The following is a 115,343-nucleotide window of genomic DNA, read 5'->3' as shown; positions in this document are numbered from 1 at the left end:
ATGGATTTCATCGAAGGTGTTCATCTCGACAAATATGTAATGGGAAAAGGGGGACTTTCGTTTGAAGAGCTTATAAAAATTGGGGTGCAAATTTGTGAAGGACTTCAATATTTACATGATCATCAGCCTCCGATCATTCATCGGGATTTAAAGCCTTCCAACTTATTAATTAATAGCAAGCTGGAGATCACATTTATCGATTTTGGCATAGCTCGTACGTATAAAGAAGCTTCACAGGAAGATACGGTCAAGCTTGGCACAGTCGGCTTCGCTGCCCCTGAACAATATGGGGGTAAGCAAAGTGATGGAAGAGCTGACTTATATTCACTTGGAGCGTTGCTTTTGTATCTCGGAACAGATTGTCAATATACGTTGTGGTCTGATGATGCTGATAAAAGGCTTCGAAATAAAGGATTTGCACACATATCGCCTATCCTGTGTCGTTTATTACGTACTAGTCCGGAGGATCGTTATAACACTGCTCATCAAACTGCTGAAGCCTTAAAACTATTACTGCAAACATCACAAAAGCCATCGGATCGTTCTTTTGCTGTAACAACATATCGACGACCTTTTGTAATTGCAGTTATGGGTACTGGCCCAGGTATAGGAGTTACGCATTTATCTATTGCTATAGCGCATCTCTTATCTCGTCGTGCTGAGAAGGTAGCGATTATTGAATTGGACCCCAAATCAACAGCCTTTACAGCATTGTCCGAGATATTTGAAGCGGAGAAAGGGATATTTCGAAATAACGCTAAATTATCACATTTACAGAATAAGGGGTTTCAAATCAAAGGGGTTCAGTATATTCGATCACCTGCAAGAAATGAGCTGTTGGCATTATTTTCAGACTATTATGAATTTGTAATTTGCGATCTGGGGTCCGGTCGTCGGAAAGAGTGCCTGGAGGAATTCCAACGAGCAGATTTATCTTTATTAGTATGCTCTGGAGCAGAATGGCGGCAGGAAGAACTGGTGACATTTGCCGACCAATTCAAGGATGTTCGCGCAGCATCAAAATGGATTTGCTGTGTCCCATTCGGCAGGAAGGAGATCGTTAGACAGCTTCGGAAAACAAGCGGAATTAAGGAGGTATATTCTTTTCCTGCTGAGGCGGACCCGTTTTCACCTTCTGGGTTTACGGAGGAAGTATTTATGGAAGTGTGTGGTGATGCTCTGCCTCAGAACATCATCCAGCAACGAAGTGGATTCGGGTTAGGTAGAAAACGATGGAGGAGGAACAATTAGTTGTTAAAAATGAGACAACGAACGAAATTAATGATTTATTCAGGCTTAATAGGCGCTGGAGTAATTGGAGTTTTGTTTGCAGGGTACGCTGTCTATAGTGTTAAACACCTGAATAAGACGAGATCAGCATTGATTCAGCAATACGAGACAGAAATAATACAGCTGAAAGATGAACGAATAAGTACTACTGTAGCTGGTTGGACAACAAAAACAAAGATTACAGCAGGACACAAAATTAGCGAGGGAGATTTGACATCTGTCGAGATGCCGAAGGACAGAGTACCGCAGGATTGGATAACGTCCAAGAAAGATATTGCCGGAAAGGTCGCTAAGGTTTCAATAGGGGCAAATACATTGCTAACCCAAACCTTATTGTTTGAAGAGGAGGCGGCTACTGATGATTTGAGATATCGTGATATGGGCTTTGTAGTTCTTCCGGGAACTCTTGCTAAAAACGATGTAGTAGATATTCGTATCCAGTTTCCGACTGGCCAAGATTATATTTTATTGTCCAAGAAAAAGATACAAAGGTTATCCTCCGGCGTTATGACTATAACGATTAATGAAGGTGAAATATTATCCCTGTCCAGTGCAATTGTAGATGCTTATTTGCATAAGGCTTCTATCTACGCGCTGCTCTATGTAGAGCCATATTTGCAGAGTAAGGCCATTCCGACTTATCCGGTAAATCAAGCGGTACTGGATTTAATTAAACGTGACCCCAACATTGTGAACATGGCGGAACAAGCCTTGCAACTATCATCCAGATCTGGTCTGGAATCGGATTTATCGGTTCTGTCACCTGATAAGGTCGTAAATTATGCCGCACAGCAGGCTAGTGAAGTGAATAAAGCAGACTCAATGGAGATTGAGGAGTCTTTTGTAATGTCCAAATAGAAAGGGGGATGACGTGGTGAAGTCTTGGATTTTTGCAGGAAAAAGCGATAAGCGCGATTTGCTTCTTTATTTATGCAAGCTGTTGTCAACTTCTTATCAGAGAGTTCTATTAGTTGATGTTACTGATTTTCGAAAATACCGCTATACAATCGGGAGTGCTGCTGTGCATCTGCCTTTGATGCAATTTTCTGGATTTGACGTTTCTGACGGATTACCTGACTTGACTCAAGCAGCATATGATTATGTTCTATATGATGTGGAATCCTTTCATATTGGTTACAATTTGTGGGCATCCGCTGATCAAATTGTATGGGTAACGTCTTTTGATCGGTATGAAGTAGAGAGCAGTGCGGAATGGTTCCGTCTGTTATTGGCAAGATGGCCGCAATTGACGAATATGGAAGTTCTTCCGATCTATGTTCGAACTGTAGATAGCTTCTTAACCTCAGAATACATTATGAGCTTTATGGAAGATATCCCCGTCAATTGGAGCCACGCTGAAATATGGATTCCGTGGAATGAGATAAATGTTGCAGTTCAGATAGAAAATGAACATGCGCAGCTGCTTAAGATGCAAGGAATTTCGAGATCTTACAAACGTGCCCTTCGTCTTCTAATGGGAAGACTTACTGGATGGGGAACAGCAGAAACAAGAAGAGCGCTGCGTGTCGTTGAAAGGAGACGGGCATGAGAATTGTATTTAGTGATAGCGGCAATGGAATCTCTGGTGAGTTGGCTGCAGCGGTGGGACTGAGCATCGCTCTGAAATTTCAGCATCAGGTTCTACTAGTTAATGAACAATGTGCTGAATCAGGAATCGAGTATGGATTTAATATTCCTAAGATGTTGTTGGTTGAGCAAGCAACGAGTCAGGCTGCGTTGCAGTTGCCTGAACATGGTGTAGACTCTCTCTTGCGTTTATCCTCTAATCAAAAGTTGAATAACCACAATATAACGGATTACACTTATCCGGTCATTCCGGGACGTCTGGATTTAGCTTCAGGTAGAATTCTCCCGCATCAAGGCGGTGTCCCTTCAGGGATGCTTAAAAGTTCCATGAAGTCATTGTATACAGTGGCAGAGGGTGTATATGACATTGTGATACGAAATCAATCTGTTTGTAACAAATGCAGCAGCTTGATCATGTGTCCATGTTCGCAATCGTTGATCATTAACGATATAGATCGGGAGAATGAAATAAACATTATGATTTTAGAGCAGAAGAGGTCTGATTTTGAACAGGCTTATAGGCGATCCCTTGAAGATCATCGAATGAATTATAACGCTATCGTGATCGCAAATTATGATAACAATTCCAAATGGAGTATTAACAATATCAGGCGCAAGTATGATTTTAAGGTTCCTGTTTATGGAGTGGCGAGTGATACCGAATTTAAGGATGCGTGGAATGACAAGGACATCGTTCGTTTTTTTAGAAGAAATTTACTTTTGTCAAATCATGGTCGAAAACGCGATTCTTTATTATTCGGATTGTTGGAGTTATCAGAGGCATTGCTCAGTATGATTGGGCAAACTCCTAACCTTACTAATCGTGATTCATGTTCGAGTGGTGTCAAGGGGGCTTGAGTGCTTGGGGACAATAGCGAACGGAATGGGAATTATTCTAATTATTGTTATAGGTTTGTTTTACGTATGGTGGAGAGTCAGAAATACGAGCAGCTATGGAGGTGTTCATGCTCGTAGCCAGGATCGTTATTCCTTAGCCGAAATGATTATTTTCGTGAAGAACAGCTTGCATGAATTAAGCCGCAATACAAGCAACAACTGGGGGATGAGTGAGGAGGTCTGGCTGCGTAAAGTCAAAGCACGTACAGAGCTAAGACAGGCTTTGCGAGGCTGTACCTTCGGAGATATTGATGACAAGCGGTTTGTCAAATCGTATATCAGGGATTTACTAGTCAGTTCTTATGGCTTTAGCGAAAATCATGTGGATCAGGTGATTCCTTTTCATGATCGTAGTCGTTTAACTGTTCAGGATCGATTTGAAATACTTATGTATTTGTATGGTCTCAGGTATGGAGAGGATGCGTTGAGCCAAATCATTGCAGAGTATCAGCTAGATGTACTTAAGACAATGGATGATGGAGATCAGGACAGTTCACCAAAATACGAAATCTCTGATGAAGATATTGATGCAGTTTTTTACCGAGAATATCGGATGTTATCGTTTCAAGAGAAACTGGACATTATCGTACAACGAATCTATCAATCTTTTAAAGGTTATTCAGTGATTGATATAATTCGCGAGCAGCGTATTGATGGTGTAAGCGGCGGTGTTAGCGGGTTAACAGGGACTGGATGGAATCAACAGGATAACTCTCTGGATGAAGATGGTATGGAGAGATCACGAACCTGGGATAGTGTCTGGATTTTTTATCAAGGAAAAAGTATTCATCTATCGTTTTTGTCATTCGGCAGTGAAGCTGAGTTAAAAAGAGTATGCCAAAACATTTATAAATACAATTATCCGGGACAATTGTCAGAAGCTAATGGATATAAAGTCAATGAAATGAAAGACGGCTCCAGGGTTGTAGTTGTCAGGCCTCCTTTTTCGGAAACATGGGCGTTTTTTGTTCGCAAATTTGATGTGAAGTCTGCAGTTCTAGAACATTTAATCCAAGGGGGGAATGCATCGCTGCCGATTCAACTGCTCAAATATATGATGAAGGGATGTCGTATTACAGCGATAACCGGCTCACAGGGATCAGGAAAAACTACGCTGCTTATGGCTTTGGTCAAGCACATTAATGCTTCTTACACCCTACGTGTACAAGAGATGTCTTTTGAGCTGAATTTACGGAAAATGTACAGCTCCAGAAATATTTTGAGCTTTAGGGAGACGGAATACGTATCAGGGCAGGCGGGTCTGGATCTTCAGAAAAAGACCGACGGAACTGTCAACATTCTCGGAGAAGTAGCCACTGATGAAGTGGCGGCATGGATGATTCAAATGTCTCAGGTAGCCAGCTTGTTCACACTGTTCACTCATCATGCGAAGACATTTCGCGATCTGATTGAATCGCTGCGTAATTCTCTTTTGAAAGCAGGTGTGTTCAGGGATGAGGTGATTGCCGAGCTTCAGGTTGCCGGGATTATCGATTTTGATGTGCATTTGTGTCGTGATGCTCAAGGGAATCGATACATTGAACGGATTACAGAGTGTTGTCGATTGGATGGAGATATCGGCTCCAAGTGCAGGTATACGGAGAACGTTATTGTTGAATATAGGAATGGTAGTTATGTACCAGTTAACCCCATTACGATACAGTCACAGCGCGAAATGGCCAGAGAAATGACTTCGGAAGATGCTGATCAATTCCAGTTGTTTGTGGATGCATACTGGGGGGAATCCATTGTCGCTTAGCTCAATCTTGATATGGGTATTTGGATGTTCACTTTTGTGTTGTGGTGTACTTTATTGTATCAGTCGTAAGCTTGATCAACGAAATGAACGATTGAGCTATGGTTATGAAGCTTCACCACAACATATACGCTCCGAAATCAAGAAATGGATTTCATCATTTTTACTGAGATCCTATGCAATATTTATAAAAATTTCAATATCGCGCTACTATCTCATGAAGGTACGAAGCAGGTTGGCGATACTGCATTTGTATGACGAATTTAGGCTGAGACGACAAACGATGAAAGTATCGTACATACTAGTGTGTTCATTTGGAGCAGTCATAGCGATACTCGTCATTTTAAATCCTAGCGTGATGTTCCTGATGACTTTATTACTAACTGCTGTTGTCATTCATGGTTTGCTTCTTGAGGGTTATGTCAATCGTGTTGAGCACAAGCTGCTTAAGCAAATGCTGCAATCTATGTCCGCCATTCGGCATGCCTATCATAGACACGGCATGATTGCTGACGCAATTGATGAAGCCGGGGAGACCGCGGGTGAGGAAATGAGTCGTCATGCATATCGAATCCACGAGGCATTGACAGACACAACACCTGATGAAGCCTTGGAAAAGTATTATGAAACAGCACCTAACCGATTTCTCAAGGCGTTTGCTGGCATATCCAGGCTCGTTATGGAATTTGGAGATCGTAAAAGCAAGGAACGCGGGTCACTTTATTTACGAGGGATTGCAAGTCTGACAGGAGAAATTCAACTGGATTTATTAAGGCGTACCAAGCTGGATTATTTACTTAAAGGACTGAACTTCATTGCACTAATACCTATATTTTTTGCAAAGCCAGTTGAAGTATGGGCCAGACATAATTTTCCGTTGATGGATCAGTTTTATTTAAGTAAGGCGGGAATGGTCGTAAAGATTGGATTGTTCGTCATTATTCTGTTCTGTTACATTTTGCTGCAAAAGCTGAAAGGAGAAGAAGAGACCAGTTACAGGGTAGATCTGCAAAAGATTCGGTGGGAATCAAAAGTTTATAAGTGGTTGATTGTACGTAAAGCAGTATATTATTTCTCTCCGAAACCTGCATCTGCCAGTTATGATAGAATTCGTAATCTGCTTAGAGATAGTAATCAAACGATTTTGTTTGAATGGCTACAAATACGACGTCTTGTAATGTTTCTTGCATCTGTATTATTTACGATTAGTTTATGTACGGTCTTGCATTTGCAGAGTCGAGTCTGGATCATGAATGAACCGCCAGCAAGCTATACCTTCTTTGGCACGTTGTCTGATGAGGATGCCGTTATCGCCAAAGAAGATGCAACCATGGATACAGAGATTATGAAGGAACTCGGGATGTCTGATCGTTCGACTAATGAAGAAGTGACCAAGGCTGCTAATTATGCAATGACTGAGAATCAAAAACGACTCACCAAAGAGCAAATTAAGGGTGCTGTACTTCGTGTGATGAGTAAGCTGGATCGCTGGAATAATGAGTATGTAAAGTGGTGGGAAGTTTTACTTTCATTATTGGCAGGAGTAATGGGCTATCAAATACCTGTATGGGTGCTTATGTTCCAGAAAAAAATACGGCTTATGGATATGAAGCATGAAGTATACCAGTATCAAACGGTCATAGCTGTATTGCGAGAGCTTGAGAGAATTTCTGTAGAGGAAATCTTGGAGTGGATTCATACATACGCTGTTATTTTTAAAGTTCCAATTCAGAAATGCTTGCTTCACTTTGGTCATGGTGGGGAGGAAGCACTTAAGCAACTGAAGGATGAAGTGGCATTGGAAGAATTTAAAAATATAGTGGACAAGCTCCTGCTTGCTAATGAAAAAATTACAGTTGCTCAGGCCTTTGATGATCTTGATAGCGAAATGGCATACCATTTTGAACAACGAAGAATTGATTACGAGAAATCATTAGACGTTAAGTCGAATTTAGGTCGCATGATCGGATTTACACCAATGTATTGTCTTGTCTTTGCATATCTCGTAATCCCATTAATCTGGATGAGCTTCAAGCAGATGGATTTCTATTTTGATCAAATACAAAATCTTTAACTTGATGAAAGTCACAATTTAATTGATATGGAGGAATTGAAATATGAATAATGCTTCATCCGCATTAAAGGTTGCCGCAGGTATCTTCTTGACGATCGCACTGATTACGATAGTTGTTGTTCTTTTTGTATCCGCACAGGAAGCAACCAAAACCGCTCAGAACAATTTCTCGGACATCCAAACCGAGCTGTCACAAGCTTCATTTACGGTATATGACGACACTACGGTGAGCGGCTCGCAGGTAACAAATGCATTGCGTAAATTCAAGGATCGTGGACAGTTTGGTATACAGGTAAAGACAGGCAAAAATAATGCTGGTCAATGGTATGGAAATGTACTTAACATCAGTAATTTGTCAACTGCAGAGCAATATGGAGCAGTTAGTGGGAATAGTTATGCGGATATTAGTAATTCATGGAACGAGAGTCTGAATGACTACGTTAATCCCAGCGGTAAATTTAAAGCCAGAGTAATCAAAGACAACTCGAACGTTGTTAGGGGACTCATTTTCACCCAAACGACCGTCACTCCGTAACAAAAAAATGATAAATACTTTAAAAAGTATGGCTTGGCTTATGTGTGCTGCCTTACTCTGTCTATCTTCTGTACTCATTGCACTAGAGAATTCTCGGGAGCAGACTGTAGTAATGGAGCAATTATTGCCGCATATCCAGCTTCAGAAGCAAAGTATCTCGGACTTTAAAGGTTTAAATGAAGATGTTGCAACTGATCCTGATCCAACAGATCATTTTGTGGTGTATTCTGGTAATCATATTTTGTATGGGTTACGAGGTTGGTTTGAAAATAACGTAGAAGTGATTGTGGATGGAAATGTTTTGATTAATCCAGGTGGTTCACATTCTCAGAGTCAGACAGTTGAGTCTATTCTGGACGAGGGTGTCATACTGCTGGAGCTTGAGTCGTCTTATCGTGCGTTTACTGAGCAGGATAGGAATGGAAATACAGTAAAAATTGTTTTCGTTAAAAGCTAAGGAGAGAGAGCATGGTGAACGCGTTATCCAAAATCACTGCAGCTTTGCTCGCAGTGATTCTTTTATTCATGTATCCGGCCGTGCAGACTGCACAAAGACAGGAGGATATTAATTCTTTAGCCGCCTATAATACACTCGTTCAATTTACCGATGCTGTTAGAAACAAAGGTTACCTCAGCCCGGCGATGTATGAGGATTTTTCCAAGCAAGTCGCTGTATCAGGAATAATGTATGATATTCAACTAGAGCATCAACGTAAAAAATATCATCCCGAATATGATGATCCGGCAAATGAAGCAACATTTAAGGGTGACTTCACTGTCGTATATGATTCCTATTTTACCTCAGATGTACTAAAGGTGCTGTATCCCGATGGTTCAATAGCAGGTACAGGTCTTGATTCTGATCACTCATCACGTAAATACAAATTTGAGACAGGTGATTTTGTAAGCATTTCTTTGAACAAGCGATCCAGAACTCCATTGACAATATTGTCTTTATTTCTGTTCGGGAATCTTGATAGCGATGATCATGAAGAATTGACGTATGGGGGGATGGTACTGAATGAAGATTACTGATTGGTCCATCATTTTCGTTTTAATAATAGCTCCCTTACTATGGATAGGCTGCTTGCGATCGGGACAACTGCGTGAAGTGAATAGTTTGGAGATCAAGTATACTTCCATTCTTAGAACAGCAGTTCAGGATGGTGGAGCAGCTCTTAACCTTAATGAAATGCAACATTACGAATCGGGTTATGACTCCGATAAGTTTATGCGTGTGGACAAGGAGCAAGGACTGGAGGCCATGCTAAATACTCTCGCTATCAACCTTGGTATTGAGGATGATCCTATTGCTAAAAGTGTATTGATGAGGTATATACCGGCTGTTGTTGTGATCGATTATGATGGTTATTATTTGTATGCTTTGTGTGAAACCACATCTAATGATGGAAGTGGAAGTATACTTTGGGGGCATCGTTGGCTACCGAAAAAACCATTCCTTTATAGGGACACTCTTGGAAATAGTATGTCGTTTACTTTGGATCACTTTGTTACGATCATTAATTCACTTTCAGGAGAGGAAATAAGGGGAACGTTTGAAGAGATTGCTACACCATCAGTTTCCGCAATTTCTGTATCATTACCTCAGCTAGAGGATGTGGGTAAATTTGAGGAAGTGCGACGTTCTACGATCGTTCGCAGTATTGAACAGGATCTAGCTAATGTGATTAATTATCATAATGAATATGCTATAAAACAAGGATTGTCTTACGTTTTTACGTTGCCAATCATTTCTCAAGAGGACTGGCATAATACTTTGGATGATGTAGGGATGATTGTATTTTTGCAAGGTGTACCCATAGGAGATCAGTATTATAACAATTATGCATTTGGCGGAGGGAGGCTGGTAAAAACAAAATCAATTGTCGGAGGGAAAAATCCTGTGAACGGAATTAAATATCAGTTAAGAAGTAATATGGATGTTCCATTTCCTGTCGATGAAGTGTTCGCATCTAAAGCTGACGCAGCAGCTAACGGGTATTTTGAGTTGCGAAAATAAATTTGTATAAATTGCCAAGCAATTAATAAAAGTTAATATAAACAGACCAATTCGTTATTTAGCGGAATGGTTTGTTTTTATTTTGACCATCTTAAGTAGTAAGTGAGTTGGAAGGTGGTCGCTCAAGGGCATGAAAGAGAAAATTGTGTTGGCATATGGAAACAAAGACACAGGGAAACGATGGCAAAATCTACTGGAGAGTTTAGACTTTCATGTTATTCTGACTCAGGATAGTGAAGGAATTTTTGAGGAAATTTCACATGAAAGCCCTGAAATGCTCCTGATGAGTGAGCATTTGCTTGATTTGAGTGCTCTGGAAGTGTTGACTCAACTCGGTATGAATCAACCTTTTCCCATATTGATTATGAAGCAATTTCCAAATACTGAATTAACCGTTGCTGCATTTACATCTGGGGCAAATGATGTAGTAAGTGAAGAGATTTCGATTGACGAATTGGAATCAAGAATTCGCAACTTAATGCGACTCTTCTGGAGATTTGCAGACGGTTACATGAAGGAGTTGCAATATGAAGATTTGCAGCTTGAATTGAAGAGTCGTAAAGTGTATCGCGGAGATCAGCTTATCAAATTAACTCCCAAAGAGTTTGATCTTTTGCGTTATCTTATGAAACGAGCAGGAATTGTTTGTGAGAGGGAAGAAATTTTGCAAGAAGTGTGGGGATATGACTTCTCGACGGGAACGAATGTAGTTGATGTATATATTCGCCATTTACGAACCAAGGTAGACAAGGGTCAGGCCAAAAAACTCATTCATACTGTACGTGGAAAAGGGTATATGGTTAATTAATGTTATGAAAATAGTCTTAAGGCTGCCCCAAAGATCTCTGAAGACCTTAATGGGACAGCCTCGTATGTCGCAGATAAGAATGATGAATTATAGAACACGACGTGCTTTTACGTAAGTTTTTTTCCATGTTCCGGAATTCAGATTGGAAATTGTAACACCTGGTTTACCGTACGTATGAAGGATTTTACCATTGCCCATATATACCGCTACGTGAGTAATGTTTCTACCTGTTGAACGGCTGCCGCTAGAGAAGAATACCAGATCGCCTTTTTTAAGGTTCGATTTAGATACTGCTGTACCCGCTTTAGATTGAGCTACAGATGTTCTTGGGAGTGTTACTCCGTATTTCTTAAAAATATGTTTCATAAAAGATGAACAATCGAATACTGCTGTAGTCGATGTCGATGCACCAAATTTATAAGGTGTGCCCATATATTTTTCACCGAAGTTTACGATTTGTGTAGCTTTTGATACCGAAACACTTTCAGCAGTTTGGGCCGGTGCAGCTTCAGCGCCGCTTGCAAGGAAGGAGCCGAATCCGATAGATGAGATAATACCTACCGTCAATACTTTTTGGAATAATTTTTGTTTGTTCATGTTGTACCTCCAAAGTTCTTGTAGTTGTTGACCGGTTCGAAATGAAGTATAACAGACTTTTAACCACATAAAATATGGTAAAAGGTGTTTAAGTCCTTGCCGGGCAAGAGTTTGAAGGGGATTATTAAAAAATGATTAAAGTTTACAAAAAATTAAGAAATAAGAAAGCATTCGAAATAGTAACAAACAAAAAACCTTGAAGGATCAAGGTTTTTTGTATAGACAAGTATATAATATCGCTTTCAAAAGTTACGAAAATGTTACTTGGTATTAATCTTTGCTTTGAATGATTAATAGAAATCCACTTTCAATACGAACCGTACCTTCGGTATCCAGCAAACGATTACTGATTCCTAGTGATTGTCCAATCTTTAAGGTGGCGTCCTCAAGCGGATACATGAAGCCGTCCAGATAAATTCCGGTTACTTCTGGTGTTAATGGCAGAAGCGAGACATAAGTGTACCCGCGACTTTGTACAATGCTGCTTGAGCCTGTCAATGTTACATAGTTGTTGTGGTCCATAATAGAAGCCGTTATCTGATGATGCATGGCTCGCAGCAACATATGTACATTAGAAAGGGTATGATCCAGTCTTGAGCCAAGAGCACCGATTATGACAATTTCGCCAGGTTGTTTGTCGATTGCCAAGTCGATAGCTAGCTCAGTATCGGTTAAATCTTTATTAATGGCATCACAAGCTATGAGCTCTCTACTGTGTGCCCGAATAACTTCCATTTCTTCTGGTGTGACTGAATCAAAATCTCCAACCGCTATATCAGGGATAATGTCATGCTTAATAAGAAATAACGCTCCACGATCTGCTCCAATAATGATGTCTTCCTGACGAATTTCATCTAATAATGCAGGATCGATTTGACCACCTGTAAAGATGAGAACTCTATTCGTTGATGTCATGTAAACCTTCCTCTCTGAGGTCGTTTTCTATGAAACAAGTAAAGTCACATTTGAAATAAATACCTATTAAGTATAATTCACATTTGATGCTTGCACAATTCGACTGCTGAGTACTACAATGAACACTGTAATATAGGAGAGATAAAAGAGAGGGCAGGGATAGCAAGGGGACATGCACATATTTGATATTTTCAGTATTATTGGAACGATCGCTTTCGCCATGTCAGGTGCAGTTGTTGCGATGGAAGAGGAGTACGACATTTTGGGCGTTCTTGTTCTTGGTCTAGTGACAGCTTTTGGTGGAGGGATCATTCGTAACGTACTCATTGGAGTTCCTGTTACAACACTATGGGCTCAAGGCGAACTCATCATGCTCGCTGTGCTCTCCATTGTGGTTGCATTTGTTCTGCCCATGTCCTGGATTCGGCATTGGAAAAAGACGGAGGCTCTATTTGATGCCATTGGCTTATCGGCATTTGCGATTCAAGGGGCATTGTATGCCTACGAGATGAAGCATCCAATTAGTGCTGTGCTTGTAGCTGCGGTACTGACAGGGATTGGCGGAGGGATGATCCGCGATCTGCTTGCGGGACGCAAGCCTTTGGTGCTTCGCGACGAAATCTACGCTGTTTGGGCCATGTTAGCAGGTCTTGCGATTGGTCTTGGTTTCTTCAAATCAACGATAGGGCTGCTTCTTTTATTCGTCTTGGTGGTATTTTTCCGCATGCTTTCTGTTCATTATAGATGGACGCTTCCAAGAAGATCTCTTAATCACGGGGAATATGGTACTGGTACTGAATCAAAAAGTGGATAAATTGTTGTCTTACAATTAAATAACTCAATTACCCACAAAGAAGAACCGTTGTAGATGAATTCATCATCATACAGCGGTTCTTCTAATTTATATGACTTTATCCTAGCTTAAAAAATAAATTAACGCATCTGGGAGCTCATTTTGCCAAAATCCCCATAAATGTTTGCCATCCTTTTCGAAGTATTTCACCTTCGCTCCACGCTCCTCCAGTAATGCTCTGGCCTTGCGATTCAATTCAATAAAATTATACGTACCTGTGTCTGTTGTGTAATTATCTTCCTGAAGTCCCACGACCATATAGAGAGAAAGGTGTGATAGATCATTTTCTTTAGCCAAAATATCCAGAGAGGGTTCATAGTATGCACCGGACAAGCTGATGATTTTGGAAAACAGTTCAGGGTTTTTCATAGCTAAATGCAAAGATACAGTGCCCCCAAGGGAGTCTCCTGCAAGTATACGTTCTCTTGCTTCTCTCCGGACAGGATAATTACGTTCTACGTAGGGAATAATTTCTTCAGTGAAACAGGAAGTATAAGCCTCAAATCGATTGCCGAAAGGAGCATATTCTTCTGTGCGCACTGAGGTATTGACTTCAACACCTACTATAATAAACGGATCGATTCCATCATCTAATATAAGCTGGTTGGCATGAGTAGCAATCCGCCCGAAATTAAAAAACTCTTCGCCATCCTGGCAGTAAACGACGGGGTAGCTCAGTATCTCATTATACCCTGGTGGCAGGTAGATCCGTAAGCTGCGTTTTTCGCCTAAAAGCAGGCTATCGATTTCGTCTTTTATAATGGTTCTTTTTAAATATCTTGAATCTGTCATAGTACTAACGCTCCTTCGTGGCTTTGTCATTTTGCTTTTGGACGCCCATTCAGTTAAGATATCCTTGGTAATAGTAATCGCATACATTGTCATAAAATAGGGCTGTGTTATATAAGTTTTATACACCTGTTATACAAACAAAAATAAAAAATATAGTCGTTCGTGCCCAATTTCTTTGACTTAAGCGGTGAAACAGATGTATAATAATTCTATAACAGAGGAACATGATAATCAAACATCAAATATTTTGTCGAGGTGAAGATAATGAGCAAGAGCAAGATTCCTTATGAAGTATATACGGAAGAAGTCGAGGCTTTAACCGTACTTTCGCCAGACGGTGAAATTGTTAACAAAGACAAAGTTCCAAACTTATCTGATGATCAATTGAAAGAACTTATGTACCGTATGGTATTTACCCGTACTTGGGACGAGCGCGCTATTAACTTGGGTCGTCAAGGCCGTCTTGGTTTCTACGCTCCGGTATCCGGACAAGAAGCTACTATGGTAGGTAGTGAATTCGCTCTTGATAAAAATGATTTCGTTTGCCCAGGTTACCGTGATATGCCGCAACTTGTATGGCATGGTCTTCCGCTGTACCAAGCCTTCTTGTATTCCCGTGGTCATCAACATGGTGGTCAAATTCCAGAAGGTGTTAACGTACTTATGCCTCAAATCATTATCGGCGCACAAGTTCTTCATGCCATGGGTATTGCGATGGGCTATAAATTGAAGAAACAAAAACAAGTGGCCATTACTTATACTGGAGACGGCGGTTCATCTGAAGGTGATTTCTACGAAGCGATGAACTTTGCCGGAGCGTTCAACCTGCCGGTTATTTTCTTCGTGCAAAATAATGGCTATGCGATTACTACTCCATTCGCAAAACAAACTGCGGCTCTTTCCATTGCTCACAAAGCAGTTGCTGCTGGTATTCGCGGTGTGAAAATTGATGGTATGGACGTATTTGCTGTAATCAGTGCTGTTCAAGAGGCTGCTGAACGTGCTCGTAACGGTGAAGGCGCTACTTTGATTGAAGCAGTTACTTATCGTTTCCGTCCGCATTCCTTGTCTGATGATACAAGTAAATATCGTACAAAAGAAGAAGAAGGCGAGTGGAACGAAAAAGATCCAATTGCTCGTCTAGCTAAATATCTGGAGAAGAAAGGCCTCTGGACTGATGAAGATACAGCTCGTGTAAAAGAAGAAGCAAAAGCAAAAGTTAACGAACAAATCAAAAAAGCAGAGCAAACTGAAAAAATGACTGTTTCAGGCTTGATCGACAGTATGTTCGAAACTACGCCTAAGCATTTGGAAGAGCAAAAAGCCGATTTTAAATAATTCATAAGTCTTATATCTGACTGTTCAGTTCTAATGAGGAGGAGTATGAAGCAATGGCACAAATGAATATGAAAGAAGCAATTCGCGATGCGATGCGCGTAGAGTTGAGTCGTGATCCGAACGTTGTAATTTTCGGGGAAGACGTAGGACATGTTGGTGGTGTATTCCGTGTAACAGAAGGCTTGCAAAAAGATTTCGGCGAGGAGCGTGTATTTGATACACCTCTGGCAGAATCCGCCATTGGTGGCTTGGCATTTGGTCTTGGTATTCAAGGATTCCGTCCGATTGCTGAAATTCAATTTGTTGGTTTTATTTTTGAAGCATTGGATCAAATTCTGATTCAAGCTGCTCGTCTGCGTTACCGTTCCGGTGGACGCTATAATGCACCAATCGTATTCCGTACACCTTTTGGTGGTGGTGTAAAGGCTGCAGAGCTTCATACTGACTCACTGGAAGGTTTGATTGCTCAAACTCCAGGTATCAAGCTTGTAATTCCTTCAAACCCTTATGATGCGAAAGGTCTTTTGATCTCCGCAATTCGTGATAATGACCCAGTGTTCTTTATGGAGCATTTGAACTTGTACCATGCATTCCGTGCTGATGTTCCAGATGGTGAATACACAGTTGAGCTTGGCAAAGCTAACGTGGTTCGTGAAGGTTCCGACGTAACCATCCTTGCATATGGTTTGATGGTTCATACAGCTGTTAAAGCTGCTGATGAGCTTGAGAAGAGCGGAATCAAAGCTGAAGTTATTGACTTGCGTACACTAGTACCTCTCGACATCGATACAATTGTTGCTTCTGTTAAGAAAACAAATCGTGCAATTGTAGTTCAAGAAGCTCAAAAATCCGCTGGTTTGGCTGCTGAAATCATCGCTCAAATCAACGAAAAAGCTCTTCTGCACTTGGAAGCTCCAGTGCTTCGTGTGTCTGCACCTGATACAATTTATCCATTTGCACAAATCGAAGATCAATGGCTCCCTACACCAGCACGTATTGTGGACGGAGTTAAGAAAGTTCTTGAATTCTAATCTAGCTTTTCAAACCTATTGAATAAAAACAGGAGGTCATCCAGGTGGCAAAATTTGAATATCGATTCCCAGAGCTTGGCGAAGGATTGCATGAAGGCGAAATTATTAAAATGCACATCAAAGTCGGCGACAAAGTAACAGACGAAGATATCGTAATGGAAGTACAAAACGACAAAGCGGTCGTTGAAGTTCCATGTCCGGTTAACGGTACAGTACAAGAGGTGTTCGGTACTGACGGCGCTATCTTCCGTGTAGGTCAAGTTGTTGCAGTTATCGACGCTGAAGGCGACATTCCTGAGCAAGAAGGAGCTCATGAACCAGAAGCTGAAGCAGCACAAGGTGGAGCAGACACAACTTCCTCTCCGGCAGCAAGCAGCGAAGCAGCCGCAGCACCTGCAGCTCCTGATCGTGAAGTTCTGGCAACTCCAAGTGTTCGTAAATTTGCTCGTGAACAAGGCATCGACATTGCTCAAGTAACCGGAACAGGTAATGCTGGTAAAATCACTCGTGAAGATGTTGAAGCTTTCAAAAACGGTGGAGCAGCCGCAGCGCCTGCACCGGCAGCTAGCGCTGAAGCGCCTGCAGCAAGTCCGGCAGCATCTGCACCTACTGCAATCCCTGTTGGTGGGGACGAAGAACGCGTACCGTTCAAAGGTATCCGTAAAGCGATTTCTAATGCTATGGTTAAATCAGCTTACACAGCTCCACACGTTACGATCATGGACGAAGTTGACGTAACAGACCTCGTTGATTTCCGTAAACGTATGAAACCAGTCGCTGAGAAAAAAGGCATCAAGGTTACTTACCTGCCGTTCATCGTGAAAGCTCTCGTTGCAGCTTCCCGTAAATTCCCGGCGCTTAACGCTTCCATTGATGAAGTAAATAACGAAATTGTTTACAAGAAACATTACGATATCGGTATTGCAACGGATACAGACAATGGTCTGATCGTTCCTGTTATCAAAGATGCTGACCGTAAGAGCATCTGGATGATTGCTGAAGCTATTTCTGATTTGGCACTCCGTGGCCGTGAAGGTAAATTGTCTGCAGCTGAAATGAAAGGCAGCACAATTTCTATCTCCAACATCGGCTCCGCTGGCGGCATGTTCTTTACTCCAATTATCAACTATCCTGAAGTGGCTATTCTCGGAACTGGCCGTATCAGTGAAAAACCGGTAGTTAAGAATGGTGAAGTTGTAGTAGCTCCAGTTATGGCATTGTCACTGAGCTTCGACCATCGTCTGATCGACGGAGCAACAGCTCAAAACTTCATGAACTATATTAAACAGCTTCTTGGTAACCCTGAGTTGCTCGTAATGGAGGTATAATAACATGGTAGTAGGAGACGCATCTATAGATATTGACACACTAGTCGTTGGAGCAGGTCCTGGTGGATATGTGGCAGCCATTCGCGCTGCCCAACTGGGTCAAAAAGTAGTTATCGCTGATAAATCCGAGCTTGGCGGTGTTTGTTTGAACCGTGGTTGTATTCCTTCCAAGGCTCTGATCTCTGCAGCTCATGCTTATGAAACGGCGAAACATCCTGATGCTTTTGGTATTACAACTGAAGGCGTTAAAGTGGACTTCAAGAAAACGCAAGAGTTCAAAAATGGTGTAGTTAGCCAAATGACACGCGGTGTTGGCGGTCTCATGAAAAAGAACAAAATCGAAGTTTTCAATGGCGAAGTCATGTTCATCAACGAAAGTGAAGCTCGTTTGTTCAATGATCATGAATCACCACGTTACCGTTTCAAACATTGCATTCTTGCAACTGGCTCCCGTCCAATTGAATTGAAGCCTTTCCCATTCACTGGTCGTATCCTGTCGTCCACAGAAGCTCTGCAATTGGATGAAATCCCTGGCAGCCTGATCGTAATCGGTGGTGGATACATCGGTGCTGAGCTTGGTCAAATGTTCTCCAAATTCGGTACTAAAGTAACAATCATCGAAGGTATGGATTCAATCCTTGCAGGTTTTGACAAGGAAATTACTCGCCTAGTTGCGAAAAACATGGAAAAAACAGGCGTTGAAATTGTTACGAATGCAAAAGCAGAAAGTGCTGAGCAAACGGACAAGAACGTAACAGTTAAATACTCCGTTAATGGTGAGAATAAAGAAGTTACTGCTGACTATTTGCTTGTAACGGTTGGTCGTCGCCCTAACACTGATGGTGAGCTTGGATTAGACCTTGCTGGTGTAGAATTAACTGATCGCGGTATGGTCGTTGTCGATCACCAAGGACGTACTAGCAATCCTAAAATCTTCGCAATCGGGGACATCGTTCCTGGTCTTGCACTAGCTCATAAAGCTTCTTACGAAGGTAAAGTAGCAGCTGAAGCTATCGCAGGATTGCCTTCAGTTGTTGATTACAAAGGTATGCCTGCTGTTTGCTTCACTGATCCTGAAATCTCCAGTGTTGGTTACACGGAGAAAGAAGCAAAAGAAAAAGGCATTAACGTGAAGAGCGGTAAATTCCCATTTGCGGGTAATGGCCGTGCTGTTTCCTTGAATCATTCGGAAGGATTTATCAAGCTCGTCGCTAATGCTGACAACAATGTTGTTATTGGCGCACAAATCGTAGGTCTTGAAGCTTCCAACTTGATCGCAGAGCTTGGTCTTGCGATTGAAATGGGTGCTACGCTTGAAGATATCTCCCTTACGGTTCATGCTCACCCAACTCTAGGTGAAATCGTAATGGAAACTGCTGAATTGGTTGAAGGTCATCCAATTCATATGTAATTTCCGTGAGTTCTGATCTCTGAATTTGCAACATCCCGTTTCTCTCATTTGACGGGATCTCCTAAGCATATATTTTGGGCAAGACCTTTATGGTCTTGCCTCTTTTTTTGCTTGCTGTTGAAAATTCAGTGTCGTTAGGATGTATATAATATTGTGAATCAGTATGAATCTGTTACAATGTGTGCATAAAATAAATTGAAAATGTTAGGGTGTGTGAGCGACATGTATACTACACTTATTTTTGATATTGATAACACATTATTGAATTATGATCTTTGTGAATTGGATTCTATGCAAAAAACATGTCAAACCTATGGCTTATTTCAAGACGATACAACAGCGTGGGATGCTTTCTGGGCCACTTTCTTATTACATAATGCGCGGAACTGGAATAAAATGGTGAATGGCGGGGAGATAACAACTATATTTGAAGTACTATATCTGTCATTTCAAGATACGTTAAATCAGAGTCATCAGTTGCATACTCAATTGTAGGCAAAGAGGTTATTAGTGATGACGAAATCGTTTATACGATAACATTCAAAAGAGAAGATGGATCACAGTTTGACGTTGGTGACACAGAGACACGCAATAGTAAATTTAATTATACAGTTAAAAAAATGGATGGCAGGTTCAAAGTGATGGACCCACCGCCATATCAACCTTAGGAGGAAGTATGGAGACCCTTAAAGATTTATTGGAGATAAGAGGTATTGACTATGAATTCATTTCTCATGATTTGCAGATTAAGACTGCCAAGGAAGGGGCTGAATATTTCGGGATCGATCCTGGTCAAACAGCACCTACTCTGATTTTGTATACGGAAAAAGGTGGATTGAGCGACTATTTTGCACTAATTATTTCAGGAGATCGAGACAAAGTTAACTTTGATGAACTCATTAATGATCTTCAGTTTGATATCGTAAGATTAGCCACACCAAAAGAAGTTGAGCAAATCACAGGATGTAAAATTGGCAATGTGTCACTCATAAATCCTGACATTCCAACCATTTTGGATAAACGGCTTTTTCGTTTCACTCATGTTTATGGTGGAACAGGAATCCAACAAACTACCCTGAAAATTTCACCGGAAAATGTGGAGGAATTAAATAAAGTAGTCGCATTTATTGATTGAGAGAGAGGTTAACAATGACTGTAAAATGGAAGAGCTCTGAGAATTTCAAAGATGTCGATCTTTTAATTGTTTCCTGTATCGTTCTACTGATCATTGTAACTATGTCCGGAGTATTCTCCTTTTCAACGGAGAAAGGATATTATGTAACAAATCAATATGGTGACAGTATAAAGATATTTGGTAACGGGATTTATAAATATGATTCGTTTTTTAAAGCACCGATATTTATCGGCAGTGATGCTACAATGCTTATTTTAGTCGTCCCCCTCTTAACAATCTCTTTTATCCAGAACATAAAGAAAAGAACTATTACAACAAAACTAAAACTAACTGCATTGATGGGAACCGTGCTATATTATGCAACTAGTATTGCATTTGGTGTTACATATAATTCATTTCATTTACTCTATATTGCTCTATTTGGATGTTCATTTTTTGCTTTTATTTGTCTTGTGAGAGGAATTGATGAAAAGAAGCTGCGAGACATACATACATCTATTTTGCCAACTAAAGGAATATCTATATTTTTAGTATGTTCAGGAATTGCTTTATTTGTAGCATGGCTACCTGATATTATTTCTTCGCTACTTAACCATCGTTCTTTAGAATTGATAGAAGTATATACGACAGAAATTACGTATGTCCTCGATATAGGAATTATCAGTCCATTGATGCTGTTATGTTTGTATTTGCTAAAAAGAAAAAATGGGCTGGGCGACATCATACTAACTGTACTGCTGCGGCTCTGTAGTATTATTGGTATTATGCTTCCGATACAAACATTATTTCAACTGTTAGCTGGAATAGAGCTTCCTGTACCAGTGCTTATATCTAAAATGGGCATATTTGTTGTTCTTGCTTGTTTTGCTGTGTATTTTGAAAGATACTACTATAAAGGCATTCATGCCGAAGATTATGAATTCACTCAAGAAGGTGGAAGGAACGAAGCGGATTTATATATTCAAGAGTCCTATAAATAAAGAGTAAGAGAAAGAGGTCGTCCCAAAAGTTATCTAAGATAACTTTGAGGGACGCTCTCTTTAGCAGTGGAAAGGCAAGATATCAGGAATAGCATGCAAAAACAACGAATGAAAATAAGATTTCCAAATTTCCAAATGGCGCTTTAGCAAAATAGTATAGCTAGCTTATTCGTGAGAAGACAGAGGATTGCAGATCGAACAAAGTAGAGGAAAAAATCTCCTTTATTTTCAAAAATGGGATGATTTTAAAGGAAATAGAGGAAGTATTTTCCTTTATCCTTACTGAAATTGCCCTAAAATGTGAAAAATCAGCGTGTAGCACCAAAATAGAGGAATTAAGTTCCTTTATTTTATGATCTTGAGCGAATCCTGATGGAATAGGGGAACTTTTTTCCTTTATTGCTACCGAAGTGTTGAGATAGGCTAAAAACGCCCAACTGTAGCTTTTGCGACAGCCCCTTCTCCATTCATGTAAACTATATGAACAGATTAATGCCGGATTCATCTGCTTTGCCCAAGTAGTAGCCGACACCGCCGATTTTGACACCATCGATTAGCTCTTCCCTGGTGATCCCCATAACGTCCATGGACATTTGGCAGGCCACAATTTCAACACCTTGATCCAGAGCTGTCTGCATCAATTCCTCTAGTGAAGAGATATTCGAATTTTTCATGACACCACGAATCATTTTGGCTCCAATGCCCATCATGTTCATTTTGGACATTGAGAGCTTGCGGCTGCCGCGGGGCATCATTGCACCAAACATACGACCAATCATGCTCTTATTAACCTGAACCTTATCAGGTCGACGGATGACATTTAACCCCCAGAAGGTGAAGAACATCGTTACCTTTTTGCCACTTGCTGCCGCTCCATTTGCGATAATAAAGGATGCGATAGCTTTATCCAAATCCCCGCTAAAAACGACCATCGAGCTGCCCTCAGGCTTTTTTACATCAGATGTAGCTGCATTTGAGGTAGAAGAGGGTATCACTTCCTGGCCCGCCCCTTTACGAAGCAGAGCTTCAATCATTCCATCGCCATTCTTCTTAACATCAAGCAATTGATTTTTACTCATCTTTACCCAAGCTTGAACATCCTCATAGAACCCTGGGTCAGATGCGATGACATGCATAACCTCGCCGTCTTTTAGCCCTTCCATTTTTATTTTCAATTGAATCAATGGGCCAGGGCAGCAGAGACCACAAGCGTCAAGTCTGGCATCGATCCGCAAATCCTGATCTTCAAGAGCAACATTCGCCGGTTGAGCTTCTTTTGCCTCTGTTGCAGCTGCAATTTGAGCCTGGGTGGATAATATTCCTTCACTATCATTGATCTTTCTAGTTCCCGGTTTATAGTTAGCCATTACATAGGTTTTATAACCCCCGGTCAGGTTTTTAACCTTGTATCCTTTTTGCTGCAAAATTCTTGACGCTGTATAACCGCGCAAACCAACCTGACAATATACCCAAATTTCCTTCTCACGATCCAGCTCTCCAAGACGACTACGAAGGTCATCCACTGGTATAAGCAAGGAGTCTGGAATATGTCCGTTAGCATGTTCTATTTCACTACGTACATCGACCAGAATCGTTGCTGCAAGATCTCTAGACTCTAAATCTTTAGGAACAAAAACACTTGTCCGACCAGACAATACGTTCTCAGCAGTGTAGCCCGCCATATTGACCGGATCTTTGGCCGAAGAATAAGGTGGTGCATATGCCAGCTCAAGCTCAGTCAAATCACTAACCGTACCTCTGAAACGGATTGTAGTTGCGATATCGTCAATGCGTTTATCTACGCCGTCAAAACCGACCGCCTGCGCTCCGAGCACAGTGCCTTCATCATTAAACAGCAGCTTGATCGTTAAAGGTGTAGCACCTGGATAATATGCTGCATGTGAGTTCGGATGAACATAGGTGACATGATAAGGCAGACCGAGTCTTTGAAGTGTTTTCTCGTTGTTGCCTGTGGCAGCTCCCGTCAGTCCAAATACTTTGATAATAGATGTCCCTTGCGAGCCTTTGAATGGTGTACGAAGTCCGCTCACATTATCAGCGGCGATCCGTCCTTGCTTATTAGCTGGTCCTGCAAGCGGAATTGCAGTTTTTGTTCCATTTACAAAATCAGTAACTTCCACAGCATCACCAACAGCATAGATATCCTTCAAATTCGTTTCCATGTATTCATTAATTAGTATATGACCGCGTGGGCCAAATTCCATGCCACTGTCCTTCAAAAAAGAGGTGTCAGGAGATACGCCAATGGCGAGAATGACCATCTCACTTTTTACGGAAAGACCACTCGCCATTCTGGTTTCGATCTCGCCGTTCAATTCTTCAAAGGATTGAACCATTTGGGAGAAAAGAAGACGTACACCATGATCCTCCAGCTCCTTGGCAAGAACGGAGGACATTTCAGAATCGAACGGGGCAAGAATTTGCGGCCCACCTTCGATTAAAGTAACATCCAGACCGATATCCCGCAGGTTTTCGGCCATTTCCACACCGATAAAGCCACCGCCGATGACAACAGCTGACTTTACGTTCTCTTCAGTGACACGTGCCTTAATTCGATCCGTGTCAGGAATATTGCGAAGCGTGTGAATTCTAGTACTTTGTATACCTGGTAAATTTGGACGAATTGGCTTAGCACCAGGGGAAAGGATCAATGCATCATAACTCTCCTCATATTCGCCCTTTGCTTTGCTTCGAACAGTGACAGTCTTATTATCTGGATTCACAGCGATGACTTCACTTTCAATGCGGACATCTATGTTAAAGCGCTTATACATCGCTTCCGGAGTCTGTACGAGAAGCTTGGAACGATCTTTAATATGATCTCCGATATAGTAGGGCAAACCGCAGTTTGCGAAAGAGATATAGGAATCTCTCTCGAACATGACGATTTGAGCGTCTTCGTCAAGACGACGCAGTCTGGCTGCTGCTGATGCGCCGCCGGCTACTCCGCCGACAATAAGCACCTTTTTACTCATTATGGTTTTCCTCCTCAAAAAAAATACGGATTAGTTTTTTGATTCTTTCATTTGCTACGTGATACTTGATTTCAAGACCGCTACGTTCGTTTTCGACGATTCCCATGCTGCGCAATTTCTGCAAATGCTGAGATACAGTCGATTGGGGAAGGTCAAGACATTCCTGGATGTAGGTGACATTACAGTTTTCCTTTTGCATCAGGCCTTTTACGATACAGAGCCGAACCGGATGAGCTAATGCTTTTAAAATATCGGCTACCTCGTTATAAGATTTGAAATCCTTATCCAATACTAGATCACCTCATTCAATAAATCGTTATATCGTAATATTAGGATATAGTGATGTAAAAGTCAAATCCAAATTACACAAGAAGTAATCTCTGATTAAGACAAGATGTCATATGAGGATAACTACAGCCGTAAAATGAACTAAGGGAGCATACTAGGAAAGTGGCTAAAGGGAGATTTTTATGATAGGATGAATGTTGCAGTTTGTAATTTTTTACACTATTAATATTGTCTACAAACGCTATTGGAAAGGAAGATCGTGCAGACTATGGATATGATCATATCAATTATTAAATCTTTTATTCTCGGTATTGTGGAAGGGATTACGGAGTTTTTACCCGTATCATCGACAGGTCACCTCGTTATTTTTGAAAATTTTCTAGGTTTTGAGAGTACTACTCCTTCTTTTGTGGAAATGTACACCTATGTTATCCAATTGGGCGCAATTCTCGCAGTGATATTCTTGTACTGGGGTAAAATTAAAGATACGTTGATCAACTTTTTCCCGCAAAAGGTTGGGTTTGAAAAATCCGGATTCAGATTTTGGCTTATGCTAGCTATTGCTTGTATACCAGGCGGGATCTTTGGAGTGCTGCTTAATGATTTGTCGGATAAATATTTGTTCACTCCTGTAGTAGTAGCGTTCACTTTGTTCTTTGGTGGTATATGGATGATCTATGCGGAATCGAAGTTTAGAAACAATAAGCCAGGCGGCGGTGGAGATGAGCTGAATGTTACGGTTAAGCAGGCGCTGATTATCGGGGCATTTCAGGTTCTGGCTATCATTCCAGGTATGTCGCGTTCAGCTTCAACGATTATCGGGGGATGGGTAGCAGGACTCTCAACCGTAGCTGCGGCAGAGTTTTCTTTCTTTCTGGCTATTCCAGTAATGGTAGGGATGAGCTTCTTGAAGATTGTGAAAATTGGAGGATTTTCGAATCTTACTTCTGAAGAAATCATTTTGCTAATTGTTGGATTTGTTGTATCGTTCCTTGTGGCTATGGTTGTGATAAAGAAATTTATTGCTTATTTGCAAAAGAAATCGATGAAGGTATTTGCTTATTACCGCATGATTTTTGCTATTGTCGTTTTGCTCGCAGGTATTTTTGGCTTTTTTGGTTAAGAACAGTATAGAAAAGGGACGGATGACACATGCCTATTCAATCGTTGCATATTGTACAGGCTACAATTGCTGACCTGGAAGACGCGGCTGTTTTGTTCGACCAATACAGAGTGTTCTACCAACAGGAAAGCAATCTGGATGCTGCTCGTAGCTTTTTGTTTAATCGTTTTGAACATCAGGAGTCCATTATTTTCTTGGCAAAAGAGAATGATGCGAATGGGAAAAGCATCGGTTTCGCTCAGTTGTATCCTGTATTCTCCTCCATTTCAATGGAACGCTCGTTAATTCTTAACGATTTGTTTGTAGATGAGCGCTATCGCGGTCAAGGAGTAGGAAGAAAGCTTCTGCGGACTGTGTCGAACTATTGCGAGCTGATCCATTCCAAGGGAATTGAATTATCAACAGCAACGACAAATACAGCAGCACAGAAGCTTTATGAGCAGGTTGGTTATGTGAAGGACGAACAATATTTTCACTATTTCAAGAAGGCCGATACCAAGTAGTAGGCTCCGATTACAATGAGCAACACCGATGATGACACGTTAACAAAACGAATGGCTATAGGTGATAACAAGTATTTACGAAAATAGGCGACTCCAATACTAAGCAACATCCACCAAAGGGCAGAGCCCAAGAAGATTCCTGTAATAAATTGGAGAGATTGCTGAACACCATGATTGTTTGCAATCACACCTGAGCCACCTAGCAGAGCAGCAAACGACATGATCGTCATCGGATTTGTTAAGGTTAGCAGAAAAGTAGAAATGAACGCCTTCCAACAACGCTGTTCCGGTTCATCGGAATGGCGTTGTTTTATTTCTACTTCGGCATTTGCTCTATGGAACCGCAGCGTTTTGAATAGGGTCGTAAATCCGAGATAAGCTATAAATAGCCCGCCTAGAATCCGCAGATGAATCTCATACAGCATGAACAGACTGGAAAGGCTCGACAGTCCAATGGCGGCAATAGAAGCGTAGAAAGCATCCGCCAGAGCTACGCCAAGTCCGGAGCTAACTCCTGATCGGATACCGCCTGACAAGGCAGAACGGAAGCAGATGAGGCTGATCGGACCAACAGGTGCAGCGATCGACATTCCAATGATGATATTCCGAATCAAATATACACTGTTCATATCGTCAATGACCTATTCTTCCTTTAAAGTGGATAGGGCAATGACGGTTTTTGTTTTTACGATACCAGAGATTTGCTTCAGGTGGTTGGAGATAAATTGCTCCAATGCCTTGATGTCCAATACGGCCACCTTCAACAAGTAATCGTCTTCCCCGGCCAAGTGATGACATTCTAGTACTGCCTTCGATTCTTTGATCTTTTCGGAGAACTCAGGTATGCAATCAGGACGCTCAAGCGTCACAAATACAAAGGCCAGTAGGCCGTTTCCTGTTGCTTCCCGCCCCAGCTTAAGAGTAAATCTTTCGATAATACCTTTTTCCTCAAGCTTCCGTATACGTTCAGATACAGCAGGGATAGATAGATGAACCATCTTGCTTATTTCGGAGCTGGTCATTCTGCTGTTCCATTTTAAAAGTTCAACAATTTGTTCATCGAGCTTATCCACGTATTTCATCTCCTAATTAATTAAATACAAATATGAATTTTAGAAAAATTAATTAATAATATTATAAAACACAAATTAATTATTAGGATTGAAATAGATAATTTAATTAATTATTTAAGTTTTGGTACGGGAATGTTTATTTATTTAACTCCTTTTGCCTTAGTAAACATTTTTAGTTCCATATTTTTATATGCAGATATAGAAATATTATATTTATAAAGCGTTTATATCGAGTTAGTATAGAAATATACTTATATAAGGCTATAAGGAAGTTTTAGTGAGTGCTGTTCTTATGTTGTTCTACTGAAAAAAAAGGAGGAATTTTCGATTCACATAATACGACTACTTGAAAAGGTAATGCATAAGGAGACTTCATAAAGTGGAAAAACGATCAGGAACATTCAACAAAATTTATGCCATGCAGCTTGCTACCATATTTATCGGCTTTGTTATTTTCGGCTTCTCAGAAAATATAAAAGGACCCGCGATTCCCCGTATTCAGTTCGATTTTATGTTAAATGAGTCACAGTTAGGTTCCTTATTATCTCTTAATGCGTTAGGCTATTTGCTTGCCTGCTCCTTCACAGCCTATTTGACTAGAATTTGGGGAATCAAGATTGTAACGGTTATATCTTTTGCCGCAATGGCAATGTCAGGTATATTCATTTTTATTTCGCAACATTATGCTTTGTTCTCTGCATCTTACTTTCTAATGTATATAGGCAACGGAATGCTGGAGATCGGCTTAGCAATTTTAGGGGCTCGTATTTTTGTTAAAAACACGGGAACCATGATGAATTTGACTCATGGCTTTTATGGCCTTAGTTCAACAGTCGCACCACTTATTGCGACAGGGTTAATGAAGGTTACGATTAACGGATATACGCTGGACTGGCGTGGAATGTATCTGGTTATGTTATTGTTATCCATTATTCCGATTATTTTTGCGCTGCTGAGCTCCTTTCCCAGGGATGAGATTTCACATGAAGATCGTGTACCTCTAAAAAAACTAATAAAAGATCCTGTTATATGGCTCATGGTACTTATTTTATCATTTGGTGTTGTTTCCGAGTTGGCTGTAGGTGGCTGGCTTGTTAACTTTCTAGAGAAAGCATACGAGTGGGACACCGTTTCAGCTTCGGGAATGCTGTCTGCATTCTTTTTATGCTTCTCGCTTGCGAGATTGTTGCTTGGACCGCTTACCGATAAATTCGGTTTTACATTATCGTTAATTATTTTTTCAGGCGTATCAGCTATTTGCACTTTTATTGCCATCTTTGGTGGAGAAAAACTAGCTTTTTTCTTTGCAGCATCAGGCATAGGTATTGCAATGATTTATCCAACGGTTATGGCTTTTGTTGCTAGAAGATATCCTAATGGGAGTGACACGGCAATTACCTTTACGGTAACACTCATGGGGGTCGGTAGTGTAATTGGCAACTATCTGATCGGGGCAGTTACAGAATTGACAAAAGGAATTTTCGGAGCGGATACTCATTTAGGACTATTTCGTGGACTTCAGGCTGGATATGGATTCATAGGTTTATGTGCGGCTTTATGCTCGATTGCAGGAGTTATTTTATATTTTTATTTATCCAAACGAAAAGAAGTCATCTAGAACGGTAATCAGGCAGTCCCCAGAACAAAATTATTTTCTGAGGGGCTGCCTGTATTCGTGGATTTAGAGCAAAGGTTAATGATTGTTGCCGTTCATTCGAGCATATCGAGCTTTGCCAGGCTCAGTAAAATAATACAGTAAAGCAATGACCGGCATAAAAAGACCCGCCAGAGATGCCAGATACCAGCCCCCTTGAGCATACGCCCATCCTCCCAATGAAGAGCCCACGGCTCCTCCAATGAAAAATATCGACATGAACAGGCCATTCAAACGACCGCGCGTCTCGTTTCCCAATGAATAGATAATACGTTGGCCAAGAACCAGATTGCCCGAGACAGCCATATCCAGTGTGATCGCCGAAACAAAAAGCAGAATAAGTGAGAGAGTTGAATGGCTGGAAAAAACATGGATGAGTAAAAAAGACAAGACGGCAACGACCATTGCAATTCCCGTTAATAATTTGGTCCATCCTTTATCTGCCCATTTTCCTGCAATAGGGGCTGCAACAGCTCCGGCAACACCTACTAACGCAAACCACGCAATTCCACCTTGAGACATGCCGAAATCGTCAGTCAACCGCAAGGGAACCACCGTCCAAAAGAGACTGAATGCTCCAAACAGATATGCTTGATAAAAGGCACGGCGGCGTAGTGCCGGCGTTTGCAGAAACAGTGTGCCCAGTGAGGTTAGCAATTTGCCATACGAAATTTCCGGCGATGGCTGACGTCTCGGAAGTAGACGCGCAAGCAGTATAGTCAAGCATGAAATCATGATTGCGGACATTACAAAAACGGCTCTCCAGCTCCATAGTCCGGCAATAAAGCTCGCTATCGGTCTGGCGAACATTATACCCAGTAGAAGTCCGCTCATGATCGTTCCAACTACACTTCCACTTCGTTCCTCGGATGTCAGATAGGAGGCATAAGGGACCAGAATTTGCGCTACAACTGAACCGAAGCCGACCAACAATGCCCCTGACAAAAATACTGCTGCATTAGATGCGATTGCCGCCGTCAGTAGACCGCCGATAGCAACAAGGAGCGTTACGACCGTTAGTCTGCGATTTTCAATAATGTCGCTTAATGGAACGATGAACAGCAATCCAATCACATACCCGATTTGTGTCAAGGTGACAATTAATCCCGCTGCCGTTGAGGACAGATGGGTATCCAGCCGGATAGGACCAACAAGCGTTTGGGCATAATACAAATTTGCGACAATCAAACCGCAAGCGGCCGCCAGCATGAATATGATCTTGTCTGAAGTATGCGTATTCTCCTTATTATTGTTCTTTCTCATTAATGCTCCTCCTCACGATGGTTCCCAGTGCTTTTTCGCCTGAGCCAAAGTTTACTTTTTAATTACTGAACGTAACGTTTATTAATTATGAATTAAATATATACTAAACGTATCGTTTTGTAAATAGGCTGATATTGCATTAATGTATTTTTCTTTTGTAAACTATACGTATAGTTTTAACAAAAAGACTGTTAAAGGCGGGGTGACATATGCAAGCGAAAAGAGGACGTCCTCGCAGTACCGAGACGCAACAATCGATACTGTCGGCTGCTTATGAATTGTTGTTGCAGGAGGGATTTGCTGCAATCACAATAGAAAAAATGGCGGAACGCGCTAAGGTCAGCAAAGCGACGATCTATAAATGGTGGCCTAATAAAGCTGCCGTGGTGATGGATGGTTTCATGTCTGCTGCCTCGGAACGATTGCCCGTTCCCGACACAGGGTCTGTGTTCGACGACATCACTATTCATGCTGTAAACCTAACCCGGTTTTTAACCAGCAGAGAGGGTCATATCATTACACAATTACTTGGTGAAGGACAATTTGATGAGGCATTGGCCGAGAGCTATAGAATCCGATATTTCCAGCCTCGACGTTTGGAAGCCCGGAAATTGATAGAGCAGGGTGTTCATAGAGGGGAGCTGCAGGAAAATCTGGATATAGAAATATGTATTGATCTGATATACGGACCGATTTTTTATCGGTTGCTGGTAACCGGTGCTGAATTGAACGATGCCTATGTACAGCAATTGGTCGTTAAGGCATTCGAAGGAATAAGCGAGTGCGATTAAGCTGGTCTGCTATGTATATATTTCTCAAGTGATAAGGCTACGGTTCTCTGTTTCTGTTATAATGTAGGACGTATAAGTATAAGTGAAAACACGATAGGTTAAAACATACGGAGTACGAGGTGTGGATAGATGAGAAATTATTTGGATTTACTACAAGATGTATTAGATAACGGAGCAAAAAAGGAAGATCGGACAGGAACGGGGACCATTTCTGTGTTCGGCCGACAGCTGCGGTTTGATTTAAGCAAGGGTTTTCCGCTTGTAACGACAAAAAAGATTCATTTAAAATCGGTCATTCATGAATTGTTATGGTTTTTGAAAGGCGATACTAATATTTCTTATTTAAAAGAACATGGCGTGCGGATTTGGGATGAATGGGCTGACGAAAATGGCAATCTTGGTCCTGTATATGGTTCTCAATGGAGAGCATGGGAAACAGCGGATGGTCGTCATATTGATCAGATAACAAATGTCATTCAAGCGATAAAAAAAAACCCGGATTCTCGCCGTCATTTGGTAAGTGCGTGGAATGTTGGGGAAGTTGATCATATGAAGCTGCCGCCATGCCATTTTGTATTTCAATTTTATGTTGTCGAAGGCAAGCTATCCTGTATGCTGACTATGCGGTCGGTTGATACGTTCCTTGGACTGCCTTTTAATATTGCGAGCTATGCACTTTTGACTCATATGGTAGCGCAGCAATGCGATCTTGAGGTTGGAGAGTTTATTTGGTCCGGCGGTGATGTTCACATTTATAGCAACCATCTGGAACAAGTCAAAACACAGCTTGAGCGAGAGCCTTATCCATTGCCTAAGCTGGTTATTAAACGTAAACCGGAGTCTATTTTTGACTACGTTTATGAAGATTTTGAGTTTGAAGACTATCAGTGTCATCCAACGATAAAAGCTACAGTGGCGGTATAGATCAATAGATCACTACAAGGAGGATGAGTGTGTGGGAATCACCTTAATATGGGCCATGTCCCGCAATGGAGTCATTGGCATTAACAATCAGCTGCCTTGGCGAATACCTGCGGATTTGAAGTTTTTTAAGGAACAGACGACTGGCAAGACGATGATCATGGGACGCAAAACCTGGGAATCGCTTGGATGCCGTCCTCTTCCGAATCGTCGCAGTGTTGTGCTTACTGGTGATTATGCTTATGAAGCAGAAGATGCCGATGTGGTCCATTCGGTAGAGGAAGCGCTTGAATATGCCCAAGATGGAGAATTAATGATCATTGGGGGAGGAGCTGTGTTTCAGCTTTTTCTGGAATATGCTGATACACTACTCGTTACTTTAATTGATCAGGAGTTTAAAGGCGACGCGTTTTTTCCGAAAATCGATTGGACAGAATTTAGCTTGGTTAGTGAAATTCAGGGGATTCGTGATGATAAGAATCCTTATGATTACAGATTTTTAACTTATAACCGACAAAAGAATAATGCGCAATAGTGCAAATTATCATATCAATAATCCATTAATAACTTTACCCGTGTGGTGCTAACATCAAGATACACTGAAATGTGAGAGTTCCGAGAGTAATGGAACAATCGCTGATACGGATGGGGGAAGTTAATAATGTCTACACCAACAGGGTTTATGGAATTTAATCGTCAGCTTCCAGGAGATCGGAGCCCTTCCGAACGGGTGAAAGATTGGCAGGAATTTCATAAGCATATGTCGGATGAAGAGCTGCGAACGCAAGGGTCCCGTTGCATGGATTGCGGAACACCTTTTTGCCATACAGGGATAGATATGACGGGAGGAACTTCCGGTTGTCCGGTGCACAATTTGATTCCAGAGTGGAACAGCTTGGTACATCGCGGATTATGGAAGGAAGCGCTAGACCGTTTGCATAAAACGAACAATTTTCCAGAGTTTACAGGTCGTGTTTGTCCAGCTCCATGTGAAGGTTCATGTACGGTTGGTCTAATTGGACAGCCTGTTACAATCAAAACCATTGAACAGGCAATTATCGACAAAGGTTTTGAGGAAGGCTGGGTTGTTCCAGAACCGCCTGAGCATCGGACAGGACGCAGAGTGGCTGTTGTAGGTTCAGGGCCTTCAGGGCTTGCATGTGCAGCGCAGCTGAATAAGGCAGGACATGAGGTTACTGTATTTGAACGCTCCGATCGAATCGGCGGCTTGCTGATGTACGGAATTCCGACGATGAAGCTGGATAAGGCAGTGGTTCAGCGCCGAGTGGATTTGCTCGCTGCTGAAGGAATTAAATTTGTTACGAACACCGAAATCGGTCGCGACATTATGACTCAGCAACTAGTTGATGAATACGATGCGGTAGTCCTTTGTGGTGGAGCTACTAAACCTCGTGAGTTTAATATCGAAGGTACAGAATTGAACGGAGTACAATACGCGATGCCATTCCTGAACCAGACAATCAAGAGCTATCTTGACTCTGGTCTGGAAGATGGACAATTCTTATCAGCAGAAGGTAAAGACGTTATTGTCATCGGTGGTGGTGATACCGGTTCTGACTGTGTTGCTACTGCATTGCGTCATGGTTGCCGTTCGATTACTCAATTCGGTACACATACGAAAGCACCTTTGGAACGTGATCCAATTCAAAATCCTTGGCCACAATTTCCAAATGTGTATACACTTGATTACGCACAGGAAGAAGCAAAAGCTCTGTACGGCAGCGATCCCCGTGAATTCTCTATCATGACAACTCGTTTTGTTGGGGATGAAGAGGGGAACCTTAAAGAGCTTCATACGGTTCAAATTAAGCGTAGCGTAGATGAAACAGGACGTAAAAGTTACGAGCCTGTTCCAGGAACAGAGCAGGTATTTCCGGCACAATTGGCACTGATCGCTATTGGTTTTGATGGGCCTGAGTCCACTATCATTGATGAGCTCAATCTTGAGACGGATCGCCGTAGTAACGTTAAAGCACGTTATGGCAAATACAATACCAATGTAGATAAAGTATTTGCTGCTGGCGATATGCGTCGTGGACAGAGCCTTGTTGTATGGGCAATTCATGAAGGTCGGGAAGCTGCTCGCGAGGTTGATAAATTCTTGATGGGTGCAACAGTACTTGCATAATTACAGAAAATATTAAGTTATGCTATAATATAAGTTAGCTACAGGGCTGCGCGGTGCGCGGCCCTTTTTAATCTTGGAACAGAATCAAGAAACAGACAACGTTTTTTTAGCGAGTAGAGAGAGAAAGCGGGGCTCCATTAGAAAATGAAAACGCTCGTTATCGCCGAAAAGCCGGATATGGGACGGACGATTGCTGCTGTCATTGAGCCGAGAGCAAAAAACAATCGATCATATTTGGAAGGAGAACATTATATTATCACTTGGGCCATCGGTCATTTGTTAGGTTTGGCCGAGCCGGATGCTTATGATGACAAATATAAGAGATGGAATTTTGGTGATCTGCCCATTCTGCCACAGCAATTCAAAATTGTACCGAATCCGAAAACCAAGGATCAATTAAAGACGATTGGCGAATTATCCAAACGCTGCAACGCGGTTGTAAACGCCTGTGACGCTGGACGAGAGGGACAATATATCTTTGATCTTATTCAACAGCATATTAAGCTGGATCAGCCTGTCAAAAGGTTGTGGATTTCAGATCTTACAGCAGAAAGTATTGCCAAAGGTTTTGAAGGTCTGCATGAGGGTAGGGAGTTTCATAATTTGACGCTTGCCGCCAGAGCGAGAAGTGAAGCGGATTGGCTGGTCGGGATGAATGCCTCCCGTGCCTTTACAACGAAGCATAATACACTGTTATCGGTTGGCAGAGTACAAACGCCGGTATTAGCTCTTATTTATGATCGTCAGAAGGAAATCGAGAGCTTCGATTCACTAACATACTATGATATTAAAGCTGTATTCCAGCAATTAGAAAGATCCTATACGGGGACCTGGCAAGGCGACCGACTGACAGATGGGGAAAAGGCCGCTTCGATTGCCGAAAAGGTACGTGGAAAAGCAGGCGCTATTACTAGCTATGAAGTGAAAGAGACGAAGGAATATCCTTATAAGCTGTATGATCTTACACTTCTACAACGTGAAGCGAATGCCAAGTATGGTTATTCAGCCAAGAAGACGCTGGATTTGGCTCAGGCGCTTTATGAACGTCATAAAGTCATTTCATATCCCCGGACAAGCTCGAACTACGTAAATGAGCAAAATATCGATGGCATGCATAAAGCGTTACATATGCTAAAATCCACCTCATATCGCGATTTGGCTGAAGGTGCTAATCAGAGCATTGTAAATGTCAACAATAAATCGGTATGCAATCCTTCCAGGGTTGAGGATCACCATGCAATTCTCCCAACATTAAGACGCGCCGGAAATTTGAGCAAGGAAGAACAGGATATTTATGATTTGGTCATTCGAAGGTTTTTATCTCATTTCTATCCACCGGCAGAATATAAACAGCATACCGTTCTGACAGAGGTCGAATCGGAGACGTTCAAGACAAATGTGAAGGAGCTGTTGTTCCTTGGATGGAAAGTATGTCAGCCAAATGAGGATAACAGCAAATCATCAGGTAAAGGTCGTAAAAAAGAAGAGGAAGATGAGGCGGAAGAGCTCGTAAGTGAACCTTTCCATATCAATCCGGAAGAGAAAGTTCATTGTAGTGAAGTAGAAGTAAAAGAAAAGGCAACTCAGCCGCCCAAGTCGTATACAGAAGGTACTTTGCTGAAAGCCATGGAAAGCGCAGGCAAGCAGCTTGAGAATGAAGAGCTGCGCGATGCGATGAAGGAAGGGGGGCTAGGAACACCTGCCACTCGCGCCGCAACGATTGAACGTCTCAAAAAGGTTGGCTACATTACGATGCAGGGTAAAAGAATCACTGTCACTCAAAAGGGTCGCACAGCGATCGAGCTAATCCGTCTCGCAGGAGTTGAGCTACTTACTTCACCTGAAATGACGGGGCATTGGGAACGAAGGCTGCACCAAATTTCCAAAGGTGAGGCTGCGGGAGAGAAATTTATGGAGAGCGTGAAGAAATTTACGATTTCCATTATTGAAAAAGTGCGGACCCAACGGAAGGCGGATGCCTCAAGGTTCGAATCCCCTGAAGAGGATAAGACCAAGGGGAAAAGTAAACGTAGTTCAGGTTCGAGCCCTAGATCCACTACAGATTCATCGAGATCACGGCCTTCATCAGGGTCAACGCCACCCTCTGGGGGCTTACAACCCCTTGCACCTTGTCCAAGGGATGGCTGCGGGGGACAGATTATTGAGGGACGTAAAGGCTATGGTTGCTCTCATTTCAAGCAAGGCTGCGGCTTTGTGATTTGGAAAGAGTTTTCAGGTAAAAAGATTTCACATGCCATGCTCAATACATTGCTGGAGAAAGGGCATACACAACTTCTGACTTTTAAAGACCCTGAAGGGGAATATAAAGCCCGAATCTCACTTGTCGACCGAATCAGCGGTAAATTGGAAATTGATCGAGAATAGTAGTAAATAAACCTATGGATGCCAATTGATAAGATCAGCTTCCGTAGGTTTATTTTTTTGTATCATTTTCTTAATTTAAGTAGCAACTATAACAACCGAACCTGATTTTAGTGGCTCGTAAGCTTCCTCATGAAACCCGCCGTATAACTTTACATTTGAAAACCCCGATTGAGAAGCTATAGTACACAATTCCTCACCATACAAGGGGAGTAAAGGTACGGAGCTTTCATAGTATATTTCTTCATTGTTCACAAGTTCAACGAGCTTTGTCTCAAACAGGATCTTGTTATTCGTCTCATCTAACCGATAATTTCGTTCAAACCGAATGTTTTCTTCCTTGCGTTCTATAGTGGGAAGGCTGCGAATTTGATTTGTAATAATCCTGTTATAATTGACGGCTCCAATGACCAGTCTACCGTTCGGTCTCAAGAGTTGACGACAATCTGCAATCATATTCATGACATCTTCTTTGCGATCCAAATGCACTATGGAGTTGCCAATGCAGTAGATCAGATCAAAACAGTTGCCATCATAATAATCACGAATTTTGGTCATATCTCCATGAATCCAGTTCACTCCGGTGTCCTTACGTGCTTTCGCTTGTTGAATCATGCCCCTGTCTAAATCAAGCGCCTCTACCTTATGGCCAAGACTCGAGAGTGCAGCCGCATAACCACCGGTAGCACAGGCTATATCCAGTACACTTGCACCTGCGGGCAGATCTTTAGTCAGGAAGCTAACTGTGTCCATATTCACAGGAAATACTACATCATAAACTTCACTTAATTTCTCATAAAAATGAATGCCAATCCCTCCCTTGTTAGATTGTTGTCATTTTATTGCTGATGACATGAGGGACTTCAACTAGGGAAGCTACGGTGTACATTGAATGATTCGGCTCTTGATTTAATTCAATAATGTTAAACGTCCATTCGTCAGGATGCTTGATGTAGATCGAGTTAATCCCGGCAGAGAGAGCAGGGGCGATATCTGTTCTGAGGCTGTTGCCGATCATCCACGTCTGTTCACGTGAGAAATAGCGTGATGTAAGTATTTCTTCAAGTGCCTCCACATTTTTGTGCTGACGAATGAAAATACGATCCTGAAAATAATCCGCGAGCCGCATCTGTTCAATTTTTCGCTGCTGAATCACCGTTTCTCCGCCCGTATACAAGAACAGCTCATGCCCCTGGTGCTGCAATAGGTTTAATGTGTCAACCATTCCAGGATAGGGCTCAATTTCCTGCTCATATACGCTCATGCCGAGCTTCATCAATAAATCCTCTTCAGAGACCTCAGTATTTCGATCGAGTTCATTACAGAAATATCGGTACGTATCGATCAAGGATTCCGGAAAGTGGTGGCTCGCAAAGCCGATTTTTTGTACACCAGCCACATCGATTTCTATCTGCTTGGAACGAATGTCTTTGGTTGCTATCCGATCAGATGCAAGCCAATCAGTAAGCATATCCGCAAATTGAGTAAGGATAAGCTCAAAATATTTGTTGCAGTATACAAGCGTGTCATCAAGATCAAAAATGATTTGTTGTTTAAACGAAAAGCTCACAGCAGGTCACTCCTTTAAGCATGAGGCACATCTCTCTATTTTTCTATATATCATGATCCATTTTAAAGTCGAATATATGACTCCAGGAACATTTGCAGCTCTGAAGCACCATCTGGTCGAATGCTGAATTTTTCCGTATCGTTGTTGATAAGGTGAACTCTTAGCAGACCTGCGACACGAAGGCGCATCAAGTGATGCATTAACTGATCTTCAGTTTCGTTTAAATCATGGATAATTTCCTGAAGAGACTTTGGTTGATCCGCGATATATCGAAGCAAGCGGAGCCGTTCAGGCTTAGCAAGAGCACGGGTTAATCGTACAAGATAAGTAGGTGGCTCATCTTCATCCAGCTCAGGAATGTCAATTGGATATTGAATGAATAGTGTTCCATGATAGAAGTAGTAAGTGTTTATCGGTCTAAAATGAATCGAAGGCAGCAGCACTACACGCTGGATCGGTAAATGAGGCTCCAGCACCAGGCCACCAGAAGCGTATTCAATTAAAGCCTCAGGGTCCATTTTATGTAAAAGCAATTCCTTCTCAGCAGCATCTTCTTGAAGCAGGTTCTCATAATGAGAACATAACGGCTTAAAATACAATTCATTCCAAGTACGCAATAGTGGAACATAATATTTTTTGATCCGAACGATATCCTCACTATTCACAGTGTCAATATAGGGTTTAACTTTATGCAAAAGGGAGACTTCATCTCTTTCATCCAGATCGGCCAAGAAGTCTTCGATACGGTCTAAACCGTTACGTTCAATAGCAAAGGCATATAAAATATCGTAGTCTGTAAAGGGCAAAGCAGCAGCTTCAGCAAAAGAATGGCGAGTTTTTTCATTAATGAGTGGCTTGATTTGATCCATCCATTCAGATCCTACATCTAAATTGTCAACCCATTTTCGCGTCGTATATATCATAAAGCTGCTTACAAGTTCGTAGACTGGCGAAACGTCAATTTTTACCTCATAGGTCATAAATATACCTCCCACAAATCAAAGCATTCATGTTTATTATGGCTTGTTAGGGAGGGGCTTGTCTACTATAATGTGTTTATCGGATGAACAAAGTATACTCCTGTTTGTACAAATAAATCGGATAATAATCTTTGTTGCAAAAAGTCGTCGAGAATTCTGACGATTTTTCTTTATTTTATAGGAGGCTTAACCCATGACTTATCTTCTATCCAAGACCAACAAACGTATCTCTCCATTTGTTATTCTCTTATCAGTTATCGTTCTCGGGGGAGTCAGCCAAGGGCTGTTGCTGCCTTTATTATCGATTTTTATGGAGGAGCAGGGAATTCCCTCTTCTGTTAACGGTATGCATGCTGCAGCATTATATATTGGCTCTTTTGCTATGTCACTTGTTGCCGAGAGAGTGCTGGGCGTTACCGGCTTTAAGAAGCTGCTGCTAGGCGGACTCATCGTTGTTCTGATCTCTCTCCCGTTGTTTCCTCTGGTTACAAATTTGAAACTATGGTTTATTTTGCGACTACTTGTTGGGATCGGAGATAGTGCTATTCATTTTACTTCTCAGCTGTGGCTTGTGCTTGTGTCACCACCTGAGCGCAGAGGAAGAAATATTTCATTATACGGAATGTCTTATGGTCTGGGATTTAGTCTTGGCCCGCTTGGTATTCATTTGCTGCCTTTAGGGAAATTGCTTCCGTTTGTTATTCTGGCGGTATTGTTTGTTGTCATGATCATGATTGTGATTGTTAGAATGCCGGATATGCATCCAGAGAAGCTTGAGCCGGGGGAAGGCGCAACGGAACGGAAATACACTCTTATTTATAAACTGGCCTGGTTTGCGCTGCTTCCATCGTTGCTGTATGGCTATATGGAATCATCCATGAACAGCAATTTTCCTATATATGGACTCAGAATAGGGCTCAGTACGGGTGAGATTTCTACCCTGCTGCCATTTTTCGGAATCGGAGGCTTGATTCTGCAGCTTCCACTTGGCATTCTCAGTGACCGTTTTGGCAGAAAAGGGATTCTTATGGTTGCAGGACTTCTGGGGGGCCTGATGTTTCTGTTTGTTCCGTTATGCGGAAATCAATTCTGGGCACTCGTCATTTTGTTCATGTTGGCAGGGGGGCTCGTAGGTTCTTTCTTCTCTTTAGGTCTTGCATATGCAGCGGATCTTTTGCCAAGACATTTGATTCCGGCTGCAAATGTCATAGCCTCGTTCCATTTTAGTTTTGGAAGCATCATAGGTCCAAATCTGGGCGGACAGGTGATGGAAATGGGCAGAGCAGGTCTGCTTTTCACACTTCTGGGTTCCGCTTATGTCATATTTTCGATTGTTGGCTTGGCATTTCGCAAAAATTCGACTAAAAAACTTGAAATATGAAGATGCTGTAATGGATTTTCAATGCTATTTCCAATACACTATATAGAGGTAGTTATTTTTTGGACGTAATAGATATTGTCTACCCGTAAAGGAGAACAGCTCATGATAACAGTGAACCACTTACACAAATCAGTGGACGGAAATAAGAAAAAAATACTGAAAGGTATCGATATACAGTTCCGGCAGGGAGAGATGATCGGTGTTGTAGGTTCTAGCGGCAGTGGTAAAAGCACACTTCTTCGCTGTCTCTCACTGCGAGACAGATGGGACCAAGGGGATTATACATGGGATGACGCTAATGTCATTCGCGGTGGTGGACGTGGATCGCAGAAATATCGTTCGAAATGCGCATATTTAGAGCAGAATCCTTCTTTTTATCCTGAGAAAACGGCATTAAAGAACGTACTGATTGGACAAGCCGGTCAGACGCCTTGGTTTAGACGATTGACAGGTATGGTTCGTTCTGATGATTATATGGGAGCAATGGATGAGCTGGAGCGATTCGGATTGATTGATAAAGCACACATGAAAGCAGGAAACCTGAGTGGTGGAGAGCGGCAGCGTGTGGCGATTTGTCGTGCACTTGTGCATGGAGCTGGTTTTCTTGCAGCGGATGAACCTGTCATAGGGCTAGACCCACATTCAGCCGAGCGTGTTCTTAAGACTCTTCAGACTTTGTGTACAGATCATAATAAAACGGTGATCTCGGCATTGCCGATTGAGCTTGCAGAGAAATATTGTACAAGAATCTGGGGAATTTATGATGGACAGCTTAAAATCGATGTCACCGGAAGAAGACTCACTGTAGAAGAGAAGAGAGCGATTGATTTGATATGAGTAATGAAGAGAGTGATGATGATGGCCGGAAAGCGCCTAACTGCCAGACTAGCTGGTTGCTTGCTGCTTATAGTCCTTAGTGGCTGCAGCTTAATTAAGGACCCGAAATCGTTAATGGAAACTCCACAGCTCACCTCTGATAAAGAATCACTGATTAATGTCATTAATTCTGAAATCAAAGGGGCTAACATCATTCGTCCGAGAGATGTTAGCGACGTCAGTTCGATTCGGACACCGGATTTGAACAATGACGGTGTTAAGGAAGCCATTGTGTTCTACGAAACACCGGATGCTGCTGTCAGAATTCATGGATTGATTCTGGAGCACCACGAGGATACCTGGGTTCCAAAAGTCCATTTCGATGGAGAAGGTCAGGTGCTGGAGACTTTTGAAATTCGTGATATTACCGGGGATGGACGCCCTGACATCATCGCCGGATTTACTAGCGGTGATGAAGATTTGCAAAAAGGCTTGGCGGTCTACACTTATGACGGTAACAAGGTAGATAAAGTGCTGACCTTGCCTTATAACCACTTTTTGCTTGATGATCTTAACAATAATAATCTATTAGATATTACCGTAGTGAACCTTAAGCGCGATCAGAACGGTACGGTTACGACTTATGAATTCGATAATGGATCATTTAAAGAAATTGCTACTATACAGCTGGATGATCCGATTAAAGAATACTACAACACAGTTAGCGGGAACATTACACCGAAAATCAAAGGAATTATTCTCGATGCAGCCTTTGGTACTCATTATGCTTACTCCCATGTCATTGCGATGATAGATGGTAATTTAGTGGATTTGCTTCCATCTCAGGATTCCACCTTCAAAAACTTTCCGGTACTCAGCGGAGATGTTGATGGAGATGGCATACTGGAAGTCGGGCGCTCTGAAAAGCCCAGAGGCTGGGAGTCCTTCTCATATGACGACATTCCGTTATTCTCATATTATCAATGGGATGAGAAAGAGAAGATGAAGTTTGTCATGCAGCAATATATGGATCTGTCCGGTCGGTTTTATTTCAATTTGCCTAAGGATTGGTGGGGCAATGTAACGATCGATACCAAATCCGATCCTAATGAGCATCTTTGGTTTACTAAAATCGATTCTGGAGAGAAAGTAGCAGAAATTCGCTTCTTCTCCATATCAGAATGGGAAAGATATAAAATCGATTGGCAGCTGCTCGCAAGAGATAACGATAAAGTGATCGGTTTCCTAAGCTATACTGAAGCAAAGATTAATAAAGGTGAGAAAGAAATCAAGCGTTAGGGGAGGAGAACCAAGTTGAGTAAAGTTCTAATTTTGGAAGATGAAGAATCCATTCGCAGTTTTATCGTGATTAATCTGAAACGCAACGGGTTTGAAGTCCTGGAAGCAGCCGATGGGAATGAAGCGCTTAGTAAGCTGCAGAGCATTCACGATATCGATATTGCTTTACTGGATGTAATGGTTCCGGGCATAGATGGCTTCGAGGTGTGCCGCAGAATAAGAGAAACAAACGAGAAGCTCGGTATTATATTTTTGACGGCGAAAGTACAGGAGCAAGATAAAGTTTATGCACTGTCCGTCGGAGCCGATGATCATGTCAGCAAGCCGTTTAGCCCAACAGAGCTGATTGCCAGAATTCATTCATTACTAAGAAGAGTTAATGTTTACCGTGAGAGTAACGCAAAGGTATCCTTCACATCCGGACCGTTCTCACTTGATCTTATTTCTAAGCAGTTTAAGAAAAATGGACAAATGATTGAGCTTACACCTACCGAGTTTTCATTGATCCAGTATTTTCTGGAGAAGGAAAACACCCCTTTAAGCCGTGATGTTTTGCTTGATCAGGTGTGGGGCAAAGATTATATGGGTGATCCTAAGATTGTGGACGTTAACATACGTAGACTTCGGCAAAAAATTGAGAATAATCCTTCCGAGCCAGCCTTCTTGCAAACCGTGTGGGGACACGGCTATAAGTGGAAAGGCGAGGGACAATGATCAAAAGAGGGATAGGCCGGCAAATTGTTTTACATTATTTTATCGTAGTGTTTGTAACACTCTTTATGGTCGAGGTGATCTTCTCCTTGGCGATTCGGATGTATTACTACGACACGATTAAAAATCATATGTATGTTCATTCCACATGGGCATCTGATTATTTTCAAAAATTTGTCAGGCTTAATGCAGAACGGGACCCGGATTATTTCACAGAAATGCTGCGTACCTTTGAGCTGGATAACACGGAATTGCTGATCCTGAACAATAAAGGTGAAGTGCAGGCAAGCAGTAGCGGTTTCCAGGCTGATAAAGCGATTCAGACTAGCGATGTACCTCAAGCTGCTGCCGGTAATGTTGGTACATGGATCGGGAGACAGACTTCTACGGGCGAAACTGTTATGGCTGTGTCCACGCCTCTTCAGGTGAGGGGAGAAACCCGCTATATCGTCAGGTATTTAACCTCATTAGAGTCGGTAAACTCTAAGCTGATGAATCTGACGTTGGTTTCTGTGGGCGTAGCGGGAGCGGTGTTGGCATTAGTAACCTTGTTTAGTATCGGGCTCGCCAACTCGATAGTTAAGCCCATTAACAATATCCGTGCGGTATCTGCCCAGATGGCAAAAGGGAAGTTTGATGTCAGAATTAAGGGAAATTACAAATACGAGCTTGGTGAACTCGCTGCCACGCTAAATTATATGGCTCAAGAAATTGTGAGAAGCAATCAGATTAAAGATGATTTTATTTCCTCGATTTCGCACGAGCTTCGCACACCACTAACTGGAATTAAGGGCTGGAGCGAGACGCTTAAGCTAGGTGGATTTGATCCTGAAGAGACAGAGCTTGGTATGGGCATTATTGCAAAAGAAACCGATCGCTTAATAGGTCTTGTTGAGGAAATGCTCGATTTCTCCAAGCTCCAGCAGAATGAGATGAAGCTCGTCATCACAGTAGTGAATTTGAAGGAAATTCTTCAGGAAACTATGCTTAATGTTTGGGCGAAAGCGGAGCAAAAAGGGATTCAGATCAAACTGGACGACCATATTGAGCGGGGAATTTACGTCAATGGTGATGGAAATCGACTGAAACAGGTATTTCTTAATCTTGTCGATAATGCGATTAAATTTTCTGCTGAAAATAGCTGGATTCATTTTGTGATCAAGCAACAATCGGACACGCAAGTGCTTGTGGAAGTAGTAGATAGCGGGATAGGAATAAGTCATGAGCATCTGAACAAGGTGAAGGATCGCTTCTTTCAGGTTAATCACCAAGGCGGTGGAACAGGGCTTGGCCTGGCGATTAGTCAACAACTTGTTGAGCTGCATCATGGTCAAATGGACATTCATAGTGAGCTTGGTGTAGGTACAACCGTTTCCGTTATGCTGCCTATTCACGAGATCAAGGATGAGGGCGAGGTGTCCAGTCCAGATGGATAACTACTTGGATCAAATTTCTTGCGAAGCAGGACTATTTCAAATACGTCAGGCAAACTCCAATGATTTTGACCTGATCCGCTCCTTGCTGATTGAAGCTGCATCCTGGATGGGTACTCTAAGCTTTCAGCAATGGAAGCCGGAGCAATTTACTGTGGAGGAAGTTCAGTCCTATTTTAATAGCCGTGACATTTATATACTATGCAGTAATCATGAGGCGGTTGGCATGTGTACGATACAGGATGATGATCCCGGATATTGGGGACACCTGAATGAACCCGGCTACAGCTATTTGCATCGACTGACTCTTCGTACCTCTTATCGAGGGAAGAACCTGAGTAAAGAGATCATTTATTGGGCTGCCAGACGTAGTAAAGAGCAAAATCGCAAAGGGCTGAGACTGGATACCGCAGCGCAAAACGACAAGCTGAATTCGCTCTACCAGAAGCTGGGCTTTGAGCCCAAAGGTAAGGGACAAAAAGGTGATCGTCATTATGTTCTGTATGAAATGAACTCAAAATTGTATAATCAGCTCTAAGTAATAAATGATATATAACATTCGAAGGGGTTCTTCACAGGCTGCTATTACTTTTATCCTGGGAAGAACCTCTTTAGTTATGGAAACGTATGAGGATTTATGTTAACTGCTCTTCAAGATGACAGTCCTTCAGCAAGCAGTCGATTAGCGGTATCGTATACTTCCTTAAGCAATCTGGAAGGCTGCGGAAGAACCGCTGGCTTGGAAGCAACCGTCTCGTTTGGTCCAACTACGAAGATATCGTGACCAGTTCCTTTGATGACCGCCCCGTCCTTGATAACTGCACCTTCACCGATAATTGCCCTTTCAATGTGTACATTCCGGCCGATCGTTACGTTAGGCATAATGACGCTATCCTTAATTTTTGTATATCGCCCGATTTCTGTTCCTCCAAAAATGACTGATCGCTCTGCATAACCTTGCAAATCGGATTGCTCAAGACTTAATGAGTCATTTCCTCTATATTGACCACTCGTATACATTGGCCACTTTTCATTTATTAATTTCCAACCAGTATCCCCTGATAACAGATCCATGTGAGCTTCCCATAAGCTGTGGACTGTTCCAACGTCACGCCAATAACCTTTGAATTCGTAAGCATGGAGTCGATGATTCGCCTCCAGCATAGCCGGGATAACATTTTTACCGAAATCATGGCTCGAATTGGCATCTAAAGAATCCTCAAGTAAATGCTGTTTAAGAAAATCCCATTTAAATAAATAAATGCCCATAGAGGCCAAATTGCTTTTAGGCTCCTTCGGTTTTTCGGCAAATTCTGTAATACGTGATTTTTCATCCTTGGACATTACGCCGAATCGATGCGCTTCCTCCCAAGGCACAGGCATGACCGAAATTGTTGCACTTGCTCCAGACAATATATGAGATTGCAGCATGTCTCGATAATCCATGTGGTAAATATGATCACCAGACAAAATAAGTACGTTTTCAGGATTATGCCCATCGACAAAATCAATATTTTTAAAAATGGCGTCCGCTGTTCCAGCATATTCTGGAGAGCCCGTATCATATGCAGGTAGGAGGGAAATACCACCCGTATTTGATCGAGGGAGCTTCCACGCATCTCCGTCGCCGATATGATCATGAAGTGATTCCGCTTCGTATTGTGTTAGTACACCGATCGTATCGATTCCTGAATTGACACAGTTGCTGAGAGGAAAATCGATAATACGATAATGACCGCCAAAAGGAACCGCTGGCTTTGCCAGCTTCGATGTTAAGGGTGATAATCTGCGGCCTTCTCCTCCTGCCAGTAACATTGCAATACAGTTTTTTTTAATCATCTGTTTTCCCCTCCGTGTGGTTTTGTCTGGGCAGTTCTTACATAAACTAGATCATGTGGTTGAAATTAAAAATATGAAAAACGGAAGAAAATATTACATTAATTTTTTTCAAAATGCTAAATTATAATCTTAATTGGAAATTATGTGTAAGTAGTGGAATAGAACTAAGAGTAAAAAAAGAGCAGGTGATGAGAGCTAATGAATCCAAATTTGAATGTTGTATCGCAAACAGATATTTACCTGTTTCACCAGGGAACACTATTCCACAGCTACCGGACGCTGGGGTCCCACCTATGTGAAGAAAACGGTGTGCAGGGTGTACGATTTACGGTATGGGCTCCGAATGCGCGTCAAGTCTCCATAGCGTCCGATTGGAACGGATGGAGAGGAGAGAACGATTTATTATATAAGGTTCCCGATTCGGGAATTTGGAGTCGCTTTTTTCCGAATGTACACGAAGGCAGTTTTTACAAATATGAAGTGACTGCTCAGGATGGCAGCATTTTCTTAAAATCCGATCCGTATGCTTTCTATGCAGAAGTTCGACCCGCGACCGCTTCGATTGTGAAGTCGATAGAAGGTTATCAATGGCATGATTCATCATGGCTTGCGGGGAAATGTGCCCCTTACCAGAAACCACTAAACATTTATGAACTGCATTTCGGTACCTGGAAGCAAAAAGAAGACGGATCTTACTACAGCTACCGTGAAATGGCCGACCTCCTAATCCCTTATGTGGTACAGATGGGATACACTCATATTGAAATTATGCCCCTATGTGAGCATCCTTATGATTTATCGTGGGGATATCAAATTACAGGTTATTTTGCCCCGACAAGCCGGTATGGAGAACCAATGGATTTGATGTACTTTGTAGATTGTTGTCACATGGCTGGAATCGGGGTTTTGCTGGATTGGGTTCCTGGACATTTTACGAGGGATGCTCATGGTTTGAGGTTATTCGACGGAACTCCTTTATTTGAATACAGTGATCATCAAAAGGCTGACAAGCCGGGCTGGGGAACGTTAAGCTTTGATTTTGACAAGCCGGAGGTTCGATCATTCCTTATCTCCAATGCAATATACTGGCTGGATCAATATCATTTTGATGGACTTCGAATTGATGCGGTGACAAGCATGCTTCGGCTTGATTTTGAAAAAGAAGAAGGGAGGTTTAGGCGAAATCATCATGGCGGTGTAGAGAATCTGGAGGCCATCGCTTTTCTTCAGCAATTAAATCAGGTTGTATTTCAATACTTCCCGAATGCACTTATGATGGCCGAGGAATCAAGCGCATGGCCGCTAGTATCAGCTCCTGTCGAACAAGGCGGATTAGGGTTTAACTACAAATGGAATATGGGCTGGATGAACGATACATTGGCATACATTGAGACACCGTTTCGGGATCGGCCTGGACATCATAATCTGCTAACATTCCCGATTTGCTACGCTTATTCAGAAAATTTTACACTTCCGTTATCTCATGATGAGGTAGTTCATGGTAAAAAATCGCTTCTGGATAAAATGCCTGGCACTTATGAACAAAAATTTGCCGGATTACGACTGCTCATCGGTTATCAGATCACTTTTCCGGGGAAAAAGCTGATGTTTATGGGAGGTGAATTCGGCCAATTTATAGAGTGGAGAGATCAGCACGAACTGGATTGGCTTTTGCTCGATTACGATAGCCATCGAAAGATGCAGACATACACAGCAGCGCTCAATCATTTCTATAAACAGCAGCCGGCTCTCTGGGAGTTGGATCATGAATTCAAGGGGTATGAATGGATAAATCCGGACGATAATTCGCAGAGTGTAATTTGTTATTTACGTAAAGGAAAAAAAATAAGCGATACATTGTTCATTATAATCAATTTTCAACCGGAAATTAGGGAAAACTATCGAATAGGGGTTCCAAAGCGTGGTGTTTATTCAAGAATTTTCAATAGTGATGCCCAGGTCTTTGGAGGTCAAGGTGAAGAGAAATATATTGTGAAAGCTGAAAAAGTCCCTTGGCACAATCGAACACATAGCCTCACATTAACTTTACCGCCATTAAGCATGTCGATCTGGCAAATCACAAGAGAACCAAAGAAAAAATAAAGGAGAACGACTCCATGAAAATATTGTTCGCTGCCGCAGAAGTCGGACCGTTCATCAAGACCGGAGGTTTGGCTGATGTTATTGGTGCGTTGCCCAAAGCTTTAAAGCAGGCAGGGCATGACGTTAGAATTGTGCTGCCAAAATACAAGGATATGAACAGAGCCCATTTGTGTAACCTTGAGCTTGTAGCCGAAACAGTTGTTCCAGTAGGCTGGCGCATACAATACGGAGGGATTCAGTTCCTTTATCATGAGGGTATTCCTGTATATTTTATCGATAATGAGTACTATTTTGGACGCGATGGCGTATACGGTCATTGGGATGACGGAGAACGTTTTGCTTTTTTGAACCGGGCGATCCTTGAAATATTGCCTATCATTGATTTCATTCCTGATATACTGCACTGCCATGACTGGCACACAGCGATGATTCCATTATTGCTGCGTGAGCATTATCGGGATCAAGAAAAGTACAGGAAGATTCGCACCGTGTTCACGATTCATAATTTGCTATATCAAGGAGTTTTTCCGTACGAGGTTCTGGGTGATTTGTTAAGTTTGCCACATGATTATTTTACCTCCGAGGGTGTTGAATATAATGGCAACGTCAGCTTTATGAAGGCAGGGCTTGTATTTGCCGATCATGTAACTACCGTTAGCCCTACATATGCGAATGAAATTCGAAGCGAGTACTACGGATACGGAATGGATGGTCTTCTACGATCCTTAGCAGGGCGGTTATCCGGCATTGTAAACGGGATCGATACATCGATTTATAATCCGGCCTCAGATCAGGATATATCGGTAAGATACAGGACAAGTCTGCCGAAAAAACGAGAAAATAAGCTTCTGCTTCAAGCTGAATTAGGATTGCCGGTTACATCTAATGTACCGCTTGTAGCTATGGTTACACGTCTCGTTGAGCCTAAAGGCTTGGAGCTTGTGATCAGAATGATGGATGAATGGCTCTATTATGACAATGTCCAGTTTATCATTTTAGGAACAGGCGACAGAGCGTATGAGGATTGGTTCAAAGAAGCGGTTTATCGCCATCCCGAAAAATTGGCGGTACGCATTCAATTCAGTGAAGGATTATCTCGCAGGTTTTATGCTGGAAGCGACATGTTCCTGATGCCTTCAAGATTTGAGCCATGTGGAATCAGTCAGCTATTGGCGTTGCGTTATGGAAGCATCCCTGTCGTTAGAGAGACTGGAGGGTTAAATGATACCGTACATTCCTACAACGAAATTACAGGCGAGGGTAACGGTTTTACATTTCGAAACTACAACGCGCATGATTTAATGTATACGCTGCGTAGAGCTGCCTCTTTTTACAATCAGCCTAAAGTGTGGAAAAACATCGTAAAAAATGCATTTAGCGGAGATTATAGCTGGGATCGTTCAGCACAGCAATATGAGGCCATTTATGATCAAATCAGAGCAAGAGAATGAAGGTTGTTATTTACTCATAAGATTGCCGTGTGGTTATCTTATACTTACTAATAAACACCGCAAACTTTTTGTTATGTATTGGACTCTTCAGTTATTCATCATATTGGTGAACGAGTTATTTTTAATCAATTTACTAAGGAAATTTGATATTAAATTGTTATTGCACGACGGGTGAAGTGTGTCATTTATTCGCCTGAAGTTGTTGCGGTCCTAAAATCAAAAAGCATTCGTCATAGGTAAATGTCCTTGATGAATTTTTTCATTTGCAAGCCAGTTTTCTAACCAGTTTTGTTTCAAGCACATGCCTTTTGCAGTACTGTGTTCAAAGAAAACATATTACACTGATACTCGATCGGGATGAATAATACCGATTACAAGCCTTATTTGTTCCTAGGTTGTTTATTGCAATATAGTTCAGCAAAAGTATTACCTTAAATATTTACTAAATTTATCATAAATAGGATAAGTTTGAGACTATCTTAACCTCCCTCTATGGAGTATCACTTTTCTCTTAAATGCTCATGTTTTCTTAGAATTTGAATGTCTTACATATCTAACATATAACATTTTCATGGAACGAAATTTGATATGAAGAAAATTGTGAAGATGCAGAAAACGCAAACATGTGACTATACTTTGTAATTTACATTTCATTAGAAGGAATTTACGATACACTAGCACAAACTGAACGTTTGGCTCAAGTAATGAAACATATAACGCTACTATATTTTAGAATAATATAACAGAGGAGGAAAGACTTAATTAGACATACTGAAGGAGAACTTTTGATTGCCCCAAAAATGCACTTTAGAAATCTATCGACATTACTCAAATGTCTAATCCTTAGGTGGAAATGTCAATGGTATTTGGCAACTATATTAATATATTGACAAACATGGTAATGTGTGGATAATTTATAATATATCCCATGGAAAGAAGTTGGTAAATTGAAAAAGATTCTCATTTTGTTCTATTTAACGGTTTTATTATCTACTAGTTTGCTAGGTTCCACTGATGTTGTAAAAGCAAAAGAAGCACTCAGCCCAGAAGTGAAAAATATGTCTATAAAAACTATTAGCCAATCAAAAATTGATTCAATTGTTCAGCAATCCAGAGAAGTAGCTAAAGAAACTAAAGAAAATAATAAACATAGTAATAGACAGCTGATTGATGATACTAATCAACTTATCAACTATTTTTTAATTGAGGGAGATACGGGGTATTTTTATGAAATGACTCCTGATGAAGAGGAAACTCTACAAGTTTTTGATATCGAAAGCACTGTTGATACATCTAATGCACAAGATAATAATTTTATTAATACACAAGATAACGAATTGGTTAATGCACAAGATAACGAATTGGTTAATGCACAAGATAACGATTTTATTAATACACAAGATAACGAATTAGTTAATGCACAAGAAATCGGTTTATTTAATGTTCTTTCAGCTAATTACCTTCCAGACGGAATTGGTGGAAGAGTCAAAATAGCTGGAAATGGGAACTATATTACCAGTACAGTTACACTCCCTACTACTACTCAAATGGGCAATACGCAAACGGGGATAGCCTATATCTACTCTGGATTCAGTGGCATGAAGTCGTCGGGGGCTTCCATTGAAACAGATATGGGGCTTCAATATAGTAAGAATAATAATGGAACATTTAAATGGAAACCATACTTAAAATGGAGTGCTGATAACACTTTTGGTTTTGGTACTCATCTACCTTCTAACAATGTAGTTAATGATCAAAATGGATTTAAAATGGGTTCGAATGTAACGATGACCATTTACAGAAATGTAAATGGAAATACACGATTATCGCAATTAGGTACTGCAATATGTAGTGATGTAAATTGTTATTCTCAAAAAGAAACATTCCTTACTTCCATAGTAGAAGTAGCAGGAACTAATGTCTCGTCAGTAACAAAATGGAAACTTTTAGCAACAATAGCAGGATCAGATTCAGTCAAAGGTAAAAGCTATGCTAAATTTACTGGAGTAAATGTTGATGGTGTTACAAAAACACCAGTAGCTGATGGAGCAGATTACGCTACTATTACTGTTGGCACTGGTACAGCAACAATTACTGTTTCAAATCCTTAAATGAATTCCAACCAAAGTGGGAGAAGTTCAATTTAATGAACTTCTCTTTTATTATCCATATAATGTAACTTTAAGTAAGAATTTAACGTTTGTTTATATGGATTAGTCGTAGTAATAAAATTCAATAGAAATGGATGCGATTGTAATGTGGAAAAAGATTTTATATACCTTATTTGTTGCTTTTTGTTTGCCATCTTTTTTTTCGCAAGGAGTACATGCTGATGTAGCACCTCCTATTCAAGTCATATGGAATGATAATTCCCTTCCAGAAGTGAAAGTTATCGTTAAGGAGGGGAGAGTTTATCTTCCGCTTAGAAAGACCACTGATCTTCTGCAAGGCGTGACTGTATGGAACAAGAAAACAAATACGATTACGATTCAACGACCAGAAACAACCATTAGTCTGAACATTGGCTCCAAGAGCGCTAAAGTTAATGACAAAGCTATTTCGTTTGATTCCCCTCCTTTTGTTATGCAGGGTGTAACTTACGTTCCACTTCGTTTCACTGTAACTGCATTTGGTATTGATGTTTCATGGAATGCTAAAGAGTCCTTGGTTAGTGTAACCACAGGTGAACAACTTACTAGCGCATCCTCTAATGGAGAATATTTCTGGTTAGATAATCACTCTGGTAGTGTATATGCCTTATTCAATAATAAATCGATTTCAAAGTTGGGAGATACAACATTCAAAATTGAAGGTATTAGCCCTCTATACAGTTCAATAACTCTTATTGATCCTGATACTTATTTGTTTAACATAACTAGGCATGGCGGCACTACATTAGCGTTGAGAGATCATTATCAAATATTGATTCATGATTCAAAAATAGTTAAAACAGCATTGGTAAGATATTTTGATGGTATAGTTGATAGTAACCAAGTTGAGCACAACGGGGAAGTTATCATGCGAGATGGTTCAACTGTAATATTTGTAAATCCAAATGGTTCAATCAATAAAAGCTTTGACTTAGCTAAGTTAACCAATTTAGATGAGAATACTTTTAACGTCGAGGCGGTATTTGATGACTATTTACTTGTGAAAGCACATCCCTATGGAACGTTGTGGTTAATAGATCGGAGTACAAACGAAGCAGTTGCTTTGTACAAGACACTGTTGACCAAAGAACAACAGCAGAGGGTTGATACATGGGATAAGACCGATATGAGCTTCCAAGGAGATGGACTTTCATTTATTAAAAGAGATGGTCAAAAATTGACTCTTACTTTTACAGAATGGTGGTTCAGTAATGAGGTATCTTCTCTCCAATTCAATATCCCTAATTAAACAAAGCTTGCCCAGTGTTCTCAATGCATATGATCGGCTTTGTTATTCTTATAATTGTATTAGACTATAGAACAACTTCTTTACTGAGGTTATAAGTATAAATAAGAGAGATCAGTTTAGTGTCATCGTAAGGTGAATACAGCACTAAATACCCCCAAAGAGCTTTCAACCGTCATGGCTTAAGCTTTGGGGGTAGTCCATTTTTGTTAGGTTAAATGTCTGTAAAGAATTCTAAAAGCGAACGGGTCAAGGCTTATGTTCATCATTTTGTTCTTGGGCTTGACGATTTCATTACTCAAAGCATCACGCCAATCCTCGGTCTCCATTGGATGTGATAACGTTCTCGGCTTATCTGTATTGTTCATCCATACCGTAAAATGCATTTTGTCGTCCAGACGTTCATACACGATGCAAGGATCATTGCTTGTCGCTTGTAAAAAACGAAATCGTCCTTGTCTAAGAGCGTTATGTTGCTTGCGAAGATGAATCATCAGCTTATAAAAATCGTGCAGCTCACGATCCTGCTTGGCTTGATCCCATTCCATGCATTTACGGCAATCCGGATCACTATCGCCCAAAATACCAACCTCATCGCCATAAAAAATACATGGTGTTCCGATATATGTGAACAGAAACACGACACACAACTTCAGCTTTCTTTTGTCATTGCCTACCCTTGTCAGCAGGCGGGGAGTATCATGACTGCACAGCATATTGAAGACGACTTCATTTGTCTGCTGAGGGTAGCGCATGATAAGTGAGCCCATCTCATTGGAAAAGTTGTATCCATCCATGCCCCCGCAAAAAAATTCCAGAACTTTGTCTGCAAAAGGATAGTTCATCACTGAATCAAATTGATCGCCAAGCAGCCAATTCAGTGAATCACTCCAAACCTCACCAATGATATACGCCTCAGGATTTGCTTGTTTAACAACCTGACGGAAATCCCGCCAAAAGTGATGATCAACCTCATTTGCCACGTCAAGCCGCCATCCATCAAGCTTGATTTCTCTGATCCAATATTCTGCAACACCTAATAAATATTGTTTAACCTCCGGATTTGCGGTGTTGAATTTTGGCATATTCCCAAAAAAACCAAAGGTATCGTACGAAGGAATACCATCCTTTACTTCGGGAGGAAACTGGTTGATATGAAACCAGTCTCTGTATTTCGATTTCTCACCGTTTTTCAACACGTCTTGAAAAGGAGGAAAATGTTCTCCGCTATGGTTAAAAACGGCATCAAGAACCACGCGAATCCCCACCTTATGACATGCTTCAACTAATTCACGTAAAGTCTCATTGGTTCCAAAATGAGGATCAACCAGCTTGTAATCCACTGTATCGTATTTATGGTTAGAGGGAGCAACGAATAACGGTGTAAAATAAATCGCATTAATTCCAAGTTCGGACAAATAGTCCAGATGATCCAGCACTCCTTTTAAATCACCACCAAAGAAGTTAAGACGAGTAGGTTTTCCACCCCAGGGCTCGACCGTATCAGGATCATTGGACGGATCGCCGTTAGCAAATCTCTCCGGCATGATTTGGTAAAATACAGCTTGTTTTGCCCACTCCGGCACTTTAAAAACATCAATTTCATGAATATAAGAAAACTCGAACAATTCACCTGGAGGGGCAGGGGGCTCGTGCTGTATACCTGTGTCGAGCATATACACTGTTTCATTGCCGGAGCTCAGTTTGAAAGCATAAGCCAATCGTTTATACCTAGGTCTGACGTCCACCTCCCAATAGTCAAACATACCGTCATGAGCGGCTTTTTCCATCGGGAGTTCTTGAAATGTTCCTCCCCAGTTATATTTGTCTCCAGTTAGAGCATGTACCTCAGCGACATCGTCTCTTTTGGTACGAAAACGTAAATGAATGGTCTTAACATCATAAGCGTAAGCCCATTTATCTCGGGGAACATGATATAGCGCTTCTAACAGCATACAGGGCGCACCTCTTTTTAACTATTTTGATATACATTATTCCCGATCTTTTTATACATCATGAATGTATACGGATAGAAGTTTTATGCACGTTATTAATATTAATATACATAATAATCCAAGAATGAGGTTTGCTGAAATGATGTATTGTAACTGTATTATTAGAATTGAATATTTGATTTTTTATGTAAAATTTTATGTAATCCAACGATTTTGCTCAGTTTATTAAGCATTTAAATTATTAACCACAGTTTTATTATACAAACAGTAAAAATAGCGGTTATAAACTTTCAAGTGTGAAAATAAAATGAATTACTTGAAAAATCCTTTGCATATATATGCATATTGCTTTATAATTAGCCCAGTAGTTCGGAATAACATATTTCGACATAAGCAGACAGGAGAGAGACAAATGAAAAAATGGGGCATATTATTTGTAGCGTTATTGATGGTAACAAGTGTACTCGCAGCGTGCGGTAACGATAAATCAAACACTGCAGGCAAAAAAATTATTGTAGGCATGAGTGCCGACTTCCCGCCATATGAATTCCACATCAAAAATGAAAAAGGCGAAGATGAGGTTGTAGGTTTTGACGTTGAAATCGCAAAGGAAATTGCAAAGGATTTGAACGCAGAAGTAGAAATCAAGGATATGAAATTTGAATCCCTGCTTAACGAATTGGAGAGCGGCCGTGTAGATCTCGTTATTTCGGGTCTGAGCCCTAAACCAGAGCGCCTGAAACAAATCGACATGTCCAAGATTTATTACAAAGCGGAACAATCGGTAGTATCCCGTACTGCTGACAAAGACAAATATACTACGATGGAATCACTTGAAGGCTTGAAGATCGGTGTTCAAAAGAGTTCGATTCAAGAGGATATCGCTAAAGAAATTCCTAACGCAAAATTAACTTCATTATCTAAAATTTCTGATATCGTGCTGCAGCTTACTTCTGGCCGTGTAGATGTTGCAGTGCTTGAAGGACCTGTTGCTGAATCGTTTGTGAAACAAGTTGATGGCATTACAATTACCGATGCGAAGCCTGCAAATGAGGATGAAGGTTATGTGGTTGGTGTGAAAAAGGGCAACAAAGAAATGCTTGATCAAGTCAACACTACATTGGATCGTCTGATTGCTGATGGCAGCATTGATAAATTCGTTGCAGAAGCCAGTGCTCTTGCTGAGAAGAAATAGTTGCGAATTTAGCGTTTACTGAATGTCCTGCAGAAAATAGCGAAGCTGTTCGCTGTTTTCTGTTTTTTTGCCAATTGGCATTAAGTTGTTAAATAGGAGGTCGATTAAATTCATGGAATTGTTTACTATGTTTTGGGAATACCGCAGCTATTTCCTCACGGGTGTGCAATACACACTGATATTGGCGGCGATCGGTGTATTATGCGGTTTTGTATTAGGACTCATCATTGCCCTGCTCAGAATGTCTTCTTGGAAAATCGTTCGTTTTTTCGGTCATGCCTGGGTAGAATTTCTACGTGGTACGCCGATGCTCGTTCAGTTGCTCATTATACATTACGGTTTCGCTACTGTACTGGGTGTTAGCTTCAGCCCCATCGAATCGGGGGCCATAACACTTACTATCAACAGCTCCGCTTACCTTGCGGAAATATTCAGAGCAGGTATTGAAGGGGTGGACCGTGGGCAAGGTGAAGCTGCTCGTTCTCTTGGCATGAGCAAAGGGATGACTTTGCGATTTATCATCATTCCACAAGCGTTAAAATCCGTTCTTCCTGCGATCGGTAATGAGTTTATTACGATTATTAAGGAATCATCCATTGTATCGATGATCGGGGTAACTGAAATCATATTCCAGTCCGGTGTTATTGTCGGTATTACTTATGACCCTATGACACCTTATCTGATCGCTGCGATCATGTACTTTATTTTGACATTTACCCTCTCCCGTATTTTGGGCGTGTTCGAAAGGAAGTTGAAGGCCAGTGATCACCGTTAAAAATTTGCATAAAAACTTTGGGCCCCTTCACATTTTGAAAGGCATTGACCTCGAAATTAAAAAAGGGGAGGTTGTTGTCGTCATCGGACCTAGTGGTTCAGGTAAAAGTACTTTTCTGCGCTGCTTGAATCTTTTGGAGCAACCAACAGATGGCGAGATTAAGTTCGAAGGTAAATCTATTACCGATAAACGTCACAACATTAACAATACGCGTGAAAAAATGGGGATGGTGTTCCAGCAGTTTAATCTGTTTCCGCACAAAACGGTAATGGATAACATTACGATGGCACCCATCCGGGTCAAAAAGCTTGATAAGGCCAAAGCAGAAGCCATCGCTGTTGATCTGCTTCGTACAGTTGGCCTTGAGGACAAGCGAGATGCTTACCCTTCTCAGCTGTCCGGTGGACAGAAGCAGCGCATTGCAATCGCTCGCGCACTTGCCATGGAGCCTCATGTAATGCTGTTTGATGAGCCGACGTCTGCGCTTGACCCTGAAATGGTCGGAGAAGTGCTTGATGTTATGAAGAAGCTTGCAGAACGTGGAATGACGATGGTGATCGTAACCCATGAAATGGGCTTTGCTCGAGAAGTAGGCGATCGGATTATTTTTATGGATCAAGGAATTGTTATGGAACAGGGTACTCCACAGGAAGTTTTCAATGCACCTAAGCACCAGCGGACTCAGGATTTTCTTAGTAAGGTGCTGTAAAGGATTTTGATTGAAACGAAGCTTAGCGCAAGTAATACAACTTGCGTGGAAGCTTCGTTTTTTAATTGTGGGAACAAGAGTAATAGGGATGTGGGCAACAATGAGAAGAAGAACAGAAATGGTGGGGTGGAGCGGCAAACGGGAGGATGAGCGGCAAACTTGGAATCACCAAAAATCACAACAATAACGATGCTGGTGTCCGCATAAAAAAACGGAAATAATTTATTTTTTACAAAAAGTTTACCTTTAAAAACCTATATACATCAATGGTTTCAACGCTTTGGTAACATTTTCATGGTCAAAAGGTAACAAAATTGTGATATATTCAAATAGCCAAAACTTGCTGAAGCAAGTGCGGGGGACGATTTATGAAGAGCCACAAATGTAGAGCAAATGCTCTTTGAACTGGTGATGGCCTTCTTGGGGTGAAGCGCAAACGTTGCGTAGGGTGTAATCCTTTTTCCCGAATCCGACAACTAACTCCGCAGGTGATATAAAAAGGAGGACAACATGAGTAAACATCCAGGATTTACAAGAACGATCAGAGCAGCAGTTATTGCAGTAGGCTTGGCAGGTTTGTTACAGACAGTACCTGTTCATGCAGATTCAATACATAGTGTGAAGGAGGGGGACACGTTTTACAAACTCTCCAAGCAGTATGGTGTGAGTTTAGACAAGCTAATGAGTGCGAATCCATCGGTCAAAGAGAACAACATTTATGAGGGACTGCAAATTACTGTTCCAGACGCAGGCAATAACTCTAACGCAATTGTATCTGCAGCATCGGCTAATGCGAATTCCACTGGCACTGCTACTATATTGCCGTCACTTAAAGTACTATCTAGTGATAAAGTCGTTGAAGCATGGGGAAAAACCTTCAAATATTCCAAAACCGTTAATGTCACAGCAACCGCATACTCCGCCGCAGCAAGTGAGAATGGTAAATGGGGAGCTGTTGATTACTTTGGCAAACCGTTAGAGCTTGGCACAATCGCAGTTGATCCGAGTGTTATTCCAATGGGTACTAAAGTGTTGGTTACAGGACACAGTCACAACAATCTTCCTGATAAAGCATTCGTAGCTACTGCGACAGATCAGGGTGGAGCTATAAAAGGACATCGTATCGACATTTTCATTCCAGGCAGTGCACAAACAGTGAGCACTTTCGGTTTCCAGGATGTCAAATTGTATATCCTTCAATAATTTACTTGTTTCGATATATCTCAAAAAAGTTAGAGGAATGGATAATGAGGCATAAGCCCATATCCATTCCTCTCTTTTATAGTACTGGCTACTTATATTTCTTTGTATGAAGCAGCTCATCTAAAGTTACAAAATGATATCCTTTCGCTCGCAGCGACTGTATAACATCAGGTAGTGCATCAATGGAACCGCTAAGATTGGAGCCTACTCCGCCGCCGGCATGCTGCAGCACAATAGATCCAGGGCCGACAGCATTTAAAATGTTAGCCTTCACCTTCTCCTTCCCAAGCCCTTTCCAGTCCAGTGAATCTACATTCCAATTTATAATTTTGTACCCGTTTAACTTCGCCCATTTGACTTGTCCTTCATTGATCTCACCGTATGGAGGTCGAATAAGCTTGGGACGATATCCTATGGTTCTCTGAATAATTTTTTCGGTGCGCTGAATTTCGTTTTGAAACTGTTTAACCGAACGGTTTTTGAACTGAGGATGACTATAGGAGTGGTTGCCGATAAGATGACCGTTTTGATGGATTTGCCGCAACAAATCAGGGTGCTTCTGTGCCCGACTGCCAACAACAAAAAAAGTTGCTTTAACACCTTGCTTACGAAGGATTTCGAGAACCTTTGGTGTAAAGCGGGGGTCAGGGACATCATCAAATGTCAAAGCAATTTGTTTTACCTCAGGGCCTCTGAATTTGAAGGTTTCGGAATATTTTTTTCTCAGCTCTCCAAGGCTGAGCGGTTCTTCAACTGAATTGGAAGTTTCGGTGGCCATGTCCTCAGTGACTGGCTTATGATGGGCTTGTACGGTAGCATGGCAAGTGACTAGTGTGATCAAAATAATGACAAGAGTTGTCACTAGCAACCGTAGGCGCATTATTTTGTTGGACATAGCTATACCTCTCCTTTTCACGTAACAATGGTAAAAATAATTATTCCCGATTTAAGGCCAGATTATGTCAATCAACAGCAGTGTGACGTTTATCACAGACTTGTTTACTTAAAAATTGCATTTTATAATGAGCGATACTAGATATTTAGATACGGAGAGATAGAGGAGAGTGAGCGGCGTGGCAGAAGTGTTGTCTAATGTACAAGTAGCACCAGGAGTATTTAGATTAGCAGTTAAAGGACATGATGGAGGTCGCATGGGGCAATTCTATATGTTGCGAGCTTGGGATCGATATCCCCTGTTGTCCAGACCCATAAGCATTTTCGACATCTCCAGGGATGTTATTGAATTTCTGTATATTGTAGCTGGTGAAGGTACTGAAATGTTTTCTCGTTTGGAAACTGGCGATCCTATTTCGTTAGAAGGACCATTTGGCAACGGTTTTGAGAAACCAACGGGAAAAACCGCTTTTATCGGCGGTGGTATCGGAATTGCACCGTTCTATTATGCACTACGTGAAATCAAAAATGCTGACGTATATTTAGGATTTAGCCGAGATTCTTACATGGTTGATGAATTTCGTAAGGCTACCACAGGCAATGTTTATGTTGATATTGGTGGAATAATTTTAAATTCAGTTGACTTCAATGCTTACGATACGATTTATACCTGTGGTCCACATCCTATGTTACATGCGGTACAGCGTAAACAGATTGAATCAGGAAGTAAAGCGAAGATCTACGTTTCTCTTGAAAATAGAATGGCCTGTGGCATAGGAGCCTGCCTCGTATGCAGCGTGAAATGTAAGGATGGTCGTAAAAAGGCATGCGCCGACGGCCCGGTATTTCTCGCGGAGGAGGTGGTTTTTGAATGACCAATTTACATTGTACGATTGCAGGCGTTGATTTTAAAAATCCGATCGTTATGGCTTCGGGTACATTTGGTTTTGGTAAAGAATATGCTAAGTATTATGATATTAATCGGCTTGGAGGCATATCGGGTAAAGGATTAACTCTGCATCCCAAAGAAGGTAATGACGGGATACGAGTGTATGAGACACCTTCAGGCATGCTTAACAGTGTTGGCTTGGAGAACCCTGGTGTACGTGCTTTTTTGCAACAGGAATGTTCCAGATGGGAAAAGCTTGATATTGCACGGATCGTAAATTTGGGTGGCAACACGATTGAAGAGTACGTTGAGGGTGCAGCTCTAATTAATGAAGATAACATGAATAGAGAACGTGAAGGGCGTAAAGCTGTAGATATTATTGAATTGAACATCTCATGCCCCAATGTCAAAGCAGGCGGAATGGCTTATGGCATTCAGACTGTAACCGCGCGGGAAGTTGTAAGACAGGTGAGACAAGCTACTTCCTTGCCTTTGATAGTCAAATTGTCACCGAATGCAGAGGATATTGTCGGAATGGCGGCAATGTGTCAGGAAGAAGGGGCGGAGGGCGTTTCCCTCATCAATACCTTTTCTGCAATGAAAATAGATGTATACAAACGTCGCAGTGTGTTCAACAATTTATATGCGGGTCTGTCAGGTCCAGCCATTAAACCGATTGCGCTGCGAATGGTACATCAGGTTAGCAAGGCAGTTACGATTCCAGTGATCGGCATGGGGGGAATCAGCAATGCTACCGATATTATTGAATTCATCATGGCAGGCGCAACGGTAATTCAAGTCGGAACCTATAACTTTGTCAATTTACGAGCTGGTGAGCAACTGCTTCAAGAGCTTGAGAACTTTATGCTTCAAGAAAATATTTCATCTTTGGACGAAATTCGCGGTATCCTATAAAATAGAGGACAGAGTGTGCTCTAAGGAGAGATTGCGAATGATGAACTTTGATGACATTACTGTGAGATCACTCCCCATGGGGCGTGATCTTTTAATTATGGTTACCGGAGGCGAGGAACATATTGGTGCAGCATCGACTGCTTATTATGAGGATCAGGAGCTTCAGGTGCAGACCTCAATTGTCCCAGGACATAAAGAACATACCTTAAGTGTGGAGATGGCCAGACAAGCAGCAAAAGTTCTGAAGCGTACGGTAACGCTCGTTATGGGAATTCACTATGATAACTTAACAAAGGAAGAAATTATGAAGGTCTCGGAAATAGCAGAATCTAAGTTTAAAGACCATTTAGAGCAATTAACGTCGGAGGTGTCACAACAATGAGTAATTTAGCTGGAAGCGAAGCGGGAGGAAAGGCTGAAAAATTCCGTCGTCAAGCTATAGAAGTAAGTGCAGCCCAAGCATCCATATTACCGTATGCACGTTTACTTGACTGTGAACGGGTTCTTTTGGCAGAAGCGCAAGGACGCACCTTAGCGGAAAATATTACTGCACCGCATCCGTACCCACATTTTCGCCGCTCAGGAATGGATGGCTTTGCTATCATTAGCACTGATACGAAAGGTTGCTCCTCAGAGCAGCCTGTTGAGCTTGAAGTAGTGGATGAAATACCTTGTGGAAGCCTGCCTAATGTAAAGCTGGTGTCTGGAACAGCAGCACGCATTATGACAGGCGCCAAGGTTCCTGATGAAGCAGATGCAGTCATTATGTTTGAAATGACGAAAGAGATCCATAAGAAGGATGCTAATCATCAGAAGAAAAAATATATTGAGATCAGACGTGAAATTGAAGTAGGTAAAAACTTAACCCCTGTCGGTCTGGAATTGGCCCTCGGTGATCTCATTCTTGAGAAGGGACGGCATATTGGAACTGGCGAGATTTCGGTGTTGGCTACATTTGGCATCCATCAGGTTCCAGTCGTTAGACGACCGCGCGTGGCGGTATTCTCTACCGGTTCTGAATTGCTTAGTGTAGAAGAGCCACTGCAAGATGGCAAAATAAGAAACAGCAACACATACATGCTGGCGAATCAAATACGCGAAGCAGGTGGAGAACCATATATTCTCCATGCGATAGAGGATAACCTGGAGCTTGCGCGCAGCAAGGTTGCAGCGGCATTTGCCCAACACGATATCGTTGTAACTACAGGTGGAGCTTCTGTCGGAGATTTTGACATTATGGCTGATTTAGTTACAGGCAATGATGTCCAAATGCTATTTAACAAGGTACAGATGAGACCAGGTAGTGTAACAACGGCTGCTGTGAAGGATGGCAAGCTGCTATTTGCACTGTCGGGGAATCCTGGAGCTTGTTTTGTTGGATTTGAGCTTTTCGTCAGACCCGCTATTCAAAAGATGCTTGGAAGCTCACAGCTATTCCTACCTGAATTCTCAGCTTCATTGGGCAAAGCTTACAGTAAAGTGAACAGCTTTACCCGTTTTGTAAGAGGTCGACTAGATTATTCAGATGGAAGGGTTATGGTCTATCCGGCTCAGTTGGATGAATCAAGCGTAATGATCACAATCAAGGATAGCGATGTTTTGATCGTTATTCCTCCAACGACCACTGGAGTTCATGCAGGAGAGATGGTTAAGGTGCTGAAGCTGCCAAGGGGTACAACATGATTGAGGTAGCTAGTAGGACTGATCAGAAGATTATTCAAATCGTAGGCTACAAAAATAGTGGTAAAACCACCTTGATCTCAAGGCTAATCCCTATACTTAATGACATGAATTATAAAATAGCTGTGATCAAGCATGATGTTCACGGCTTCGATAGCGATGTAGAAGGAACCGATACCTATAAGCTGCGGCAAGCTGGCGCTTTAGCTACAGCAATCACATCTCCTTGGAGAACAGCGATTATGGAGGAGCGAGAGACTTCGGTTCAGAGTTTAATAGATTATTTTCGCGAGTATGATCTTGTCATTTTGGAAGGATTTAAACAAGAGGAGTATCCAAAATTGGTTCTGGTAACTTCGACTGAGGATATGCAACTTGTTAGAGAATTGAGTCAGGTTATTGGGATTGTGTACCGTGGTCTGAATGACAAAGAGCGAGATTTAGTACTTGCGCTGTCAATAGAGGAACGTCTACAATTGTTTGAGGTGAAACAGGATAGAGAGATCGTTAATTTTATGATTGGAAGTTTATAGAGAACAGTGTAGTTAAGAAGATTAAAGACAAGGAAAACCACCGAACAGGCTATTGCCTAGTTGTGGTGGTTTCTTGTTTCAAATCGATTTTTTAAGCTTGTCTATCATTACTATTTCTTCAGGAATATTAATCAAACGCCACCATGAAAATAAAGAGGAGTTATACTGCCATTATCTGATATGATTGTAATTGGACTGAGAATTAAAACAAAAAGACTAGATGTCATCAGAAGATAAGTTAATTTTTTTTTCATGTTCATACACCTCTTTAATTAATTTTTGGTAGGTTGATTTAACTTCACAAGAAGCCTCATCTTTGTAGAGTTCAAATAAACCTACACATTTGATTATACCAGATTTATCCCTATTTTTGGATGATTTTTCTAAACATATTAATAAATAGGTATACCCAACTTCATATTTTTCATTACGCAGGTAATATTCCGCAAGTTCGTTTGATAAATTTATGGTTACATCTGAGATAATATGTGATGAATAAAAGGGACTTTCTTCTTGATTTTCCAAATAATTTGAAATATTAGATGCAAATTGTTGAAGAATGTCATCCACATTATAGTAATGCTGATTTGCTGCTTCAACAATATTTAATAATGCGACTAAAATTTCGTGATCTTTGGATTCAAAATAGACTACATAGTCTGGAAGAATACTCACATCTCCTAAGAACAGCTTGGATACAAAAATATTAGCTACTGACCACTCTTTAAATAGACTTTTCCAATATAATGTTTCTTCATCCTTCTCTTTAACCCAGTCTAAATCTGCATATAAAGAATTAAAGTGTAAAGCCAAATCGCGTTGTTTACGTGCCTCATAAACAGCCCCCAGCAGTAAATAAGGGAAAGCAATATAAACAAATGCAGGCCTGCTTGTTTTTTTAATCTTATCTTTACTGTGAGATCTACTTTTAGAGAAATAGTAGGCCTTGCCTTTTTCCTCCATCCGCTTTGCCAGTACCTCGAGCTTATCCCAATCTCGTAAAGAGCGATATAAATTTGCCAGATCCTTTAATGCTTCCAATTGGTCAATCTCATCCAGCCGTTCTAAATAGGGTTCAAATTGGATAGCAGCATGTTGATTTTTGATTTGATCATTTCCGAGGCTCAAATTAAATAATCTGTATTTGCACAAAGCAAGTCGTTCCGAATGCTGCTGCTTTTCGCTTTCAGCGACACTTTCATACAAAAATCTCGCAGCGGCAAACTTTTGAGTCTGAAAAAAATCCTCTGCGACATCAAATAACAGTGGAGCATACATAAGATTTTCCATTAATAGACTCACTACTTTTTTTATACAGTCCAGCTTGTCCAAATCTGCACAGCGATACAGAAAGGGGCGGATTCTGCGCCAGTTTGGTGATGATTCATTCAAATAATCTACAATGTATTGGTCATATAAATGACCCTCAGGCAAATTCATCACAGCGGTAATCCGATCTAACTGATCGATTGTAAATATCTTGTTCCTATTAAAAATAGAGCTCAGCGTACCTGCGTTTACTTCTGCTTTTTTGGCTATTTTACTTAAGCATAAGTTTTCCTGCAAAATAAAGGAATTTACTCGTTCGAGAATCGAGGTTGAATTGTTCATATAAAATATCACCTTTTAAAGAAAATTAGTTTTTCTAAATGGAAATAACTCATATGTCGTGTTACTACATACATATTTTGTTAATATATTACAAATCAATATAATCATATATTTGATAGGTGGTCAATAATTTTCTATTAAGTTTGAAAATATGTCAAAAAGGACTATTCCTAGAAATTATGGAGATAGTCCCTGTAATAAACCTTCACTCTATGCACGACGTTCAATCGCTTCAGACATCGTCTTGTCAGTCAAATGCGCATATACTTCTGTTGTTTCGGTAGAAGCATGTCCAAGCTGTTCTTTGGTCTTATAAATATCGTTCTGTAAATAATAGTCGGTAGCAAAAGAATGCCGAAGTTTATGAACCGTTAAATATGGCTTGCCAAACCGTTTGGCGTATTTGATGATCATCGCCTGAATGGCGCGTTTTGTCATGCGTTTGCCCTCTTTTTGCCCGTTCGGAACGGCGACAAAGAGCGCCTTTTCCCGTTTGGGTGTACGATATCGTGTCGTTCTTAAATTTAAGTAATGGGATAAATCATCTTTAGATTGATCCCGGAAATATACAGGCGTCTTAAATGATTCATCGTTGTTGCCTTTACGAAAAACGTATAGCAGCTTGTTAGCGAGATCTAAATCATCTACATTCATATTCACAACTTCCGATACCCGTAACCCTGAATTCAGAATCAGACTCGCAATGCAGGCGTCGCGCTCTTTATTTTGCTCATAGGAATAAAGTGCCTGCTTGTTGTCATGGATATCCTGACCGTAACCCTCAGCAATATAGCTGATGAATTCTATTAATTCATCTTCCTCAAGGATTTTACCTTTAAGCTTGGCTGCGGTATCCTTTGGTTTATGAATCCGTTTGATTTCCACCTTGGCCATAATGTTACGCTTGAGCAACGGGTAGAAATTCTCGTCTTCAGCAATTTGACTCAAGTAATGAAATAGTGAGCGAAGGGAAGACATTTTACGAGAGACTGTAATTTTGGAATTCGTCCCTTCGGTTCTGGTCGTTAAATGAAGTCGATAACCTACCACACTCTCCATATGCAGTGTCTCTAGCTCCAGAAGAGTAACACCCGCATTATTGTCCGCTACAGACAAGCCTTCAGCTCTTAACCATCCAAAAAACTGCTCATAATCTCTTACATATTCCAGCAGAGTAGAAGGAGAGAGGTCGGGTAGTTTATAATCAATAAACTGCTGAACGAACCAAGGCATATGTACCGTTTTTTCATCCAGCCTTTTGCGATCAATTATCTTTTGTATGTTCATTCGGTACACCTCCACAAGATGCGGTTATAGAGCTATTGTATCATTCTGTATAAGGAAAATGTAATCGGGATCACCATGAGATTGGGGGATTTCGTATACAAAAACCTCTCCAAAGAACGATTCTAATAGATCTTTAAAATTCGGAGACGGCGTTGCGCTCCAGAATGTAATACTTCCGCCGGGATTAAGCCTTTGAGTTAATGTCTTCAAGCCCAATTCATCATAGAGTAAGCTGTTGCCCTCAAACACTTTCCAATCCGGACCATTATCAATGTCGAGACAGATCAAATCAAAAGAATCCCCTGTTTCTTGTATCCAGGAGATCAGATCATCATTTACTAATTTGCATTTAGGATGTGACAAAGCATAATTTGAAGCAGGGCCAAGGACAGACCTGTTCCATTCAATTACTTTTTCCTCAATTTCAACAACAGTAACCTGCTTAATACGTTTATCCAACAGAGCTTCCTGAAGTGAAAAACCAACACCAAGCCCGCCTATAAGCACAGTCTTCGGATTTGCTACATGCTGAAGTGCGCTGCGAACGAGCAGTCGCTCTGACTCGCCGTTATATGTCGCCATCAGAAATGTACCATTGCTTATTACCTCAAAATACTCGCCTCTGCGTTGTAACTGGATTTCCCCTCTTGGTGTAATTGCTCGTTCAATAATTTCAACAGGACAATTGCTGTAATTCATGTGATGCTGCACCTCCATTGCCTTCCACTAGAACATCAGATTGCAGATGTAAGCTCCAAGTTAACTTTGACTATAGATAAATTGGAAGTGGATGTCAAATTTCAGGCTGTTTTCTCATTACTATGAAACAATATTATTTATTTTGCGTTTATATTTGTGGAACTAAAGTATGGAAAGGTTGGAGAAATTGTGAATTTAAAAAGTATTCTCATAAAAACATGCATCCTAACAGGCTGTATGACATCTTTATTGTTTTCTCAAAACAGTTCGCAAGCTACTGCTCAAACCGTATCAAGCAGCCATCAAGCACAAAACATATCGATTATTATTCAAGGTAGTTCATATTCTGTCCAGTCACAGCCTTTTCTACGGAATGGAACAGTCTACATTCCATTGAGGGAGGTATCCAACGGGCTAAGCTCTGCAGTGACCTGGAACAGTCAGAACAAACAAATCACCATTTCACAGCCAGGTCAGAAGATCATAATGACGCTAGGTAAGGCTACTGCAACTAGAAATAATAAAGAGGTTAAGCTTGCCAATACCCCGATTATCAAAAATAACCAAGTTTATGTATCTATTCGCTCCGTAGCAGAGCTGATGCAGGCTAAAGTAAACTGGAATTCAAGAGATCAATTTGTAGAGGTAACTCCAAATACCAGCCTTATGATGGTAAGAGGGCCTTCTCATTTTTATTGGCTAAACCGCACGAATGGCGAGGTTCACTATGCTTCCAGTTCTATTGCTGAAGCTAAATTAGCGGGGATTATGACGCTTGATATTAAAGGATTTAGTAATTTAGATCTGGTATCTTCTGGGAAATTAGAACAATTAATTTTAACCGATAGTTACGGCGAACCTATGATAAACACAAATCTATATTCTGCATTAATGGTTAACGGCTCATTAGTAAAACAAACAAAAGTTCATTACTGGCAACGTTTTGTGTTTAATGTGACATACTTGGGTGATCGGCCTGTGATGACAGACGGAAAAATGCTTTATGTGTTAGATTCGGCAGGAGAGGTCAAGCTGGAGTACGATTTAGTTAAAATAGTCGGTTTGGATGAAATCTATTCCGTGGAGGGAATTGGAGAAGGTTTTGCGCTTGTCAGACCTAACAGTACCGGCTTGTTAACCCTGATTAACTTGCAAACGCTTGATACGGTTCAGTTATACAAACAGCTAAATGGACAAGAACAAGAATACGCAGAGCATAATGATGTTCCGTATCATGGGGATGAGATCAAGTTCGAAAGGGAAAAAGACGGTGTATTATTCTTTTCCTACAACAGCATTTTTGATGGACAAAAGCACAATTTTACCTACAAGCTTGATGAAAAATAAGGTTAGGTAATAAACTATTTTCGTAGTCATGGTAAAAAACCTCTTGACTTTATGATTAATAAAAAAGTAAAATAACACCATTATCATTTCATATGGCGAGAATCAAAGACATGATTTCCTGCACGGACTGTACAGAGAGAGGGGCAAACGCTGCAAGCTTCTCCAGTCACGGCTCTGAAATTACCACTTTGTAGCCGTGGCGTTGAACCCGTTGATCAGTATTCGCGATAGTAAGCGGCGCCGTTTTATCTACGATATCGGATACCAATAAGGATTTTGTAGCATTAACTTTGGAAGGTATTCCCGAGTGATAACTTGCTGCAGATCAAATTAGGGTGGAACCACGAGATGAACGCACTCGTCCCTTTGAGGACGAGATGCGTTTTTTTGCGTTCAAAATTATGAATTCAGAATGGAGGATAAGTCATGGAGGTCAAGGTAACTTTACCGAATGGAAATGTTAGGAGGTATCAAGAAGGAACCACATTTGATCAAGTAGCGGAGTCCATCAGTGCAAGCCTGAAGAAATCAGCCATTGCCGGAAAAATGAATGGAAAGCTCTATGATCTTAACCATCCCATCGAGTCTGACACCCTGATTGAAATTGTTACACTTGAAGGACAGGATGGATTAGAGATATATCGACACAGCACAGCACATTTAATGGCTCAAGCACTGAGACGAGTATATGGTGCTGAGGCAGTCAAGCTTGGGATCGGACCCGTGATTGAGGACGGTTTTTATTATGATATTGATATAAATCAGCCATTATCCCTTGACGATCTGACAGCGATTGAACAAGAGATGGAGAAGATCATTCAAGAGGATCACCGCATCGTACGTCGAGTTGTCAGTCGTGAGGAAGCAATCAGGATTTTTCACAATTTAGAGGAACCGCTAAAAGTAGAGCTTATTCATGATCTGCCGGAGGCTTCGGTAATCACGGTTTACGAGCAAGGTGAATTCGTGGATTTATGCAGGGGGCCGCATCTTCCATCCACAGGTCGGATCAAGGCCTTCAAGCTTATGAGTGTGGCAGGTGCATATTGGCGTGGCGATTCTGATAACAAGATGCTGCAGCGTATTTATGGAACTGCATTTCCGAAAAAAGCTCAGCTGGATCAACATCTGCACATTCTTGAGGAAGCTAAAAAGCGTGATCATCGTAAACTCGGGAAAGAGCTGGAATTGTTCATGTTCTCGGAAGAAGCACCAGGCATGCCTTTCTTTCTTCCAAAGGGAATGACGATCCGGACAGAGCTTGAGAACTTCTCACGCGAATTGCAGAGACAACGTGATTACGAGGAAGTACGTACACCACTTATGATGAATAATCGGATTTGGGAGCAATCAGGCCATTGGGATCATTATAAGGACAACATGTACTTCACGAACGTAGACGAAACTAAATTTGCGTTAAAACCGATGAACTGCCCGGGGCACATGCTTATTTTCAAAAACAAATTACGATCCTACAGAGAATTACCGATTCGATTATCTGAATTTGGTCAGGTACATCGGCACGAATTCTCCGGTGCGCTTAACGGGATGATGCGGGTGCGTACATTTTGTCAGGACGATGCGCACTTGTTTGTACTACCAGAGCAAATTGAGGAAGAAATTAGCCGAATCATTGCTTTGATTGATCACGTATATCAAGTTTTAGGTTTTGAATATAAGGTCGAGCTTTCTACAAGGCCTGAGGATTCAATGGGCTCAGAGGAGCTGTGGAATCAGGCTGAGCAAGCTTTGCAGAATGTGCTGGATAATCTGGGAATCGAGTATCATGTCAACAAAGGCGATGGCGCATTTTACGGGCCCAAAATAGATTTTCACATATTCGATGCGCTAAAGCGAAGCTGGCAATGCGGAACGATTCAACTCGATTTCCAAATGCCTGAGAAGTTTGACCTCTCCTACATTGGCGAGGACAGCCTCAAACATCGACCTGTCGTTATTCATCGTGCTTTGTATGGATCGATTGAACGTTTCATCGGAATTTTAACCGAGCATTTCAGCGGTGCATTCCCTCTATGGCTAGCCCCTGTTCAAGTGAAAATACTGCCTGTGTCAGAGAATTACGTCGACTATGCTTTGCAAGTGAAACAAATGCTGGAAGAAGTCCAAATTAGAGTAGAGATTGATGTTCGCAATGAGAAGCTTGGCTACAAAATTCGCGAAGCGCAGCTCGAAAAGATTCCATATATGCTGGTGGTTGGCGAGAATGAAAAAAATGCAGGCTCCGTATCTGTCAGGAAGCGGGAAAAGGGTGATCTCGGCACAATAAAAATTTTGAACATTATAGATACAATTCGAGAAGAAATTCGAGACAAAATGATAGATTAAAGCCTGCTTGGTTACCGCCGTTCTAAGGACAAAATAAGGAATTGAATCTACATTAATTAATAACATTAACTATTATAATTAATGACATTAATTAATAAATATTTTGAAAAGCTTGTTGACTATTTTTTGTAGATCGGCATATAATAGCACCAAGTTTACAACTACTGGCTGTGAAAAGGATCAGGCAACATGGGCTCTTATGTTCAGAGAACGGTGAATACGCTGAAATCACCGTCTTAATCCCGACGCCGACTCGCCTTGGAGCTGTTATCCTGAACCGTATGATGTAGGGATGGCCGATTAGCACTCGTTACCGTGCGTGAGAAGCGAAGTGCTCGCTCTCCTGAGGCTGTGCATTCCCTGTGGAATGCCGGTGAATCTGGGTGGTACCACGGAAGTTAACCCCTTTCGTCCCTTAAGACACGTGATTTATGTTGCGTGCGGGATGAAAGGGGTTTTTGATTTATATTGTGGCAATGACAAGGAATAGGCACAGGCTCTTAAGTCCAGAGAGCGGTGAGCAAGCTGAAATCACCGTCTTAATCCGAACGCCTTCTCACCTTCGAGCTGCGATCTTCGAATGATGATGAATAATAGCAAGCAGCATTTTTACTTTATTATCATCACTAGGGATCGCCGATTCGTACTCGTTACCGTACTGCAATCATGCAAAGGATGGATTTAGATAGCATGAATTGCACAAAGACCGTTATTTAGTGAATAACGGTGAATCAGGGTGGTACCGTGAAAGCAACCTCTTTCGCCCCTGTGACAGGACCTGTTTTGCCTGTCACAGAGCGAAAGAGGTTTTTTCTATATACAAAACTAATTAAAGGTGGGAAAGACAGTGCGAAAAATTTATGTATTCGACACAACATTGCGTGATGGTGAGCAATCACCGGGAGTTAGCTTGACGACAAATGAGAAGGTGGAGATTGCGCTCCAACTGGAACGGCTCGGAGTAGATCGGATCGAGGCAGGGTTTGCAGCAACTTCGCCAGGTGAGATTGAAAGTATTCGTGAAGTGGCAAAACAAGTAAAGAATGCGACATTGCTCAGTCTTGCCCGCTGTCATGTGAAGGATATAGATGCCGCTTATGAAGCGCTAAAAGATGCAGAAAATGCATGTCTGCACCTCGTGCTGGCAACGTCACCGATTCATCGGGAATATAAGCTGCGGATGGATCGTGCGAAAGTGCTGGAGACTGCTGAAGCTGCAATTCGTTATGGTCGGAAGTTTTTTGACCGGATCGAATTTTCAGCAGAGGATGCTAGCCGTACTGAGCTTGATTTTATTTGTGAAGTAACCAGAGTGGCAATAGAGGCAGGCGCTTCAGTTGTCAATTTGCCGGATACTGTTGGTTTTGCTACACCAGATCAATTCGGTGCTATGTTTAGAACAGTCAAAGAGAAAGTACCTGGTATTGAGAAAATACAGCTCAGCACGCATTGTCACGATGATCTGGGAATGGCTACCGCCAATACACTTGCTGCCATTGCTAACGGAGTCGATCAATTCGAAGCAACGATTAACGGGATTGGGGAACGAGCTGGGAACACCTGTCTCGAGGAGGTAGCACTTGCACTGGAAACAAGAAGTGATTTTTACGGAGCCAAAACGTCCTTGAACCTGAGTGAAATCTATCGTACAAGTCGCATGGTGAGTAAGTACACCGGAATGAGCGTTCCAGGCAATAAAGCGATTGTGGGAGCGAATGCTTTTGCCCATGAATCAGGAATTCATCAAGACGGCATGCTCAAAAATCGCAGCACTTACGAAATCATCACTCCAGAAACTATCGGTGCAAGCTCCAGCAGACTGGTGCTTGGGAAGCACTCAGGACGCCATGCCTTCAAGGAAAAGCTGATCGATCTCGGCTATAATCTGAACGAAGAAGGGATCAATATCGCCTTTGCAAAATTTAAAGCTCTTGCCGATCGGAAGAAAAATATTCTGTCTGAAGACATTAGAGCATTGATGGATGATAGTACAATGGAGGGACCGCGTCCTTTTGTTATGGATAGTATCCAAGTATCTTACGGCAACCGTTCTATGCCAACAGCCGCTATTCGCATCATTAAGCAAGATGGAACTGTTGTAGATGAAGCTGCGGTAGGCAACGGATCAGTTGATGCAGTGTATCAAGCGATTGCAAAAGCTACTGGTGTCAACGTTGAGCTTGACGATTATTCCATTCATTCAGTAACGCATGGTACTGACGCTCAAGGCGAGGTCCACGTCGTAATTAGACAGGGGGAACATACGGCATCAGGACGAGGCGTAAGCACAGATATTGTTGAAGCCAGCGCCAAAGCTTATTTGGAAGCTATTAACCGACTGGTTAACCACCAAGAGAGAGAACGCGAGGGTAATATCGTTATTCAATAAAGGAAAAAATGTTTTCAAATGAACAAGAATATATTATAATTAAGCATTATGACTGAACGGAGGTGAAAAAGATGACTCAATCTACTACGAAGACATGTGCGACAATGGATATTTTTATGTATATTGCACGTGTCATTACATTTGATTTTGCGGCTAACGGGATAAGTCTGTCCATTTCCAGAGCAAATCAAATAATAACACGTAGCTGATTGACCATTCTTTTTCACATAACGAGACAACTCGAAATGACGAAGACTGCTTGTTAATCAAGCAGTCTTTTTTGTGCTTGAATGGCTTTTGGTGCGTTACATGGAGGAATTATGTATGCAAATTAAAGCTGAAAATATTCAAAAAATTATCGGTGGAAATATATTGTTTGAAAAATTTGAAATCGAAGTTGAAGAAGGAGAGCATGTTGCCATTGTAGGACGTAACGGATGCGGGAAAACAACGCTTCTACACATGCTCGCCGGGATGGAAGATCCGGATCAAGGAAGGATCATTAAAAAGAAGGAGTCTACGATCGGTTATCTGCATCAAATTCCACATTATCCTGGGATGAGTGTGGAGGCCGTGCTGCTGGAAGCCTATTCGGGTCTTCTAGAAATTAAAGAACGGATGTCTGAGCTGGAGAAAATGATGTCTACAGCAGTCAATGATACAGAACAGACGTTAAAAGTATACGGTGAGCTGCAGGAGACATTTTTTCAGCAGGGCGGATATGAGATGGATTCACAAATAGCGAATGTCTCAACCGGGCTTGGAATTCAATCTCTAATCGACCAGCCATTTACTTCTCTTAGCGGCGGAGAGCAAACGAAGGTGATGTTAGGCCAAATTCTTTTGAAGAATCCCACCATTTTGTTGCTGGATGAACCGACCAATCATTTGGATATGAATGCTATAGAGTGGCTGGAAGGTTATCTTGGAGACTTCTCCGGCACTGTCATTGCAGTTTCTCACGACCGCCAATTTCTTAATAATATCGCTATGAAAGTTATTGAAATTGAGGACGGAGAAGCGTGTACTTATGTAGGAAATTACGATGCTTACGTACAAGAGAAAGAAGCCAAAATGATGCGTGAGTTCGCAGAATATAAGGAACAGCAAAAGAAAATTAAAAAGATGAAAGAAACGATAAAGCGACTTAAGCAACGGGCTAACGAGTCTAATCCGCCTAACGCTTCCCTGCATCGTCGGGCAAAAAGCATGGAAAAAGCATTAGCAAAAATCGAACTAGTCAAAAAGCCGATCACGCCTAAGAAATTGAATTTGAATTTAGAGACGTCAGAGAGAAGCGGCAAGGAAGTGATCATCTTTGAAGAGACGGGAAAATCCTACGAAAAGCCCTTGTTTAAGGATGTTAACTTCTCGGTGTACTGGCAGGACAAATTGGCGATTGTTGGTGAGAACGGAACCGGCAAGTCAACCTTGCTGAAAATTATTTTAGGCGAGACGAAACCTGATTTTGGCTCATGTAAAATTGGTAGTAACGTAAAAATGGGCTATCTTTCACAAAAGTTTGTCTACGACAATGATGAGGCGCGATTAATCGATGTTTTCAGAGATTCAGTTGCTGTTGCTGAAGGGGAAGCGCGACATATATTAGCTCAGTTTCTTTTTTACGGATACGATGTATTCAAAAAGGTTAAAAGTCTAAGTGGCGGAGAAAAAATGCGTCTGCGTTTAGCCCAGCTTATGTATGAAGAGGTTAATCTGCTTATTCTGGATGAGCCGACGAACCATCTGGATATTGAATCGCGGGAGGTATTGGAAGATACTTTGCGAGCATTTGACGGAACCATTATTGCAGTATCGCATGATCGGTATTTCCTGCAACAGATTTTTACGAAAATAGCATGGATCGAGCAGCAGCAAGTGGCCATTTATGAAGGAGATTATGATTGGGTAGCTACAAAGAGAATACAGCTAGTTAATGAGCCGCGGCCGATCGTACAGAACAAAAAACAAGTGTCACCACAGGAACCACGTACGAAAGAAAAAGTGAAAATACGTAATTTTGAACAAGAGATCGCGCTGCTTGAGCGAGAAATCGAATCCATTCAATCTCAAAATGCTGACGAGACAGATTGGACAAAATACGAGGTTCAATTGCAGCAACAGCATGAGCTTCAAAAAGCGCTGGATCAATGCTATGAAGACTGGATTCAATATCAGGATGATCAGAAAGAAATACAATGAACGAACTAAAGGGAACCTCCAATAAGGAAGTTCCCTTTGTTATTGATTACATTGTTGATTACAGATCCAGTTCAGCAATAGCTGCCTTCAGCTTGTTAGCTGAGCTTTGGAATTGCTGAAGCTCTTGATCACTAAGCTCCAAATCAAGCACCTGACGAACACCAGAGCGGTCTACGATACTTGGAACTCCAAGATACACGTCCGAAACACCATTATAATCGGTGAGCAGTGTAGATACGTTCAGAACCGAGCCTTCGTCCAGAAGGATGGAGGTGATGATCCGATCAAGCGCCAAACCGATAGCATATGATGTAGAGCCCTTAGCATTAATGATCTCGTAAGCAGCATTTTTCGTATTATTAAAAATATCTACTTTTTCTTCTTCAGAAATTTCAAGTCCGATACCTGCTACGTTAGCTAAACTCCAAAGCGGCAGCTCAGAATCACCATGCTCACCAACAATATGTGCATGAATACTGCGTGGGTTGATGCCTTTGCTTTGTCCGATCAGATAACGGAATCTGGCACTGTCAAGCAATGTACCTGAACCGATCACTCGATTGGAAGGGAACCCACTTTGCTTCAAGGACACATAAGATAAAATATCAACCGGGTTTGTTGCGACAAGGATAATACCCTGAGTATTGTATTTCACAATATTTTTGATAATCGTATCAAAAATGGAAGCATTACGTTTCAGCAAGTCAATTCTTGTTTCACCAGGACGCTGGGATGCACCTGCAGCAATTACGATGATATCAGCTCCGGCACAGTCACTGTAATCACCGGCCCACAGCTTTACACCACCTGTAAAAGGCAAGCCGTGGTTCATATCCAAAGCTTCACCTAGAGCTTTTTCTTTATTTGCATCAATTAATACGATTTCCGATGCCCGTTCCCGAAGAAATAGAGTATAGGCAGTAGTAGCGCCAACTGCCCCTGTCCCAATAATGACTACTCTACTGGAACGCAATTGAATGTCCATGGATCCATCTCCTTAATTTCATTTAATTAATGTGTTTACTTTTGCTTTCCTTCATTTTACATGAAACACCCAAAATTTAAAATAAAACATTAGTATTTGAAAAAAAGATCTTCAATAATCGACATAAACATAATTATGTTAACTTACTAAAAATGTTAATATATGAGGACTTTGTAACCATCTATGTAACCATTCTGTAAGGACGATACTCTATTAATATATTATGCTATATAATACAAGTACAGAGATAGAGAGGCAGTGGTGATACAAAATGTCATACAAAAAGAAAATGAAATTCATGATTTCTACAGCGATTATATTATCAGCCATTTCCTTGGTATTTTCTATAGCGGCAGCAGGTTCGGTGCTCTATAGTCAGAATAAAGGCTCATCGAGTGGGGATATCATTTCACAAAAGCTATCTAGTACAGATACTGCAAATGATCCCGATGTTACGAAAGTACAACAAGCCACATCGCCTAAAGATACTTCAAGTGAAGACGGCAACATAACAACTGAAGTTGAACAACAACAGACTGAGACCAAGCAGCAGCCAGTGACTAAGCCAGTCAGCCCTAAAGCGAAAAAAATAGTGTATTTAACATTTGATGACGGTCCTAGTAAGTATACAAATCAAATCGTCAGCATTCTTGAGCAAAAAGGAATTCATGCAACTTTTTTTGTTATCGGTAATCAATTAAAGGGAAATGAACAAAAACTAAAGGATGCTCATGATGCTGGAAACTATATTGGGCTACATAGTATGACGCATAGTAAAAAGATATTATATAATAGTGGTAGTTCTGCTAGGTTCATCAAAGAGTTTCAGAAGGAGCAGCAATTAGTTAATAACATTCTTGGCTATGAACCTGCACTGATCCGTGCTCCATATGGCAGCAAACCAGAAATAAAAGGCAAGTTTCTTGATGATATTGCTGATGCAGGATTTAAAATGTGGGATTGGACCGTAGATTCCAAGGACTGGTATTATACAGGGAAGCCTGACCGAATTTTGCAAGAGGTTAAACGACAGGTTGATCAAGACACTGAAGTTATTTTGATGCATGAGAAATCTCAAACAGTAGAAGTTTTACCTAAAATCATAGATTATTTACACAATAAAGGTTATGCATTTGCTGTCTACAAACCGAATCAGCATATTTCGGTTAACTTTGCTAAGGATGAGCGGTTGTAATCGTTTATATTTCATATGATATAATTAGTAGGACAACTAGAATTTGAAAGCGAGGTTGAATTTCTTGAAATGGTGGTGCAAACTAACCGGATGCGTAGCGCTGGCTTGTATTTTGTTAACAGCCTGTACCTCTCAACAGCCTTCGGCCATGACACCGGTTCAAGAAGAAGCCAGCGTTACAGAAGAAGGTCAGACTTTAACAGTCGTTAACCCTGAGTCTATCAACAATACAGCTGTAGACACTAAAGTTGAAGAAGGCAAGAAATATCAGATACAAACCAGGCTTACTGATTTTAAATTGTTAAGCGAAACTACAGGATTGGCTTGGGGAGCAACTCGTAACGAGCTTCGGCTTTACCTGACCCAGGATCGAGGAAAAACATGGACCAATATTTCACCTGCGTCTTCTGTACAATTCCCGAACAGCCTTGAATTTGGCAAGGACTTGTTCTTTATTGATCCTATAAACGGTTGGATCGTACGTAATTCTCTAGGTTCTGGAGAGGCCATCGTGCTTCGTACGATTGACGGCGGTTTGACCTGGAAAATGTCATCCCTGCCTGAGGCAAGTTCTGTATCAGCCATCTATTTTATTGATCAACAATATGGTTGGATTCTCACAGAAAATAGTGATGGAGTCAAAACATTATATCGGACCGTTAATGGTGGCGCTTCGTGGAATAAAGTGATGAGCTCACCGCTGATTCATGAAAACACTGAAAATGAGCTGGTACTTCCAAGAGCTGGGCATGCTGTTGCTATGACATTTACAAACAAGAGCAACGGATATGTTACGACGCTTGATCAGGGACAGCCCAAGCTGTTCATGACAAACAGCGGCGGGGCACAATGGAAGGAGAATAAACAATTCTTCAACCCTAGCAAGTACACAAAATGCAAGAGCTTTGTAGTAGGCACACCTACTTTTTTTTCTGATAACACTAAGTCAGGATACGTACCCGTTGGCTGCAGCAAAGAGGATACAATGAAGTTTAATGGATACTTTACATCAGATTCAGGAGCCTCTTGGACATTAGCGCCATTTGGATTGCCATGGCAGAGTGTGAAGAGTGAGGATCATGAGCTGCAAGCTCCTTATTTTTTAAACGAACAAACAGGGTGGAGTATTCAAGGTACAACCGTTCTTCACACGATGAATCAAGGGAAAGACTGGGTTGCGCTTCCTGAGAGCGAGAAACTAACAGAAGTACTGCTTGAATATAGGGAAATAGTCAAAATGCAATTCTATTCCGAAAGCGTAGGCTGGCTTCTTGTTTCCAAAAGCGATCATAAGCGATCATTGTTGCTGCAAACACAAGATGGAGGAATTAGTTGGCGTGTTCTTTAAGAACACGTCAATTTTTATAATTAAAATTGTGATGTTCATCAATTTGTGAAATTTATCACATTTACATTTTGATACTATGTGATATATTTAACTTGTAAGAAAGATCACAAACCAAACAAAAATAAAGGAGCTGAGAAGCTCCAAAAAAACTTAGGAGTGATTCAATATGAAAACAGCAAACCAAGAAACAGTAACCCGCAATTACCTTCAATTCTGCTACACATGTGAAGACGCTCATTTATGTACAACAGAAGAAGCTTGCCAAGCATGTTGGGCTGATAAGAACCTTCTGGACAATGAAATGGATGGAGCAGAAGAAACTCGTCAACTCCTTCTCACTTACTATGCTTAGTACATCAACAACATCATCAGACCATTCTAGATAACCTTCGGTTCTTGTCCAGGAGCCGGAGGTTATTTATTTTTTTCACATAGAAGGACAAGGTGGCATATTTTACACTTCTAATGAATAACAAGTTTCCGATTGGACGGCATATAAATTAGTGAAGGAGGGGAGAAGGATGCAATCATGGATGGAAATGCTTGGAGTGATGAATACTGCTTTTCCGATCTTCTTTGTCATTATTTTAGGCATTATCATTGCGTCTGTTGGAAGCAGCTTAAGACGTTACTATGTTAACAGTAGGCAACCTGTCCTAATCGTTCATTCGACCATCGTTAGTAAACGAACCGATGTCTCCCATAGGCATGATGCTGAGTTGACTGTAAATCGCTCGGACACTCGCTATTACGTGACGTTTGAAGTGGAGAGCGGAGAGCGCTTGGAGTTTCTGTTAACGGGTCCTGAATATGGCCAATGTTCTGAAGGTGATGAGGGCAATTTAAAGTTTCAAGGGACTCGATATTTTGGTTTTGAACGTTTAAGTAAAATATATCATGCCGGTTTGCAGCAACATCGTCAATATTAGATGAGCCTGTTAGACAAAATCTCTCATATCACAAAGAGCTGTCCCGAAAGTAGAGATAGTGTCAAAACTAGAAATAGCGGTGCAAGGAAGCTGATCCCTGCACCGCTTGATCCTGCCACAAATTCTATGACCGTATCTCATGTGTAATCGTGTCATGATGCGGAATTCCTGAAATTCCTGCAAATATACAGGCTTTGTTTATGTAAAGTCTCTAAATGCCCTAAATTGTTGCAAATGTGCAGGCTTTCTCTAAGGATTCTCTTCAAACTAGTCTATTCTGAAACATATTCCTGCATTTTTGCAGGCTTTTGTTCATTCTTTCATGGCTACTTTAAACAAACTGTATTTTTGCATCCTTTTCCTGATATCTTGCCTTTACACTGCTAAACAAGAAGTGTCCCTCAAAGTTATCTTAGATAACTTTTGGGACAGCCTCTTTGTTTGTCTTGAAAATTCACCTTTGCTCAAATCAAACAGCAATTAATGAATAAGTGCTTTAGTTCTTGCTTTCTCTTTGAGCAGCATTTGCGCGACGGCACGACCGCTGGAAAATGCGCGTTCAGCGAGCTCGCCTTTTCCTGTGCATCCGTCTCCGCAGAAGAGGAATGGTACATCTTGAACGCGATTAGGCAACAATTTGTTGGAATGAATATTTTTTACGCTGGATACCATCGCTTTCTTGGATACTCGCTTAACCGCTGTATGTTCACGCCAGTCGGGATAATAAGTATCAAAAAGCACTTCCATTTGCTGTGTCTTGTTGTCCAGATACTGCTTTCTTAATTCTTCATCGGCAAAATCATCATTAAGATAAGCAATCCCTTGCAGTAGCTGGCCACCTTCTGGTACAACCGTATGATCCGTGGCCGATACATCGCTGATAAACAGCTTGTTGTCCATATCACTAATGTAATGGAATGGGCGGGCTACTACTTTGGAAAAACCGATATCATAGACGAGAACTTCGGTAGAAGTATTGTTCTTATAAGGTTCCATGTTGCTGCTCCAAGGCGTTGACTCCAGTAATTTTGCTACCTGCTGCACAGGCATAGCAAAGATAACTTCATCAAATTCGAGAGCTTCGCGTGTCTTAGTATTAAGAATAAATTTCCCGTTCACTTTCGTAATGGACTCTACCGGTTCCTTTACCGCAATATTCCAATGCTCATTACAATCAATTTTCTCAACCAGCTGATTCGTAATCGTTGCCCAACTGCCAAGAATATAATTGACAGGCTTCTGAGAAAGGAAAAGGTTGTGGTAATACTCCGCAATGGCCTCTCCAGTAACTTTTCTTGCATCCTCAGGTGTAATAAAAAAATTCGAGCTCACAAGATGCTCCCAAAGCTCTTTAACATCAGATGAGGCGTGCGAACGGTTCAGATAATCTCCCAAGGTTGGATAATGCTTCAATTGATGAATATTTGCGATCACTGCAGCAATTTCCGCCACAAACCTAACTTTTTCCATCGCAGTAAGCACGTCGGTTTTCATAATATTCACAAAATCGAGTGGGGCAGGGGTTAGAGATCCATGCTTGGCATACATAACCTTGCGTTTATCCACTTGCTTGCTCTGGAACTTAAGTCCCAATTCCTGCTCCATAAATTGAAGGGTATGGCGATCAATCCCGTATACGGCATGAGCTCCATAGTTCAACGTAAATCCGGATTTTTCATACGTAAATGCCCGACCACCAAGCTGTGGGCTGCGTTCGAACACTATTCCTTCAGTATCAGGGCTGTCTGACAAATAAGCAGCGGCAGTTAACCCGGCAAGGCCACCGCCAATAATCGCGATTTTCATGTGAGAACCTCCTAAAAGGCTTTATGAATCGAGAACCTGATGAAAGATGTGAATCTAAAAAGAAATAATAATTGGAAAAATTTTATTTACTCTCAGTATATGCTATTCATGTAAGCGCGTCCATAGAAAAAAGTCACCAAAAGTTCAAAATTGCAATCGTTTACATCGCTTGTTATTTTTGATTCTTATCATAAATCAGATAAATTTCAATAGGTTTCTGTCTCATTTGCACCAAGATAGGCACTTGCACATATGATGTACCGTTCAGCAAGAAGGAAAGGGGGAAGACGTGACGTGGCAGTAATTAAAACGAACTCATCAGACGTAAGTTTGCTTGCTCGATTGATGCGCGCAGAAGCTGAAGGCGAAGGTGAGCAGGGAATGATGATGGTTGGCAACGTAGGTGTGAACAGAATTCTCGGCAATTGCCTTGATTTCAAGAACATAAGGAATATGAATGATATGGTATTTCAATCTCCAGGTGGCTTTGAAGCAACTCAAAAGGGATATTTTTATCAAAGAGCACGTGATCGGGATATCCGACTCGCGCAGCGAGTTATTAATGGAGAGAGAACATGGCCAGCATCGAATGCTCTCTGGTTTTTCAGACCGGCAGGAGATTGCCCTGATACATGGTACAACCAGCAAAATACCGGTCGTTTCAGAGCTCACTGTTTCTTTGCCCCAAGCGGAGAAGATTGTCCAAGTGTGTATTAATATCTAAGGAGGAATTTCATATGTTTAATCAGCCTTATCGTCCAGTAACATATAAAATCGGCAACAGCAATCCAGGGTCTTGGGGTACTGTTGGTTACCAGCAACAGCAAATGCCACAGCAGCAAACACCGCCTCAGGTTCCAAGCGGCAGCCCAATGACAACTACTGGAACTGTGGTTCCTACACAAATCCCTACGTTTGAGCAATCTTATATTGAGAACATTTTACGTTTAAATCTTGGCAAAGTCGGTACGTTTTACATGACATACGAGAACAACTCCGAATGGAATGCCAAAATATTCAAAGGAGTACTTGAGGCAGCAGGACGCGATCACATTATTATTAGTGATCCAAATACAGGTATGCGCACCATTCTCCTGATGGTAAATTTGGATTACGCAACATTTGATCAACCGCTTGTATATCAATATCCAGGCACAATAGGCAACCCGCCAACTAGAAGAGCATAATACCTTCATAATCTAATATAGAACGGGGTTTTCCTGCACATAGGGAAACTCCGTTCTATATTTTGTTAAAGAAATTGTATGGATATAGCTTGTAATACTGTCATACACAAAGGTTTGACTGTGTAGTGTATAATAATATAATTAAACTAAATCATATTTCGGCATCAATTTACAGCCAAGCAAGGGAGATGGACCCATTGGGAAGTTGACGATATACAATCGATTTATTAATATTTATCATTTTAAACCGCGAAGGAGGTGCACCTATTCTCTGCGAACGGAGCGGGAATAGGAAAACTATTGAGTGACCCTTTACCGAGTCTTTTTTATTTAGGACTAATGTTACTGTTGGTTCTGCTTAACGGATTTTTCGTATCGGCTGAATTTTCTATTGTAAAAATCAGAAATGGCCGGATTGATACGTTAGTCGAAGAAGGGCGAAAGAGTGCCATTATAACTAAAAGCATACTAAATCATTTGGACGGTTATTTATCCGCATGCCAGCTTGGTATTACATTATGTTCACTAGGACTAGGATTTCTAGGTGAGCCAGTTATCGCTGCCATGTTGAATCCGCTATTTGAACTCGCAGGGTTTAAAGAGGCAGCTGTTCATGTTGTTTCTATAACGGTTGCTTTTATTATCATTGCTGTACTTCATATTGTTCTCGGTGAACTGGCACCGAAGACCATTGCCGTTAACAAGGCGGAAACTGTAACGTTACTAACCGCTAGACCGATGAGAGTATTCTACAAATTAATGTACCCGATTGTGTGGGTATTAAACGGTTTATCAACAGCATTGCTGCGGTTGTTTGGCATTGCACCAAGGTCAGGAAATGATTCCCTTCTTACTGAAGAAGAGATCAGAGTCATGATGAAGGAGAGCAGTGAGAGCGGTCTGATTGATAGTACTGAGATGTCGCTTATGGATAATATTTTTGAATTTGCGGATACGACCGCGAGAGAGATCATGATACCTCGTACTGAAATGATCTGCCTCTATACACAAAACTCTCTGGATGAGAACCTTGAAGTTGCACTGGATGGTACACGAACACGTTACCCGGTATGCAACAACGACAAGGACCATATTATTGGATTTATTCATATTAAAGATCTGATTCGTTCCAATACGCAGGATTATCGTAAAATTCTACGACCGATTATGGCTGTACCAGAATCCATTCAAATTAGCGATTTGATGAAACGCATGCAGCGAAGCAAGACGCAAATTGCAATTCTGATTGATGAATATGGAGGAACATCTGGTCTGGTTACACTGGAAGACATCGTGGAAGAGATCGTAGGGGAAATACAGGATGAATTTGATGAAGAGCGTCCAGGTATTGAGCAAGTCGATGAAGATACGTATTCTATCGATGGACTTATGCTCATAGAATCAGTTAACGATCGGTTTGGATTTGAGCTGGACTCTGAGGATTATGACACCATCGGGGGATGGCTTTATTCCAGAATTGAAATACTACCACCCCGAATAGGTGATACCGTAGAGCATGAAGATTATTTATACATGGTGGAAGAAATCGACAACAAGAGAATTTCCCGCGTAAAGCTGCTAAAGCAGCAATTTCTTCCTATTGAAGAAGCCGGCGCTTAACATAGAAAACAACGATGAAGACGGACATTCCGATAATGGAGTGCCCGCCTTTTTGTATGGATTCAATTTACTAATCTAATCTACAAATAAAACATGATTGAATCGTCATGATCAGGTTCGTCGGCAGCAGTAGAACTCGACGGGCTCACAACATTAATATGATCCTTTTCCTGTAACAGCTTTACCTTCATTTTATTCCAGGAGCGGTTCCGATCAGGTGCAGCAGTAATGGATGGCATGGTGTTCACCGCCCTCAAGAAGGCAAGCTGAAACAAGCTTTCATACTCATCTGGATATCCGGGATTGGGCCGGTTTATTGAGATAATCGCCACCCCATTCTTTGAACAGCATTTTTTTGATCCCTTCTCTGGTTCGGAACAGCCTTTGTCTGACAATGTTCTCACAAAGGTCTAGCTCCTCGGCAATTTCCTTGTAGCTCATCCCTAGCTTCCAGCGATATTCTACCATTGTTTTGTATTCAGGCTTCAGGGTATATAAATGGTTCATTATCGCTTCTTCCATAAGCTTGATCTCAACTATTTGCTCTACAGATGTGCTTCCATATTGAGTGGGATCTATATTCATATAAACACTGTCTGTATTGAGTTGGTTACTGTATTTTTTATTTTTTCGCAAAAAATTAATCATTGTGTTTCGCGCAACCGTTTTCAACCAAGCTCGCATGGCACTCTCATGCTCAAACCGGGGCTTCTTCTCGACAACCTTCAGAAAAGCCTCTTGAATAATGTCCTCGGTTGTCTGATGGTCTTTAACTACATAACAAATGGCCCCATACACAAGGTCATAGAACGCATAATATACTTCTTCCTGAACGCTTTCGGCAAGATTATGAAAATCAGCATCGAGCAGCCAATCCAACCGTTCCGGCATGATATTCCCCTCTCCGACGCAATGGCGGTGTCTATCTATTTTATCCATAACAATGATTCTACTATATTTTTAATATAAAAGGAATGTTTTACCATAAAATATCAAAGTAAACCTTCCTGGGACTCATTAAATAAAAAGGAAGTGACGTATTAACGACATTCCATTACAATAAGAGAAAACGGTTTCAAGTATGATGATTACTTTGTCTAGGAGTGAATAAATTAGTGTGGCTTTATATTGCAATAATTTTGCTAGTTGTCATTGCTGCGATTGCAACGCTGATTATTGGTAATTCACCGGAGAACAAATCAGGGAACCCTGATTACGACAAACGGACCAAAAAGAACTTGGTTAAATTAACGCTCATATACGGAGTTTCCATTCTTATGCTCGTTGTGCTGCTTATGAGTATTTTTTCTTTTTAATGATTTTATGAGTACACATTATAGAGTACCTGTGCAATAGACTAATTAGGTCTTTTGCCAGGTGCTCTTTTTTTAAATTTCACACCTCTTTCAAATGGAAGAAGTAATAGTTGTTTGAGAAATATATAACATAATATGTTATGTTAATAAATCAAAGGCGTTAAATTCAATAAAAATATGTTATAATACCTAACATAAGTATTGACTGAACATATTAACCACGTTTATAATCCAATTAAATGTTAGGTTATATGACAGGTGAACTAAATAAGTTCTCGATTCAAAGAGAACGCCAATACCGTCTAGGGTTCCGTTGTGTATTAACACAGGCTGGTCCGAGAGACGGATGTACCTAAAGATAGAAAACATCCTTAGGTATAACACGGAAGGATAAAAGCCTGGGAGAATCAAATCTCCCGGGCTTTGCTATTTTTCTATACACGAAGGAGGATAATGATATGAACAATGCCTGGAAGCTGAAATTAGAACCCGGTGCAAAATGGTCTGGCGTCGTAGGTCGAGGTAAAGCCATTCGATTCACCTCATTGCAGGAACATTCCAACGTTTCCTTAATGCTGTTTCACGCAAAAGATTTGTCAGAGCGATATAATATGCCGGATACATTAAAAGCTCAACACACCTCACATTTGACCAAGGGAAACGTACTCCTGAGTGATAACGGAAGGGTGCTTGCCTCCATTGTAGAGGATACCCTCGGCTGGCATGATCCGATCGGAGGCTATACGACAAGAAAGCTGACTGATGAAAAATACGGTCTCACCACATATCAAGAAGAAAGAAATGCCTGGAATCGCAGTGGAGAAGAGAATTTTATTGTTGAGTTGATCAGAAATGGTATGCAGCGGCGGGATCTCGGTCCAACCGTTAATCTTTTTTCCAAGGTTTATTGCGGTGAGGATGGGACGATGCATTTTGAGCAGGATCATGCTTCGGATGGGGATTTTATCACTTTACGCATGGAGATGGATGTGCTCGTGGTTATTTCCAATACTCCTCACCCCCTGAATCCGGAAACAACATACCCGCTTGCCAGCGTAGAATTGGAATCCGTTCCGGCAGTTCCCTCTAATCCATTGGATTACTGTGTGAATTATCGACCAGAGAATCGCAGGGCATTTGAAAATACTTGGCAATATTACGCTCTTCAAGAGCAAGCATTTTCAGGAGGTGTCAGACTATGACCAGTTTAAAACCGATTGAAAGTAAACGCTGTGTTGAAAATGCGATTTACGATGAGACCATTCTCGCAGGAAATGGATTTATGAAGGAGCTTTTACCCGGTCAAACCATACGGATTATAGATGTATGCGGCAATCAAGCTGCTGACACTTTGTTTTACGATGCCGAAGACCCCGAGGATCATTACAGCGCAATCAATACAATTACAGCACAAGGCAATGTGTACCTGACTACAGGATCAATCCTTCGCTCCGAGTCCGGGAAGGAATTGCTAGAAATCGTTGCGGACACATGCGGTCGTCACGATACGATTGGCGGATCATGCTCGGCACAAAGCAACACCGTCAGGTACTCTCACGATACGCTGCAAATGCACAATTGCCGAGATACGTTCATGTTGCAACTCTCAAATTTTGACGAGCGCTACACTAAGAGAGATTTAGCTCCGAACATAAACTTTTTTATGAACGTGCCAGTAACTCCGGAGGGCGGTCTTACATTTGCCGACGGCATTTCCTTTCCAGGTGCTTACGTGGAGCTTACATCACTCTGTAAAACAGTTATTCTCATCAGTAATTGCCCGCAGTTGAACAATCCTTGCAACGCCTACAATCCTACGCCAATTCGTGTTCTGATCTGGGATTAGTGCTATTCATTAATTGCTATCCAAACTTAACGATAAAAGGGGACTAGACGATGAAGTCGTTCACAAAAGTATTAGTAGCTAACCGCGGCGCCATCGCCGTCCGGATTATCCGCACCTTGCGGAAAATGGGCATTGCTTCTGTAGCGGTGTACACGAAGGCGGATCAAGATAGTCAGCATGTTGAAATGGCCGATGAGGCGGTATTGATCGGAGATGGGCCTGTTAAGGAGAGTTATCTGAATAGCGAGCTAATTCTAAGAATTGCGATTGAGACAGGGGTAGAAGCTATCCATCCGGGCTATGGATTTTTAAGTGAAAACGCAGAATTCGCAGCCTCCTGTCACAAATACGGAATCGTATTTATCGGTCCTACACCAGAGCAAATGGTGAAGTTCGGACTAAAGCATGAGGCTAGGGAAATCGCCATTAATGCAGGAGTGCCGCTATTGCCAGGGACTCCGCTTATCTCTAGCGTAGAAGAGGCCGTTGCTGAAGCGGAGACCATCGGATATCCGGTTATTTTGAAAAGTACAGCGGGTGGCGGCGGAATTGGCATGCGAGTGTGTAATGATGAATCATCATTGATCTCGGCTTATGAAGCCGTTCGACATCTGGCAGAAACCAATTTCAGAAATGGCGGACTGTTTCTCGAGAAATATATAGCGCGTGCCCGCCATGTCGAAGTGCAAATTTTCGGTAATCGATTTGGCGAAGTTGTGGCTCTGGGAGAGCGGGATTGCTCTGTTCAACGCCGCAACCAAAAGGTGATGGAGGAAACTCCAGCTCCATTGCTTCCATCATCGCTAAGGGAGAGTATGCATGAAGCTGCAAGACGGCTTGCTGCGGAAGCGGGCTACCGGAGCGCTGGGACTGTTGAGTTTCTATACGATCCAGAAGCGGGCCAATATTATTTCCTGGAAGTGAACACCAGACTTCAGGTGGAGCATGGCGTTACTGAAGAAGTGCTCGGTATCGATCTAGTCGAATGGATGGTTTTGGAAGCTGCTGATATGCTAATTAATCTGGATTCTAATGTATCGTCAAAGCCTGACGGGCATAGCATACAGGTTCGCATCTATGCCGAGGATTGTCACCACGACTTCCGGCCTAGCGGAGGGTCGCTTGATGCTGTAGTTTTACCTGATGGAGCTCGCGTAGAAACCTGGGTTCAAAATGGCGTTATCGTTACTCCGCTCTATGACCCTATGTTAGCTAAAATTATCGTAAAAGGAAGGGATCGTCAGGAGGCTATCGAGAAATTAGCCGCAGCTTTGGAGCAGACACGATTCTATGGAGTCACAACCAATCTCTCTTATTTGCGCTCGCTATTAAATCAGGATGAAGTTCGTGATGGATATGTCCACACTCGTCTATTGGAGAATTTCAAGCCTGCTGAAGGAGCTTTGGAGGTTCTTGACGGAGGGCTGCAAACTACCGTTCAGGATTGGCCGGGACGCGTGGGGCATTGGGATGTTGGAGTGCCTCCTTGCGGACCGATGGACCCTTTATCTTTTCGAATAGGCAACCAGATTCTCGGAAATGAAGAAGAGGCGAGCGGGTTAGAGCTAACCTTGCGAGGCGGGTCATATCGTTTCCGCGGAGATGCAACGTTCTGTATCACCGGAGCTGACATGGAGACTAAATTGGATGATGCATCGATCCCTCTATATACACCACTGTCAGCCAAGCGAGGTCAAACTCTTTCTTTTGGTGAAGCGAAAGTTGGAATGAGAACTTACCTTCTAATTTCTGGTGGTTTTGATATGCCGAAGGTGCTTGGGAGCTCATCTACCTTTACGTTAGGCGGTTTTGGGGGCCATGGGGGCAGGGCGTTGCGAAGCGGGGATGTTCTGGGGATTAATCTTGCGAAGCAAGCTCAAACACTTACCTTACATGAAAGTGCTCAACCTTCCCTTACAAAAAGCTGGACAATAGGTGTAATTCCCGGGCCGCATTGCACAAAGCAGTTTTTAGATCCGGGATACTTGCGACAGCTGACAGATACAGTTTGGGAGATTCATTTTAACAGCTCTCGAACCGGTATCAGACTTATTGGACCTGCGCCGAAATGGACGAGAGAAGATGGCGGCGAGGCCGGACTTCATCCATCTAATATTCACGATAACGCTTATGCCATCGGAACGCTTGACCTTACAGGCGACATGCCGATTCTATTAGGGCCAGATGGACCTAGCCTTGGAGGGTTCGTATGTCCCGTTACGGTAGCAAGCGCAGAATTCTGGAAGCTTGGGCAACTGCATCCTGGAGATAAATTGTCATTTCAATTGCTTACTCTGGAGGATGCTGAGAGCTTAAGACGCGATCAGGAGCTTTTCTTGAAATCGACAACAGAGTTTCATTTAAGAACGCTGCCCCAATTAACTGACAAAATTAATAAAATCGATTCGGAATATCCAATTCTAGCAGAAGCTAAACATCGCGAATTCGCAATTACGATTCGTTGTGCCGGAGATCAGTATTTATTAATTGAATACGGGGATATGGAGCTGGATCTTAAGCTTCGTTTTCAGGTTCATGCTCTAATGCAGAGTATTCAAGAGGATCAACGGTTGCCGATTATAGAAATGACACCAGGCATTCGTTCCCTGCAGGTTCATATCAACCCATCGCTAATTACGGTAAAAGAAGCGGCTAGATACATCCTGTCGCTGGATAAGGCGCTGCCACCGTTAGCGTCTATTAGCGTTCCGTCTCGCATTGTCCATCTCCCGTTATCATGGGATGACCCTGCTACGCAATTGGCGATAGAGCGATATCAGAATAATGTACGTCCAGACGCTCCGTGGTGCCCTAGCAATCTTGAGTTTATTCGACGGATAAACGGTCTTGATTCGATTGAGGATGTCAAAGAGATTGTCTACAGTGCCAATTATTTAGTTCTTGGGCTGGGCGATGTATATCTTGGCGCTCCAGTAGCTACACCGCTTGATCCAAGACACCGTCTAGTTACAACCAAATATAACCCGGCACGGACATGGACTCCGGAAAATGCGGTTGGTATAGGTGGAGCATACATGTGTGTATACGGGATGGAAGGTCCCGGAGGTTATCAGTTTGTTGGCCGAACGATCCAGATGTGGAATCGACTGCGCAGTACGCAGAGCTTCAAGGAAGGCAAGCCTTGGCTGCTTAGATTTTTTGATCAAATTGTATTTTATCCTGTCACAGCTAATGAACTCCTTGTGCTAAGAGAGGATTTCCTGCGCGGCAGATATGAAGCGCAAATTACGGAGACAACATTTGATTTAGGTCAATATTTAAGCTTTCTTGATGAAATTGAAGAATCTGTGGAGCAGTTTCGCGCCAAGCAGCAAAGTTCATTCCGGGAAGAAAGAGATCACTGGAAGGCACTTGGGCTCGCTGAATATGTATCCGACACAGGTCACGACAAATCTGCTCCGGAAGAGGAGCTTCCTCAGGGCGTTACAGGTGTCCGCAGCTCTATGCCGGGAAGTGTATGGAAAATACTCGTCGAGCCGGGTGATGAAGTGAAAAAAGGGGACACTCTGCTTATTGAGGAGAGTATGAAGATGGAATTTAATCAAATATCACCTTGTGACGGTATCATATCATCGATCTACGTTAGTCCAGGGGAAGAGGTTCACGCTGGTCAGTTAGTTATCGGGCTCAAGGCGTTTGCTTCAGCTGAAATATAGAAGGGGGATTCGATATGAACGTTCCATTCGCTCTAACGATTAAAGATCTAAGGGGGAAATATGTCAGCGGTGAACTTCATCCCAAGGAAGTGGTTCAAGAAATTATTAGTCGCGCTTCGATTGACCAGCATTACAACATCTGGATTACGCCACCGTCTATGGAGCGAATTCAGAAGTTTCTCGATGCACTGGAGGACAAAAATTTCAAAGACCATCCACTTTGGGGGATTCCCTTTGCGGTTAAGGACAATATTGATGTTGGAGGCTGGCCTACCACAGCAGCCTGTCCAGATTATCAATATGTCCCGTCCGAGCACGCCTCGGTGGTTAAGAGGTTAATTGACGCCGGAGCGATCCCGGTTGGCAAATGCAATCTGGATCAGTTCGCGACCGGGCTGGTCGGTACGCGCAGTCCCTATGGCGAGACGCGCAACTCCCTGCGCGGCGAGCTGATCAGCGGCGGCTCCAGCTCCGGCTCAGCCGTAGCTGTTGCCCGCGGCCAAGCGGCGTTTGCGCTTGGCACTGATACGGCCGGCTCGGGCCGAGTGCCGGCCGCCTTGAACCGCCTGGTCGGCCTCAAGCCCAGCTTGGGCGCTTGGCCGACCCGCGGCGTAGTGCCGGCTTGCGCCAGCCTGGACTGTGTGACCGTATTCGGTCACACAGCGGCTGATGCGCTTGCCGTTGACGCTGCCGTGCGCGGCATGGACTCGCAGGACCCTTGGTCCCGCAACGTCCCGCCGCCCTCGCCGGCACTTCCCGCGCAGCTCTGCCTGCCGCGGGGCCCGCTGCGCTTCTTCGGCCCGTATGAAGCGGCGTACCGAAAAGCCTGGAATGCCACTGTTCAGCGGATCGAGAACATGGGCATTCCTGTAAAATATGTTGACATCGGTATTTTTACCGAAGCTGCAAAAATTTTGTATGATGGACCTTTGGTAGCGGAGAGATGGAGTGACCTTGGGACATTTGTAAACAATCATCCAGCTTCTTTATTGCCAATTACTGAGACTATTTTGCGCTCTGGGACAGCTGCGGCGTGGACTGCATCCTCACTGTTTGAAGCTTCTCATCTCTTGCAAAGATATAAGCTGGAAGCAAGAAAGTTGTTGCAGGATCATGTTCTCATTATGCCTACCTGTGGCGGTACATGGACGAGACAGCAAGTCAGTGATGAACCCCTTCACACCAACAGTCAAATGGGAATCTACACGAATCATTGCAACTTATTGGATTTATGCGCCATATCCATACCATCCGAGGATGCAGATGTTGATCTGCCTTTTGGCATTACCTTATTTGGTTTATGGAACCAAGAAGGCTTGCTGATTGGGACTGCTGACAGATTTATCGCTCCAGACGAGCCATGTATTTACCCGAATGCCGGCAATACAGTTCAAATCGCAGTATGTGGCCTTCATATGCGAGGTTATCCGCTTGAGTTGCAAATGCTAGAACATGGGGCGGTATTTATACGCGAGGCGAGAACTGCTCCGAAATACAATTTTGTAAAGCTTGCGGGTAATCCTGAGAAACCAGGGTTAATTAAAAGAAATCCTGAAGAAAGGGATGCCGATGGAGCATCCATTGAACTTGAGGTTTGGGAAATGCCTGCTGACCAATTGGGGCGTTTCTTATCCGCAATTCCTTCTCCATTATCACTCGGAAAAATTGAACTTGATGATCTTTCGGAGGTTACCGGATTTCTATGTGAAGCATATGCCGCAGATGGCGCCGAGGATATTAGCCATTTAGGCTCATGGAGAAAAGTTCTCCCTATATTTAATGAGGTTAATTAAATGTTTCAATAGAATATATGTAATGAAACCTAACATAAGTGTTGACTTTTTGTTTTTCGTCCATTTATAATGCAGATAAATGTTAGGTTAGTTAACAACAATTAAATATCGGTTCTTGAAGAATATGCATCTCTTCGGGAACAACAAAGCTGTCTAGGGTTCCGTTGATCGCATATGTCGGCAGGAGAATAAACTACTGCTATTGCTTTCAGGACAGGTCCGAGAGATCAGCGTATAGCGAAGCGCATATAAGTCAGAACTATTAGCTCATAAGCTAAGCTATATAACACGGAAGGATAAAAGCCTGGGAGATCTGTCTCCCGGGCTTTTGTTTATTATATGCCCAATCATCGTCTCTAATTTTATGAGACTGCATAAGGGCCAATAGACAGGAGTGGGGTAGATGAAAAAGATTTTAAAGGTTGCGCTGGCTTGTTCTCTCATAATGTCACTTCTCGCCTTATCAGCATGTGGCAACGAGACAAAGGGAGGGGCAAAGGACGGTTCGGATGAACCGATTACTATTGCGTTAAGTCCATGGCCAGGCTGGTATATGTGGTATCTGGTTGAAGAGAAAGGCTTGTTCGAAAAGCATGGCGTTAACGTCAAGCTGGAATTTTTCCCGGTATACAGCGATTCTCTGCAAGCTCTCTCAACAGGCAAGGTAGATGCCAACAGCCAAACATTAAGTGATTCGCTAGCTCCTGTCTCAAAAGGAATTAAACTAAAGGCAGTTCTTGTCAACGATAACTCCCATGGCGGTGATGCCATCGTCAGTAAACCTGACATTCAGTCTGTTACAGATTTAAAGGGGAAGACGGTCGTTACTGAACTGGGTACAGTGGATCACTTGCTCCTCCTGACTGCGCTGGAACAACACGGAATGAGTGAGAAAGATATTAACTATGTGAACATGACAGTAAATGATGCAGGTCCTGCATTTATTTCCGGTAAATCCGATGCCGCTGTGTTGTGGGAGCCATTCCAAACGAAAGCAGTGAAGGAAGGCAAGGGTAAAGTATTATTCTCCTCCAAAGATACTCCCGGACTCATTCCCGATTTACTCGTATTTCGCGAGGATGTTGTAAAGGATCGACCAGGCGATGTACAAAAAATCGTTGATGCCTGGTTTGAAGGACTTGAGTATTTCAAGGAACATGAGGATGAAGCTATTCAGCTGCTGGCAGCTAAAGCAGAAACCACACCGGAGGATTTCAAGCTTGGACTAGACAGCATCAAGCTGTTTACGCCAGAAGATAATATAGCAGCATTTGAAAAGGGAGGTAGCTACACTTCACTAGAATACACAGGTGCAAAAACAGCGGAATTTTTAAACAAACTGGATATGGTCGGCGACATTGATGACATCAGCATTCTGTTTGATGATCAGTTCGTAAAAAAAGCAGCAGGGAAGTGATGATGGATGGCAGGGAATATCCGGCGAAAGCCTCATAAAATTCAAATCTTTAAAGAAATCGGCACCAGAGCTTTTTCCTTGACTGCAATCATGTCTTTCGTGACACTGCTCGGAGTCTGGTCATTGCTAAGCTACACTCATGCAGTGAACTCAACATTTTTACCAGCTCCGCATGAGGTGTTAATCGAACTGTTCACTCTATTAGGCACTGGAGATTATTGGCATCATATCGGAATAAGTATATTTCGCGTCAGCTCCGGATTTCTGTTAGCTTGTCTCATTGGCATTCCACTAGGCATATTGGCAGGTACTTTTAAATACGGTGAAGCATTCATAGAACCGCCTATGGAATTTATTAGATATATGCCGGCTGTAGCATTTATTCCTCTTATTATGGTATGGGCAGGTATCGGAGAATGGGCCAAAATTCTGCTTATCTTTATCGGTTGCTTCTTTCAGCTAGTTCTAATGGTTGCCGATATTACAAGACGTGTACCTCATGATCTTCTGCACGCCTCATTCACTCTTGGAGCAGGTAGACTCAAAGCCATTGAGACTGTCTTAATTCCAGCGATTCGGCCTCAGCTCATGCATACGCTGCGACTCATTCTTGGATGGGCGTGGACATATCTCGTTGTTGCTGAGCTTGTCGCCGTTAATAGCGGTTTGGGTTATGCCATAATGAAGGCGCAGCGGTTTCTAAATACAGATCAAATTTTCGTCGGAATTATTGTGATTGGTTTGCTCGGCTTGATCAGTGATCGGATTTTTGCATTTTTAAACCGCAGGTGGTTTCCTTGGGCATAAAAAATGGATCGTTGTTAGATTGGTGAAGTAATGATCTTTTCGGAGGAGGATGAGCATAATGTCAGCAGAGCTATCTTTACGTGAAACGTATACAGAGGTGGGGGATGCTCCTTCGACGTATACGAACGGACAGATTGAAATCAGGGGACTTCATAAAACATATGAAACCAAAAATAAAAGCTTTACTGCACTTGAGAACATCGATCTGAATATTAAGGAAAATGAATTTCTAACTATTATAGGACCTTCTGGTTGCGGAAAATCCACATTGCTTCGTATTGTAGCCGGGCTTGATGAGGCAACAGGTGGTGAGCTGACTCTAGATAATGAACCTATTGTAGGACCGGGTGCGGAGCGGGGGATGGTGTTTCAGGGATACACACTGTTCCCGTGGCTTACAGTACGTGAGAACATTGAGTATGGCCCAAAGCTAAAAGGCATACCAACTTTGGAGAGAAGGGGAATCTCCAATCGTTTCTTAAAGATTATCAGGCTTGAGAGTTTTGCCAAGTCCTATCCGAAGGAGTTATCCGGCGGAATGAAGCAGCGCGTAGCCATCGCACGAGCACTTGCTAATCAGCCTAAAGTGCTGCTGATGGATGAACCATTTGGGGCCTTGGATGCTCAAACGAAGCTTGAAATGCAAGAAATGCTGCTAGATGTGTGGGAAAGAGAGAAGACAACCGTGCTGTTTATTACGCATGATATCGACGAGGCTATTTTCCTGTCTCAGCGCATTGTCGTAATGGGTGCAAATCCAGGACGAATATTGAAGCAATTTGAAGTGAAGCTGCCTGAGAAGAGAACGGCAAATATTCGAGAGCATCGGGCATTTCTGGAATTAAAGCATGAGATCGTAGGTTTGCTACAGCATTAAAGTTAAAAACCCGAGAGCTGGACACTTTGAAAAAAGTGCCTTCTCTCGGGTTATTTTTCATAAATATTCACATCTCTTTTTGGTATTTATTCAAATAATAAATTTGTGAGAAAACAATAAACAGATAGGCAGCCACAAAAGCCAGAATCAAATACATATTAACCTGCATTAAAGCAAAGGTCAGCATCAGTGCCGAAAAAACCATCAGCATCAAGTCATATGCTTTGGCTTTTGCTTTATTACTTATCGTTAAATTCCGCTCGTCATTAGCCTCTACTACCATCTGTTTCGCAACTTCCGGATTGTTTTTTACTGCGATATTTTTCAGAACTTCCCCCAGGTTTTGTCCAAAAATGCCGGCTCCGATTCCTATACAAAGATATGGCAATACACGCATAATGTCCTGTGTATCCGGCATTGATTTTATCAGAACAAGACCTGCTGTAAAAATCATAAGACCAATTACAGAAAACACTATATACTTACCGGATTTATAATTTTTCACTGCTTTATTCCTCCTCATAGATAAAAATATCTTCAATACTCAAGTTGAAAAAACGAGCGATTTTATAGGCTAAGAGAATTGATGGATTGTATCTCCCATTTTCAAGGGAACCTATGGTTTGCCTGGACACCTCCAAAGCTAACGCTAATTCTTCCTGTTTAATTCCGTTCAATTTGCGAAGCTCTTCCAGCCTGTTCTTCAAATGGTCACCTCCAATACACATTGGAAAGTTACCTTTCCATAAGTAAAATATAATAAAGAAACATTTATGTCAAGTAAACTTTCCATAATTGAACTGAGTTAAGATTCTGTTGAAATAACAAAAAAACCTTCAGCCCCACAATGGAAGTGGGGTGAAGGTTTTTTTAAACAGTAATTAAAACGCCCAGTTGCCTTTGGAGAAGATTTGTTCTTCCTTGCCGTCTTTTGTAACACCGTAAATATCCATTTCCGCAGAACCTACCATGAAGTCAACATGATTAAAACTTGCATTAAGACCATGCTGCTCAAGCTCTTCCTTCGTCATGGATTTACCGCCTTCAAGGTTGAAGGCATATGCATTACCAATCGCAAGATGGTTGGAAGCATTCTCATCAAATAGGGTGTTATAGAAAAGAATGCCTGATTGAGAAATCGGTGAGCCATGCGGTACGAGAGCGACTTCACCTAAATAATGAGAGCCTTCGTCCAGCTCAACAAGCTGCTTCAGACTGGATTCTCCAACCTCGGCTGAGAAATCGATGATACGTCCGTTTTGGAAGGTCAGCTTAAAGTTATCAATAATGTTGCCGTTGTAGCTCAAAGGCTTGGTACTGGACACAGTTCCATCAACGCCTGTTTTAAGCGGGGCAGTGAAGACCTCCTCCGTTGGCAGGTTGGCAAGGAAAGTGTTGCCTTGTGCATTAATGCTCTCGGCTGCTACCCAAATATGGCCTTCAGGCAGACCGATCGTCAGGTCAGTTCCTGAAGCGATATAGTGCAGCTTTTGATATTTTTTATCGTTCAAATAATGGGCTTTGGAAGACAGATTCGCAATGTGATTACGCCATGCTTCAATTGTATCCGGATGATCAATTCTCACCGTACGGAAAATAGCTTCCCATAATGCAGGGATTTGTTCATTTTCCGGAAGCTCAGGGAATACTTTAGCAGCCCAGGAAATGGACGGAACCGCAACAATGGACCAGCTGAATTTATCAGCCATCTGCAGATCGCGATACTGGCTCATTGCATGACCATATGTTTTCTGATGATTTGTAATTCGCTCAGACGAAATTCCGTTTAACAAATCAGGGTCGGAAGAGATAACGTGCAGAACGGCAGCACCATTTTGTACATATTCAAGCATTTCTCCTGCATACCACTTAGGATCATCCAGGAATGATTCGTCCGCTGCCTTTTCGTATCTTAATCTAGTGACTACATCATCACTCCAGTTAACCTTGACAAAGCGAGCGCCTGCATTGTATGCCTCTTTGACAATTAGACGGATAAGCTCGGCGGAGTCAATTGTTGCATTCACGATCATATTTTGACCGGGCTGCACATTTACCCCTACTTTAACAGCGAGCTCTGCATATTTTTGTAATTTTTGACCGAAATCAGACATGGCCACTCCTCCATTTTTTAGAAATCTATATGGTAATATCATACTACGAATCAGTGTCACTATCCAACTTTGATATTTTTTGTTGGTTCAAATTTATTAACCAATGGTAATTTTACCTTCCGGATAACGGTATAATTCTTTACCTGATTTTGGTGCTAGAGCGTATGCGAGAGTGACTGGACCGACACGCCCCAGGAACATAACGATACAAATGACAATTTTACCGATGTCAGTCAGCTTTGGAGTCAAATCAAGACTCAAGCCAGCTGTTGCAAATGCTGAGGTCGTTTCGAAAAGAAGGGGGAGAAACTCCCGGTCTTCAAGGGCAGACAACGCCATTGCAGCAGAGATGACGAGAAACAGTGCCAACCATGTTTGAGTAATCGCACGCAAAATTGATCCTTTGGATAGGCGTTTACGGAAAAATACAATATCCTCTCTACCACGAATCATGGAATACATCGCACCCAGCAATATAGCAAACACCGTAACCTTAATTCCGCCGCCTGTTGAGCCCGGTGCTGCACCAATGAACATCAGCATGATCAGTAAAAATTGAGTCGAGTTCTCCATATCTGCAATGCTGAGTGTGGTAACTCCACCTGATCTAGAGCTTATTGAATGAAAAAATGAACTTAAAATTCGTTCCCCCAAAGATAATGGCTGCATAGATAATGGGTTGCCGTTCTCCAGAGCAAAGATGATCACAGCGCCACCAACAATTAAAAAGGCCGACATAGATAATACGATTTTTGTATGAAGCGACAAATTACGAGTTTTTCTATATTTAAGTACATCAGACATAACGATAAACCCGATACCACCTAAAAAGATTAAAATCATGACTACAATGTTAATGTATACGTCTTCAGCATACATACCTAGACCACTAAAAGGACCATGTGTTGAACCGAACAGATCGAAGCCGGCATTATTGAAGAAAGAAATGCTATGGTAAATTCCAAAAAACAAGGCTCTGCCGAACGGCATATCCATTGCCCATCTGATCGTTAATAGTAATGCTCCTGTCATTTCGATAACAAAAGAATATATGAAAACACGACGAATCAGTGAAACAAGTCCTTCCATGGAATTGTAATTCATAGCCTCTTGCAGCACTAATCGGTCACGCAGGGAAATTCTACGGTTAAAGGCAAGGGCGATGAGGGTTCCTAATGTCATGAAGCCCACGCCGCCAATTTGCACTAATGCCAAAATGACAAGTTGTCCAAAAAGCGAAAACTGGGTGCCTGTATCTACAACGGCCAGACCAGTTACACAAGTTGCAGATGTTGCGGTAAAGAATGCATCAATAACCGGCATTGGTTTCCCTGATGCAGATGCAGGGCCTAACGATAATAGAAATGTTCCTAAAATAATAATGATGCCAAAACCGAATGACAGAATCTTTGCCGGAGTAAGTGGATGTGCCGTGTTCTTCTTTAATTTATTCACTCAATATTCACCTCGTACATCTTTCTTGCTATTGACGTGAAACATGGTACGATAATGCAATAGGATGTACCAAAACGTCGCAACATATCGATTATATTAGAAACTTTAGGAAATATCGATGAAAAAGGAGTAAATACTGAATGAATCTTACTATTGTTAATGCAGAAATGAATAAAGAAGGGGACGGATCTTTTTTAGGTAAAACGATTTTTCGTGTAGAATCTCATGCGGCTGATTATGAAATTACGTTCTTCAGTAAAAACGGAAAAGACTGGGACTACAGTTTGAACTACGCCAATGAGCCTGGTGTTGAAGAACAATTTCTACAGGTTGATGAAGCGATTGAACAGGATGATGCATTGTTTGACGATCTTCTGGATGCAGCAGTAGATACATTTCCTGAATAGCTTTAATTCCTGAAAAAGTAATGTGAGGGGGAAAGTTTTTGTTGAATAAACCGTTTTACAGATGGTCCTTGGGCATCATTATGATCTTAACGATCATTTTATTGCTGAACAGGGTAAGCTTTATTTTTAATCCGATCGTAACACTTGTTTCAATTCTTATTGTTCCAGTTACGATTTCAGCGTTCCTGTATTATTTACTGCGGCCGATCGTTTCTTTCCTGGAAGGGAAGAAGCTGAACCGTATGCTGTCCATCCTGCTCATTTATTTGCTGTTCATGGGTGTAGTGACTATATTTCTGATGGTTGTATGGCCGCCACTTCAAGAACAGGTTACTGAGTTTATTAACAACGTGCCTAAGCTGATTACAGGGCTTGAGAGCCAAATGAATGAAATTCAAAACAATCAATATTTCTCCATGGTCAGCAGTGATAATTCCAAATTTATGGAGAAAATCACAGAGCATGTGAATTCTGCAATTGAAGCGGCTACTGGATATATGTCGCATGTTTTCACATTCCTTAATGACTTTTTTATTGTTGTGGGTACAGTCCCGATCTTGCTTTATTACATGCTGAAGGAAGATAACAAAGTAAAACCTTCGATTCTAAGACTGGTTCCTGGACGTTACCGCGGTGATGGGAATGAAGTGTTCCAGCAAATTGACAACATGCTCAAGGGGTTTATTGCCGGACGTATGATCAGTGCGATCGTACTGGCCATTATGAGCTTTATCGGGTTCTGGATCATTGGATTGCCTTACCCGCTAATGCTTGCGATCGTTGGAGCATTGTTCAATTTTATACCTTATTTCGGTTCATTGTTAGGTGCAATTCCGTGTGTGATTGTAGCGTTCACTGTATCTCCGTCGATGGTAGTATGGGTCATTATTATCGTAGTGATTGCGCAGCAGATCGAAGGTAATCTTATATCTCCTTACATATACGGGAAAACCATTAGCATTCATCCGTTAACTACTATCGTTCTCTTGTTAATCGCCGGAGATTTTGGAGGCATTCTTGGAATGATTCTTGCTATCCCGGTTTATATGATGGTCAAGATTATCGTTGTACGGTTATATCAATTATTTTTTGCAAAAAAGTTTGAAGAAATGACGGAGTAACGAATCCCAAAATTTCCTAATTACTTGGCAATCGTGATTTTAGTCATATCTCAATTCCCGTCCCTTGAGTGATGATTAATCTAATAAAGAGATAGATTAATCATTATAATCTCATCAAAATTCTCGGAGGGATGATAAGTATGGCGGTCACTGCTAAGGGAGGGAAGTACTTTTATGCTTGGAGCAAAATACTTCCTGATGGTTCATTTTGCCTGCCGGATCAAGCCCTGCAGGAATATCGCATCAGACCTGATACCAATGTCATTTTGATGTCAGGACGTAACACCGCCAAAGGCTTTAGTGTCGTATGCAAGGAGCTAATTGACAACTCACCACTTGCCAAAGTGTTCGCAAGTATACCTGAGATTCAGAGCTTTTCCATTCCTAAGGGTCAGTCAGTAGCTTTTAAGGATCGTATATTTTGCTGGACATATTTGAACAGTGAACGTTACATTCAACTGCCTGTACAAACTTGGGAAGAATTTGGCGTAGCTCCAGGGGATAAGCTGCTTAGCCTCAGAGCGACACATTTAGGATTTAACAATCTTTCAGAGGGTCCTTTTATTGAACTAGCGAAACAAGTCCGCGGCGTACCAGTATATGAATAAAATGATGCAGAACAGCTCACTTGTGGGCTGTTTTGTTTTTTTAGATTATATTTGAGAGTATAATGTAACTACGATTTACCATGAATTGCATAAAGGAGCATACATATGTTTGACCCAACGATTTTTGATAATTTAAAGGTAGTAGTGGAAGGTGCGGTATATGATCTGGATTTGTGCGGAGAATTGCAGGTTGTTAATCGGAATGATCGTGTTGAGCTCTCAACAATGTCCCGGTACTACGCAATAAAGTTTACCCTGCCGGATCGTACTGACTGTAGCGCGGAGCTTCGTTTGTGGGCCGAAACCAAAGATTTGGCAGGAGAAATTTTGGAACTTGACAGCACACTAGCTGAAATTCACGGATGCCACTTGCAACCTGTTTTCTACAAATACGTAAATAAAGATAATGCTGAGCTTGAATGCGTAGCGTCAGAAACTTTAGCTCATAAAATTTGGGGTGATGCTCATTTAGTTCAGAAGATCAGTTATACTTATGGTGATCACAATTCAAACGCTCTTCAAGAAATTACAGTATCATTTCGGCGCAAATTTGGTGAAGAGGTTATTGAGGATGTACCGCAAATGATAGAGCATATGGTCATGATGCTCGAACGATTGTAGAACTTCCAGAATATTTCACATAATTAATTATTAATGATCTTTTAAGCAAACTACTATTTAGTGGGGGTACAAAATGGCGATGAATGCGCATGAAATTGATTATGAAATTTTAGGCAGTGAAATGCAGTGTGTGGAAATTCAACTGGATCAAGGGGAGAGCGTAGTTGCGGAAGCAGGCAGCTTCATGATGATGGACCCAGACATTCGGATGGAAACGATTTTTGGAGATGGAAGCGGCGGAAACGGTGGTATCATGGGCAAGCTGATGGGAGCAGGCAAGCGTCTGTTAACTGGTGAAGGACTGTTCATGACTGTTTTTACAAATGCAGGTTATCAAAGACAAGGTGTTACGTTCGCTTCACCATATCCCGGCAAGATCATACCACTGGATTTGCAGCTGTTAGGCGGAAAGATAATTTGCCAGAAGGATTCTTTTTTGTGCGCGGCTAAAGGTGTGTCTGTAGGCATTGAATTCCAGCGCAAGCTGGGAACCGGCTTTTTCGGCGGGGAAGGCTTTATCATGCAAAAAATTGAAGGGGACGGACTTGCATTTGTTCATTCCGGCGGTCTCGTGCTTGAGCGTAATTTAGCTCCTGGTGAAGTCCTTCGTCTAGATACAGGTTGTCTAGTAGCCATGACGGCTACTATCGATTATAATATCGAATTCGTAAAGGGAGTAAAAAGTGCACTGTTCGGGGGAGAAGGGTTATTTTTTGCCACATTGAGAGGTCCAGGCAAAGTCTGGGTACAATCCCTTCCATTCAGCCGAATGGCAGATCGAATCATATCAGCTTCCCGTCATTCCGGTGGCCGGGAAGAAGGAAGTATTCTTGGTAATCTAGGTAACCTGTTTGAACGTTAATTAACCATATTTTGCAGCGAGTAATTGACAATTCATCGATAATGTAACAATAATAGTTACATTGAGAATGGAAAGGGGGGGATACACTTGACGATCAGCTCACGCTTCGCTGTAGCAATACACATTTTGTCCCTGCTCGAATTCAATAAAGATGGTGTCAATACTTCTGAATATATTTCCGCTAGCGTTAACACAAATCCGGTTGTCATTCGCAGAATTATGGGAATGCTTAGCAAGGCAGGACTTGTGGAAGCCCGCCCGGGTGTCGCAGGGTCAAAAATAACTCGACCGGTAGAAGAAATTACGCTGCTCGACATTTATCGCGCTGTACATGTTGTTGAGGTGGATGCTCTGTTCTCAGTTCATGATAAGCCAAATCCTGATTGCCCGGTTGGCAAGCATATACAAGCTTCTATCGAACCGATATTTTCAACCGCTCAATCTGCAATGGAGAAGTCTTTAGCAGGAGTTACCCTTCAAGATATTGTCCACAATATTAATGAATTTGTGCCTGCCCAGCTTTAAATAATTGCAATAAAATTATTTCATTACTAAGATGCCCCGATATGGGGCATTTTTTGTTATGTCGAGCTTCTATTTAACAATATAGGTTGACAAGTTATTTAATTGTAACTATACTGATTACAAGTTGTTAATGTAACTGACCAAGTTACAACTTTTATATAGGAGGTATGACACATATGACCTGGACTATAATAGATCCGGATACCACGATTGGCCTTGTCAGGTTGAAGGTTAGAAATTTGGAGACATCCATTGCATTTTATGAAGAAGTGATTGGATTTAAGGTTCTAAGAAGAGAACAAGGCGTGGCCGAGCTGACTGCTAATGGCATAACACCACTGCTTGTCCTTGAGGAGAATGAGAAGCTTCAAGTGATGCCAGAACGTTCTGTTTCAGGTCTTTATCATTTTGCGATTTTAGTTCCTAATCGTAGAGCACTAGGCTTATCGCTGCGAAATCTGATTAAGCATAAAATTCCTGTAGGGCAGGGAGATCATTTAGTAAGTGAAGCGCTGTATCTGAATGATCCTGATCAGAACGGAATCGAAATTTATGCTGATCGCCCCCGCGAAGCTTGGCAAAGAAATAGCCAAGGTGAATATTTGATGGCTACTGATCCTGTAGACATCGAAGGTCTTCTGAACATTTCAGAAGATGGAGTATGGAAGGGCCTGGAACCAAAAACCGTTATCGGTCATGTACATTTTCATGTTGGAGATTTATCCGTTGCCAAGCAATTTTATTGTGACGTACTGGGATTTGAGATCACCTTGCATTATGGGAATGCGGCATTATTCATTTCCGCAGGCGGTTATCACCATCATATCGGATTGAACACATGGGCAGGAACGGGTGCACCAGCTAATCCAGAGGATGCAGTAGGGCTGCGTTATTTTACGATATCACTACCTAATCAAGCAGCACTTGACGAAGTAGTATCCAGATTATCTAAATCGGGTATTGTTTATCAAGAACATGATCATGAAGTAACAGTGTCAGATCCTTTTGGTATCGGTATTAAGTTAGTTATTACAAATAGCTAAATTAACACATAGAAATGAATATTATTAATTAATTGGAGGGTATTTATTATGGCAAACATTGCTGTTATTGGAGCAACAGGAAAAGCAGGAAGTCGTATTCTGAAGGAAGCTGCTGATCGTGGTCATCAGGTTACGGCTATCGTTCGCAATGCTTCTAAATTGGAAACGAAAAACGTTCCAGCTATTGAGAAGGATGTTTTCGATTTGACCGCTGAAGATCTTAAACCGTTTGACGTTGTAGTGAATGCCTTTGGCGCACCGTTTGGACAAGAGCATCTTCACGTTGATGCAGGGAATGTGTTGATCGAAGCCATCAAAGGTACTGCAAATACGAGACTGATTGTTGTTGGTGGAGCAGGAAGTCTTTTTGTTGATGAAAACAAAACTACCCGTGTGCTGGAAACTCCTGAATTTCCGGAGATGTTCTTTGCGACTGCTTCCAATCAAGGTAAAAATCTCGATATTCTTCAAGCCACGAGCGGAGTGAACTGGACATTTATTAGTCCATCTGCATTGTTCGCAATCGGTCAACGTACAGGATCATATCAAACAGGCAAAGATAACCTTCTTGTTAATTCCAAGGGTGAAAGCTATGTAAGCTATGAGGACTATGCCGTTGCTGTTGTTGATGAAATTGAAAATCCCAAGCATATAAATGAACGCTTTACTGTTGTATCTGAGTCTTAAGCAACGATAAACTCTTTAACAACGACATCCTTTCACCTATAATAAGTATTACTTATTCCTGTAAGAAAGGGTCGATCGCCATGCAATTGTTTCCTCAGTTGGAAACAGAGAGGTTTATATTAAGAAATCTGTCGTTTGAAGATGCAGATGATTTATTTGATTACTTCTCCAATGATGAGGTAACAAAGTATTACGATTTGGAAAGCTTTGTAGAGGTCAGGCAAGCACAAGAGCTTATCCAAAGATGGAACAGCCGATATTTAGAAAATAAAGGATTTCGCTGGGCAATTACTGTCAAACCAGACAATCGGGTAATCGGAACCTGCGGCTTTCACAACTGGGTTAAGAAGTATTACAAAGCGGAAATCGGTTATGAGCTTCATCCAACCTATTGGCGGCAAGGTGTTATGACTGAAGTAATACAGGAAATTATGCGTTTCGGATTTGAGGATCTCGGCTTGAACCGGATCGAAGCCTTTATAGATCCTGACAACATAGGTTCAAGATATTTGCTCGAAAAGACCGGCTTCTATGAGGAAGGCTATTTGAAAGATTATTTTTTCGAGAAGAATCAATTTGTAGATGCTGTAATCTTTGCATTATTGAAGAAGCAGTATGATCAGAAGAAGGATAAATTTTAAATCAATTTGTGCAAGATCAAGCGTCCGGAAAACGGGCGCTTTTTGGTGTTAATAGGCTATCGTTCACCTTTAATTTGTTTTTGTTTACATAACTATATTTATGTCAATAAAATTACGGGAAGTATATTTTCCATTCAAATGAAACAAATTAAAAAAGAATTAATTACCGACCAGAACGTACAGGAGGATGGAATAACTATGCCGAAGCCTTTTTCCAGTTTACAAGCTCAAAGCCCCATAGCCGATGCACAGCAATCAGTAGGTAAAGCTCATCGTGCTGTGAGACAAGCACAATCCCATCCAAGTGAGGATACTGTTAGTAATGCATATAATGCAATGAATAAGGCAGAAAAAGCATTACAGCAGGCAGAAGAGTATTTAAGCCAACAACCGGAACCTGTTGAACGGGCAAGGGAAGAGCTTAGCCAAGACCGCTACGATCTTAGTCAGGTAGAAGATCAGCTTAAGTAATTGTCACATATAAAGTAATTCCTTACCGATCGCGAAACGTATCTGCGGTCGGTTTTCTATTTTATTCGAGCCGAATCTTGTTTATAATCTATTTAATACTAGGTAACACTATCATTTTATGAATTCAGAATGGAGCTAAACTATCATGTATCGCAATTTAGAAGATTGCCTCATTGATTTAGAGAAGCATGGACATTTAGTACGGATTCAAGAGGAAGTTGATCCCTATCTTGAAATGGCAGCTATTCATTTGAAAGTATACGAGGCAGGTGGACCTGCCCTGTTATTTGAGCGTGTAAAAGGTTCAAAGTTTCGTGCAGTATCCAATCTGTTTGGTACGGTTGAGCGCAGTAAATTCATTTTCCGAAAGACGTGGAACTCCGTTCAAAGTGTCATGGCAGTCCGCAATGATCCGATGAAAGCGATCAAACAGCCGTTCAAAAATTTAGGCACGGGCTTGGCTGCTATTAAAGCTCTTCCACTCAAAAAATTGGGAAAACTCCCTGTTACAGCGCAAGAAATTCAAATATCTGATCTTCCGCTTATTCATCATTGGCCTAATGATGGCGGGGCTTTTGTTACGCTGCCTCAAGTGTATTCAGAGGACCCTGATAAGCCTGGTATTATGAATTCCAATGTGGGCATGTATCGTATTCAACTCAGCGGCAATCAATACGAAATGAATAAAGAAATTGGACTGCATTATCAAATTCATCGCGGGATCGGCATCCATCAGGACAAGGCAAACAAACTTGGTCAACCTCTCAAAGTGAGCTGTTTTGTAGGTGGTCCTCCAGCACATACCTTGTCAGCGGTTATGCCTTTGCCTGAAGGACTTACTGAAATGACGGTTGCGGGTATGCTATCTGGGCGCAGTTTTAGATATAACTATGTTGATGGATACTGTATTAGCAGTGATGCTGATTTTGTAATAACCGGTGAGATTTATCCTGAGGAGACTAAGCCGGAGGGACCTTTTGGCGACCATTTAGGTTATTACAGTCTCGTACATCCATTTCCAGTCATGAAGGTTCATAAGGTATTTGCAAAGCCAAACGCAATTTGGCCTTTTACTGTAGTTGGCAGACCTCCACAAGAAGATACTTCATTTGGTGAACTTATTCATGAATTAACTGGGGATGCAATCAAATATGAAATTCCAGGTGTAAAGGAAGTCCATGCTGTAGATGCGGCGGGTGTTCATCCGTTACTATTTGCAATCGGGAGCGAAAGATATACACCTTATCAGAAGGTGAAGAAGCCTGCAGAGCTTCTCACTCTAGCCAATCGCATATTAGGCACTGGACAACTAAGCTTGGCGAAATATTTATTTATTACAGCGGAAGAAAATGAACGGATTGATTCACATCATGAATTAAAATTTTTGAAGTATATTTTAGAACGTGTTGATCTTCAAAGAGATATTCATTTTCATACAAATACAACGATTGATACTCTTGATTATTCGGGAACCGGCTTAAACAGCGGAAGTAAAGTAGTTATCGCTGCATATGGAGACAAACAAAGAGAGCTATGTGTAGAAGTACCTGATCATTTAAGAAATATTCGCGGGTATGAAGATGTACAGCTCGTAATGCCAGGCGTTGTGGCTATGCAAGGACCTAAATTTAGCAGCTATGCAGACGCAGAAGATGAGCTGAGAGGGCTAACCAAATCTATTCAAGAGAAGGGGCCAATACCGTCATGTCCAATGATCATTCTCTGTGATGACAGCTCTTTCATGAGTGCTTCAATCAGCAATTTCCTTTGGGCTACCTTCACGCGAAGCAATCCTTCTCATGATATTTATGGTGTTAACAGCTCTTATGCGAACAAGCATTGGGGCTGCGATAATATGATCATTGATGCTCGAACTAAGCCACACCAAGCACCTCCGTTAGTACCTGATCCGACAGTAGAAAAAAATATAGAGCGTTTGTTTGTTAAGGGAGCAAGTTTAAGTAGAATTTTATAAAGTTAACATATAAAATGTTATGTTAACTTGTTAACGGCTGAAATCATAATGAATACTTTTTTAGAGGCTGTCGTTATCTAAGATAACTTAACTTTGAGGGGCGTCAGGAATAGCATGTAAAAACAACTATGACGCCCAAGCGTCACCGCCTAAAATGAAAATAAGATACTCCAAATTTCCAAATTGCGCTTTATCGAAATAGTACAGCTAGCTTATTCGTGAGAAGTCAGAGGATTGCAGATTGAACACAGTAGAGGAAAAAATCTCCTTTATTTTCGAAAATGAGATGATTTTAAAGAAAATAAAGGAAGCATTTTCCTTTATCTTTACTGAAATTGCCCTAAAATGCCAAAAACAAGCGTTTATCACCAAAATAGAGGAATTAAGTTCCTTTATTTTATGATCTTGAGCGAATCCTGATGGAATAGGGGAACTTTTTTCCTTTATTGCTACCGAAGTTCTGAAATAGGCTGAAAACCCCAACTGCAAATGTGCAGGCTTTGATCATGTAAATCCACTAAATGCCCTACTAGTTTTGACACTAAACCAACTTTTGGGACAGCCCCATTTTTTTGTGGATTGTTTCCTAATTTGAGGAAGGAATTATAAACGTTATGTAGAAACACCATTATGAAGCATTCAAATACATAGCATAATGGAGTTGAACAGGTGAAGATTATGTACAGAACACATGGAATAGGATTATGGGTACTCATTATCATGATTACATTTAGCCTAGCTGGTTGCACGGCAAAGGAAACCCCACAAACCTCATCAGACATTACATCAGACATAGATCAGCTAACCAAACAGATGCAAGCTAATTTTGATGAGAAATTAAAATACCGCGGCAAGAAGACGCTAGAGGGAATAAGCGATGAATTACTGATCTTTTACGCCGATGTCTCGAAAGGTTATGAAAGTGCTGTCTATCATCTCAATACGAATACAGGAACCGTTGTTGAGGGTATTAGCGGGATGCCACTGTATAATCTTTTTATTCAATCAAGGAATTTGAATGAGCTTAGCTTTAGAGACTACTTAGCCGCTATTGAAGAGCTTGTGCTCCCTATATTAAAAGAGAAGGGATACTCCGTTGACTCTGATCTGGACCCATTTTTTAACGGTTATATAGGAGATGGGTTTATTGAATATCAGCTGTTCAAAGATCATGCTGAGGATGGGAATCAGTACATAGTACATGTTGAGCCATTCACTAAAGTAATCAAAGAGTTGGGAGAGGTAGAGCGTTTTGATGACGCTGATGAAGCGAGTTCTCTCACCGATGATACCTACGATACATTGGACGAAGCTGCAGCATTACCTGCAGGAGATCATCTTGATGATTTTATTAAAATTGGATATCAGATCATTGAAGAGCAAACTTTTCAGGCCGTTTTGCAGCCATGGGGCAATGTAAGATTTGTGTCTGGTTATCTCTCTGAAGATAAATTTAAACAACCTATGTATCACATCGTAGATTCAGAACAAAAAGTATTATTTACCTTACCGCCAGATATGAATATAAAGGACTTATATTTTGAAGGACTTAAAGCCGTAAGCTTTAAAGATATGAATGAAGATAAAATGAAAGATATTATTGTAATTGGGGAGTACTCTAAGGATTCTCAAGGACAAAATAAGGGAATACTGGTGTCTGTATATTTTTCGTCAGGGGAGATGTATTCGAGTCTACCTTGGTACAATGATCAACTTAATAATTCCGGCAATAATCGTTCCATCCAAAGTGTAGTAGCAGAGGGTAACAAGATCCTTAAGAAGATATTACCTTCTGAAGATAGACGTGAGCAAACAGATGAAAATCTTGATGTCCTATCCTCATTCATTTGCACCGACAAGCTGCTAAGTACTGGTGATCTGGATTACGGGGCTATTTCTGAATCTGTTTATTTATTTTCTTATAGTACGACATTTTCTGAAAGTTATTTGCCTAGTTCTGTTGGAGCTTGTTTTGCCAAAAACCGTGAGGAGCTTCTAGTTAATAAAAATACTTTAAAAGCTCAAGTAGAGCAGTATGATCAGCTGATGAGTGATCTAAGTGCTGATATCAATAGCTATCATTACATCGAAACAGGCGGAGGCACGATGTGGAACATTGTTAACGCTTATTCATACTTGCAAATGGAAATTTCGTTAAACCAATATGCTCAAGGAAAAACATCAGCTAGCAGCTCTAACCATCCAGACTCACAAATTGAGCTAGAAGGCCAATGGAGCGAATTTCACGAACAAATCAAATCAGTGATTAACAATAAATACCTTGGTGACCGTGATAACCCGATTGAATTAAGCAGTGAGGAATTGGATCAAATCAAAGAGATTGAACAACAACTAAATAAAAATATGCCCGAGTTTATTAAACGGGTATCAAATGATTCAGAAGCAGAAGGGTTAGCAAATTGGATGATGAATAAATTTAGTCTTGATATTTGAGCATTTAGCATAATTCAATTTTCGATTCAGAATCATGGTCAGTCTATAACGAAATCTCAGTTGTGAGAGCTGAGCTATAACAGACATGACAGGCCTTTATTCAAGAATTGTAGCGTTCTACACTGGTTCGTTTATTGTAAAGCTCCTTTCAGCTTCAGCATTATCGATAGGGTAGCCTATAGTGCCTGATATCCGTTTTGACTGTTGATTTTGACCACCATTCCATAATTCCATCTCCAAAATCTCCCTCGAATATAACAGGAATTCTGTGACAAAATGTAGTAATCGGGGAGAAAGGAGTGTCTCCATGCTTAAAATAATTCGGTTTCTGTACATTGCCTTTATCTTTATCTTGGTTTTAGGTTGCCAAAGGCAGGATTCTAAAGCTAATGAACAGGATTTATTTCAGGTTAAATCGGTCAAAGATGGACATTCAAAGAAAATAATTTTTTTGTTGATTGATTCTCTGATGTCTCAAGCGATTGATCAAGGAATAAAACAAAAAGAACTGCCAGCTTTTCAATATCTAATCAACCATGGCCAGTATAATAAAAATATGGTCAGTTCGTTTCCTACGATGTCTGTAACGATTGATAGTTCTTTGTTAACAGGAAGTTATCCGAATGAGAATCACGTACCTGGATTGACGTGGTTTTCATCTGACACTAAAAAAGTTATCAATTATGGGACAGGACCGATGGAAGTATTAAGACATGGGGTCGATCCGACATTAGTTGATGGGTTAATTCATCTGAATAATAAACACTTGAATCCCAAGCTGCCAACCATTTATGAGGACCTGGCCAAACGCGGATTAAAAGCAGGTTCGATCAACGGCTTGATTTATCGTGGAAGTAGGGATCATAAATTATCGATTCCTGCTTGGATTCATGGACCAACCTCATTACCTAAGGAAATTCCGGTACAAGGACCGGATTTCTTAGCCTTAGGATCGCTCACTAATCCGCTCAAAGGAATCAAAAACTTACCAGACGATATAACCCGACGGATAGGAATTAATAATCAATATTCCATCGAAACAGTCAAACATTTGATACAAGCAAACAAGCTGCCTGATTTTTTGTTTGTATATTTACCGGATTTGGATCAGAAGATTCATAAAGACGGGCCTCCAAGTCTGAATGGAGTCAAGGAAGTTGATCAACAGCTTCATTCGTTATTACGTTCTTTTCCTTCACCGGAAGAGGCTTTAAAAGAAGTCATTTTTATCATTGCTGGAGATAGCGGTATGACTCGAATCTTTCCTGCCGAAAAGAATCCGGTAATTGATTTGCCTTCCATGTTCAAAGGATACAACGTTCTCTCGCCAGGTGAAAATGTCACGGACAAAACAGAAATTGTTCTTGCAGTAAATGAGACCATGGCTTATGTTTATAAGCTTAATAGGAATAAGTCGCTACAAGACATCGCCCGCTTACTAACAACTGATCCGCGTATCGATTTTGTGTCGTGGAAAGAAAATGAATGGATGTACGCAGTCCAAGGAGCCACTGCCAAAATGCTTCAGTATAAAGCAGATGGAAAGATAAAAGATCATTATCAACAAAAGTGGGCAGTCAAAGGGGATTTAGGTGTATTGGATTTAAAAGTAAATGCAGTAAATAACTCGATAGTATATGGATTATATCCCGATGTATTGGAACGATTATCCGGAGCGTTACACTCACACAAAGGAGAGTTTTTAGTTGTCACCGCAAAACCAGGATATGAATTAGCTGACCAAAGCTCACCGACGCACAAGGGAGGAGGAGGACACGGCTCTATACGTCAGGAAGAGTCGCTGGTGCCATTAATCATATGTGGAACGGATCAAAAGCCACAATATTTACGCATTATTGATTTAAAAGCTTTTTTACTTAAGCTATTATCAAATAGCAAATAAGGACGTCCCTATAAGATAGGGGCGTCCTTTCGTCATAAGCTAATTATTTTGTTTGTTGTTGAGCTTGTGCAGCTGCCTGTAATGAGGATTGTACTTGCTTAACCATGGATTGAGCTTGAGTAATTTCATTGGAAGCTTGCTTTAATGCTTCCTCACATAACGTCTGATTAGAAGCGGATTGCTCGATCGCTTGTGTAATCATATCTTTTGCGATAGTTGTAGATGCCTCTGCTTTTTTTAATGCGTTCGTATCAACTTGTGTCATTTCATATTTCCTCCCTTAATCATCATATTAGCTGTATTGACATACCACCTTATCTTTTACTTTTTCGATAATTTTATGCATACAAGTTAAACACTAAATTCTACTATAAACGAAGTTCCGTAACTATCAGACTCTACAAATAGAAAACCATTATTTTTATCCACGATTTTTTTTACGATAGATAGGCCTAGACCAGAACCATGTTTTTTCGTAGTATACCCTGAAGCAAAAATCTTATTCAGCTCATTCTCAGGAATCTGAGGTCCATTATTATACACTGTAAAGGTTATTTTTCTGCCGTTCTTTTTTCCTGTCAATTTTACTATGGATAAATGACGATTATCTTTGGTCGTGTTTTCTTTGATTGCCTCAAAGGAATTATCAATCAAATTACCTAGTATTTTCACTAAATCAATAGCTTTAATATGATCAAATTCGTTCCCAGTGAACTTGAAAAATTGAAACTCGAAATTTATATTGTTCGATACAGCTTGTGACTTTTTAGCCTGGACTAATGCAATGATAGCAGGGCAATCAATGTTTAATATATCATTGATTTCATCAGTTTCTCCCACTAGATTTTCAACATATTTTTGTAAATCATCGTATTTTTTTAAAGTCACAAAAGCATGGACGGTACACAAATGATTGTTATAATCATGCCGTTGTTCTCTAATTGTTCTAAATAAATTCTCCATACTGCCTTTATACTCTGAATGCACTGACATCACTGCATTTTCTTTATACTTAATAAAAATGTAATACACAATGTAGCACAATACAGCAAAGACTGCTGAGCAGATTATGATCGTGAAGATATAGAAAAATACTTGGTCGTAAATAACATCTGTCATCAATTTATAATCTGATGAGAGGAGCAGAACATAACGGTTATCTTTTACTGTAAGAGGCATGAAGTATTTTTCTATTTCTTGATCATTGTAATGATATGTGTACACCTGGTTTTTGTTATTTACAATGGCATCTTTTAAATATTTATTATCTCGTTCATCCGGGAATAAATAATCACCATATCTTGCTAATTCATTCAGATTAGAAAAACTTAAATCCTTTACTTGATAAAGAGTAAAATCCAGTGTTAATCTTTTCCCGTCATATACATTAACCACACTTGTCATTAAGCTTTCAAACTGACCAGAAATGTCTTCAGAAGTAGGTATCCGTTCGTGATCCATCGCATTTCCAATATAATATCGTACATATTCTGCAACCAAACCAAATCTCTTATTGCCTTCGTCAATTAGTGCTTTTTTAGTTAATTCCATATAA

Annotated in this window: 105 protein-coding genes and 2 riboswitches (1 of these 107 running past the window's edge); of the genes, 78 read left to right on the top strand and 27 right to left on the bottom strand. The window is 41.5% G+C overall.

What is annotated here, in order from left to right; all coding sequences use genetic code 11:
* From BLS49_RS04535 to BLS49_RS04485, 11 genes are all read left to right on the top strand, one after another.
* Positions 1-1,251 carry the 3' portion of a serine/threonine-protein kinase gene (locus tag BLS49_RS04535; protein ID WP_091227088.1) on the top strand. It extends 276 nt beyond the left edge of the window, so only the last 1,251 of its 1,527 coding nucleotides appear in the window; its start codon lies beyond the left edge, outside the window; its stop codon occupies positions 1,249-1,251.
* Between the two features lie 9 nt (positions 1,252-1,260).
* A complete protein-coding gene (locus BLS49_RS04530) occupies positions 1,261-2,148 on the top strand; it encodes an SAF domain-containing protein (RefSeq protein WP_245742274.1) in 888 nt (295 codons plus the stop codon).
* A 16-nt stretch (positions 2,149-2,164) separates the two neighbouring features.
* Entirely contained in the window at positions 2,165-2,839 is a 675-nt protein-coding gene (locus BLS49_RS04525; protein WP_091227084.1) for a hypothetical protein, read from the top strand.
* The gene (locus BLS49_RS04520) at positions 2,836-3,735 is read left to right on the top strand and encodes a hypothetical protein (RefSeq protein WP_091227082.1); all 900 of its coding nucleotides are present in this window, start codon (positions 2,836-2,838) and stop codon (positions 3,733-3,735) included. The genes BLS49_RS04525 and BLS49_RS04520 overlap by 4 nt, the downstream gene beginning before the upstream one ends.
* Positions 3,736-3,760: 25 nt before the next feature.
* A complete protein-coding gene (locus BLS49_RS04515; protein WP_091227313.1) occupies positions 3,761-5,533 on the top strand; it encodes a P-loop NTPase family protein in 1,773 nt (590 codons plus the stop codon).
* Between the two features lie 232 nt (positions 5,534-5,765).
* The gene (locus BLS49_RS04510; RefSeq protein ID WP_245742268.1) at positions 5,766-7,604 is read left to right on the top strand and encodes a hypothetical protein; all 1,839 of its coding nucleotides are present in this window, start codon (positions 5,766-5,768) and stop codon (positions 7,602-7,604) included.
* A gap of 43 nt (positions 7,605-7,647) precedes the next feature.
* Positions 7,648-8,139 (top strand): ABC transporter permease, encoded by a 492-nt coding sequence (locus BLS49_RS04505; RefSeq protein ID WP_091227079.1) that lies wholly within the window; start codon positions 7,648-7,650, stop codon positions 8,137-8,139.
* Between the two features lie 112 nt (positions 8,140-8,251).
* Entirely contained in the window at positions 8,252-8,596 is a 345-nt protein-coding gene (locus BLS49_RS04500) for a hypothetical protein (RefSeq protein WP_091227078.1), read from the top strand.
* An 11-nt stretch (positions 8,597-8,607) separates the two neighbouring features.
* Positions 8,608-9,174, top strand: coding sequence for a hypothetical protein (locus BLS49_RS04495; protein ID WP_091227076.1), 567 nt, complete (start codon positions 8,608-8,610; stop codon positions 9,172-9,174).
* A complete protein-coding gene (locus BLS49_RS04490; RefSeq protein WP_091227074.1) occupies positions 9,161-10,159 on the top strand; it encodes a hypothetical protein in 999 nt (332 codons plus the stop codon). The genes BLS49_RS04495 and BLS49_RS04490 overlap by 14 nt, the downstream gene beginning before the upstream one ends.
* Positions 10,160-10,289: 130 nt before the next feature.
* Entirely contained in the window at positions 10,290-10,967 is a 678-nt protein-coding gene (locus BLS49_RS04485) for a response regulator transcription factor (protein ID WP_091227073.1), read from the top strand.
* Between the two features lie 87 nt (positions 10,968-11,054).
* Here BLS49_RS04485 and BLS49_RS04480 read toward each other — a convergent pair whose 3' ends face one another.
* Together BLS49_RS04480 and BLS49_RS04475 are read right to left on the bottom strand one after the other, a co-directional pair.
* The gene (locus tag BLS49_RS04480; RefSeq protein ID WP_091227071.1) at positions 11,055-11,564 is read right to left on the bottom strand and encodes a C40 family peptidase; all 510 of its coding nucleotides are present in this window, start codon (positions 11,562-11,564) and stop codon (positions 11,055-11,057) included.
* A 270-nt stretch (positions 11,565-11,834) separates the two neighbouring features.
* Positions 11,835-12,479, bottom strand: a complete 645-nt coding sequence (locus BLS49_RS04475; RefSeq protein WP_091227069.1) for a thiamine diphosphokinase — start codon at positions 12,477-12,479, stop codon at positions 11,835-11,837.
* A 172-nt stretch (positions 12,480-12,651) separates the two neighbouring features.
* Here BLS49_RS04475 and BLS49_RS04470 point away from each other — a divergent pair, with 172 nt between their 5' ends.
* Positions 12,652-13,293, top strand: coding sequence for a trimeric intracellular cation channel family protein (locus BLS49_RS04470; protein ID WP_091227068.1), 642 nt, complete (start codon positions 12,652-12,654; stop codon positions 13,291-13,293).
* Between the two features lie 102 nt (positions 13,294-13,395).
* Here BLS49_RS04470 and BLS49_RS04465 read toward each other — a convergent pair whose 3' ends face one another.
* The gene (locus BLS49_RS04465; RefSeq protein ID WP_091227066.1) at positions 13,396-14,124 is read right to left on the bottom strand and encodes an alpha/beta hydrolase; all 729 of its coding nucleotides are present in this window, start codon (positions 14,122-14,124) and stop codon (positions 13,396-13,398) included.
* A gap of 264 nt (positions 14,125-14,388) precedes the next feature.
* On the opposite strand from BLS49_RS04465, the gene pdhA reads away from it, so the two are divergent.
* From pdhA to BLS49_RS04430, 6 genes are all read left to right on the top strand, one after another.
* Entirely contained in the window at positions 14,389-15,462 is a 1,074-nt protein-coding gene (pdhA, locus tag BLS49_RS04460) for a pyruvate dehydrogenase (acetyl-transferring) E1 component subunit alpha (RefSeq protein ID WP_091227064.1), read from the top strand.
* Between the two features lie 53 nt (positions 15,463-15,515).
* Positions 15,516-16,493: an alpha-ketoacid dehydrogenase subunit beta gene (locus tag BLS49_RS04455; RefSeq protein WP_091227063.1), complete on the top strand. Its 978-nt coding sequence runs from the start codon at positions 15,516-15,518 to the stop codon at positions 16,491-16,493.
* Between the two features lie 44 nt (positions 16,494-16,537).
* The gene (locus tag BLS49_RS04450; protein ID WP_091227061.1) at positions 16,538-17,821 is read left to right on the top strand and encodes a dihydrolipoamide acetyltransferase family protein; all 1,284 of its coding nucleotides are present in this window, start codon (positions 16,538-16,540) and stop codon (positions 17,819-17,821) included.
* A 4-nt stretch (positions 17,822-17,825) separates the two neighbouring features.
* Entirely contained in the window at positions 17,826-19,232 is a 1,407-nt protein-coding gene (lpdA, locus tag BLS49_RS04445; RefSeq protein WP_091227059.1) for a dihydrolipoyl dehydrogenase, read from the top strand.
* Between the two features lie 676 nt (positions 19,233-19,908).
* Positions 19,909-20,367: an aminoacyl-tRNA deacylase gene (locus tag BLS49_RS04435; RefSeq protein WP_091227056.1), complete on the top strand. Its 459-nt coding sequence runs from the start codon at positions 19,909-19,911 to the stop codon at positions 20,365-20,367.
* Between the two features lie 14 nt (positions 20,368-20,381).
* Positions 20,382-21,347, top strand: coding sequence for a hypothetical protein (locus tag BLS49_RS04430; RefSeq protein WP_175471308.1), 966 nt, complete (start codon positions 20,382-20,384; stop codon positions 21,345-21,347).
* A 476-nt stretch (positions 21,348-21,823) separates the two neighbouring features.
* On the opposite strand, the gene BLS49_RS04425 is transcribed toward BLS49_RS04430, so the two are convergent.
* Complete coding sequence (locus BLS49_RS04425) at positions 21,824-24,343, bottom strand: FAD-dependent oxidoreductase (protein WP_091227055.1); 2,520 nt, start codon at positions 24,341-24,343, stop codon at positions 21,824-21,826.
* Entirely contained in the window at positions 24,336-24,632 is a 297-nt protein-coding gene (locus BLS49_RS04420; protein WP_091227053.1) for an ArsR/SmtB family transcription factor, read from the bottom strand. The genes BLS49_RS04425 and BLS49_RS04420 overlap by 8 nt, the downstream gene beginning before the upstream one ends.
* Before the next feature lie 267 nt (positions 24,633-24,899).
* Here BLS49_RS04420 and BLS49_RS04415 point away from each other — a divergent pair, with 267 nt between their 5' ends.
* Positions 24,900-25,754 carry an undecaprenyl-diphosphate phosphatase gene (locus BLS49_RS04415; protein WP_091227051.1) on the top strand — a complete coding sequence of 285 codons (855 nt, stop codon included), beginning with the start codon at positions 24,900-24,902 and terminating at the stop codon, positions 25,752-25,754.
* Positions 25,755-25,783: 29 nt separating this feature from the next.
* A complete protein-coding gene (locus BLS49_RS04410; RefSeq protein WP_091227050.1) occupies positions 25,784-26,257 on the top strand; it encodes a GNAT family N-acetyltransferase in 474 nt (157 codons plus the stop codon).
* Here the strand turns inward: BLS49_RS04410 and BLS49_RS04405 are convergent.
* Together BLS49_RS04405 and BLS49_RS04400 are read right to left on the bottom strand one after the other, a co-directional pair.
* Complete coding sequence (locus BLS49_RS04405; RefSeq protein WP_091227048.1) at positions 26,230-26,886, bottom strand: LysE family translocator; 657 nt, start codon at positions 26,884-26,886, stop codon at positions 26,230-26,232. The two genes, BLS49_RS04410 and BLS49_RS04405, sit on opposite strands and share 28 nt — an antisense overlap.
* A 12-nt stretch (positions 26,887-26,898) precedes the next feature.
* Positions 26,899-27,330: an Lrp/AsnC family transcriptional regulator gene (locus BLS49_RS04400; RefSeq protein ID WP_091227047.1), complete on the bottom strand. Its 432-nt coding sequence runs from the start codon at positions 27,328-27,330 to the stop codon at positions 26,899-26,901.
* Between the two features lie 418 nt (positions 27,331-27,748).
* On the opposite strand from BLS49_RS04400, the gene BLS49_RS04395 reads away from it, so the two are divergent.
* Complete coding sequence (locus BLS49_RS04395) at positions 27,749-28,948, top strand: MFS transporter (protein WP_091227311.1); 1,200 nt, start codon at positions 27,749-27,751, stop codon at positions 28,946-28,948.
* A 75-nt stretch (positions 28,949-29,023) separates the two neighbouring features.
* Here the strand turns inward: BLS49_RS04395 and BLS49_RS04390 are convergent, their stop codons facing one another.
* Positions 29,024-30,247, bottom strand: coding sequence for an MFS transporter (locus tag BLS49_RS04390; protein WP_091227045.1), 1,224 nt, complete (start codon positions 30,245-30,247; stop codon positions 29,024-29,026).
* Positions 30,248-30,456: 209 nt separating this feature from the next.
* Between BLS49_RS04390 and BLS49_RS04385 the strand changes: the two genes are divergently transcribed.
* From BLS49_RS04385 to BLS49_RS04365, 5 genes are all read left to right on the top strand, one after another.
* Positions 30,457-31,038, top strand: a complete 582-nt coding sequence (locus tag BLS49_RS04385; protein WP_091227044.1) for a TetR/AcrR family transcriptional regulator — start codon at positions 30,457-30,459, stop codon at positions 31,036-31,038.
* A gap of 129 nt (positions 31,039-31,167) precedes the next feature.
* Positions 31,168-31,962, top strand: a complete 795-nt coding sequence (gene thyA / locus BLS49_RS04380) for a thymidylate synthase (RefSeq protein WP_091227043.1) — start codon at positions 31,168-31,170, stop codon at positions 31,960-31,962.
* Between the two features lie 31 nt (positions 31,963-31,993).
* Positions 31,994-32,494 (top strand): dihydrofolate reductase, encoded by a 501-nt coding sequence (locus tag BLS49_RS04375; RefSeq protein WP_091227041.1) that lies wholly within the window; start codon positions 31,994-31,996, stop codon positions 32,492-32,494.
* A gap of 126 nt (positions 32,495-32,620) precedes the next feature.
* Positions 32,621-34,108, top strand: coding sequence for a glutamate synthase subunit beta (locus BLS49_RS04370; protein WP_091227040.1), 1,488 nt, complete (start codon positions 32,621-32,623; stop codon positions 34,106-34,108).
* A 144-nt stretch (positions 34,109-34,252) separates the two neighbouring features.
* On the top strand, positions 34,253-36,493 hold the full coding sequence (locus tag BLS49_RS04365) for a type IA DNA topoisomerase (RefSeq protein WP_091227038.1): 2,241 nt from the start codon (positions 34,253-34,255) through the stop codon (positions 36,491-36,493).
* A gap of 75 nt (positions 36,494-36,568) precedes the next feature.
* Here BLS49_RS04365 and BLS49_RS04360 read toward each other — a convergent pair whose 3' ends face one another.
* The 3 genes from BLS49_RS04360 to BLS49_RS04350 form a co-directional block, all read right to left on the bottom strand.
* Positions 36,569-37,243 carry a class I SAM-dependent methyltransferase gene (locus tag BLS49_RS04360; protein WP_245742273.1) on the bottom strand — a complete coding sequence of 225 codons (675 nt, stop codon included), beginning with the start codon at positions 37,241-37,243 and terminating at the stop codon, positions 36,569-36,571.
* A 70-nt stretch (positions 37,244-37,313) separates the two neighbouring features.
* On the bottom strand, positions 37,314-38,060 hold the full coding sequence (locus BLS49_RS04355) for an HAD family hydrolase (RefSeq protein ID WP_091227035.1): 747 nt from the start codon (positions 38,058-38,060) through the stop codon (positions 37,314-37,316).
* A 62-nt stretch (positions 38,061-38,122) separates the two neighbouring features.
* Positions 38,123-39,040 carry an ArsR/SmtB family transcription factor gene (locus BLS49_RS04350; protein WP_091227033.1) on the bottom strand — a complete coding sequence of 306 codons (918 nt, stop codon included), beginning with the start codon at positions 39,038-39,040 and terminating at the stop codon, positions 38,123-38,125.
* A gap of 193 nt (positions 39,041-39,233) precedes the next feature.
* Here BLS49_RS04350 and BLS49_RS04345 point away from each other — a divergent pair, with 193 nt between their 5' ends.
* From BLS49_RS04345 to BLS49_RS04320, 6 genes are all read left to right on the top strand, one after another.
* Entirely contained in the window at positions 39,234-40,421 is a 1,188-nt protein-coding gene (locus BLS49_RS04345; protein WP_091227031.1) for an MFS transporter, read from the top strand.
* Positions 40,422-40,523: 102 nt separating this feature from the next.
* The gene (locus BLS49_RS04340) at positions 40,524-41,258 is read left to right on the top strand and encodes a phosphonate ABC transporter ATP-binding protein (RefSeq protein ID WP_091227030.1); all 735 of its coding nucleotides are present in this window, start codon (positions 40,524-40,526) and stop codon (positions 41,256-41,258) included.
* A 3-nt stretch (positions 41,259-41,261) separates the two neighbouring features.
* Entirely contained in the window at positions 41,262-42,536 is a 1,275-nt protein-coding gene (locus BLS49_RS04335) for a hypothetical protein (protein ID WP_091227028.1), read from the top strand.
* 15 nt (positions 42,537-42,551) lie between these two features.
* A complete protein-coding gene (locus tag BLS49_RS04330) occupies positions 42,552-43,250 on the top strand; it encodes a response regulator transcription factor (protein ID WP_091227027.1) in 699 nt (232 codons plus the stop codon).
* Positions 43,247-44,683: a sensor histidine kinase gene (locus tag BLS49_RS04325; protein ID WP_091227025.1), complete on the top strand. Its 1,437-nt coding sequence runs from the start codon at positions 43,247-43,249 to the stop codon at positions 44,681-44,683. The genes BLS49_RS04330 and BLS49_RS04325 overlap by 4 nt, the downstream gene beginning before the upstream one ends.
* Complete coding sequence (locus BLS49_RS04320) at positions 44,676-45,218, top strand: GNAT family N-acetyltransferase (protein WP_175471307.1); 543 nt, start codon at positions 44,676-44,678, stop codon at positions 45,216-45,218. The genes BLS49_RS04325 and BLS49_RS04320 overlap by 8 nt, the downstream gene beginning before the upstream one ends.
* A gap of 113 nt (positions 45,219-45,331) precedes the next feature.
* On the opposite strand, the gene BLS49_RS04315 is transcribed toward BLS49_RS04320, so the two are convergent.
* Complete coding sequence (locus BLS49_RS04315) at positions 45,332-46,519, bottom strand: glucose-1-phosphate adenylyltransferase (protein ID WP_091227022.1); 1,188 nt, start codon at positions 46,517-46,519, stop codon at positions 45,332-45,334.
* Between the two features lie 198 nt (positions 46,520-46,717).
* On the opposite strand from BLS49_RS04315, the gene glgB reads away from it, so the two are divergent.
* From glgB to BLS49_RS04290, 4 genes are all read left to right on the top strand, one after another.
* A complete protein-coding gene (glgB, locus tag BLS49_RS04310) occupies positions 46,718-48,622 on the top strand; it encodes a 1,4-alpha-glucan branching protein GlgB (RefSeq protein WP_091227020.1) in 1,905 nt (634 codons plus the stop codon).
* 14 nt (positions 48,623-48,636) lie between these two features.
* A complete protein-coding gene (gene glgA, locus BLS49_RS04305) occupies positions 48,637-50,073 on the top strand; it encodes a glycogen synthase GlgA (RefSeq protein ID WP_091227019.1) in 1,437 nt (478 codons plus the stop codon).
* 947 nt (positions 50,074-51,020) lie between these two features.
* A complete protein-coding gene (locus BLS49_RS04295; protein WP_091227016.1) occupies positions 51,021-52,184 on the top strand; it encodes a YrpD family protein in 1,164 nt (387 codons plus the stop codon).
* Positions 52,185-52,329: 145 nt separating this feature from the next.
* Complete coding sequence (locus BLS49_RS04290) at positions 52,330-53,472, top strand: copper amine oxidase N-terminal domain-containing protein (RefSeq protein WP_175471306.1); 1,143 nt, start codon at positions 52,330-52,332, stop codon at positions 53,470-53,472.
* A 206-nt stretch (positions 53,473-53,678) separates the two neighbouring features.
* Here BLS49_RS04290 and BLS49_RS04285 read toward each other — a convergent pair whose 3' ends face one another.
* Entirely contained in the window at positions 53,679-55,424 is a 1,746-nt protein-coding gene (locus BLS49_RS04285) for an alpha-glycosidase (RefSeq protein WP_091227013.1), read from the bottom strand.
* 412 nt (positions 55,425-55,836) lie between these two features.
* On the opposite strand from BLS49_RS04285, the gene BLS49_RS04280 reads away from it, so the two are divergent.
* From BLS49_RS04280 to BLS49_RS04265, 4 genes are all read left to right on the top strand, one after another.
* Positions 55,837-56,619 (top strand): transporter substrate-binding domain-containing protein, encoded by a 783-nt coding sequence (locus BLS49_RS04280; RefSeq protein ID WP_091227011.1) that lies wholly within the window; start codon positions 55,837-55,839, stop codon positions 56,617-56,619.
* A 112-nt stretch (positions 56,620-56,731) separates the two neighbouring features.
* Positions 56,732-57,394 (top strand): amino acid ABC transporter permease, encoded by a 663-nt coding sequence (locus BLS49_RS04275; RefSeq protein WP_091227010.1) that lies wholly within the window; start codon positions 56,732-56,734, stop codon positions 57,392-57,394.
* Positions 57,381-58,103, top strand: coding sequence for an amino acid ABC transporter ATP-binding protein (locus BLS49_RS04270; protein ID WP_091227009.1), 723 nt, complete (start codon positions 57,381-57,383; stop codon positions 58,101-58,103). Before BLS49_RS04275 ends, BLS49_RS04270 begins: the two co-directional genes overlap by 14 nt.
* Before the next feature lie 321 nt (positions 58,104-58,424).
* Positions 58,425-58,609: riboswitch (cyclic di-AMP (ydaO/yuaA leader) on the top strand.
* Positions 58,610-58,613: 4 nt separating this feature from the next.
* The gene (locus tag BLS49_RS04265; protein WP_091227007.1) at positions 58,614-59,306 is read left to right on the top strand and encodes a 3D domain-containing protein; all 693 of its coding nucleotides are present in this window, start codon (positions 58,614-58,616) and stop codon (positions 59,304-59,306) included.
* Between the two features lie 88 nt (positions 59,307-59,394).
* Here BLS49_RS04265 and BLS49_RS04260 read toward each other — a convergent pair whose 3' ends face one another.
* Complete coding sequence (locus tag BLS49_RS04260) at positions 59,395-60,201, bottom strand: polysaccharide deacetylase family protein (RefSeq protein ID WP_245742267.1); 807 nt, start codon at positions 60,199-60,201, stop codon at positions 59,395-59,397.
* Between the two features lie 178 nt (positions 60,202-60,379).
* On the opposite strand from BLS49_RS04260, the gene BLS49_RS04255 reads away from it, so the two are divergent.
* From BLS49_RS04255 to mobB, 5 genes are read left to right on the top strand one after another with little or no spacing between them, the layout of a single operon-like run.
* Positions 60,380-61,075: a dihydroorotate dehydrogenase electron transfer subunit gene (locus BLS49_RS04255; RefSeq protein WP_091227006.1), complete on the top strand. Its 696-nt coding sequence runs from the start codon at positions 60,380-60,382 to the stop codon at positions 61,073-61,075.
* Positions 61,072-62,004, top strand: a complete 933-nt coding sequence (locus BLS49_RS04250) for a dihydroorotate dehydrogenase (protein WP_091227005.1) — start codon at positions 61,072-61,074, stop codon at positions 62,002-62,004. The genes BLS49_RS04255 and BLS49_RS04250 overlap by 4 nt, the downstream gene beginning before the upstream one ends.
* A 37-nt stretch (positions 62,005-62,041) precedes the next feature.
* Complete coding sequence (gene lpdD, locus BLS49_RS04245) at positions 62,042-62,386, top strand: prenylated flavin chaperone LpdD (RefSeq protein WP_175471305.1); 345 nt, start codon at positions 62,042-62,044, stop codon at positions 62,384-62,386.
* Positions 62,383-63,687 (top strand): molybdopterin molybdotransferase MoeA, encoded by a 1,305-nt coding sequence (locus BLS49_RS04240; protein ID WP_091227004.1) that lies wholly within the window; start codon positions 62,383-62,385, stop codon positions 63,685-63,687. Before lpdD ends, BLS49_RS04240 begins: the two co-directional genes overlap by 4 nt.
* The gene (gene mobB / locus BLS49_RS04235) at positions 63,684-64,217 is read left to right on the top strand and encodes a molybdopterin-guanine dinucleotide biosynthesis protein B (protein ID WP_091227002.1); all 534 of its coding nucleotides are present in this window, start codon (positions 63,684-63,686) and stop codon (positions 64,215-64,217) included. Before BLS49_RS04240 ends, mobB begins: the two co-directional genes overlap by 4 nt.
* A gap of 216 nt (positions 64,218-64,433) precedes the next feature.
* On the opposite strand, the gene BLS49_RS04230 is transcribed toward mobB, so the two are convergent.
* From BLS49_RS04230 to BLS49_RS04220, 3 genes are all read right to left on the bottom strand, one after another.
* Positions 64,434-65,828: a transcriptional regulator gene (locus BLS49_RS04230; protein WP_091227001.1), complete on the bottom strand. Its 1,395-nt coding sequence runs from the start codon at positions 65,826-65,828 to the stop codon at positions 64,434-64,436.
* A gap of 210 nt (positions 65,829-66,038) precedes the next feature.
* Positions 66,039-67,115 carry a tyrosine recombinase XerS gene (gene xerS, locus BLS49_RS04225; protein ID WP_091227000.1) on the bottom strand — a complete coding sequence of 359 codons (1,077 nt, stop codon included), beginning with the start codon at positions 67,113-67,115 and terminating at the stop codon, positions 66,039-66,041.
* 24 nt (positions 67,116-67,139) lie between these two features.
* Positions 67,140-67,814 carry a spermine/spermidine synthase domain-containing protein gene (locus BLS49_RS04220; RefSeq protein WP_091226998.1) on the bottom strand — a complete coding sequence of 225 codons (675 nt, stop codon included), beginning with the start codon at positions 67,812-67,814 and terminating at the stop codon, positions 67,140-67,142.
* Between the two features lie 189 nt (positions 67,815-68,003).
* Between BLS49_RS04220 and BLS49_RS04215 the strand changes: the two genes are divergently transcribed.
* The 5 genes from BLS49_RS04215 (at position 68,004) to abc-f (ending at position 76,098) form a co-directional block, all read left to right on the top strand.
* Positions 68,004-69,161 carry a copper amine oxidase N-terminal domain-containing protein gene (locus tag BLS49_RS04215; RefSeq protein ID WP_091226996.1) on the top strand — a complete coding sequence of 386 codons (1,158 nt, stop codon included), beginning with the start codon at positions 68,004-68,006 and terminating at the stop codon, positions 69,159-69,161.
* A gap of 426 nt (positions 69,162-69,587) precedes the next feature.
* Complete coding sequence (gene thrS, locus BLS49_RS04210; protein ID WP_091226994.1) at positions 69,588-71,507, top strand: threonine--tRNA ligase; 1,920 nt, start codon at positions 69,588-69,590, stop codon at positions 71,505-71,507.
* A gap of 847 nt (positions 71,508-72,354) precedes the next feature.
* Positions 72,355-73,896, top strand: coding sequence for a 2-isopropylmalate synthase (locus tag BLS49_RS04205; RefSeq protein WP_091226992.1), 1,542 nt, complete (start codon positions 72,355-72,357; stop codon positions 73,894-73,896).
* A 71-nt stretch (positions 73,897-73,967) separates the two neighbouring features.
* Positions 73,968-74,105, top strand: a complete 138-nt coding sequence (locus tag BLS49_RS24725; RefSeq protein ID WP_175471304.1) for an RAxF-45 family protein — start codon at positions 73,968-73,970, stop codon at positions 74,103-74,105.
* A 115-nt stretch (positions 74,106-74,220) separates the two neighbouring features.
* A complete protein-coding gene (gene abc-f, locus BLS49_RS04200; RefSeq protein ID WP_091226990.1) occupies positions 74,221-76,098 on the top strand; it encodes a ribosomal protection-like ABC-F family protein in 1,878 nt (625 codons plus the stop codon).
* A gap of 58 nt (positions 76,099-76,156) precedes the next feature.
* Here abc-f and BLS49_RS04195 read toward each other — a convergent pair whose 3' ends face one another.
* Positions 76,157-77,083 carry an L-lactate dehydrogenase gene (locus tag BLS49_RS04195; RefSeq protein WP_091226988.1) on the bottom strand — a complete coding sequence of 309 codons (927 nt, stop codon included), beginning with the start codon at positions 77,081-77,083 and terminating at the stop codon, positions 76,157-76,159.
* 271 nt (positions 77,084-77,354) lie between these two features.
* Between BLS49_RS04195 and BLS49_RS04190 the strand changes: the two genes are divergently transcribed.
* The 4 genes from BLS49_RS04190 to BLS49_RS04175 all read left to right on the top strand — a co-directional run bounded on the left by BLS49_RS04190 (position 77,355) and on the right by BLS49_RS04175 (position 80,555).
* Positions 77,355-78,278, top strand: a complete 924-nt coding sequence (locus BLS49_RS04190) for a polysaccharide deacetylase family protein (RefSeq protein ID WP_091226986.1) — start codon at positions 77,355-77,357, stop codon at positions 78,276-78,278.
* Positions 78,279-78,342: 64 nt separating this feature from the next.
* The gene (locus BLS49_RS04185) at positions 78,343-79,626 is read left to right on the top strand and encodes a WD40/YVTN/BNR-like repeat-containing protein (protein ID WP_091226985.1); all 1,284 of its coding nucleotides are present in this window, start codon (positions 78,343-78,345) and stop codon (positions 79,624-79,626) included.
* Between the two features lie 166 nt (positions 79,627-79,792).
* Positions 79,793-79,978 (top strand): hypothetical protein, encoded by a 186-nt coding sequence (locus BLS49_RS04180; RefSeq protein ID WP_091226983.1) that lies wholly within the window; start codon positions 79,793-79,795, stop codon positions 79,976-79,978.
* 169 nt (positions 79,979-80,147) lie between these two features.
* Positions 80,148-80,555 (top strand): DUF2500 domain-containing protein, encoded by a 408-nt coding sequence (locus tag BLS49_RS04175; protein WP_091226982.1) that lies wholly within the window; start codon positions 80,148-80,150, stop codon positions 80,553-80,555.
* 480 nt (positions 80,556-81,035) lie between these two features.
* On the opposite strand, the gene BLS49_RS04170 is transcribed toward BLS49_RS04175, so the two are convergent.
* Positions 81,036-82,361: an FAD-dependent oxidoreductase gene (locus BLS49_RS04170; protein WP_091226980.1), complete on the bottom strand. Its 1,326-nt coding sequence runs from the start codon at positions 82,359-82,361 to the stop codon at positions 81,036-81,038.
* A gap of 294 nt (positions 82,362-82,655) precedes the next feature.
* Here BLS49_RS04170 and BLS49_RS04165 point away from each other — a divergent pair, with 294 nt between their 5' ends.
* From BLS49_RS04165 to BLS49_RS04155, 3 genes are all read left to right on the top strand, one after another.
* A complete protein-coding gene (locus BLS49_RS04165; RefSeq protein ID WP_091226979.1) occupies positions 82,656-83,078 on the top strand; it encodes a cell wall hydrolase in 423 nt (140 codons plus the stop codon).
* 20 nt (positions 83,079-83,098) lie between these two features.
* Complete coding sequence (gerQ, locus tag BLS49_RS04160) at positions 83,099-83,548, top strand: spore coat protein GerQ (protein ID WP_091226977.1); 450 nt, start codon at positions 83,099-83,101, stop codon at positions 83,546-83,548.
* A gap of 339 nt (positions 83,549-83,887) precedes the next feature.
* Entirely contained in the window at positions 83,888-85,168 is a 1,281-nt protein-coding gene (locus BLS49_RS04155) for a hemolysin family protein (RefSeq protein WP_175471303.1), read from the top strand.
* Positions 85,169-85,248: 80 nt separating this feature from the next.
* On the opposite strand, the gene BLS49_RS24720 is transcribed toward BLS49_RS04155, so the two are convergent.
* Together BLS49_RS24720 and BLS49_RS04150 are read right to left on the bottom strand one after the other, a co-directional pair.
* Positions 85,249-85,407, bottom strand: coding sequence for a hypothetical protein (locus tag BLS49_RS24720; RefSeq protein ID WP_175471302.1), 159 nt, complete (start codon positions 85,405-85,407; stop codon positions 85,249-85,251).
* Between the two features lie 46 nt (positions 85,408-85,453).
* Complete coding sequence (locus tag BLS49_RS04150; protein WP_091226974.1) at positions 85,454-86,059, bottom strand: RNA polymerase sigma factor; 606 nt, start codon at positions 86,057-86,059, stop codon at positions 85,454-85,456.
* Between the two features lie 224 nt (positions 86,060-86,283).
* On the opposite strand from BLS49_RS04150, the gene BLS49_RS04145 reads away from it, so the two are divergent.
* The 8 genes from BLS49_RS04145 (at position 86,284) to BLS49_RS04110 (ending at position 96,901) form a co-directional block, all read left to right on the top strand.
* The gene (locus BLS49_RS04145) at positions 86,284-86,484 is read left to right on the top strand and encodes a hypothetical protein (RefSeq protein WP_220482599.1); all 201 of its coding nucleotides are present in this window, start codon (positions 86,284-86,286) and stop codon (positions 86,482-86,484) included.
* 291 nt (positions 86,485-86,775) lie between these two features.
* Positions 86,776-86,891: riboswitch (guanidine-I (ykkC/yxkD leader) on the top strand.
* Between the two features lie 51 nt (positions 86,892-86,942).
* Positions 86,943-87,686: an urea amidolyase associated protein UAAP1 gene (locus BLS49_RS04140; protein WP_091226971.1), complete on the top strand. Its 744-nt coding sequence runs from the start codon at positions 86,943-86,945 to the stop codon at positions 87,684-87,686.
* The gene (locus BLS49_RS04135) at positions 87,683-88,330 is read left to right on the top strand and encodes an urea amidolyase associated protein UAAP2 (RefSeq protein WP_091226969.1); all 648 of its coding nucleotides are present in this window, start codon (positions 87,683-87,685) and stop codon (positions 88,328-88,330) included. Before BLS49_RS04140 ends, BLS49_RS04135 begins: the two co-directional genes overlap by 4 nt.
* Before the next feature lie 50 nt (positions 88,331-88,380).
* On the top strand, positions 88,381-92,007 hold the full coding sequence (uca, locus tag BLS49_RS04130) for an urea carboxylase (RefSeq protein ID WP_091226967.1): 3,627 nt from the start codon (positions 88,381-88,383) through the stop codon (positions 92,005-92,007).
* Between the two features lie 14 nt (positions 92,008-92,021).
* The gene (gene atzF / locus BLS49_RS04125) at positions 92,022-93,800 is read left to right on the top strand and encodes an allophanate hydrolase (RefSeq protein WP_091226965.1); all 1,779 of its coding nucleotides are present in this window, start codon (positions 92,022-92,024) and stop codon (positions 93,798-93,800) included.
* A gap of 403 nt (positions 93,801-94,203) precedes the next feature.
* A complete protein-coding gene (locus BLS49_RS04120; protein ID WP_091226964.1) occupies positions 94,204-95,217 on the top strand; it encodes an ABC transporter substrate-binding protein in 1,014 nt (337 codons plus the stop codon).
* A 6-nt stretch (positions 95,218-95,223) separates the two neighbouring features.
* Complete coding sequence (locus BLS49_RS04115; protein WP_091226962.1) at positions 95,224-96,024, top strand: ABC transporter permease; 801 nt, start codon at positions 95,224-95,226, stop codon at positions 96,022-96,024.
* A gap of 58 nt (positions 96,025-96,082) precedes the next feature.
* Positions 96,083-96,901, top strand: coding sequence for an ABC transporter ATP-binding protein (locus tag BLS49_RS04110; RefSeq protein WP_091226961.1), 819 nt, complete (start codon positions 96,083-96,085; stop codon positions 96,899-96,901).
* Positions 96,902-96,968: 67 nt separating this feature from the next.
* On the opposite strand, the gene BLS49_RS04105 is transcribed toward BLS49_RS04110, so the two are convergent.
* From BLS49_RS04105 to BLS49_RS04090, 4 genes are all read right to left on the bottom strand, one after another.
* Positions 96,969-97,406: a hypothetical protein gene (locus BLS49_RS04105; RefSeq protein WP_217640029.1), complete on the bottom strand. Its 438-nt coding sequence runs from the start codon at positions 97,404-97,406 to the stop codon at positions 96,969-96,971.
* Positions 97,407-97,410: 4 nt separating this feature from the next.
* Positions 97,411-97,608, bottom strand: coding sequence for a helix-turn-helix transcriptional regulator (locus tag BLS49_RS04100; RefSeq protein WP_091226957.1), 198 nt, complete (start codon positions 97,606-97,608; stop codon positions 97,411-97,413).
* Positions 97,609-97,782: 174 nt separating this feature from the next.
* Entirely contained in the window at positions 97,783-99,015 is a 1,233-nt protein-coding gene (locus BLS49_RS04095) for an aminopeptidase (RefSeq protein ID WP_091226956.1), read from the bottom strand.
* 96 nt (positions 99,016-99,111) lie between these two features.
* On the bottom strand, positions 99,112-100,470 hold the full coding sequence (locus BLS49_RS04090) for a TrkH family potassium uptake protein (RefSeq protein ID WP_091226954.1): 1,359 nt from the start codon (positions 100,468-100,470) through the stop codon (positions 99,112-99,114).
* Between the two features lie 140 nt (positions 100,471-100,610).
* Here BLS49_RS04090 and BLS49_RS04085 point away from each other — a divergent pair, with 140 nt between their 5' ends.
* The 13 genes from BLS49_RS04085 (at position 100,611) to BLS49_RS04025 (ending at position 113,788) form a co-directional block, all read left to right on the top strand.
* Complete coding sequence (locus BLS49_RS04085; protein WP_091226953.1) at positions 100,611-100,877, top strand: hypothetical protein; 267 nt, start codon at positions 100,611-100,613, stop codon at positions 100,875-100,877.
* A gap of 41 nt (positions 100,878-100,918) precedes the next feature.
* On the top strand, positions 100,919-101,998 hold the full coding sequence (locus BLS49_RS04080; protein WP_245742266.1) for an AI-2E family transporter: 1,080 nt from the start codon (positions 100,919-100,921) through the stop codon (positions 101,996-101,998).
* Positions 101,999-102,138: 140 nt separating this feature from the next.
* Positions 102,139-102,606 carry a hypothetical protein gene (locus BLS49_RS04075; protein WP_091226951.1) on the top strand — a complete coding sequence of 156 codons (468 nt, stop codon included), beginning with the start codon at positions 102,139-102,141 and terminating at the stop codon, positions 102,604-102,606.
* A 105-nt stretch (positions 102,607-102,711) separates the two neighbouring features.
* Positions 102,712-103,227, top strand: a complete 516-nt coding sequence (locus tag BLS49_RS04070) for a hypothetical protein (RefSeq protein WP_091226949.1) — start codon at positions 102,712-102,714, stop codon at positions 103,225-103,227.
* A 79-nt stretch (positions 103,228-103,306) separates the two neighbouring features.
* Positions 103,307-104,089, top strand: a complete 783-nt coding sequence (locus tag BLS49_RS04065) for a TIGR00266 family protein (RefSeq protein ID WP_091227307.1) — start codon at positions 103,307-103,309, stop codon at positions 104,087-104,089.
* An 87-nt stretch (positions 104,090-104,176) separates the two neighbouring features.
* On the top strand, positions 104,177-104,614 hold the full coding sequence (locus BLS49_RS04060) for an Rrf2 family transcriptional regulator (protein ID WP_091226948.1): 438 nt from the start codon (positions 104,177-104,179) through the stop codon (positions 104,612-104,614).
* A gap of 176 nt (positions 104,615-104,790) precedes the next feature.
* Complete coding sequence (locus BLS49_RS04055) at positions 104,791-105,657, top strand: VOC family protein (protein WP_091226946.1); 867 nt, start codon at positions 104,791-104,793, stop codon at positions 105,655-105,657.
* 48 nt (positions 105,658-105,705) lie between these two features.
* The gene (locus tag BLS49_RS04050) at positions 105,706-106,344 is read left to right on the top strand and encodes an NAD(P)-dependent oxidoreductase (RefSeq protein WP_091226944.1); all 639 of its coding nucleotides are present in this window, start codon (positions 105,706-105,708) and stop codon (positions 106,342-106,344) included.
* An 80-nt stretch (positions 106,345-106,424) separates the two neighbouring features.
* Positions 106,425-106,985, top strand: a complete 561-nt coding sequence (locus BLS49_RS04045) for a GNAT family N-acetyltransferase (RefSeq protein WP_091226942.1) — start codon at positions 106,425-106,427, stop codon at positions 106,983-106,985.
* A 198-nt stretch (positions 106,986-107,183) separates the two neighbouring features.
* The gene (locus BLS49_RS04040) at positions 107,184-107,456 is read left to right on the top strand and encodes a hypothetical protein (protein ID WP_091226940.1); all 273 of its coding nucleotides are present in this window, start codon (positions 107,184-107,186) and stop codon (positions 107,454-107,456) included.
* Between the two features lie 145 nt (positions 107,457-107,601).
* Positions 107,602-109,431 carry a UbiD family decarboxylase gene (locus tag BLS49_RS04035; protein ID WP_091226939.1) on the top strand — a complete coding sequence of 610 codons (1,830 nt, stop codon included), beginning with the start codon at positions 107,602-107,604 and terminating at the stop codon, positions 109,429-109,431.
* 669 nt (positions 109,432-110,100) lie between these two features.
* Entirely contained in the window at positions 110,101-111,885 is a 1,785-nt protein-coding gene (locus BLS49_RS04030) for a hypothetical protein (RefSeq protein ID WP_091226937.1), read from the top strand.
* A gap of 307 nt (positions 111,886-112,192) precedes the next feature.
* Positions 112,193-113,788 carry an alkaline phosphatase family protein gene (locus BLS49_RS04025; protein WP_091226936.1) on the top strand — a complete coding sequence of 532 codons (1,596 nt, stop codon included), beginning with the start codon at positions 112,193-112,195 and terminating at the stop codon, positions 113,786-113,788.
* Between the two features lie 43 nt (positions 113,789-113,831).
* Here the strand turns inward: BLS49_RS04025 and BLS49_RS04020 are convergent, their stop codons facing one another.
* Positions 113,832-114,053, bottom strand: coding sequence for a hypothetical protein (locus tag BLS49_RS04020; protein ID WP_091226934.1), 222 nt, complete (start codon positions 114,051-114,053; stop codon positions 113,832-113,834).
* Positions 114,054-114,139: 86 nt separating this feature from the next.
* A partial coding sequence (locus BLS49_RS04015) for a sensor histidine kinase (protein WP_139173096.1) occupies positions 114,140-115,343 on the bottom strand: 1,204 nt, incomplete at its 5' end.

The sequence above is a fragment of the Fontibacillus panacisegetis genome, from assembly GCF_900102215.1.
GTDB classification, from domain to species: domain Bacteria; phylum Bacillota; class Bacilli; order Paenibacillales; family Paenibacillaceae; genus Fontibacillus; species Fontibacillus panacisegetis.
Note: the sequence above shows the minus strand (reverse complement) of the source record. Positions and strands in the feature narration are given on the sequence as shown.

Excerpts from the sequence above, each read along its gene's own strand:
- BLS49_RS04180 (WP_091226983.1), top strand. The coding sequence starts at position 79,793 with ATGAAAACAGCAAACCAAGAAACAGTAACCCGCAATTACCTTCAATTC.
- BLS49_RS04135 (WP_091226969.1), top strand. The coding sequence starts at position 87,683 with ATGACCAGTTTAAAACCGATTGAAAGTAAACGCTGTGTTGAAAATGCG.
- pdhA (WP_091227064.1), top strand. The coding sequence starts at position 14,389 with ATGAGCAAGAGCAAGATTCCTTATGAAGTATATACGGAAGAAGTCGAG.
- BLS49_RS04020 (WP_091226934.1), bottom strand. The coding sequence starts at position 114,053 with ATGACACAAGTTGATACGAACGCATTAAAAAAAGCAGAGGCATCTACA.
- BLS49_RS04350 (WP_091227033.1), bottom strand. The coding sequence starts at position 39,040 with ATGACCTATGAGGTAAAAATTGACGTTTCGCCAGTCTACGAACTTGTA.
- BLS49_RS04230 (WP_091227001.1), bottom strand. The coding sequence starts at position 65,828 with ATGAACAATTCAACCTCGATTCTCGAACGAGTAAATTCCTTTATTTTG.
- BLS49_RS04175 (WP_091226982.1), top strand. The coding sequence starts at position 80,148 with ATGCAATCATGGATGGAAATGCTTGGAGTGATGAATACTGCTTTTCCG.
- BLS49_RS04120 (WP_091226964.1), top strand. The coding sequence starts at position 94,204 with ATGAAAAAGATTTTAAAGGTTGCGCTGGCTTGTTCTCTCATAATGTCA.
- BLS49_RS04390 (WP_091227045.1), bottom strand. The coding sequence starts at position 30,247 with ATGAGAAAGAACAATAATAAGGAGAATACGCATACTTCAGACAAGATC.
- glgB (WP_091227020.1), top strand. The coding sequence starts at position 46,718 with ATGAATCCAAATTTGAATGTTGTATCGCAAACAGATATTTACCTGTTT.
- BLS49_RS04530 (WP_245742274.1), top strand. The coding sequence starts at position 1,261 with ATGAGACAACGAACGAAATTAATGATTTATTCAGGCTTAATAGGCGCT.
- BLS49_RS04360 (WP_245742273.1), bottom strand. The coding sequence starts at position 37,243 with ATGGACACAGTTAGCTTCCTGACTAAAGATCTGCCCGCAGGTGCAAGT.
- BLS49_RS04315 (WP_091227022.1), bottom strand. The coding sequence starts at position 46,519 with ATGATTAAAAAAAACTGTATTGCAATGTTACTGGCAGGAGGAGAAGGC.
- BLS49_RS04260 (WP_245742267.1), bottom strand. The coding sequence starts at position 60,201 with ATGTCCAACAAAATAATGCGCCTACGGTTGCTAGTGACAACTCTTGTC.
- BLS49_RS04110 (WP_091226961.1), top strand. The coding sequence starts at position 96,083 with ATGTCAGCAGAGCTATCTTTACGTGAAACGTATACAGAGGTGGGGGAT.
- uca (WP_091226967.1), top strand. The coding sequence starts at position 88,381 with ATGAAGTCGTTCACAAAAGTATTAGTAGCTAACCGCGGCGCCATCGCC.
- BLS49_RS04435 (WP_091227056.1), top strand. The coding sequence starts at position 19,909 with ATGGAGACCCTTAAAGATTTATTGGAGATAAGAGGTATTGACTATGAA.
- BLS49_RS04140 (WP_091226971.1), top strand. The coding sequence starts at position 86,943 with ATGAACAATGCCTGGAAGCTGAAATTAGAACCCGGTGCAAAATGGTCT.
- BLS49_RS04405 (WP_091227048.1), bottom strand. The coding sequence starts at position 26,886 with ATGAACAGTGTATATTTGATTCGGAATATCATCATTGGAATGTCGATC.
- BLS49_RS04500 (WP_091227078.1), top strand. The coding sequence starts at position 8,252 with ATGGAGCAATTATTGCCGCATATCCAGCTTCAGAAGCAAAGTATCTCG.
- BLS49_RS04490 (WP_091227074.1), top strand. The coding sequence starts at position 9,161 with ATGAAGATTACTGATTGGTCCATCATTTTCGTTTTAATAATAGCTCCC.
- BLS49_RS04335 (WP_091227028.1), top strand. The coding sequence starts at position 41,262 with ATGAAGAGAGTGATGATGATGGCCGGAAAGCGCCTAACTGCCAGACTA.
- BLS49_RS04425 (WP_091227055.1), bottom strand. The coding sequence starts at position 24,343 with ATGAGTAAAAAGGTGCTTATTGTCGGCGGAGTAGCCGGCGGCGCATCA.
- BLS49_RS04195 (WP_091226988.1), bottom strand. The coding sequence starts at position 77,083 with ATGGACATTCAATTGCGTTCCAGTAGAGTAGTCATTATTGGGACAGGG.
- BLS49_RS24720 (WP_175471302.1), bottom strand. The coding sequence starts at position 85,407 with ATGCCATCCATTACTGCTGCACCTGATCGGAACCGCTCCTGGAATAAA.
- BLS49_RS04410 (WP_091227050.1), top strand. The coding sequence starts at position 25,784 with ATGCCTATTCAATCGTTGCATATTGTACAGGCTACAATTGCTGACCTG.
- BLS49_RS04250 (WP_091227005.1), top strand. The coding sequence starts at position 61,072 with ATGACCAATTTACATTGTACGATTGCAGGCGTTGATTTTAAAAATCCG.
- BLS49_RS04085 (WP_091226953.1), top strand. The coding sequence starts at position 100,611 with ATGAATCTTACTATTGTTAATGCAGAAATGAATAAAGAAGGGGACGGA.
- BLS49_RS04240 (WP_091227004.1), top strand. The coding sequence starts at position 62,383 with ATGAGTAATTTAGCTGGAAGCGAAGCGGGAGGAAAGGCTGAAAAATTC.
- BLS49_RS04465 (WP_091227066.1), bottom strand. The coding sequence starts at position 14,124 with ATGACAGATTCAAGATATTTAAAAAGAACCATTATAAAAGACGAAATC.
- BLS49_RS04070 (WP_091226949.1), top strand. The coding sequence starts at position 102,712 with ATGTTTGACCCAACGATTTTTGATAATTTAAAGGTAGTAGTGGAAGGT.
- abc-f (WP_091226990.1), top strand. The coding sequence starts at position 74,221 with ATGCAAATTAAAGCTGAAAATATTCAAAAAATTATCGGTGGAAATATA.
- BLS49_RS04115 (WP_091226962.1), top strand. The coding sequence starts at position 95,224 with ATGGCAGGGAATATCCGGCGAAAGCCTCATAAAATTCAAATCTTTAAA.
- BLS49_RS04285 (WP_091227013.1), bottom strand. The coding sequence starts at position 55,424 with ATGCTGTTAGAAGCGCTATATCATGTTCCCCGAGATAAATGGGCTTAC.
- BLS49_RS04470 (WP_091227068.1), top strand. The coding sequence starts at position 12,652 with ATGCACATATTTGATATTTTCAGTATTATTGGAACGATCGCTTTCGCC.
- BLS49_RS04365 (WP_091227038.1), top strand. The coding sequence starts at position 34,253 with ATGAAAACGCTCGTTATCGCCGAAAAGCCGGATATGGGACGGACGATT.
- BLS49_RS04055 (WP_091226946.1), top strand. The coding sequence starts at position 104,791 with ATGACCTGGACTATAATAGATCCGGATACCACGATTGGCCTTGTCAGG.
- BLS49_RS04065 (WP_091227307.1), top strand. The coding sequence starts at position 103,307 with ATGAATGCGCATGAAATTGATTATGAAATTTTAGGCAGTGAAATGCAG.
- lpdD (WP_175471305.1), top strand. The coding sequence starts at position 62,042 with ATGATGAACTTTGATGACATTACTGTGAGATCACTCCCCATGGGGCGT.
- atzF (WP_091226965.1), top strand. The coding sequence starts at position 92,022 with ATGAACGTTCCATTCGCTCTAACGATTAAAGATCTAAGGGGGAAATAT.
- BLS49_RS04430 (WP_175471308.1), top strand. The coding sequence starts at position 20,382 with ATGACTGTAAAATGGAAGAGCTCTGAGAATTTCAAAGATGTCGATCTT.
- BLS49_RS04275 (WP_091227010.1), top strand. The coding sequence starts at position 56,732 with ATGGAATTGTTTACTATGTTTTGGGAATACCGCAGCTATTTCCTCACG.
- gerQ (WP_091226977.1), top strand. The coding sequence starts at position 83,099 with ATGTTTAATCAGCCTTATCGTCCAGTAACATATAAAATCGGCAACAGC.
- BLS49_RS04520 (WP_091227082.1), top strand. The coding sequence starts at position 2,836 with ATGAGAATTGTATTTAGTGATAGCGGCAATGGAATCTCTGGTGAGTTG.
- BLS49_RS04455 (WP_091227063.1), top strand. The coding sequence starts at position 15,516 with ATGGCACAAATGAATATGAAAGAAGCAATTCGCGATGCGATGCGCGTA.
- BLS49_RS04035 (WP_091226939.1), top strand. The coding sequence starts at position 107,602 with ATGTATCGCAATTTAGAAGATTGCCTCATTGATTTAGAGAAGCATGGA.
- BLS49_RS04170 (WP_091226980.1), bottom strand. The coding sequence starts at position 82,361 with ATGAAAATCGCGATTATTGGCGGTGGCCTTGCCGGGTTAACTGCCGCT.
- BLS49_RS04415 (WP_091227051.1), top strand. The coding sequence starts at position 24,900 with ATGGATATGATCATATCAATTATTAAATCTTTTATTCTCGGTATTGTG.
- BLS49_RS04155 (WP_175471303.1), top strand. The coding sequence starts at position 83,888 with ATGTTACTGTTGGTTCTGCTTAACGGATTTTTCGTATCGGCTGAATTT.
- BLS49_RS04385 (WP_091227044.1), top strand. The coding sequence starts at position 30,457 with ATGCAAGCGAAAAGAGGACGTCCTCGCAGTACCGAGACGCAACAATCG.
- BLS49_RS04370 (WP_091227040.1), top strand. The coding sequence starts at position 32,621 with ATGTCTACACCAACAGGGTTTATGGAATTTAATCGTCAGCTTCCAGGA.
- BLS49_RS04345 (WP_091227031.1), top strand. The coding sequence starts at position 39,234 with ATGACTTATCTTCTATCCAAGACCAACAAACGTATCTCTCCATTTGTT.
- BLS49_RS04395 (WP_091227311.1), top strand. The coding sequence starts at position 27,749 with ATGCAGCTTGCTACCATATTTATCGGCTTTGTTATTTTCGGCTTCTCA.
- mobB (WP_091227002.1), top strand. The coding sequence starts at position 63,684 with ATGATTGAGGTAGCTAGTAGGACTGATCAGAAGATTATTCAAATCGTA.
- BLS49_RS04220 (WP_091226998.1), bottom strand. The coding sequence starts at position 67,814 with ATGAATTACAGCAATTGTCCTGTTGAAATTATTGAACGAGCAATTACA.
- BLS49_RS04340 (WP_091227030.1), top strand. The coding sequence starts at position 40,524 with ATGATAACAGTGAACCACTTACACAAATCAGTGGACGGAAATAAGAAA.
- BLS49_RS04325 (WP_091227025.1), top strand. The coding sequence starts at position 43,247 with ATGATCAAAAGAGGGATAGGCCGGCAAATTGTTTTACATTATTTTATC.
- BLS49_RS04150 (WP_091226974.1), bottom strand. The coding sequence starts at position 86,059 with ATGCCGGAACGGTTGGATTGGCTGCTCGATGCTGATTTTCATAATCTT.
- BLS49_RS04190 (WP_091226986.1), top strand. The coding sequence starts at position 77,355 with ATGTCATACAAAAAGAAAATGAAATTCATGATTTCTACAGCGATTATA.
- BLS49_RS04280 (WP_091227011.1), top strand. The coding sequence starts at position 55,837 with ATGAAAAAATGGGGCATATTATTTGTAGCGTTATTGATGGTAACAAGT.
- BLS49_RS04515 (WP_091227313.1), top strand. The coding sequence starts at position 3,761 with ATGGGAATTATTCTAATTATTGTTATAGGTTTGTTTTACGTATGGTGG.
- glgA (WP_091227019.1), top strand. The coding sequence starts at position 48,637 with ATGAAAATATTGTTCGCTGCCGCAGAAGTCGGACCGTTCATCAAGACC.
- BLS49_RS04040 (WP_091226940.1), top strand. The coding sequence starts at position 107,184 with ATGCCGAAGCCTTTTTCCAGTTTACAAGCTCAAAGCCCCATAGCCGAT.
- BLS49_RS04075 (WP_091226951.1), top strand. The coding sequence starts at position 102,139 with ATGGCGGTCACTGCTAAGGGAGGGAAGTACTTTTATGCTTGGAGCAAA.
- xerS (WP_091227000.1), bottom strand. The coding sequence starts at position 67,115 with ATGAACATACAAAAGATAATTGATCGCAAAAGGCTGGATGAAAAAACG.
- BLS49_RS04485 (WP_091227073.1), top strand. The coding sequence starts at position 10,290 with ATGAAAGAGAAAATTGTGTTGGCATATGGAAACAAAGACACAGGGAAA.
- BLS49_RS04505 (WP_091227079.1), top strand. The coding sequence starts at position 7,648 with ATGAATAATGCTTCATCCGCATTAAAGGTTGCCGCAGGTATCTTCTTG.
- BLS49_RS04480 (WP_091227071.1), bottom strand. The coding sequence starts at position 11,564 with ATGAACAAACAAAAATTATTCCAAAAAGTATTGACGGTAGGTATTATC.
- BLS49_RS04050 (WP_091226944.1), top strand. The coding sequence starts at position 105,706 with ATGGCAAACATTGCTGTTATTGGAGCAACAGGAAAAGCAGGAAGTCGT.
- BLS49_RS04475 (WP_091227069.1), bottom strand. The coding sequence starts at position 12,479 with ATGACATCAACGAATAGAGTTCTCATCTTTACAGGTGGTCAAATCGAT.
- BLS49_RS04290 (WP_175471306.1), top strand. The coding sequence starts at position 52,330 with ATGTGGAAAAAGATTTTATATACCTTATTTGTTGCTTTTTGTTTGCCA.
- BLS49_RS04045 (WP_091226942.1), top strand. The coding sequence starts at position 106,425 with ATGCAATTGTTTCCTCAGTTGGAAACAGAGAGGTTTATATTAAGAAAT.
- BLS49_RS04025 (WP_091226936.1), top strand. The coding sequence starts at position 112,193 with ATGCTTAAAATAATTCGGTTTCTGTACATTGCCTTTATCTTTATCTTG.
- lpdA (WP_091227059.1), top strand. The coding sequence starts at position 17,826 with ATGGTAGTAGGAGACGCATCTATAGATATTGACACACTAGTCGTTGGA.
- BLS49_RS04320 (WP_175471307.1), top strand. The coding sequence starts at position 44,676 with ATGGATAACTACTTGGATCAAATTTCTTGCGAAGCAGGACTATTTCAA.
- BLS49_RS04265 (WP_091227007.1), top strand. The coding sequence starts at position 58,614 with ATGAGTAAACATCCAGGATTTACAAGAACGATCAGAGCAGCAGTTATT.
- thrS (WP_091226994.1), top strand. The coding sequence starts at position 69,588 with ATGGAGGTCAAGGTAACTTTACCGAATGGAAATGTTAGGAGGTATCAA.
- BLS49_RS04095 (WP_091226956.1), bottom strand. The coding sequence starts at position 99,015 with ATGTCTGATTTCGGTCAAAAATTACAAAAATATGCAGAGCTCGCTGTT.
- thyA (WP_091227043.1), top strand. The coding sequence starts at position 31,168 with ATGAGAAATTATTTGGATTTACTACAAGATGTATTAGATAACGGAGCA.
- BLS49_RS04495 (WP_091227076.1), top strand. The coding sequence starts at position 8,608 with ATGGTGAACGCGTTATCCAAAATCACTGCAGCTTTGCTCGCAGTGATT.
- BLS49_RS24725 (WP_175471304.1), top strand. The coding sequence starts at position 73,968 with ATGACTCAATCTACTACGAAGACATGTGCGACAATGGATATTTTTATG.